This window comes from Brevibacterium sp. 2SA (assembly GCF_005502845.1).
Taxonomy (GTDB): Bacteria; Actinomycetota; Actinomycetes; order Actinomycetales; family Brevibacteriaceae; genus Brevibacterium.
In genome coordinates this window covers 1-115,343 of record NZ_SCMW01000002.1, presented here as the reverse complement: position 1 = coordinate 115,343, position 115,343 = coordinate 1, and the positions used below count along the sequence as shown (strand labels likewise).

Here is a 115,343-nt window from a genome sequence, read left to right as displayed (position 1 = left end):
GATGGCAGCGAGCCTGCGGGTCGTCTCCTCGGACGCGGCGCTGCTGAGCTCGCGCAGGTCGGAGGCGTCGACGACGGTGGCGAGGATGATCGCCTTCGCCGAGGTGACGCTGTCGACCCGTGCGATCGTGGCCTCGACATCGGGCAGCCCCTCATCGTCGAGCACGACGCGGACGACGGCATTGCGGGGATCCTCGTTCAGCGTCGCGAGCTGGGCACGGGTGACCTCGGTGGCCGAACCGGAGATCCCGAGGATGACACCGTTGGGGCGGGTCGGCAGCAGCGGCAGGGCGAGGGCGAGACTGCCGGGGCCGGGATCGATCGTCACCCAGTCGAGGAGCTCGCCCGTGCCCGGATTCGCCGGCAGGCGGGTCGCCCCACCGGCGGCGATCTCGCGGGTCACGGCGGCGACGACGGAGCCGACGAGTTCGATGTGCTCGGTGGTGAGTGCATCGACGATGATGACGTCGGCACCTGAGGCGATGCCGGCGAGCACCGCCTCCCGGATCGCCTGACGACCGGCGAGCACCTGGGAGATGTCGATGAGATGGCAGTCGAGGTCGGTGCCGTCGCGCAGGATCTGGGCGACATCGGAGGTGCGCATGGGGGAGCGGACGTCGCGGCGCAGCTCCGTGTGCTCGAGCAGCCGCCCGTCGAGCAGCTGCAGGCCCTCGACCGTCGTGCGGCCGGCGGCGGGGAAGGCGGGAATGCAGAGGCCGATGACCCTGCTGGCCGGGCCGTCCGCGCCGGCGGCGAGCTGCCGGCGGGCAGTCAGCGCCGCCTCGGCGCTCACCCCGACATTGCCCCGCAGCGTCGTGTCGATCCGGCAGGCGACGAGGTCGACGTTCCCGGCGCTCGTCACGAGCTCTGCGATGAGCTCGGCCGCGGTGGCGGCGGGCAGGTGCCGGGAGTCGGCGTTGAGGACGACGGCGTCGTAGTCGTCGAGGAGGACGTCGAGGTCGACCGTCTCCGTCGCGCTCGTGCCGGTCACGGTGATCGTCCGCAGACCCGCTTCGGCGAAGAGGGCCCCGCACGCGTTCCCGCCGGTGAGGTCGTCGGCGATGATGAGGATGCGCGACGTCTCAGCGTCGCCGTCTGCACTGCTCATGCGACCGCGTCGAGGACGAAGAGGAGCGGAATGGAACCCAGCCACACGGCGGTCGTGATCCCCGACCAGCCCTTGATCGCCTGCACCCCGTCGAGGCCGGCGAAGCGGGTGACGACCCAGAAGTACGAGTCATTGAAGTAGGAGAAGACCATCGATCCCGCGGTGCACGCCATGACCGCGACGAGCGGGCTGAGTCCGAGCGGGGCGATGAGCGGGGCCGTCACCGAGGCGGCGGTGATCATGGCGACCGTGCCCGAACCCTGTGCGATGCGCACGAGGGAGGCGATGATGAACGGGACGAGGAGAGCGGGCAGGCTGATCGAGGCGATCGCCTCGGCGAGGGCGTCTCCGACCCCGGACTCACGCAGCACCATGCCGAAGCTGCCGCCGGCACCGGTGATGAGGAGGATGAGCCCGGCCGACGCGGCGGCGTCGGCGAGCCAGCTCTGGACCTGGGTGCGCGGGGTCAGGCGCGGCAGGAGAGTGTAGACGGCGAGGACGAGGCCGATGATGAGGGCGACGACGGGGTTGCCGAGGAACGCGATGGGAGCGACCCAGGAAGACGGCTCATAGTCATCGCCGGCGAGCATCCCCTGAGCGTTGCGGTCGATCGCCGTCGACACCGTGTTCGCGACGATGAGGAGCAGCGGGATGATGAGCGGGAGGAAGCCGAGGAACGCACCCGGCTGCTTGGCTCCCGAGATCCGCGGGCCCGCGATGCCGTCTCCGGTGCCCGGCGCTGCGGATCCGGCGGCCGTCGCATCAGCGGCGGGCGTGCCCGGAGCCGCGGTCGCCGTTGTTCCTGCAGTCTCCGGGGCTCCCGCGGTCACCGTCGCGTAGACGTCGTGCTTGACCTTGACGTTGAGGAAGGGTTCGAGCTTCGGTCCGATCCAGCGGGCGTAGATGACGACGACCGGCAGGAGGATGACGGTGAAGATGAGACCGGTGAGGATGACGGCTCCGAGATCCGCGCCGAGGATGCCGGTCGCCGCGAGCGGGCCAGGGGTCGGCGGGACCATGTGGTGGGTCAGCGTCATGCCGGCCCCGAGGGCGAGGGCGAGCGTGATGTAGCCGCCGCGCTTGACGCGGGCGATCGAGCGGGCGAGGGGGTTCATGATGACGTACCCGGAGTCGCAGAACACGGGAATCGAGACGAGGGATCCGACGGTGCCCATCGCCCAGGGCTCACGGCCCCTGCCGAAGGCGCGGAGGAAGGCGTGGGCGAGCGAGTCGGCGGCGCCGGAGACCTCGAGGATCTTGCCGATGCCCACGCCGAGGCCGATGACGATGCCGATGCTCGCGAGGGTGTTGCCGAACCCGGTGGTGACGGCGTCGACGATCGAGAGCAGATCCTAACCGGCGACGATGCCGGTGACGATCGCTGCGAGGAGGAGTGCGATGAAGGCGTCGAGGCGGGTGGCCAGGACGATGACGACGATCGTCGCGATCCCGGCGACGAGGGCGAGGATGAGCTGCAGGTCCATGGGTCCTCCACGTTGAGGCTGAGCGGTCGGTCCGGTCAGAGGTGCGGTGTCAGCAACGCATCGATATGCACAGCTTGAGCAAGTATGCGCCAGAACTGCACAGAAGTGCAAAGAAGATTTCTCGCAGATTCGTGCGGATCGCCCTTGATTCATACCCCTAGGGGGTATAGGTTGACGATATGGACACGGAACGGGATCACCAGAGAGCGACGGAACTCGAACAGGGCCATGCGAGTCACGACCATATGAGCCATGCGGACGCAGCGGCTGCGGACCCGGTCGGCCGCCACCACTCGGACGCTGAGCACTCCGGACACCAGCAGTCCGGGGCCGATCACGCGGGCCATGATCACTCCGGCCACGAACATTCGGGCCACGATCACTCCGGGCATGGGGCGATGGACCATTCGGGCATGGACCATTCCGGGCACGGGGGCCACGGTGGACATGCCGCGGTGTTCGGCCGGCTCTTCGGGATCATGGCGGTCATCGCGGTCCCCGTCATCGCCTTCAGCCCGATGTTCGGCCACCTCGTCGGCTACATGGTGCCCGAATCCGGGCCGTGGGGCTGGGTGCGCTGGATCGCACCGGTGCTCGGCACGGTCATGTACGTGTGGGGCGGCAAGCCGTTCCTCACCGGCGGATGGAGCGAGCTCAGGGCCCGCAAGCCGGGGATGATGCTCCTCATCGCGCTCGCGATCACCGTCGCCTTCGTCGCCTCGTGGGGCGCCTCGCTGGGGATCCTCGACGCCGAACTCGACTTCTGGTGGGAGCTCGCACTCCTCATCGTCATCATGCTCGCCGGACATTGGCTGGAGATGCGCTCGCTCGCGCAGACCACCTCGGCGCTCGACAGCCTCGCCGCCCTCCTGCCCGATGAAGCGGTGAAGATCGTCGACGGCACCACCGTGACGGTCGCACCGGCCGACCTCGTCGTCGGCGATGTCGTCCTCGTCCGTCCCGGATCCGCGGTTCCGGCGGACGGGCGCATCGTCGACGGGACCGCGGAGATGGACGAGTCGATGATCACCGGGGAGTCCCGGCCGGTGCGCCGCAGTGTCGGCGACACCGTCGTCGCAGGCACCGTCGCCACGGACTCGGGCCTGCGGATCGAGATCACCGCGACCGGTGACGACACCGCGCTGGCCGGCATCCGCAAACTCGTCGCCGACGCCCAGAACTCCTCCTCGCGCGCCCAGCGACTCGCCGACCGCGCCGCGGCCTGGCTGTTCTGGTTCGCCCTCGGCGCCGCCGTCATCACCGCGATCGTCTGGACTCTCGTCGGCATGCCCGACACGGCGGTCGTGCGCACGATCACCGTCCTCGTCATCGCCTGCCCCCATGCCCTGGGACTGGCGATCCCGCTCGTCGTCTCGATCGCCACGGAACGCGCCGCACGCGCCGGCGTCCTCATCAAGGACCGTCTCGCGCTTGAGACGATGCGCACCGTCGACGCCGTGCTCTTCGACAAGACGGGAACCCTGACGAAGGGCGAGCCGACCGTCACCGCCGTCGAGACGACCGGGACCCGCAGCGACGACGAGGTGCTCGCTCTCGCTGCCGCGGCCGAGACCGACAGCGAGCACCCGCTGGCCCGAGCGATCGTCCGCGCCGCCGAGCAGCGGGGACTGACCGTGCCAGCAGCGCAGAACTTCTCGTCCTCACCGGCCGTCGGGGTGCGTGCCGAGGTCGACGGCACCGAGGTCGAGGTCGGCGGACCCCACCTGCTCAGTGCCCGCGGTGCCGCCGAGGCCACGATCGCCGAGACCTGGCGGGCGGAGGGTGCAATCATCCTCCACGTCCTCGTCGCCGGGCAGGTCGTCGGCGCCCTGCGCCTGGCCGATGAGATCAGGGCCGAGTCCCGGCAGGCCGTCAAGGCCCTCCACGCCCAGGACATCGAGGTCGTCATGATCACCGGCGACGCCGAGGCGGTCGCCCGATCCGTGGCCGCTGACCTCGGCATCGACCGGGTCTTCGCCGGTGTGCGACCGGCGGACAAGGCGGCGAAGGTCGCCGAACTCCAGGCCGAGGGAAAGACGGTCGCGATGGTCGGCGACGGCGTCAACGACGCCCCCGCCCTGGCACAGGCCGATGTCGGCATTGCGATCGGTGCGGGCACCGATGTCGCGATCGGCTCGGCGGGAGTCATCCTCGCCTCCGACGATCCGCGCTCGGTGCTCTCCGTCCTCGAGCTCTCGCGGGCCAGCTACCGGAAGATGAAGCAGAACCTCTGGTGGGCCGCCGGCTACAACCTCCTCGCCGTCCCCCTGGCCGCGGGCATCCTCGCCCCGATCGGGTTCGTCCTGCCGATGAGCGTCGGCGCGATCCTCATGTCGGCCTCGACTGTCGTCGTCGCCCTCAACGCGCAGCTCCTGCGTCGCCTCGACCTGCGCCCCGCGGCCGTCGTTGCCGCGGCCGAGAGGCACCCGGCCGAGCGCTGAGACCTCAGCGCTCGAGGGTCTCCTCGAGCGTCCTGCCACCGACCCCGACGGTCACCTGCGTGCCCCACGGGTCGGTGAGCCGCACCGAGCGCTCGTCGTCGGCGAACGGCAGCGACCGTGCCGTCAGTCTCTCGACGAGGGCGTCGAGGTCCTCGCGGGCCGGCACCGTGATCGCGAGATCGCCGAGGCCGAGGCTCGCGGCCCGCGGTCCCGCGCCGAGGCTGTTCCATGTGTTCATCGCGACGTGATGGTGGTAGCCGCCGGCCGAGGCGAAGACGGCCCCGGGCATCGTCGAGTTCGTCGGTTCGAAGCCGAGCGCGCCGACGTAGAACTCGCGGGCCCGGTCGAGGTCGCCGACCTGGAGATGGACATGGCCGACGGTGCCGGGCAGCTCCGATGCGCTCGTCAGCGTGCCGCTGTCGAGGTGCTCGCGGAGGAAGGCGTTGGGATCGAAGCCGATCGAGTCCATCTCGATCTCACCGGCAGGGGAGTGGCCCCACTGCGCGCGGTCCCGATCGACGTAGAGTTCGATGCCGTTGCCCTCGGGGTCGGAGAAGTAGAACGCCTGCGAGACGAGGTGGTCCTGGGCAGCGAGGAACCGGCTGCGGGTGTTCGCCGCGGCGTGCGCGACGGTTGCGGCCAGGGATTCGGGGGTCTCGAAGAGGAACGCGGTGTGGAAGAGTCCGGCGCTCCGGCGGCTGCCGACCGGCAGGTCAGGGGTGGAGACGAACTTCACCATCGGCGTCGCGCCGCGCCCGAGGACGCGATGGACCTCGCGCCCCCGGGTGGCCTCCTCGAGCGGTTCGAGGGCGAGCGCATTCCGGTAGTAGTCGGTCATGAGGTCGAGGTCGCCGACACGCAGGGTCACGGCGTCCATTCCGGCATCGGGTGGGAGGACGGTGCTGGGGGCAGAGGTCATCGGGCGCTCCAGATCAAGATGATTGAATATTGAAGTATATCTGCAGTGAGGCGCGGTGGCGATGTCCGGTGGGGCAGAAGAGCATTCCCATGGTTGCCCGCGACGGTCAGCGAGACGACGATATGGGCATGAGCGAGCAGACACCGCATCCCCATGAACCGCACGAGCAGGGCACCGGTCAGCGCCTCAACTGGCTGCGAGCCGGGGTCCTGGGGGCCAACGACGGCATCGTCTCGACCGCGGGAGTCGTCATCGGCGTTGCCGGAGCTGCACCGAACAGCCTCGGGGCGATCGCGACGGCGGGGATCGCCGCCCTCGTCGCCGGCGCCTTCTCGATGGCCGGCGGAGAGTACGTCTCGGTGAGCACTCAGCGCGATACCGAGAAGGCGCTCATCGCGAAGGAGCGCCGCGAGCTTGCGGAGATGCCCGAGGACGAGCTCGCCGAACTCGCGGGCTTCTACCGTGCCAAGGGACTGTCTCCCGACCTCGCCCGCAGCGTCGCCGAAGAGCTCACCCGACACGATGCGCTCGCCGCCCATGCCGAGGTCGAACTCGGCATCGACCCCGGAGAGTACACGAGTCCGTGGGCTGCGGCGGGCTCGTCGTTCGTCTCCTTCACGACCGGTGCACTCATCCCCCTTGTGTTCATCCTCCTGCCCTTCGGTGCGTATCGGATCTGGGCGGCGGCGCTCGCGGTCGTCGTCGGGCTCTTCCTTACCGGGTGGATCAGCGCCCATCTCGGTGGAGCGCCGAAGCGGCCGGCGATCATCCGCAACGTGGCCATGGGGTCCGCGACAATGCTCGCGACCTATGTCATCGGCCATCTCTTCGGGGTGGCGACGTCGTAAGGGCGTTCGGGGCCCGCCGAGGCCACCTGAACTGATCCGGCTCTCCGGTGAAACGCCGGTCAGTCATCCAATGTATTGACGGTCCCTCAGTTGCGTTTCGACAAATAATCCCGTCGGGATCTTGTCTTTGCTCGACTGTGCCCCTAGTCTGAGCACCAGACATAGGATGTCTCACGTGATGACGTGGGACACGGTATTCAACGAGGAGTCACCGCCACATGTCAGAGACGACGAGCACTCCGCTGCTCGACATCCGCGGCGCCGCCAAATCCTTCCCGGGCGTGAGAGCCCTGGCGAACGTCGACCTCGACCTGTTTCCCGGCGAGGTCCTTGGCCTCGTCGGGGAGAACGGAGCCGGGAAGTCGACGCTGATGAAGCTGCTCTCGGGCGTCTACACCCCGGATGCCGGCGAGTTCCGGATCGACGGCACCCCGGTGACGATCGGGTCGACGACCGACGCCGAACGCCTCGGCATCGCCATCATCCACCAGGAGTTCAACCTCGTCGAGGATCTCACGGTGGCCCAGAACATCTATCTCGGTCGCGAACCGCGGATCGGTCCCTTCATCAGCGAACGTCAGCTCAACCGGGATGCGCAGGCCCTCTTCACCCGGCTCGGCCTCGCGCTCGACCCGCGCGCCGTCGTCGGGCGGCTCACCGTCGCCGCGCAGCAGATGGTCGAGATCGCGAAAGCGCTCAACCAGGACGCGCGGATCCTCATCATGGACGAACCCACCGCCGCCCTCAACGATGAGGAGGTCGAGGTCCTCCACGGGCTCATCCGCCGCTTCATCACCCCGGAGACCGGCGTCATCTACATCTCGCACCGGATGCCCGAGCTCAAGGCGATCACGGAGCGGATCACCGTCATCCGCGACGGAGAGAAGATCGGCACCGTGCCGACCGCAACGACCGAGATGCCCGAGGTCATCCGCATGATGGTCGGGCGCGAACTCGCCGCCGTCGCCGACGCACCCGCCCACGACGACTCCGCCGAGGCGGTCCTCGCCGTGACGGACCTGCAGACGAAGGCGAAGCTGCGGGGCATCAGCTTCGATCTCCGCCGTGGCGAGATCCTCGGTCTCGCCGGTCTCATGGGAGCCGGTCGCACGGAGACCGCCCGCGCGATCATCGGCGCCGACCCCCTGACGGCCGGGACGGTCAGCGTCGACGGCCGCGCGGTGACGATCGGCAGTCCGGCGGCGGCTGCGCGACTGGGGATCTGCTACCTGTCCGAGGACCGCAAACAGCTCGGCGTGCTCGTGGGCCAGAGCGTCCGCGACAACATCGCCCTGCCGAGTCTGCGGCGCTTCAGCCGCTTCGGGTTCACCGACGAGACGGCCATCGACACCACCGCCCGTGACCTCGTGTCACGGCTGCGGATCCGCACGCCGTCGATCACGCAGGTGCTCGAGAAGCTCTCCGGCGGCAACCAGCAGAAGGTCGCCATCGCGAAATGGCTCGTCAAGGACTGTGATGTCTTCATCTTCGACGAGCCCACCCGGGGCATCGACGTCGGCGCGAAGGCCGAGATCTACGCCCTGCTGCGGGAGCTCAGCGCGCAGGGCAAGTCGATCATCGTCATCTCCTCCGAACTGCCCGAAGTCCTCCTGCTCTCCCACCGCATCGCCGTGCTCAGCGAGGGCCGACTCACCGGTATCCTCGCCGCCGCCGATGCCACGCAGGACTCCGTCATGGCCCTGGCCACGCAGCACACCGAATCGATGGGAATCGTCGCCTGAATGAATGCCGAAACCGCTTCCGCCGCCCGCCCGCAGACCTCTGATGCCCCGGCCACCGCCACCGGTCGTCCGGCCGGGACGCGCAGCTTCTGGCGCAACTCGCTGCAGCAGCTCCTCGCTGTGGCGAGCCTCATCGTCATCATCATCGTCTTCGCGATCATCAACCCCGATTCGTTCCTCACCGTCACGAACCTCTCGACGATCCTCACGACCGTGACGACCGTCGGGCTGCTCGCCCTCGGCGTCACGTTCATCATCATCACCGGCGGCATCGACCTGTCCGTGGGCACGGGGATGATCCTCTGCGGTGTCATGGCCGGCGTCTTCATCACGAACATGGGTCTGCCGCTCATCGTCGGGATCGCCCTGACGATCGCCTTCGGCGGCCTCATCGGCCTCGTCAACGGCGTCAATGTCGCCGTCCTCGGGCTGCCGCCGTTCATCGCGACGCTCGGGATGATGATGATCACGCAGGGGCTGTCGCTCGTCGTCAGCGGGACCAAGCCGATCTACTTCACCGACAGCCCCGGCTTCGGGGCGATCATGAATGTCTCGCTCATCCCCGGGATGCGGCTGCCGCTGGGCACCGTGCTCTTCCTCATCCTCATCGTCGTCTCGGTCGTCGTCCTCCAGCGCACCCTTATCGGCCGCACGGCGTTCGCGATCGGCTCGAACGAGAAGGCCACGAGGCTCTCGGGCGTCAATGTCCGCGGCTGGCTGATCTCCGTCTACGTCCTCTGCGGGCTCTTCGTCGGCCTCGCCGGGGTGCTCTCGGCCTCCCGGCTCAGTTCGGCGCAGCCGACGGGCGGCGCCGGCATCGAGCTGCAGGCGATCGCCGCGGTGATCATCGGCGGCACCTCGCTCGCCGGAGGCCGCGGGTCGATGGTCGGCACCGTCATCGGTGCCCTCATCATGGCCGTCCTCGACAACGGTCTGCGCATGGCCGGCGTCGCCCAGGAATGGCAGCAGGTGGCCATCGGCATCGTCGTGCTGCTCGCCGTCTACCTCGACATCGTGCGCAAGAAGAACTCCTCCACCGGATCCGGACCACTCTGACCCACCATCGCCCTCACGAAGAATCGAAGGAGATCACCATGAGGATAGGAAAGCTGCTCACCTCGCTCGCGGCACTGTCGTCCATCGCCCTCATCGCCACCGGCTGCGGTTCGGCCGACACCGGATCGAGCGGAGGGGACGGGGAGAGGACGATCGCGATCATCTCGAAGGGCTATCAGCACCAGTTCTGGCAGACCGTGAAGAAGGGTGCGGAGGAGAAGGCGAAGGAACTCGGCGTCACCGTCACCTTCGAAGGGCCCGACAGCGAGACCGACGTCGAACAGCAGGTCACCCAGCTGCAGACGGCGCTCGACAAGCAGCCCGACGCCGTCGCGATCGCGGCACTCGACAGCAAGGCCGTCATCCCGCTGCTCCAGCAGGCGCAGTCGAACGACATCCCCGTCATCGCCTTCGACTCCGGAGTCGACAGCGACATCCCGCTGACCACGGTGGCCACGGACAACAAGGCGGCAGCCGCCGAGGACGCGAAGAAGCTCGCCGAGGCACTCGGCGGCACGGGCAAGGTCGGGATCGTCACCCATTCGGAGACGGCCCAGACCGGGGTCGAACGCCGGGACGGCTTCGTCGAGTACCTCGAGCAGAACGAACCGAACATCGAGATCGTCGCCGAGCAGAACGCCGACGGCGATCAGGCGAAGTCGGCGGACGCGACGAAGGCGATGCTCCAGGCCAACCCCGACCTCGCCGGTCTCTACGGCACGAACGAAGGCGCGGCGATCGGCGTCGTCCAAGGGGCCAAGGAGCTCGGCAACACTGACGCGACGATCGTCGGCTTCGACTCGGGCAAGGCCCAGCTCGATGCGATCCGGGACGGGTCGATGCTCGGCGCGGTCACGCAGAGTCCGCTCGATATCGGATCGCAGACCGTGCAGGCCGCCGTCGACGCCATCGACGGCAAGGAGCTCGAGAAGCAGATCCCGACCGCGTTCTACTGGTACGACAAGACCAACATCGACGATCCGAAGATCGCCGAACTCCTCTACGAATGAGCAACGGCCGCCTCGGCGAGGTCTCTGCGGGCCGTCGCCGAGGCGGACGAACCGGTCGTCGCCGACGAGGACGGAGCAGCCGCCGGCCGAGACGCTGCCGACGATCATGCCCGGTGAGGACATAAGGTTGGAGCCATGGCACTGACGGACGACGCGCTCGACAAGATCAAGGACCTCATCGTCACCGGTGAGCTCAGACCGGGGGACCGGCTGCCCCCTGAGGCCGAGCTCTCCGAGCGGCTCGGCCTCTCCCGCAACTCCCTGCGGGAGGCGGTCAAGGCCCTCGACTTCATCAACGTCCTCGACGTGCGACGCGGTTCGGGAACCTACGTCACCTCGCTCTCGGCCGAGGATCTCACCGAGGCGGTGTCGTTCCTCGTCGACGTCCATGCCTCGGGGTCGCTGCGGGAGATCCTCGAGGTCAGGCGCATCTTCGAAGCCGAGACCGCGTACCGCGCGGCGACCCGCATCGACGCGGCCGGGCTCGAGGACCTGCGGCAGACGATCAGAGACACCGACGCTGACTCGGTCGAATCCCTCGTCTCCCACGACTTCGACTTCCATGCGACGATCGCCAAGCACGCAGGCAACGACTACCTCGCCGCGATGCTCGAAGCCGTGTCGATGAAGACGACCCGAGCGCGGACCTGGCGGGGCATGACAGATCCCGGCGCCATCGAGCGCACTCTCGATGAGCACCGGGCGATCATCGACGCCCTCGCCGCCGGAGACGCACGACTCGCGCAGTCGATGATGATCCTCCACGTCACCGGTGTGCAGCGCTGGGTCGACGAGGTCGACGTCGTCGCCGACGACGACCCCGGACCGGGCGCGGGCTGAGGCTCACTCCGCGCGCAGGCGCAGCCCCTGCATGCCGCCGTCGACGGCGATCGCCGAACCGGTCGTCGAGCCCTGGAGAGGACTGGCGAGGAAGAGGATCGTCCGGGCCACCTCGGCGGGTTCGACGAGACGGCCGTGGGGTTGGCGCGCATTGAGCTGGCGCAGCTCCTCCTCGGGATTCTCCGCCTTCGCCATCAGGCCCTTCATCACCCATGGGGTGTTCGCGGTGCCCGGGCACACGGCGTTGACGCGGATGCCTTCGCGGACGTGGTCGGCGGCCATCGCGAGCGTCATCGAGTAGATCGCCCCCTTCGAGGCGGAGTAGAGGACGCGGTCGGGCAGACCCGCGGTCGCGGCGATCGACGAGGTGTTGACGACCGCGGCATGCTCGGACCGGCGCAGATGGGGCAGCGCGGCTGCGGTGACCCGGGCGACGGAGACGACATTGACGCCGAGCACGCGATTCCATTCGGCGTCGTCATTGGCATCGACCTGTCCCTGCGCTCCGATGCCGGCGTTGTTGATGACGATGTCGATGCCGCCGTACTCGGCCGCGGCCGCGGCGACGGCGGCGTCGACCGAGGCGCGGTCGGAGACGTCGCACTCCAGGGGCAGGGCACCCGCGGGGGAGCCGGCGGGGTTGAGGTCGAGAACGGCGACGTTCGCGCCGGCCGCCAGGAGCTGCTCGGCCACGGCGGCGCCGATGCCCGAGGCGCCTCCGGTGACGATGGCGGTGAGGCCGGCGAATTCTTCAGCGGTGGTCATGGTGGTGACGGTTCCTTCCGGTCGGGGTGGTGCGGTGAGGGCGGGGCACGGGCTCGTGCTCTACCGGTCGCCTGTGCCGTGCTCGCCTGCGCTCAGGGCGTAGGTGCGCGGGTCGACGGCGAGCAGACCGTCGGCCACGGCGGCGGCCCAGAATGCTTCGGGGACCTCGGCGTGGGCGAGGGCGACGTTGCGTTCGACCTGCTCAGCCGTGCGCATGCCCAGGGTGACGTTGGTGATCGCAGGGTCGCGGAGGCTGAATTGGACGGCGGCGGCCGGCAGGCTCGTGCCGTGCGCGGTCGCCAGTGCCGCGAGCTTCTCCGCCTTGTCGAGAACCTCTCGCGGCGCGTCCTCGTAGTTGTACTTCGCCTGCTGCCGAGGGTCGGCGTTGGCGAGGATGCCGGAGTTGAAGACGCCGACGTTGACGACGCCGACCCCACGACTCGCGGCTGCGGGGATGAGCTCGTCCCGCCCGCCCTGTTCGAGGAGGGTGTAGCGGCCGGCCTGCATGACGACGTCGATGTCGGTGTCGCGGACGAAGCGGGTGAGCATCTCCGCCTGATTCATCCCCGCGCCCCACGCCCCGATGACGCCTTCGTCGCGCAGACGGTCAAGCTCGGGGACCGCACCCTCGAGGGCTTCCTGCCAGTAGTCGTCGGGGTCGTGGATGTAGACGATGTCGACCCGGTCGAGGCGCAGGCGCGTCAGTGATTCCTCGATCGACCGGCGCACCCCGGAGGCAGAGTAGTCGCGCACCCGGTGGAGGTCACCGGGGACGGCGAAGCCCTCGTCGTCCCAGTCCCGGGGCGCGTCGGCGGGGCGGATGAGCCGGCCGACCTTCGTCGAGACGAGGAAGTCCTCACGGGGCCGGTCGGAGAGGACCTCGCCGAGGCGGCGCTCACTGAGCCCGAGACCGTAGTGGGGCGCGGTGTCGAAGTACCGGATGCCCTCCTTCCATGCCTCGGCGACCGCCGCTGTCGCCGTCGCGTCGTCGATCTGCCGGTAGAGATTGCCGATCGGGGCGCCGCCGAAGCCGAGCGTGCGCAGGTCGTGCAGGCGCTGCACGACGGGATTCCTGAGTGTCACTGGTTCCTCCTCGTCAGATAGAAGTCCGCCGCAGTCGCGGCCATGACGGCGGCGAAGTCCGTGTCGTCGACGACGCGGCGCAGCCCCGCGGCCGCGGCCTGCTCCCACTGGTGGTCGGGCAGGCCGTGGCCGGTCGTCGAGACGGGATGATCGGAGCCGTACATCGTCCGCTCCGGGCCGAAGGCGGTGATCACATCGCCGGCGAAGCTGTTCGCAAGGGCCAGCGCCACGTCGGCGTCGACGGCGTCGGGTGCCTGGCCGGGCAGCCCGGAGAACTTGACGTGGAGTCCGGAACGGGACGCCAGGACCGTCATCGCCTCCGCCCACTCCTCGTGGGAGAAGTCCGGATCGAAGGGCAGCGGCTTGCCGAGATGGTCGAGGACGAAGCCCTCAGCCGACCCGCGTCCTGCGAGCAGGGCATCGAGTTCGATCAGCTGGTCGGCACGGACGCAGAGATCGACGGTCAGTCCCGCAGAGCGCACAGTCTCGATTCCGCGCAGCAGCTCCCGGGCGGTGGCGCTCGGGCCAGGGTCGAGGTCACCGGCTGGGCGGGACTCGAAGTTGTCCCGCACCCCGACGACGAGCGGGCGGTCGGCGAGCCGGGCGACCACCTCGGCGAGGTGGGGGTCGGTGAAGTCGACGGCGGCGACGATGCCGCGGATGAGCGGATCCTCCGCCGCGAGGGCGGTCAGCCAGTCGACCTCATCGGCTCGCTGATCAGTGCTGATGCCGGCCTCGACGACGATCGCCGCGGTCGCGGTCGCACCTCTCCCAGCAGGCAGGCTCGTCTCCGGCAGGGCGGGCAGCTCCGCCATCCACGGGTAGGAGAAGCGGCGACGGTCCCACAGGTGGAGGTGGGAGTCGAGGATCTGCGGGGGTGCGGTCACGGGGTCACGACTCCGACGGTGATCAGGAGGTTCGCGTACTGGCGCTGGTCACCGGTGGCGATGACGAGACCGACGTCGGGCTGGCGCGCGGTGTCGTAGAAAGCGAAGCGCTCGTGTCCGGTGAAGGGGACGTCGGACAGCAGCGCGGCGTACCCGTCGACCGCCGGTGCCGTCCCGGAGTCCGCCGTGAGCATGTACTCGCACGCTTCGATGGGGAGCGTGCTGGCAAGAGGCTCGAGGACCTGGTCGACGGTGAGCAGGCCCGGGGTGACGTTGAGGGCGATGCGGGTCGTGCCGGCCGGGACTCCGGTGAGGTGGGGGTAGTTGCCGTCGGCGATGAGGATCTTCGTGCCGTGACCGCATCGGGCGAGTGCGGCGAGCAGTTCGGGATGGGTGATCGGGGTGGTGAGCATGAGCGCTCCTCTCGTGTGCGCTGGGGTCAGTCCTGCTGCTTCGCCGAGGCGGCCGACGACCTCCAGTATGCTTCGATCTCCTCGAGCGAGCGCCCCGAGGTCTCCGGGACGCGGGTGAGGACGAACCACAGGGCCGCGGCCGAGAGCAGGGCGAAGATGAGGAAGACGACCGGTCCGATCGTGTCGAGGGCGACGGGGAACGCCCACGCGAAGGTGGCGTTGAAGAGGTACTGGGCGAAGGTGATGACGCCGGTGCCGATCGCGCGCACCGACAGCGGCAGCACCTCGGGAACGAGGAGCCAGAACACCGGGCCCATGCCGATGCCGAACGCGAAGGTGTAGGCGAAGACGGCGGCGATGCTCAGCCATCCGGCGTCGGGCAGCAGCCACAGGACGACCATCGCCACGGTCTGTCCGAGCATGGAGATCGCCAGCAGTCGGACGCGACCGAGCCGGTCGATGATCGGCAGGGCGATCGCGGTGGAGACGACGAGGGCGATGCCGACCCCGTAGTTGGCGTAGCTGCCGGCCCGGTCGCCCATGCCCGACTGGGCGAAGATGATCGGGGCGTAGTAGACGACGGCGTTGATGCCGGTGAAGACCTGGAAGAACGTGAGGATGAGGAGAACGGTCATCGGCCGCCTCGCCGAGTGGGTGAGCGCCTGCAGTCCGCTGTCCTGCTGGGCGAGGCTCGACTTGATGTCGTCGAATTCGAGCCGTGCGATCTCCGGTGTCCCGCGCAGCGAGGTGAGGACGGCGAGTGCGTCGTCGTCGCGTCCGCGGGTGATGAGCCAGCGCGGGCTGGCGGGGGAGAGGATCATGCCGACGAAGAACACGGCGGCGGGGATCGCGCCGATGCCGAGGATCCACTCCCACAGACCCGAGGCCTGGAATGCGTCGCCGACGATGTAGGCGGCGAGGATGCCGAAGTTGACGGCGAGCTGGTAGAGGCCGGTGAGCAGTCCGCGGATGCGGGTGGGGGAGAGTTCGGAGAGGTAGATGAGCCCGAACATGTTGGCGATGCCGACGCCGAGGCCGAGGAAGAAGCGGGCGGCGCCGAGGACTTCCGGGGTGGGCGCGAAGGCGCAGGCGAGGGAGCCGACGAAGAAGATCACCGCGGCGACGATGAGGAGGTGACGGCGGTCGAAGCGGCGGGCGGCGAGGGTGGCGCCGATGATCGAGGGGAGTGCTCCCCAGAGCAGGAGGGAGGTGATGAGTCCCTGCTGCCCGGCATCGAGGCCCATCTGCTCGGTGAGCAGGGGCAGCGCTCCGGAGATCGCTCCGGAATCGTAGCCGTAGAGGAGGCCGGAGAAGCCGGCGAGGATGGCGATGAAGATGATCTTCGTCGGGATGGGTTCGTGCGCATGGCTGCGCGCGAGCCCGGTGTCCGTGGTCGAGTGGTCAGTCACAACGGTGTACCTGGTTTCTCACGAGGTGGTGTGGTGCTTGTGTCGGGGAGGTTCTGCGGGGTGCGGCGCCGTTCGGTGTCCGTGGAGTGCGGGTGTGGGGCCGGCTCAGGCGGATTCGGGGACGGGTGTCGCCGAGGTGGTCGCTGAGGCGGCTCGTGCCCGCCATTGCGGTCCGGTCGGGTAGGCGAAGTCGGAGAGCGTCTGGGAGAGGATCTCGGCTCCCGCACCGGGAGCCGAGGGCGGCCAGTACCTGCCGTCGTGGACGTCGACGGGGGTGACGAAGTGCTCGTGGAGGTGGTCGACGAATTCGATGCAGCGGTCGTCCATGGTCGCGGAGACCGCGACGAAGTCGAAGAGCGAGAGGTGCTGGACGAGTTCGCACAGTCCCACCCCGCCGGCGTGCGGGCATACCGGGACTCCAGCGTGCGCGGCGAGGAGCAGGTTGGTGATGTTCTCGTTGACCCCGGCGACCCGGGTGGCGTCGATCTGCATGACCCGCAGGGCGTCGGCCTCGAGCATCTGCTTGAAGACGATGCGGTTCTGGCAGTGCTCGCCGGTGGCCACGGGCACCGGGGCGATGCCCTGCTGGATCGCCGCGTGGGCGAGGATGTCATCGGGGGAGGTCGGCTCCTCGACCCAGCGCAGATCGAAGCGCGCGAGGTCGCCGATCCAGTCGATCGCCTCGGCGGTGTCCCAGTGCTGGTTGGCGTCGATGGCGATGGGGAACCCGGGACCGCAGATCTCACGGGCGATGCCGAGGCGCCGGATGTCATCGTCGCGGTCGGCTCCGACCTTGAGCTTGATCTGGGTGAAACCCTCGTCGATGGCCTCCCGGCACAGTCGGGCGAGCTTCTCATCGGAGTATCCCAGCCAGCCGGGCGTCGTCGTGTAGGCCATGTAGCCGGTGTCCCGGAGTTCGGCGATCCGCTCGGCCTTCCCGGGCTCGGCGGCGGCGAGGATGGCGCGGGCGTCGTCGCGGGTCATGAAGTCGCTGAGGTAGCGGAAGTCGAGGAGGTCGAGGATCTCCTCGGGGCTCATCCCGGCCAGCAGCTCCCACAGGGGCAGGCCCGCGCGTTTGGCCTTGAGATCCCACAGGGCGTTGACGATCGCGCCGATGGCCATATGGCTCACGCCCTTCTCCGGGCCGAGCCAGCGCAGCTGGGAATCGTGGACGAGCTCACGCCAGAATGCGCCCATGTCGGTGAGGATCGGTTCGACCTCGCGGCCGATGAGGGTCTCGGCGATGACCCGCACCGCCTCGGTCTGGATGTCGTTGCCGCGGCCGATCGTGAAGACGAATCCGTGACCGGAGTCGTCGGCGTCGGTGGAGACGATGAGATACGCGGCGGAGTAGTCGGGGTCGGGGTTCATCGCATCCGAACCGTCGAGACTCGCCGAGGTGGGGAATCGCAGGTCGACGACGTCGATCGCAGAGATCTGAGACATTTCGTCCTTTCGCACAACAGCAGCGTTGTGATCGGATGTCTGAACGGCCGGTCCGCGAAGCGATCGGTCGGTTCAGGGAATCGTTTCGCTGACCCGAGTCTAAACATAGGATGTTTAAGCGGTCAAGGGTGTGCTGTGCGGAATGAGTCGCCGAGGTGGGAGTGCGTGAGGCGCGACGCGACGGAGAGTTGGGAGAGCGGCGCGGGGGCTGAGATCGGATGTCTGGTCGTCAGCAGTCGACGCTCAACGGTCGACGACGACTCCGTCGGCGTCGGCGAAGACCATGGCGCCGGGGCGGATCGTCGCGCCGCCGAACTCGACGGTGACGTCGTGGTCGCCCTCGCCCGTCTTGCCGCTCTTGCGCGGATTGCTCGCGAGCGCCTTGATGCCGATGTCAAGGGTCGACAGGACCTCGCGATCGCGCACGGCGCCGTTGATGACGACACCGGCCCAGCCGTTGTCGATCGCGAGCCCGGCGATCATGTCGCCCATGAGCGCGGTGGCGATCGAGCCGCCGCCGTCGATGACGAGGACCGCACCGTCTCCGGGTTGGGAGAGCACCGTCTTGACGAGGGCGTTGTCCTCGAAGCACCGCACGGTCCGCGCCGGTCCGGAGAACGCGACCTTGTCCCCGAAATCGGTGAAGTCCAGTGCGATCGAGTAGAGCTCGGGACCGCGTTCATCCCAGAGGTCGGCGGTTGAGACCGTCATCGATTCTCCCTGTTCTCGTGGGCGCTGGAGGTATGCCAGCACGCTAGCACGAGGACGAGTCCAGATGCCGAACCGTTTGGAACCGGGTCGAGCGACTCGCTAGGGTGGTACGGTGCCTTCTTCCGTCGTCTCTCGTCTCGAAGCGGCTCGTGCTGCCGATTTCCCGAAGGCGAAGATCGTGACGACGCTGTCGAACGGCACGAACGGGTGGATGAGCTCGTGGGGCACGAACGCCCACGGTGAGATCGCCGGCTGCCCGCCGCCACGGCGCTGATCGCGCGCATCCGCATCCCATCCGGGCGGCAGGGCCGACCACGCACCGGATCGTCGCGCACTCGCGTTCTCTGCTCACCTCTGCGAAAGCGATCCCACCGATGTCTTCGGCTGTTCCGAACCCCACTGATTCGTCCACCTCCAACCTCACCGCACCGCCTGCGCGGGAGCGCCTTGCCCGCCTCCTCAAGCACGATGCCGTCGGCGGCATCCTCCTGCTCGCGGCGACGGCTGCGGCTCTCATCATCGCGAACTCGCCGGCCGCCGACTGGTATGAGACCGTGCGGTCGACGAAGTTCGGCCCTGAAGCGCTCAAGCTCAACCTCTCGGCGAGCAGCTGGGCCTCCGACGGTCTCCTCGCGATCTTCTTCTTCGTCGTCGGCCTCGAGCTCAAGGAGGAGTTCGTCGCCGGCAAGCTGCGCAACCCGAAGACAGCCGCGGTGCCCGTCGCGGCGGCCGTGGGCGGCGTCGCGGTCCCCTCCCTCCTCTACGTCTTCGTCAACCTCAACTCCGGCGGCAGTGCGTTGGGCGGCTGGGCGATCCCCGCCGCGACCGACATCGCCTTCGCCGTGGCGATCATCGCGATGGTCGGCAAGTTCCTGCCGCCGTCGCTGCGGACGTTCCTGCTCACCCTCGCCGTCGTCGACGATCTGCTGGCGATCGCCATCATCGCGATCTTCTACACGGACGATCTCTCCTGGCTGCCGCTGGGCTTGGCGCTGCTGCCCCTGCTCGCGTTCGCCGTCGCCGTGCAGCGGGGCATCCACGCCTGGTGGCTGCTCTTCCCGCTGGCGTTCGCCACCTGGACGCTCGTCCACGCCTCGGGGATCCACGCGACGATCGCCGGTGTCCTCCTCGGGTTCATGGTGCCGGTGGCGGCGAAGCGCCGCGGCGAAAGACGGACCGGAGACCAGCGGGGCTTCCACGCGCACGACGGCATCCACGGTTCCGAAGGCCACGGTCCGGCTGCGCAGTTCGCCGACACGTGGAGCATCCCCTCGGCGGTGATCGCGGTGCCGATCTTCGCGTTCTTCGCCGCCGGCGTCAACGTCGGGGGACTGTCCGGCCTCGCCGAGTCGCTGAGCAGTCCGGTCGCCCTGGGAATCATGCTCGGCCTCGTCGTCGGCAAGCCGCTGGGCATCAGCCTCGCGACTTTCCTCATCACCCGCGTCCGCGGATTCTCCCTCGACCGGACGATGCAGTGGATCGATCTGGTCGGAGTCTCGTGCCTCGCCGGTGTCGGCTTCACCGTCTCCCTGCTCATCGGCGACCTCAGCTTCGGTGCCGAGGATGCGCGGGCGCAGGTCGTCAAGGTCGGTGTGCTGTTCGGCTCGCTGCTCGCCGCTCTGCTCGGAGCCATGCTTCTGGGGCTGCGCAACCGGCATTACCGGATCCTCGCCGCCCACGGCGATGCGGGCTCGCCGACGACCGCAGCCCAGGACTGAGCGGGGTCGCGGCGGTCCCGGTACCCAGATCCTCTCTGACCGGGCAAGATGGAGATAGCAGATCCGTTCGCTGGCATTGGAGGTCACTGATCATGTCCGAGACACCGGAACCCACCGAGGCGACCGAGGAGTCGTCCGCGCAGAAGGACGCCCGCGACGCGGCTCGCGAGCATGATGATCAGCTCGTCGAGGAGTGGGGCGACGAATCGTTCCCGGCCAGCGACCCGCCGGAGAACTACTGAGGCGACACGCGACCGGACTCCTCAACCGGCAGTCGAGGAGTCCGGCCGCGGGCGAACTCAGCGCCGAAGTTCGTCGATCCGGCCGGTCTCGCCGACGATGACGAGCTTGGTCGTCGCGCGCGACATTCCGACGTAGATCATGTCCGCGGCGCGGGACTCGTCGCGGAACCCGTTGAGGCAGAGGACGACGGCGGGACGTTCGAGCCCCTTGAAGCCGAGGACGTGCCCGTAGAAGACCGCCTCGGCGGAGAAGAACTGATCCCAGTACGCCTGGTAGCCCTCCTCCTCGACGATCTCCCGCTGCACCGGATGCCTGCTGCCGGTGGTGAGCAGGGCGATGTCACCGGGCTGCCATCCGGCGTCCATGAGGGCTTCGACCTGTCCGTCCGCCTCGGCGAGGGCCTGATCTGCCGGGACGGGGATGACATCGATGTCCTCCGCGGGGCCGTTGCGGCTGATCGGAGGGTCGGTGGCGAAGCCGGAGAACGCGGTGACGATCTGTTCGGAGTTCCGGAGGTTCTCGTCGAGCTGGATGGGGTTCATCGTGATCGGGGAGGAGCCGTGCCTGCCGAAGACGCGCTGGCGCTCGTCGGTGAACACGTAGAGGGTGCCTTCGGCCTGGTTGCGCAGGCACGACGCCACGGCCTCCCACCACAGCGGACTGAAGTCCTGGCCCTCGTCGATGATGATCGCGTCGAAGAGCTGGCGGCGGGGACGGTCGTCGGCGAGCTCCCGGAGGCGGCGAGGCAGCTCCTCCTCCCAGTAGGCGGAGTCGTCGTCGCTGCCCTCCTCGGCGCCCCAGCTGATCGGCAGGTCGTGGAAGAGGCCGACGTAGGCGGGTCGGTCCGCCTCGGGCCACGCCGAGGTGACGAGCTGGAGGAATCTGCCCAGGCCCCGCGAATAGCACATGAGCGCGACCGACTTGCCCTCCTGAGTCAGGGCCTGCGCCTTCCGGAGTGCGAGGTAGGTCTTGCCGGAGCCGGCGCCCCCGCTGATCTCGGCGCGGGTCTGATGGCGAAGGACGCGGATGAGCCGCGCCTGCTCCTGGGAGAGCTGGTTGGCCCGATCTTCGATGGCCTGGGCGCGCACGCGGAGGTTGGCGATCGCCAGATGAGTCCGTCGCAGATTCTTCGTCACCGGTTCCATCGGAAGGCTCGGGTCATCCCGGTCGGGGATGCGGGCGTGACGGAAGGCCGCGGCGATCGCCTCGGCCAGTCGGGGCATATCGGTGGAGTCTCCGAGGAAGTGCCGTGGTGCGTCGGGCAGGTCCCAGTCCGCAGGCAGCTGGGTGTAGGGGAGAACGGCGAAGTGGATGACGGGACCGGGCAGGCGGGAGAGGCGGGGTCGCAGGTAGCGGATGAGTCCGTGTTTGGCGACCATCGCCTGGTCGATCGGAGACTGCTTGAGCCGGTGGCGCTGCTTCCGCCTGTCGTGGGTGTACCAGGTGCCGTCGACGACGTCGATCCGTCCGCCCTTGACCTCGACGACGGCAATGCCGAGTCCGGGCCAGAGGACGAGGACGTCGATTTCGACGTCCTTCGTCGCGGTCGTCACGCGTTGGCCGTGGATGAGAGTGGCAGTGTCGGGAAGCTGCCGTTTCAGCGCCTTCCACACCGCTGCCTCGGCGCTCGACTTTCCGAAATCCGGTTCCTCCGGGATCAACGTCACCATGTCGTGAGCCTACCGGCTGGACGCCGGATGTCACGACTGCGGTAGTGGGGAGTTCGGGTGGCATTCCGCCGGAGGACTGCTGTCGGTCGTCGCGCCCGCCAGGCTGCTGGGCCGGATCATCCTGGACGGGTGTCCCAGTTCGCCGGGTCGGTCTCGTCGGCGACCGCCCTCAGCACACTGAGGACCGTGCTGAGCTTCTTCGACATCCTCGCCTCCGCCAACGCCACGCCGACGAGGGTGTTCGACAGTCCTGCATCGGTCACCGGCACATAGTCGAGCGACAGCCCTTGGAAGGCGCGGACGGTGGGGTGCGGAACGGCGTAGGTGAGCGAATACCCCAATCCCATCGACACCATTGACCGAATCGTCTCGACGTTGGGGATGAGCCAGCGGACTCGAGGTTCCAATCCGATGTCGCGGACCATGCTCAGCAGGATCTCGGCCGTCGGGGGTGCGTCGAGGAGGATGAGAGGCTCGTCGATGAACTCGCCGATCTCGACCTCGGTGCGTCCTGCCAAGGGATGATCGTGGGCGAAGAGCGCGTACAGCTGCACCTCGCAGAGGGTGTGGCGCCGGAGCCCGTCGATCTGCACCTGCTTGCGATACATCACGGCGATGTCGATCTCACCGCCGAGGACCATGCGCTGAATCGACATCGGGCGCGCCTCGATGAGTTCGACGTCGACGTCCGGGTGGCGCTGTCCGAACGCGGCTGCCACTCCGGGCAGCATCCGCGGTGCCACCGGGGGAATGCACCCGACTCGCAGTGGTCCTCGCAGCGCTGTGGCGTCCTCATCCACGGATTCGACCGCCTCGGCGACCGAGGAGACGATTGCTCTGGCATGGAAGCCGAACTCACGTCCCGCGCTTGTCGGGCTGGCTTTGCGCGCGGGTCCGCGGGAGAGCAGGGTGACCCCCAGCTGCTTCTCGAGCTGACTGAGCGCCGCCGACACCGTCGCTTGGGAGACGTTGCTGTAGAGGGCGGCAGCGCTCACCGAACCTCGATCGAGGACGGCCAGGAAGTATTCGATCTGCCTGAGCGTGATGTCCTTCATTGAAAACACCTATGTTTTCCACGGGTTTATTTTGATTTTGCTTTTGATCCTGATGGGAAAGACTGAATGAGTCAACCCACACCGAAGAAGCTGAGGGGAACACCGGACTATGGACAGTTCAATGATGAAAGTCGTCACCCTGGGAACTGCGGGCGGACCGCGCTGGTTCGCCGGAGACACGAAGGACCGGACCGGCATCGCCACGGCGATCGTCGTCGGAGAGAGGTTCTACCTCGTCGACGCCGGCCATGGTGTGGGCCGCCGGATCCGGCAGGCCGGCCTCGATCTCGACGACCTCGGGGGGATCTTCATCACCCACATGCATTCGGATCACACGATCGATCTTCCTTCGCTCATCGTCTTCGGCATGCAGGCGCTGCACAATCGCGCCGATGACCCGGTGCCGATCGTCGGCCCCGGTCAGCGCGGTGCGCTTCCTCCGGTGTCCCCGCGGGCGCTCGTCCCACCGCGACCGGTCGCTCCGGCGAATCCGACCCCCGGCGTCTCCGGCCTGTTCGCCGGCATCGTCGCTGCGTACGCCACCGATATCAACGACCGCGTCCTCGATGCCCTGCGTCCGTCGCCGGAGGTTCTCTTCGATCCGCGTGACATCGTCGTGCCGGAGGGGATCGGCTACCACCCGAACACTGACTCGCACCCGGAGATGGAGCCCTTCGTCATCTTCAAGGACGACCTCATCACCGTGACGGCGACTCTCGTCGACCATCCGCCTCTCGCACCGGCCTTCGCGTTCCGGTTCGACAGCGAGCACGGGTCGGTGACGATCTCCGGCGATACCTGCGAATCCGCGAACCTGGTCCGTTTGGCACAGGACACGGACCTGCTGCTGCATGAGGCGATCGACTTCGAATGGGTCGACGGCATGTACGCTCAGCGGCAGGACGACAACGGACGGGCTGTGCGGGATCATCACTACAAGTCGCACACGTCCGTGGCCGGCGCGATTCGCGTGGCCAATGCCGCGGGAGCGAAGACGCTCGCGCTTCACCATCTTGTGCCGAGCATCGCCGACGACGCGGTGTGGACGCGCGGTCGTGAGGAGTTCACCGGGACGTTCCTCGTCCCCGACGACCTCGATGTCCTGACGGTCGGTGCGGCCGTCGATGCTGCTGTCAGGAGCTGACCGCGATGGAGAACAACAAAGACGTTGTTGACGCTGACGGCCTGCAGACCTCGCTGCGCACTCCGGAGATGAAGCGGATCCTCGCCTCGAGCTTCATCGGCTCGGCGATCGAGGTCTACGACTTCCTCCTCTACGCGACGGCCTCGTCGATCGTGTTCGCCCAGCTGTACTTTGCGGACCTGGGGCCAGGGCTCGCGCTGTTCGCCTCGTTCACCACCCTGGCTGTCGGCTACCTGTCGCGGCCATTGGGCGGGCTGATCTTCGGACACTTCGGCGATCGTGTGGGACGGAAGAAATCCCTCGTCGTCGCCATGGTCATGATGGGCACGGTGACGGTGCTCATCGGTCTCATGCCGCCGACGGCGACGATCGGCATGATCGCACCGACGCTGCTTCTCATCCTGCGGATCATCCAGGGACTCGCGGTCGGAGGGGAGTGGGGAGGCGCTGCGCTCATGGCCCTCGAACATGCCCCGAAGAACCGGCGGGGACTCGCCGCTGCCTTCGCCAACGCCGGCGGACCGTTCGGCGCGATGCTCGCGACGCTCGCGCTCTCGCTCGCTGCCACACTGACCGGGAGCGGCTTCGTCACGTGGGGCTGGAGGATACCGTTCCTCTTCTCGGCCGCGCTCATCGTCATCGGTCTCGTCATCCGCCTCAAGGTGAGCGAGACGCCTGCCTTCCAGAAGCTGGAGGCGGAGAGCGATCGCCGGAAGATGCCGGTCGTCACGGTGTTCGCGAAGTACAAGAAGCAGATGCTCATCGGCACGCTCGCGGCGATGACCCTCTATGTCACACAGGGACTGACGACGGTGTGGGGCGTCTCCGTCGCCGTGGCAGCGGGCGAGGACCAGCCGACAGTGCTCAACTGGAAGGCGCTCGGTGCACTGACGACCTTCGTCGTCACTCTCATCGTCGCGCGCCTCAGCGACCGGCTCGGGCGCAAGCGCACACTCATCGCCGCCCATCTCATCGCCGCCGTGTGCGCTCTGCCGATCGTCATGCTCATCGTCAGCGGCAATATCGGCGGCTTCGCGATGGCCATCCTTCTCGGCAACGGACTCGTCCAAGGGCTGCTCGCCGGGCCGATCGCGGCGTACATCTCCGAGCTGTTCACCGCCGACGTGCGGTATTCGGGTGCGTCCTTCGCCTACCAGCTCGCATCGGCTCTCGGGGCAGGTCTCTCACCGATGATCGCCTCGGCGCTCATGCTCGTTCCCGCCTCCGGGCCGTATCTCATCGCCGCATTCTGGGCGCTGTGTGCGGTCCTCGGACTCATTGCAGTGGTGACGAGCCGACCGGCGAATGACCTCGGCGACCAGCCTCGGGAGGCTGAGGCCGCCGACGACCGTCGTCACGGCGCCGAGGTCGCGTCCCGCCCGGCGTCAGCCGCGGCATCGAACCGTCTCGCTCCGGCCCGCCGGGCGGTGACCCGGCGCACTGCGATCTGACGAAGTCGCAGCCGCGACAGACCTCTGCCTCAGGTGTCGTTTCCGCGCACCTGAGGCAGAGGTCTGTCGCCGTTCTGCCGTCGACCCCAGTCGACGTCGAGTGCGAAGTCGATGAGGGCCTGCACGTGCGCCGACACCGCGATGTCGGAGGGCCAGATCACCTCGACGGCGACGGGTGCGACGGCCGGTTCGATCTCCTTGACCAGCAGCGGGTAGCCCTCGTAGCTGGCCGGGTTGTTCTGCCGCTGGACGAGCACGCCGTATCCGAGGCCGCGTGCCACGAGCGTGCGCACGACCTCGTAGCTCGTCGTCCGGTGGCGGACATGAGGATGCAGGCCGCGCTCGTGGAACATCGTCAGCGTGTGCTGGCTCGAGGGAGGGGAGTCGAGCAGGATCATGTCCCGGTCGACGAGATCCTCGAGACGCACCGTCTCCGCCGCGGCGAACGGATCGTCGGGGGAGAGGATGACGTGCGCCGGCAGAGCGACGAGCCGCGCACGCTTCGGAGCGCCCGGGATCAGCGTCTCGTAGACGAAGGCGACGTCGATCTCTCCCGACTCGAGCTTTCCCGCCAGCCGGTCCTGCGGCGTCTCGACGATCTCGAGACTCACCCGAGGATGCTGCTGGCCGAAGTCGGCGAGGAGGACGGGCAGGATCATCGGGGCCAGCGTCGGATAGCACCCGATCGTGATGGGACCGACGAGCTCGCCGTCGACAGGGGTGAGCTCGCGTTCGAGTTCGTTCGCCTCAGCGAGGAGTGTCTGAGCGCGCGCGGCGACCTGGCGACCGGCGGCCGTGAGGACGAGACCGTGGGCCTTCTTCCGGATGCACAGGTGGGCGTCGAGCTGATGTTCGAGCGCGGTGATCGCATCGGAGATCGCCGAGGAGGACACATGGAGCTCGGCCGCAGCGGCGGAGATCGTTCCCAGCCTCGCTGCCGTGACGAGGTAGGAGAGCTGCCGAAGGCTGAAGCGAGGAGGCTGATCAGACTGCATATCCGTTTTTCCTGAATTTGATGTGCGATTAATTCCGCTTTTCCTTTGTTCTCATTCTCCACAGACTGGTCTGTGAACACCACCACAGCTCACAGTCGAGGGGGAAGACGACGATGACTTCTCAGATCCACACCGGTTCGCCGACCGGAATCGAGGCCGCACCGGTTGCCGATTGGGTGACGATCCCGGAGCTCTACGCCGATCCGTTCCCCATCTACGACCGTCTGCGGGCCGAAGGCGGAGTCCACTGGGTGCCCTCGGTCAACCGCTACCTCATCACGAGCTACGAAGCCGTCAGTGAGACCGAACACGACCAGGAGACTTACTCCGCCAACGAGAAGGGCTCGCTGCAGATCCGCGCGATGGGCCACTCGATGCTCCGCCGCGACGATCCCGAGCACTACCCCGAGCGCCGTGCCTGGCAGACCGTCCTCAAACCCGGCTACGTCAAGCGGGTGTGGACGCAGATGTACCGCGAGGTCGCCGAAGACCTCCTCGCCGGTCTCAGGGACAAAGGAGACGGGGCAGATCTCATCTGGGACTTCGCTGCCCCCTATGCCGCAGAGACGCTGCGTCGGATGCTCGGTCTCTACAACGTCGACCAGGCCGATATGCAGCGGTGGTCGCAGACCCTCATCGACGGGGTCGGCAACTACGCCGACGATCCTGAGGTGTGGGCGAAGTGCGAACGTTCCTTCACCGAGGTCGATGACGCGCTCGATGAGATGCTCGACTACCATCTCACGCATCGGGACGACTCCCTGCTGTCGGGTCTGCTCTCGATGCCGGGGGAGACGATGCCGATCGAGAAGATCCGCGCGAACATCAAGATGACCATCGGCGGTGGGCTCAACGAACCGCGCGACGCCCTCGGGGTCGCCGCCTACGCGATGTTCACCCACCCCGAACAGCGGGCCGCGGCGATGGCCGATCCGTCACTGTGGCCGACGGTGTTCGAGGAGACCATTCGGTGGATCGCCCCCATCGGCATGTACTCGCGCCAGGTCACCCACGACACCGTCCTCGCCGGCACCCCGCTGCCCGCCGGTGCCCAGCTGGGCATCTGCGTGCTGTCGGCGAACCGGGACGAGAGCATCTGGACCGATGCCCACACCTTCAACATCCACCGGGAGGTCAAGCCGCACCTCGCCTTCAGCAAGGGCGTGCACGTGTGCCTGGGCAACTGGGCGGCCCGGTCGGAGATCGCCGAGGTGGCGCTGCCCCTGCTCTTCAACAGCCTGGGAGGACTCGACATCGACGAGAGCCGGGAGACCCGCATCGGCGGCTGGGTGTTCCGCGGAATGCTCTCCCTGCCGATCACGTGGACCTCCGCCAGCCGCACCCCCGACTACGGTGCCGCCCACACCGGCGCCACCGCCTCGGCGACGGAGAAGGACAAGGGGCCGGGCCCGCGGATCGCGATCGTCGGCTCGGGACCCTCCGGGTGCTTCAGTGCGAAGGAGATCCTCCGCCGGGTGCCCGGCTCCGCGGTCGACGTCTACGACCGGCTCCCCGTGCCCTACGGCCTCCTCCGCTACGGGGTCGCTGCCGACCATCAGGGCACGAAGTCCGTCGAGACGCAGTTCGACAAGCTCTTCGCCGACCCGCGGGCCCGGTTCATCGGCAACACCGAACTCGGTCGGGACGTCAGCCTCGACGAACTCAAGGCGAACTACGACTCCGTCGTGCTCGCCAGCGGACTCTCCCACGATCGGGCACTCGAGGTCCCCGGTGCCGAGCTCGACGGCGTCTACGGGGCCGGCCGGATCACGCGCCTGCTCAACGGGCATCCCGACGAGGAGTTCGCTGACGAGGTCCTCCCACGGCTCGGGGCGCGGATCGCCGTCGTCGGTCAGGGCAACGTCGCCGTCGACATCATCCGCCTGCTCACCTGCGAGTCCTCAGCACTCGAGGGCAGCGACATCGACGACCGCATCCATTCCCGGCTGCGCAACGATGTCTCCCGCATCGATGTCATCGGCCGCTCGGGCGCGACGGCGGCGAAGTTCGATCCCGTGATGATCCGCGAACTCGCCCGGACCCCCGGCCTCCGCCATGTCCTCCACGGCGTCGATCTCGACTCCACGGCACCGGGCAAGGATGCGAAGCTCGACGCCCTCCGCGATCTCGGCGCCGCCAACGGCGGCCCGGCGGCGATCGAGGTCCACTGGTGGTTCGGTGCGACCCCGCAGGCGATCACCGGAGACACTGCCGTGGCCGGCATCGACGTCGATATCTCCGGGTCCGCCGTCCGCCTCGACGTCGACTCGGTGATCTCGGCGATCGGATTCGTCCGTGACATCCCGACGATCGGGCAGCTCGGGATCTGTCCGGTCTCCCCGATCCCCGGTGACGGCAGGATCGATGACCGGCTCTTCGCGATCGGCTGGCTCAAGGGCAACGGTCGGGGGACGATCCCCGACCAGCGCACCGAGGCGAAGGCCCTCGCCGCGCTCATCTCCGCCGAGGTCGACGCCGGGACGATCACCGTCGGCGCCACCGGCCTCGACCCCCGGGACGGGGCCACCGACTTCGACGGATGGCGTCGCATCGACCTGCGCGAGCGCCTCGGCGCCGGCCTCGGACGGTGTCGGTCGAAGATCACCGCGCGACACGAGTTGCTCGAGGCGGCCCGGGACGCCAGCCTCGACGCGCAGCTGACGGTCGCCTCGGCGAGTACGAGCAGTGATCTGGCCCCCGATGTGCCGCTGACGATCCTCTTCGGAACGGAATCGGGCAATGCCGAACTCGTCGCCGAGGAGCTCGGAATGTTCCTCGGCGAACGCGACGACCTCGTCATCTCCGATCTCGCCGCGGTCGATCCGACTGAACTCGACCCCACACGGTTCCACCTCATCGTGTGCTCGACCTACGGCGACGGAGACGTCCCGAGCTCGGCGGCGGACTTCTTCGCCCGCCTCCACGATGACGACGTTGACTGCGCCGGGATGCGCTTCGCGGTCTTCGGGATGGGCGATGCCAGCTACACGAAGACGTATTCGCGGGGCAGCGAACGCCTCACCGAAGCCCTCGAGGCCACGGGCGCGGTCCGGGTCGGCGAGTACGGACGCCACGATGCCGGCGGCACCGTGCCGGCGGCCGAGGCGGCCTGCGAATGGGCGGAAGGAGTGCTGACGAACCTCACGACAGAACTCTCCCCGGCCTGATCTGCCGCACAGCCCAGCCCCGCTGCGAGCCCGCCCCCGCACCAGGGGCGGGCATTCCCCGACCCTCACCTGAACAAGGACGTTCACATGACTGCGACACCTGCACTCACCACCCCTGCCCAGAAGCGAAACCAGCGGAAGGTCGCGTTCGCCGCGGTCATCGGCACGACGATCGAGTGGTACGACTACTTCACGTACTCGACGGCGGCCGCGCTCGTCTTCGCCCAGCTCTACTTCGCCCCCGCCGGGGAGGCGATCGGACAGATGCTCGCCTTCGCGACGATCGGCATCTCCTTCCTCTTCCGCCCGCTCGGGGCGTTCCTCTCCGGGCACTTCGGCGACAAGCTGGGGCGCCGCTTCATCCTCGTCGTCACGCTCGTGACGATGGGTGTGGCGACCGCGCTCATCGGACTCATCCCCACGTACGAGACGATCGGCGTGACCGCACCGATCCTCCTCATCCTCCTGCGCATCATCCAGGGTCTGTCCGCCGGCGGCGAATGGGGCGGGGCGGCGCTGCTGGCCGTCGAACACGCCGACGCCGACAAGCGGGGACGGGCCGGATGCTACCCGCAGCTCGGGGTGCCGCTGGGCATGCTGCTGTCCTCGGGCGTCATCGCGATCATGACCGGTGTCATCTCGCCCGGTGACGCGTTCATGGAATGGGGCTGGAGGATTCCGTTCCTGCTGTCCGTCGTGCTCATCGGCATCGGCTACTGGGTGCGCCGCTCGGTCGAGGACACTCCCGTGTTCAAGGAGATCCAGGTCGAAGCGGCCAAGCGCAAGGCGCCGATCATCGACCTGTTCCGCAAGCACTGGCTGCTCGTCATCGTCGCCGCCCTGATCTTCGCCGGCAACAATGCCAGCGGCTACATGACCACTGGCGGATTCGTCACGAAGTACGCGACCGATCCCGTCGGCTTCGCACCGACTCAGGTGCTGCTGGCGATCACCTTCGGGTCGTTCGTCTGGCTCATCTCCACCGCAGTCTCCGGCGTCCTGGCCGATCGGATCGGGCGCGTGCGCACGTATGTCATCGGGTTCATCGTCCTCATCGTCACGGCGTTCCCGCTGTTCTGGCTCATCGACACCGGCAACCTCGGCCTGCTCTACCTCGCCCTCGGGGTGTTCTCCATCGGGCTCGGCCTCTCCTACGGTCCGCAGGCCGCGCTCTACGTCGAGCTCTTCCCCGCCTCGATCCGCTTCAGCGGCGTGGCGATCTCCTATGCGCTCGGCGCCGTGCTCGGCGGGGCCTTCGCTCCGACGATCGCGCAGGCGCTGCTGCAGGCGACCGGAACGACGGCTTCGGTCTCGCTCTACCTCGTCATCATGGCGGCGATCTCGCTGCTCGCCGTCTCCGTCGTCCGCGACCGCCGCGGCATCGACCTGTCCGTGGGCAACGAAGAGGAGCAGGCGACCGGAGTGTGGCGCCGCCGCTGACCTCGCCGAGGCGGCCGTCCGTGCCGGGCGGCCGCCTCGTTGGTCGGTCAGTGCGGCCGGTCGCCGAGGTGGGGCGGCATGGGCCGTGTCACCCGGGCCCGCTCGACGAGCACGGCGATGCGCACGCGGTTGTTCGTGTCGAGTTTGATGTTGATCCGGTTGAGATGGGTCTTCACCGTCGCCGGACTCATGAACGTCGCCTCGGCGATCTCCTGGTTCGACAATCCATCGGCGACGAGCACGGCGATCTGAAGCTCTCGTTCGGTGAGGGCGGCGAGCTGCTCCTCGGCCGCGCGCTGGCTGCGCTGGTCGGGATTCGCCGTGACCTTCTTGATCATCCGCTTCGTCGCCTGCGGGGAGAGGAAGGACTCTCCGTCATGGATACGGCGGATCGCCTCGGCGAGGGCAGTGGGACCGATGTCCTTGAGGATGTACCCGACGGCGCCGGCATCGAGGGCACGGAAGAGATAGTCGTCGGTGTCGAAGCTCGTCAGCGCCACGACCTTCGGCGGACGCACGCCGTTTGTGAGGCGCTCCATGGCCTCGATGCCGCCGATGCCGGGCATGCGGATGTCCATGAGGACGAGATCGGGGAAGTGGAGCGCAACCTTCTCCAGCGCTTCTTCTCCGCTGTGGGCCGATCCGACGACGTCGATGTCCGGGGCCGCGTCGAGGATTCCCCTGATCCCGGTGACGACCATCTGATCGTCGTCGACGACGATGACGCGGATGGGTGCGGCGGTCTCGGTCATGAGCGCAACACTACCGGAGGCCCACGACACCGCGAGTCCGGTGCCGCAGGGCCTCCGGTCGACCCGGACTCACCCCCGGCGGGGGAACGGCGGCAGCGACACGTCGACGACGAACTGGCCGTCCCGGACGCCGATGTCCGCGGTGCCGTCGAGCATCGCCGCCCGCTCCCGAATCCCTTCGAGCCCGGCCCCCGAGCCCGTTGAGGACAGGCCGTGCCGGCCCACCGCCGGCGAGGGATCACCGGGCGTGAACGGCAGGGTCGACGGTCGGGGCGGAATCACCTCGGCGCGGGCATCACGGGGCTCACCCGGCCGACCGGCCTGCGGGGCGGGATTGGCGATGACGATTCGGGCCCCGCTGTCGGCCGACACACCGACGTCGACGGTGACAGGAGCGCCCGGGGCATGCTTGATCGCGTTCGTCAGGGACTCCTGGACGATCCGATAGACCGCCCGGTCGAAGACCGTCGACGCCGCCTCGACGTCCTGGATGATGATCGAGGGCCGAATGACGGTTCCAGTCGCCTGCACGGAGGCGATGAGCTGCGGAATCGACTGCATGGACGCCAGGCTCGGGGGAGTGGACTGCTCCTTCTTCGGACCGGTGCCCGTCAGCGTTCCCTCCCGCACCCCGCCGACCAGATGACGCAGGTCTTCGAGAGAGGCGTGGGCCTCCTGACGCAGCGCCGAGGCGGTCGAGGCGACATCCGAATCGCCCTTCCCGCCGACCTCGAGGGCACCACTGTGCAGGGAGATCACCGAGAGCCGATGGGAGAGCGTGTCGTGGAGCTCGCGGGCGAGCAGCTCACGCTCGGACTGCCGGGCGAGCTCGGCGCTCAGCGCTTCATTGCGCTGCGCCTCGTGCGAGGCGAACGCCTCAACGGACTTCATCCGCCGGGTGCGGCGGAGGAGGAAGCCGACCCCGAGGCTGATGCCGAGAGCGAGCAGACCGATGGCGATCGTCACCCCGTCGACGGCCAGTCCCAGATCGCGCGGCGGAGCAGGCGTCGTGACATTGCCGGGGGTGGAGCCGGAGGTGATGAAGAGGAAGCTGAACGGGTTGAGCGCGGTCGGCAGCAGGCACATGCGCACGATCGCGAGGACAGTCACGCCGGATCCGACGATCGCAGCGGTCGCTGCCGAGCGGCGGGTGCCGCGGATGATGAGGTGGAACATGCCGATGAGCATGAGCAGGCAGTCGCCCCAGGCCAAAGCCAGTCCGAGCCCGACGGCGAACGGCACCCACGGCCATTTCCGGCGCACGAACACCGTGCCCCACAGGGGGAGCAGGAAGAGGACGACGAGCACGCCGATGACACTGACCACGCCGGCCTCGAACGCCCACGTGTTCGCGACGAGCGCCATCACCGACTGCAGATAGCCGATGGCGAAGAGCACGATGCTGACGAGGATGCTCAGGGTTACCGACAGCCAGCGGGGCATGCGTGTCCGTTGGGGCGGGGTGAATGCCGGCCCGGTCTCGGGTGTGTGCGCCGGCGGCATGCTCGGCTGCTGGCCCGGCCGCGGTGGGACGCTGAGGCCGGGACGCCTCGGCGCCTCCGGATGCGGCGTCGGGGTCGACCCGTGGCCGGCCGACATCGGACCGGGGTGCGGCGACCGTCCGCGCTGGGGCGGGAGGGCACCGCGCTCAGGCGGGAGGGCACCGTGCTGCGGCGGCTGCGACCCGCCGGCAGTCGGCTGCCCGTCGCGCTGAGGCGGCTGTGGCCCGCGCTGCGGCGGGAGTGGATGACCTGACACAGAAGAATCGTAACGGGACGGTCTGACACGCGTAGTCCACCGATCGGGTCGCGCGGCCTCCACCGATCGGCTAACCCGATCGAGCCGATGGGCGGACGCGGCCGGTTCGGTGCTGATCGAAGCTGGGTGGGTCACAATCACCCGCTTCGCCGGTCGCCTCGGGCGGCGAAGCTCCCACTGAGCCTCCGGTGTCGAACGACACCGGTCCAGGCCACCTCAGCCGATCAAGGAGCGCCATGTCGAACCCGCAGAACCCTCAGCAGCCCGGACCCCAGCAGCCGCGTCCCCAGCAGCCCGGCCAGCCATCCCACCAGGGGCATCCGCAGGCGGGGCAGCCGATGCAGCCGCAGTATGTCTCTCCGTACCCGAACGTCCAGGGCGGCTACGCTCCCGCGGGCACCGGACCCCAGCAGTCGGCGCCCCACGGCCAGCCTGCTTACGCCCCGGCGTTCGGACAGCCCGGGCCGCCGAACGGCCAGAAGCCCGCGAAGCAGAAGAAGCCGCTCCTCAAGCGCTGGTGGTTCTGGCTCATCGTCATCGTCGTCGTCATCATGCTCATCAACGCCATCAACGGCGGAGGCGGCGACACCACCGAGGACACCGGGTCGACGACGTCGCAGGAAGGCAGCGAGGCGGGCTCCGCCGAGGAGAACAACGCCGAGGAGCAGCCCGCCGAGGAGAACGGCACGGAAGGCCAGCCCGCCGAGGACAAAGCCGCCGCGCCCGCCGAGTACGGCATGGGTGACGCCGTCGCCGCCGACGGGTGGGAGATCACCGTCGACAAGGTCGAGGACGGCGTCTCGACGGTCGGCAGCGAATACCTCAACACGAAGGCTCAGGGGCAGTTCGTCAAGGTGTCGGTTTCCGTGAAGAACACGACGTCAGAGCCGGCGTTCTTCTACGAGGACAACATCAAGCTCGGCGATGACAAGGGCAACGCGTACTCCTCCGATTCGGAGGCCGGGCTCTACGCCGATGAGGACTCGATTCTCTTCCTCGAGGAGATCAACCCCGGCAACACCGCTGAAGGCGTCCTCGTCTTCGATGTGCCCAAGGACGTCAGCCCCGACCGGCTCACGTTCGCAGGCGGAATCTTCTCCGATCCCGTGGAGATCTCCCTGAAGTGATGCCCTCGCCGAGGTGACCGCTCCCCAGCCGGCACCGGTCCGGTCCGGTCCTCGGGCCGGACCGGTGCCGGCTGCTCGAGCCGGTGTGGAGAGTGATGGGCCGCCGATGCTCAGCCGTCGAGTTCGTCTCTGCGTGCGACGACGGCCCGCGCGGCTGCGAGCGTCTGTCCGAGGAAACCCCTGCCGAACAGGCGGACGTGGGCAAGCAGGGCGAAGAGCGAATGCGCCGGCAGGTCGCCGCGCCATCCGCGGGGCAGCGGGTGCTCGGCCTCGTAGCCGGAGAAGATCTCCTCGAGGTACGGTGTGCCGAAGAGCGCGAGGAGGGCAAGGTCCTCGAGACGGTGGCCGCCGTGCGCGGCAGGATCGATGAGTGTGCCGCCGTCGGGAGTCCACATGAGATTGCCTGACCACAGGTCGCCGTGCACGCGCGACGGCGGCTCGGTGCCGGTGCCGGAGATTCCGTCGAAGGCTCCGGACTCGATGGCCTCGATCGCCGAGGTGATCGCTGAGTTCTCCTCGGCCGTCAGCTCTCCGGCGATGGTCGAGGCCGTGGGCGCCAGACGAGTGCGCACCCAGAAGTCGGAGAAGGACGAGTCAGCGGACACGGGCACCTCGAAGGGCGAATCGAGAGGACCGAACCACGCCGTGCCGGCTGGTGCCCATCCGAATGCCGCAGCGCCCGAGTCGTGCAGTCGCGCGAGCCTGCGACCGAACTCGGCTGCATCACCGGCATTCGGGCTGATCGTCTCAAGCCGGGTAAGTCGCAGGGAGTCCTCGTCGACCCCGCGAACGCCGACGACGGGCACGACTCCCGGTGCGGCAAGCCATTCGAGCCCGGCCGCCTCAGCCGCGAAGAATCCCCGTGGGGCACCGTAACGCTGCTTGATGAAATCACCCATGCCACCAGGCTATCGGGGAGCCGGAGCCTGCCGCAGTCGCTTGCTAGCCTGACACCATGAAGTATGGCGGAGTCGATCTGGCGGCCGATCCCAAACGCACCGCTCTCGCCATCATCAGTGACGACAACGGCCTCGTCATCGACGACCTTGAGGTGGGAATCGACGATGATGCCGTGGTCGATGTGATCGTGTCGACGGAGAAGGTCGGTCTCGATGTTCCCTTGGGGTGGCCTGATCCCTTTGTTCAACTGGTCAGCGACCATGCCCACCGCACACTCAGAGCGCCGCAGACAACGGGACCTGATTGGCGACGCACCATGGCGATGCGAGCAACGGACCTGGCTGTCCGCGAGCGCACGGGGAAAGTTCCGCTCAGCGTTTCCACCGATCGCATCGCTTACCCTGCGTTGCGGTGGGCAGGCATCGACGCGCGACTCAGAGCGGACGGGGTCGACGTGTCTCGGGATGGTTCTGGCCGAATCTGCGAGGTGTATCCCGGCGCAGCACTGCACTGCTGGTCATTGCCGAGCAGTGGATACAAGGGCCGTGACCGCTCCGCCGAGCGGGTGTCACTTGTGGAGGCACTCTCACGGATCTTCGATGGCATCGACTGGAATGGGAGCGAAGCCCTCTGCACCGATGACGATAACGCTTTGGACGCAGTCGTCTCGGCTCTGCTGGCGCGCGCCGTTGCACGAGGCGAGGCCACTCCGCCGCCCGTGCAACTGCAGGACCGCGTCAGTCGGGAAGGATGGATCTGGCTCCCGAGCGAGTCGAGGCTCTGAGTCCGACTCGGTCCTGACTCCGCCTACCCTCACCCCGCGACGGGATTGAGCTGTTCGCGTGCGGCCTCGAGGTGGTCGACGTCGCCGGTGTCGAGGGCATAGAGCCCCAGGTCGACCGCCGCGGTCGAGAACATCTCCGCACAGTGCTCGGCGAGTTTGGGCCACACCCTCCCGCCGTGCTCGACATAGCGCGCGACCGTCCTGTCGAACGCCTCGGGAGACGCGCTCATCTGGTGGAACATGAAATCCCGCGCAGGATCGCCGACCGCCGCCGTCGTCCAGTCGAGCAGGCCGACGATGCGGGTTCCCTCCATGAGCTGATGCGCAGGGTAGATCTCCCCGTGCGTCACCGTCGACCACGTCGGCCAGTACCGATCGTCGTCGAGCCACGCCGCCCAGCGCTCCCGCAGATCCTCTGCGACCTCGAACTCCCTGACCACGGCAGCGATGTCCTCGCGCTTCTGCTGCCTCACCTCGGCGGGGGAGAGGACGGGAATCCCCGAATCGCGCACCACCGCCGGATCGACAGCATGGAGTTCCGCGAGGACATCACCGAGCGAGTGCGCATAGTCGAGCGCTTCGACATCGAAATGCCACCGAGGCTGCGCATCGTCGTCGAGGGTGAGGCCAGGACTGCCCGGCAGCAGAGGATAGGCGATGAGGCGGTCGGTGTGGATCTGCCAGTCGGGGACGTCGACGCTCAGGTGCCGGGCGACGCTGCCAAGGAACCGTCCCTCGATGTCGGCACGCTCGGTGACATCCGGGCGGCGCGGAATGCGCAGCACCCACGCTGAACCGTCGGCTGCCTCGGCGAAGGCGACACGGAAGTCCAGGCCGATCTCATCGATGGAGACCGACTCGGGAACGAGCGCGAGGCCGTGCTCGGCGGCCAGTTCGCTGATGGCGAGGGGACTGCGGGGTGACTGGTCCATCCCTCCACTGTTGCCCAGCAGGGGAGCGAAGTACAGCCGACTCGGGCCCGTCGTCCAGCTTGTGACGAACTTGTGTCATTCGGCAAGACATATGCGCAATAATGCTTGCTGGCAAACGGCATCCGTGCCACGATGAGACCACGCTGGTGTTTACCTCACCTCGATCGATGTCGATCGAGCGGGCTGAAAGGGAATAGAGACATGAACGGCACCACCATCATCTGGATCGTCGTCGCAGCCGTCGTCGTCATCATCGCCATCATCGTCATCGTCGCGCTCGCTCGGCGAGCCCGGGCCAAGAAGATGGAAGAGCGCCGCCAGCAGGCCGCCCAGATCCGCGAGGAGGTCGCCGCTGCCGCTCCGACGACGGCGGCCTACGAAACGGAGGCAGAGGCGGCACGAGCACGTGCCCGCGACGCCCAGGCCGAAGCCGACGCGAAGGCCGAGGCTGCCCGCCAGGCGGAAGTCGAATCCCTCAAGGCCGCAGCTCGTGCCGACGAATACGACACCGCGGCCAACCAACTCGAGGACTCGGCTGAGAAGTCCCGGCTCGAGCAGGAGCGCTTCCTCCAGCGTGCCGATGAGCTCGATCCGGACACGAACACCGACGCTGATCGCCGCGCCGATGGCGACGCCGATCGTCGCCGCGATGGGGACGTCGATTCTCGCCGCGATGGGGAGTGGGACCGCACGGATCGCGACGGCCGCGACGGCCGCGATCGTGACGGCCGCGATCGTGACAGCGGCTACGCTGCGGCAGCGGGAACCGGTTATGCGGCGTCCGAGAGCCGCACCTATGACACCGCCGATGGCGTCGCCTCGGAATCGTCAGACGTCCGTGGGTTCGAGACCGCGGACGGCCGCGGTTACGCCGGCACCGAACAGCGGACGTTTGAAACCGCCGACGGCCGCGGCTACGCCGGTACCGAGCAGCGGACATTCGACACCGCCGACGGACGCGGATACGCCGAATCCGACACCCGTGCCTACGAGGGTGCCGATGGTGTCGGCTACGAGACCACGGAACGCCGCGCCTTCGACACGGCCGACGGACGCGGTTATGCCGAATCCGACACCCGTGCCTACGACGGTGCCGATGGCGTCGGCTACGAGGTCACGGAACAGCGGACGTTCGACACCACCGACGAGGCGGGGGTCGACACCACTGACGGCAGGGGAGTCGATGGAGCCGACCAGCGCCGCGGAAACCCGAACGGAGTCGACCCCGACCAGTACCGTCTCTCCCGCAACCGCGGAGGCGGCGACCGCAACCGCGTCGACCCTCGCACGGATCTCACCGACGGCCCTGACTCGCGCACCGGGACGCCGAGGCACTGAGCTTCACCGAGGCACTGAGACCACAGCAAACCCCAACCCCATGCTCCACACCTAGGAAAGGACACATCATGCTCGCCACCATCCTCTGGATCATCGCCGCGATCCTCGTCATCTCCGGCATCTTCGCGATCTTCCGCAAGCAGATCCTCTGGGGAGTCATCCTCATCGTCGTCGGCCTCCTCGTCGGCCCCGGAGGCGTGAGCATCTTCGCCTAGCGCGCCGACCTCCGCCGCACGGCGCCCCGATCCGCACTCGGATCGGGGCGCTGCTGCGTCATGACGCTTCGTCAGATTCCCGCACGCATCCCTCGTTCCGCACCGAGGAGGCGGACCCCACCGAGGCGGCGGACCAACCCGAGTCCCGCCGCGGTCCGCAGAGGTCAGGCCCCCGCCTCGGCGAGGGACTCCTGACCGGCGGTGCGGTGTTCCTCCGAACCCGACTCCGACGACCCCCGCCCCAGCGCCGTCGCCATCGCCGTCCGCAGCGCGGCTTCCGGGTCCGATGGCCGGGTGGGAGCGTTCCACGCGATGATCCGGTCGGGCCGGACGAGCAGCGCTCCCGAATCGTCGACATCGCTGATCTCGATCCACCGATGCAGGACATCGTTGAAGTCCCCGCCCATGCTCACCTGCGCCGTCCTCACTTCGACGCCGAGGTCGCGGGAGACCGCCGCCGCGGCCTCAGCCCAGCCCTCATCGGCCTGGCCGGTGATGAGCGTCCATCCGGTGCGCCCGACGAGATCGAGGGTGGACAGCCGCTGACGGTCATGGTCGACCCAGGCGTGGGGCAGCGGGGCACCCGGTCGCGTCGACGGCACATGGTCGAGATCGACGTCGACGTCAGGACCTGCCGCCGGTTCTGCCGCCGGGACGATGGCGTCGGACTCGTAGAGCTGACCGAGCTCGATGCCGTGGGCGTTGAACTGGTAGTTCTGCAGCTCGATCGCCTCGATGAGCTCTCGACGGCGGTCCGGATCATTGAAGAGCGAGTCGAGACTCGCCCAGCCGTCCTCGGCCGACTGCCCGGGCGCGAAGCCGAGCGCCTTGGAGATCGGACCCATGTCGACGACGCTCTTCATCGCCCGGTCGACGACGCGCCTGCCCACCGGCTGCCGCTCCTGGCTGTACGTGTCGAGGAGCGCGTCAGGGGCTTCGCCCTTGAGGACGGCGCAGAGCTTCCAGCCGAGGTTGAAGGCGTCCTGGATCGAGGTGTTCGTGCCCAACCCGTTGGCCGGCGGATGCCGGTGCGCGGCGTCACCGGCGAGGAACGCCGGCCCGCGCCGGTAGGCGTCGGCGACGACGTGGTTGATCTGCCACTTCGACACCTGCTTGATCCTCACCTCGACGTCAGGGTCCCCGATCGTCGCCTGTGCCCGGGCGACGAGCGCCTCGGTGTCGGTGTCCGGTTCGCCCTCGGCCGGGTCGTACATCGCCAGCAGCACCCATTCGGTGAACGGCTTGACGCAGATCCACGTCCCCGACCCCACCCAGTAGTCATTGCCCGGCTGTGCCATCCAGTAGAGGGTGCCGGGGCGGTAGTCGCAGTACTTCGTCAGATCGGCCTCGAGCCAGACGTTGAGGGCCGCCCCGAGGTTGGACTCGCCGCTGAAGGTGAACCCGAACTCCTCGGCCACGGTCGACCGGCCGCCGTCGGCGCCGACGATGTACGTCGCCAGGATCGTCGACTCCTCCCCGGTGTCCCGGTTGCGCACCGTCGCCTCGACGCCGTCAGGGGTCTCGACGGCGGAGACGAGCTCCGTGGAGAAGCGGATGTCGGCACCGAAGTCGCGAGCCGCCTCGGCGATGACGGGTTCGAGGATGTGCTGGGGGATGTTGCACATCGCGCTGGGGCTGGCGACCTCGTAGTCGCCGGAGCGCGCGGTGCCGGTGCCCCACGTCTCGAGCCGCGCGATCTCCTGCCCGGCGAAGCTCGTCGCCCACACGTTGTTGCGCATGTAGGGATTCGGCGTCGCCGCGGCGATGATGGCGTCTTCGAATCCGAGGTCGCGGAAGACCTCCATCGTGCGCTGGTTCGTGATGTGGGCCCGCGGCGAGTGTGCCGTCGTGGGGTAGCGAGTGATCGTCATCGCGTCGACGCCGTCGCGGGCGAGGATCGCTGAGAGTGTCAGGCCGGTGGGGCCGGCGCCGACGACGAGGACGTCGGTGCGGACGGGAGGCGTGGTTGGTGTGCTCATTCGTCGTTCTCCTTCGGACGAGAATGTCGATCATGATCGTCTGATCGCCGAGGCGGGCGAGGACCGTCGACCAATTCAGCATAATTAATCATGATGAATTGTTGGGAACCAGAATGCCGCGCGGATCGTCATGATGTCAACCACCACGGTCGGGTACCCTCGGGACTGGCAGGCGCACACCGGTGAAGGGGAGGATGACATGGCCACGACGTCGCGGGGAGCATCCTCGTCGGTCGATCGTGCCGTCGACATCGTCGCCGCCCTCGCCGAAGGGCTCGACCCGGGACAGCGGTTGGGGACCAAGGGCGCGATCCAAGCCGAGTGCGGGGTCTCGAAGGGCACCTTCAACGAGGCGCTGCGCCTGCTCCAGGCGCGCGGCGTCATCACCCTGCGTCCGGGGCCCGGCGGCGGACTGTTCGCGGCCTCACCGACGCCGATGGCGAAGCTCGGCAGCTCGCTGCTCGCGCTCGATGCGGACTCGACGACGGTCGAGGATGCCATGCAGGTGCGGGATTCGCTCGAACCCCTGCTTGCCGCCGAGGCGGTCGACCATGGATCGCTCACTGACATCCGCGAGCTCTGGGCGCTCATCGAGGACATGCGCGCCGCCGTTGCCGCCCGTGACCCCGATCAGTTCCTCGAGGCCAACTGGTGCCTGCACCGGCGCATCGCCGAGATCACGCCGAACCAGCTGCTGCGCCAGGTCTACCTCAACATCATGGGGATCATGGACGATCACACGGTCAATGTGCTGCCCGGCCCGCACGTGCCGCTGTCGGACTACATCGACGAGCGGTTGCAATTGCATGTCGACATCGTCGCGGCGATCGAAGCCCGCGACCACGACCGAGCCGCCGAGCTCATACGCGCCCACAGTATGCACTGACGTCCGCTGTCCACGGACCCAACCCAGCAGCCCACAGCAGACAGCCCTGACCCGAAGGAGACCGGCCTGATGACACCCGCCCCGACGCTCTCCGCGCAGCTGCGGTCGAATCTCACCCGCTGGCGCCGGGACTTCCACCGGCATGCGGAGACGGCGTGGACGGAGTTCCGGACCACCTCGGCGGTCATCGGAGCACTCCGGGACCTCGGCTGGGCGACGATCTACGGTCCCGAACTCCACGAGGCCTCCGCCCGCCTCGGGGTGCCCGATGCCGAGGTCCTCGCCGCTGCCCGTGCACGGGCCGTCGACCAGGGAGCGGATCCGGAACTCGTCGAGGCGATGGGCGAGGGCTTCACCGGGGTCCTCGGCGTCCTCGAGACGGGACGGCCCGGGCCGGTCGTGTGCTTCCGCTTCGACATCGACGCCAACGACCTCAACGAACTCGCCGACGACAGCCACCGGCCGTTCGCCGAGGGCTTCGCCTCGATCAACGACGGCGCCATGCACGGCTGCGGGCACGACGGGCATGCGGCGATGGGGCTGGGGCTGGCGAGCGTGCTCACCGACATCGCCGCGGACCTGACGGGCACCGTGAAGATCATCTTCCAACCCGCCGAGGAGGGGGTGCGGGGTGCGCATTCGATCGTCGCGGCCGGGTGGTTCGATGACGTCGACCTCTTCGTCGCGACACACCTGAAGTCCGACGACGACAAGGGCAACGTCCTCACCGGCGTCGACGGATACCTCGCCTCGACGAAGTTCGACGTCAGATTCACCGGTGTCGGCGCGCATGCCGGAGGCGACCCGGAGAAGGGGCGGAACGCGCTGCTGGCGGCCGCCTCGGCGACCCTGGGCCTCCATGCGATCCCACGCCATTCGGAGGGCGCGAGCCGGATCAACGTCGGCACCCTCACCGCAGGCGAGGGGCGCAACGTCGTCCCGCGCGCTGCCCTCCTCGCCGTCGAAACGCGCGGGGAGACGAGCGAGATCAACGACTTCATGGTCGACCGCGCCGCCGAGGTCGTCGCCGGGGCTGCCCTCATGCACGGCGTCGACCATGAGGTGACCGTCGTCGGCCGCGCGGACACGGCGTCCCCGAGCCCGGAGCTGCTGCCGTTCATCCGCGCATCCTTCACCGGTGTGCCCGGGGTCGCCGAGATCCGCGACACCGGCGGGCTCGGCGGCTCCGAGGACGCGACGGCGATGATGAGGCGGGTCACGGAGCGCGGGGGACTGGCGACGTACCTCCAGATCGGGATGGAGACCTCGTGGGGCCACCACACGGAGCGGTTCGACGTCGACGAGGACATGCTCGCCGTCGGAGTCGCAGCCGAGGCACGGATCGCCCTCGACGCCCCGGAGTTCCTCGCCGGTCTCGAACGGGAGTGAGAGGCGGCGGGCCACCCGCTCACCGCGGCCGTAGTGCGCCTCGATAGACTGCGGGACATGTCGAGGATCACCTGCCCCACCCTGCGTCCCCGAGTCGTCACCGCCGCTGAGGCGGCCGCGCACATCAGGAACGGCGACCGGGTCGCCACGAGCGGCTTCACCGGATCCGGGTACCCGAAGCTCGTGCCGCCGGCGCTGGCTGCCAGGGCGAAGGACGAACACGCCGCGGGCCGCGACTTCGCCGTCGAACTGTGGACGGGTGCCTCGACGGCGCCGGAGCTCGACGGAGTCCTCGCCGAGTCGGGAGCGGTGAGCAAGCGCCTGCCGTTCCAGTCCGATCCCCGCATGCGGCAGTCGATCAACGACGGGCAGACGGAGTACATCGACACGCATCTCAGCCATTCGGCGCAGCAGGCGTGGTTCGGCTTCTACGGGAACCTCGACGTCGCGGTCGTCGAGGTCGCCGCGGTCCTGCCCAACGGCCTGCTGGTGCCCGGCAGCTCGGTGGGGAACTCGAAGACGTGGCTCGACCTCGCCGACAGAGTCATCCTCGAGGTCAATGAGTGGCATCCGCGGGCGTACGAGGGCTTCCACGACGTCTACTACGGGACGAGGCGCCCGCCCGAGCGGCTCCCGATCCAGCTCCTCGAGTCGATGCAGCGCATCGGCGATCCGTACCTGCGGGTCGACCCGGAGAAGGTCGTCGCGATCGTCGAGACGAACCACCCGGACCGGAACCTGCCGTTCAAACCGGCCGATGCGGATTCGCAGGCGATCGCCGCCCACCTCGTCGACTTCCTCCGTCACGAGATCCGCGCCGATCGGCTCCCGCCGTCCCTGCTGCCGCTGCAGTCGGGCGTCGGCAACGTCGCCAATGCGGTCATGGCCAACCTCGCCGACAGCGAGTTCGAGGGACTGCGCGCCTACACCGAGGTGATCCAGGACGGCATGCTCGACCTCATCGACTCGGGCAAGCTCACCTCGGTGTCGGCGACGGCGTTCTCGCTCTCGGCCGAGCGGGCCGAGGAGTTCAACGCGAACATCGAGTCGTACAAGGGGCGGATCCTCCTGCGGACGCAGGAGATGTCGAACCATCCCGAAGCCGTCCGCCGCCTCGGCGTCGTCGCGATCAACGGGATGGTCGAGGCCGACATCTACGGCAACGTCAACTCGACCCATGTCATGGGGTCCTCGATCATCAACGGCATCGGCGGGTCCGGGGACTTCGCCCGCAACGCCTACCTCAACTTCTTCGTCTCGAACTCGCTGGCCAAGGGCGGTGCGATCTCCTCGATCGTGCCCTTCGCCAGCCACATCGACCACACCGAGCACGACACCCAGGTCCTCGTCACCGAGCAGGGACTGGCCGACCTGCGCGGACTCTCACCCGTGGCCCGGGCCCGCCGGATCATCGCCGACTGCGCCCACCCGGACTTCCGCGACCGACTCACCGACTACCTCGACCGGGCGATCGCTGCGAACCCGCACGGTCGGCACACCCCGCACCTGCTCGCCGAGGCGCTGTCGTGGCACGAGAGGTTCCAGACGACCGGGCAGATGTGAGGCTCTGCCGCCGGGGGTGAGAGTGACTGCGCAAGCGGCGGGGGAGCCGCGCGCCCAGCGCGGGAACCGCGCGATCGGCGGGGAGGGCCTGCCTGATCTGCCGCATCCGGCGGTTCCGGCCCGCTCCCTGCCGCGGTGAGGATGGAACCGACCACTCACTCAGCGAGGAGGAACCATGACCGTGACCCGACCACCTCACGACCCCGAACTCGATGCGGCACTCGAGGTGATGCTCGAATCCCTGCCCGCGGGGACGATGAATGCCGAGACCGCCGCCGCGATGCGCGATGCGGACGGGGCACAGCTGCCCGGCCTCGACCCCGAAGACCTTGCGGCCCTCGGCGTCATCAGCCGCGACGTCGTCATCCCCGTCGCCGATGGCGCCGAGCTCGCCGGGACGATCTTCTCCCGTGCCGACCACACCGGCACCGGTCCGGGGATCTACCACGTCCACGGCGGCGGGATGGTCACCGGCCACCGCCTCCTCGGCGTGCAGCAGACTCTGCCGTGGATCGTCGAGCACGATGCCGTCGTCCTCACCGTCGACTACCGGCTCGCCCCTGAGCATCCCGACCCCTACCCCGTCGAGGACTCGTATGCGGGTCTCGTGTGGATGGCCGAGCACGCCGCTGACCTCGGCGTCGATCCCGACCGCATGATCATCGTCGGCGCGAGCGCGGGCGGCGGCATCGCCGCGGGCACCGCGCTGCTGGCCCGCGATCGATCGGGGCCGCGGCTGGCCGGGCAGGTGCTCATCTGCCCGATGATCGACGACCGTGACGCCACAGCGTCGGCGGCGCAGGTCACGGAGCGGACGACGTGGACGAGGGACAGCAACCGCTACGGCTGGTCGAGCCTCCTCGGCGATCGGGTCGGCACCGAGGACGTCTCGATCTATGCCGCACCCGCGCGGGCGACGGACCTGTCGGGCCTGCCGCCGACGTACATCGACTGCGGCAGCGCGGAGGTCTTCCGTGATGAGGACGTCGCCTATGCGCTGGGGCTGTGGGAGGCGGGCGTCGATGCCGAACTCCACGTGTGGGCCGGCGGGTTCCACGGTTTCGAGATGCTCGCCCCGCATGCCGCGGTGAGTCAGGCGTCGCTTGCCGCACGGGATTCCTGGGTGGCGAGGACGATCGGAGACCGTTGAGGTCCCAGCGGTGCGCGCCCTACCAAGGGGTCATCGGACAGCGGAGCTGATATGCGCGATCTCCTCGGAAAACTCACCGCCCTCGACCCGGAGGCGAGCGAAACGCTCAAGGTCGTCGGGTACTTCGACGCCCTGACCTCCCGTGGGGCGGGGCTCGGGAGCCTGCTGCGTGCCGCTGCGGCGCTCGCCGGCTGTCCGGCGGTCGCCGAGGTGGACGGCAGGGTGACCGCGTACGATCCCGCCGGCAGGCGCCTCGCCGAGGCGGCCGACCGTCCCCGCGGATCCGTCGTCGCCTTCCGCTCCGGTGCGGTGTGGCTGGTCCGCGAGGGCAGCCCGCACGCCAACGATGCGATGATCACCGATCGCCTCGGCGTGGCCGTCGAGGGACTGGCGTCCCAGCACTCCGCGACGCGGGAGATCGAAGTGGTCGTCGACGCCGAACGGGCGGTGGCCGAGAGGCGGACGGCGCTCGTGCGGCTCGGGATCGATCTCGGCGCCTCGGTGCGGGTCATCCTCAGCGACGACGACCCGGGAGCGCGCTGGACGAAGACCGCCCCGGTCCCGACTCCGCTCGGCGTCCTCCACACGACCCTCGAGGTGCGCCCCGGCGGAGTCGCAGCAGCTGATCACGCGTGGGACGGTCACTCCCGCGTCGGCATCGGCACGTGGACCCGAGCGGACTCGGCCCCGGACTCGTGGGAGGCTGCGCTCGTCGCCCACCGCCTCCTCGGCGAGGGACCGGGAACCGTGCTCGACGCAGCGGATCTGGGTTCGATGCTCATCCTCGCCCGCGCCTACGATCCCACCTCCCCTCACCCGGACGTCACAGCCCTGGAATCCCTCGACGCGGTGACCGCAGAGATCCTGCGCGAACTCGTCGACGCCGACAGCCTGCGCGCGGCCGCGGCGCGGCTGGCGATGCACCATTCGACCCTGCAGGCCCGGCACGAGTCGATCACGACGCGGCTCGGCTACGACCCGCGCACGACCGTCGGCCGACTGCGCTACATGAGCGCGGAGTTCCTGCGCCGCCTTGGCGGGTAACCGGTCGCGCCGGCCGGCACGCGTTAACCCAACGGCGGCCGGGCTGGCCGGCACGCGCTGACCCAACGGCGGCCGGGCTGGCCGGCACGCGCTGAGCGGCGGCCGCACCAGCAGACACCGGCTGATCCAGCGGTGCCCGCACCGGCGGCCGTTCCACGGTCGCCGTCACGAAGAGAGATCACCGAGAGAAAGCAGAAGAAGTCATGCCCGAAAACACCAGCAGCACCTCGACCCCGGACACCTCGAGTGCGGCACCGAGTGCCCACACTGAGCAATGGCCGCGCGGCGAGGTCGCCTTCGTCACCGGTGCGGCCTCCGGCATCGGACTCGGACTCTCCCGCGCCTTCGTCGCTGCCGGGGCGCGGGTCGGACTCGTCGACATCGACGAAGCCCGCCTCGCCCAGGCTGCAGAGGAGCTGCGGGCGGCCGGAGGCACCGTGACCACGGTGCGCCTCGACGTCGGCGACCCCGACGCCTGGGAAGCTGCCGCGGATGCCGTCGAGGCCGAACTCGGCCCGGTGTCGATCCTCTGCAGCAACGCCGGCGTCAACGGCGGGAGCTCAGCAGAGACCACCCCGTGGGAGGTGTGGCGCTGGGTGCACTCGATCAATCTCGACGCCCAGTACCTCGGCGTCTCGACGTTCCTGCCGCGGTTCCGCCGCCTGGGCAGGCCCGCGCACATCCTCAACACCGCGTCGCTGGCGGGCATCATTCCGATGGCCGACGTCGCCGCCTATGCCTCCTCGAAGTTCGCGAGCGTCGGCTTCTCAATGGTGCTGCGCAGCGAACTCGCCGGCAGCGGCATCGGCGTCTCCGTGCTCGCACCGGGAAGCGTATCGACCCGGATCGCCGAGACTGCGGCGGCGGGGCAGGCGGAGCTCCTCGGGGAGGAGACGAACGCCGAGGCGGTCGCGGCGAATTCGGCGATGCTCGCCGAAGGCGCGGACCCCGACGCCGTCGGGGCGCAGGTCGTCGAGGCGATGAGGGCGGGCCAGTTCCTCATCGTCACCCACGGGGAATGGCTGCCGCTCGTGCGCGCTGTGCATGCCGAGGTCGAAACCGCGTTCGCGGAGTTCGACGGGCGCCATGGCAGCGATCCGGCCGCCGCGCTCCTGGTGCAGGGCGTCAACCCGGTGAGCTCCTAGGACTGTCGACGATCGTCGATTCCGCACCACTGCGCGAGGAACAGGGCGATCGTCGTCGTGCAGCGGCGGATCGACTCCACGCTCACCCGTTCGTCGAAGCCGTGGATGTTCTTCGTCACCGGGCCGTAGACGAGCGCCGGCATGTCGGCGAAGTTCGCGAACACCTGAGCGTCGAGGTAGCCGGGGGTGGTGAACGCGGTCAGCTCCTTGCCGGCGACCGAGGCGTGCGCGGAGGCGAGCAGAGTCTCCGCATCGCTTCCGGGCTCGAGCACGTAGCCCCGCGCATAGAACCCGTTCGGCGTGAGCCCCGCGGTGAATGGGGGCACCGGCGGGCCGCTCAGCGGTCGGTCGGTGCCGCGGGCCGCCTCGGTGACGCAGTCGACGATCTCCGCCCACGCGTCATCGGGTTCAGTGCCGGGGTAGATGGCGACGCGGACCTGGAGTTCGCACCAGGCCGGGACGCTGGATGGCCAGTCGCCGCCGCGGATGCCGCCGAAGTTGACGTTGATGGGATGGTCGAGGTCCGCGAAGTGCGGGTGGTCGGCCTTCCGCTCGTTCCACCTCTCCTCGAGTCCGCGCAGCGCACCGATCACGTGGTAGGCGGCGTCGAGGGCGTTGAAGCCGCTGGCCATCTCCCGCGGGTGAGTGGGTTCTCCGCTGACGAGGACCGTGAACCAGATGACGCCGACATTCGCCCGGACGAGTGCGTCCTCCTCCGGTTCGGGAATGATGACGGCATCGGCGGTGTATCCGCGCAGCAGTGCCGCCAGCGAGCCGTTGCCGGTGCACTCCTCCTCGACGACGGATTCGATGTGCACCCGTCCGGTGAGGTCGAACCCTGCATCTCGGACAGCGGTGAACGCGAAGAGATTCGCCACGAGCCCGGCCTTCATGTCGCCCGCTCCGCGTCCGTACATCCACCCATCGCGGACCTCGGCGTCCCACGGTGACCGCGACCAACGGCCGGTCGGTCCTGCAGGGACGACGTCGATATGACCGTTGAGGATGAGGGAGCGGCCAAGGTCGCGCTCGGGGCGATGGGTCCCGACGACATTCGTCATCCGCGTGTAATCGACCGTGGCCGGACTGAATCCGCGATGGCCGCGCAGCTCGGCCGAGTCGATCGTCCAGCGGTCGACGTCGAGTCGGAGGCCGCGGAGGCTGCGTTCGATGAGATCCTGTCCGGGTTCCTCGTCACCGCGCGTGGTCGGCAGCCCGACGAGTTCGGCCGTCACCGCCAGCTGCTCGGCGAAGTTGGCGTCGACGGCCGCTCTGATCCGGTCCGTCGCGTCGTCTGTGCCCATGTCTCCTCCGCGGTGGGTCGTGACTGGTGTTCCATTCCAGGGTGGGCCTGGAAGCGCCTCGGCGTCGAGGGCCGAACCACCTGTCGAGACCGTGGAGACGTGGGGACGCCGGCGCTGCCGACGCTGTTCGGGCCCACTGACCCCGGTGCGAGGTCGCCCGCTTCCCGGGTTCGCTTCCCCTTGCGCGAGCTCGCCCGCCGTCCCCGCACGTATCCACGTTGGCGCGTGGCCAGGAAAACTTGTCCAGGGCGGATAGTGCGTCCTGAATCTCCGTCATTAGAGTTGCTCAACAACCATCAACAGGAAGTTGCCGAGCATCATGACAGAGAAGTCGATCCCTGTGCCCTCAGCCCCCTCCGCGCCGAGCGCCGAGGCCGTCGAACGAGCCGCCGCAGCCATCGTGGACGCCTTCGCCGCCACCGACACCGCCGCGTACTTCGCCGGATTCGCCGCGGACGCCTCGTTCGTCTTCCACCCGGAGAGCCACCGGCTGAACTCGCGTGCCGAGTACGAGGCGACGTGGAACGGCTGGCTCGACGACGGCTGGTCCGTCATCGACTGCGTCTCCAGCGATCCGCTCATCCAGACGTTCCCGGGCGGCGCCGTCTTCTCGCACACAGTCGACACGACCGTCGAGACCGGGGAGGGCCGGGAATCGTATCGGGAACGCGAGAGCATCGTGTTCCGCCGCCTCGGCGATGGTGATCTCATCGCGATCCACGAACATCTGTCCCCGGTCCCGGACACCGCCGAGGCGGACACCACCCCCGCCGCGGAGGTCGCACCGTGAACTGGTACCGCCGACTCGAAGCCCGGTTGGCTGCGGATTCGGACGATTCGGGAGTCGTGCGGGGCAGACTGGGCACCGGACGGATGTTCATGATCTGGCTCGCGGCCAACCTCGTCGTGACGACGATGCTCACGGGAACTCTCTTCGTGCCGGGCATCGACTACGGCACGGCGGCGCTGATGATCGTGGCGGGCACGGTGATCGGCACGATCGTCCTCGTGCTCATCGGCAACATCGGCACCCGGACGGGACTCGCGACGATGGCGGTGACACGGGGAGCATTCGGGGCGAAGGGCAGCTTCCTGCCGGTCGCGGCCAACATCATCATCCTCATGGGCTGGAGCTGGGTGCAGGCGATGCTCGCCGGCATCAGCGTCAACTACGTCGTCGAGCAGACCACGGGCTTCTCCAACCCGGTCCTCTTCTCCGTGCTCTGCCAGGCGCTCGTCGTCGGACTGGCGATCCTCGGCCACGAAGGCATCGAGAAGGCCGAGCCATGGTTCGCACTGCTCATCCTCGTCGTCATGGCCTACATCTTCGTCACCGCATTCATCGGCCACGCACCGAGCGAATACCTCAGCATTCCCGCAGATGAGAGCCTCGGCTTCACTCCGGTCCTCGCACTCGACATCGTCATTGCGACGGCGATCTCGTGGACTGTGCTCTCCGCGGATCTCAATCGACTCGCCGGAAGCCAGCGCGCCGGCATCGTCGGCTCGGGGCTGGGGTACATCACGTCGACGGTGCTGGCGATGCTGCTCGGGCTCACCGCCTTCAGCTTCATCCTCCTCGACGGGGGAGCGGCCGAACCCTTCGACCCCACCGCGCTCGCCGACCACTTCGGCTGGCCGCTCGCGATCGTCATCTTCCTCTCCGTCATGGCGACGAACACGATGGTCGTCTACGGCATGGTCAACTCCGTCATCGGCGCCAGGAAGCAGTCTCGGCTGCGCTTCCTGCCGGTGGCGCTCGTCCTCGGGGCGATCTCGATCATCGGGTCGACGTGGCTGGCGCTGCTCGACCAGTACACCGCGTTCCTCACCGTCATCGGGGCGTTCTTCGTGCCCGTCTTCGCGATCGTCATCGCCGACTACTACATCGTCAAACGCGGGTTCTACTCGAAGGACATCCTCCGTGACGAGGGCGGGATGTACGCCTACATCCGCGGGGTGAACTGGGCGGCGGTCATCGTGTGGATCGTCGGGGCCTTCGCCTCCTACTTGCTCACCTATGTGTGGGCAAGCCCCGTGGGTGCGACGATTCCGTCGTTCGTCATCTCGTTCCTCCTGTACCTGGCCCTGTCGTGGTCGACGCGGCACCGCTTCGCCGAGGCGGCTCTGCGTGACGCATCATCCCGCGGTTCCGTGGGCGGTCGGGACGACGCGATCGGCGGACGGCGCGGTTCGTCCGGTCCGCGAGGGCACCTGGCTGACCAGTGAGGGTGCCGTCGTAGGGGTTTGTGTGGATGACGAAGGTGCGTCCGGTCAGACCGGACGCATGGGTGACGGAAACATGGCTGACCGGACGTATGGCTGACCGGGGATGATCTGCCTCGCGGGGTCGCGCATCTCCGCGTGACGTCGCATGCTCTTGCCGTCGCGCTTGACATCGCATGCTCGTTCGGTCGTGCTCGGCTTCGCATGCTCGTGCAGCAGCGCCCAGCATCGCACAGCAGCGCCGGCATCGCCCAGCATCGCGCGGTCGCGCAGTGGCGCCCGGCATCGCACGGTCGCGCAGTGGCGCCTGGCACCGCGCGGTCGCGCGGTCGCGCTCGGCATCGCTGACGCGTGCAGTCGTGCCCCCCTCCACCACATGCTCGCGAAGAACCTCGCATGCTCGCGGCAGTCGTGTCCGGCATCATTGCCGAATCGTGCGACGGTCCGCGGTGGGGTCGAGAGGGTACCGGAAGCGGGCAGTTGTGGTGAAACGGGAATCATCGCAGGTCATCAGTGACATCCGAAGTCGTGTCAGTGACGAGTGCAACAATAGAGCTCACAAGGAGACATCAGTCAGAAAGAGATCACAATCTTTTTCTCATGAATATGACTCGCACTATTCCATTTGATGTTCGAATAGTCTAGCATTGACGTACTACGTATTACGATTCGCAGATCGCTTCCCCGACGCTGTTGTCAGAGGCAGGTGAGCCAGCGTGAAAGACCTCCCCGGTGGAGACGGACCGCGCCCCGGTCGTGCCACCGACGCGCCGTTCGACGCAGCTGGTGCAGGCTCTGCCCCTCGACAGCCCGACGTCTGCGACGATGCCGGTGTTCGTTACGGTGCTGTGGGTCATACGGGTGCCGGCGGTCGGGGCAACGCAGATGGTTGCGACGGTGCTGGTGTTCGCGCTGGCGCTGGTCGTCGCGAACGGGGCGCTGCGCGTGATCCGGGTGCAACCACCGGGCGCGATCCCGGTGAGGGATGCGGTTGCGACGGTGCTGCTCGCAGTGAATCCGCTCGACCGACGATTCGACTCGGGTCGAGGATCAGCGAACTCGCGGAGATCTCCGCGCAATCCGACCAGATCCAGCTCCGCACGTTCGACGTCACTGCAGGCATCACGTTGGAGCGCGTCGTCCGGCGTCTCGACGTCCCCCTGCCCGACGGCGACGCGCCGTATCGCTTCGCCACGATCGCCGCATCCGTGCTTCGGCACGAAGTCGCCGAGGCGGCCATGGACCCCGATCCCGCTGCGTCGGCCGACGAGACCGGCGCGGATCCAACCGCAGCACAGGGAACCGCAGCGAACGGCACCGCCGCGAAGACGACCACCGGGACGCGAGGGAAGCCGGCGCCCACGACTCCCTTCGCCGCGGCATTCGACGCAATGGCGGACGATGTCGACGTGAGCGCATCGACCGAACTCGTGTGGGTGCCGCGCACGTCGACGACCGTGGCTCTCCGCGACCCTGCACTGCTGGCGTGGCGGCAGTGGTGCGAAGCGGACCTCGCTCCGCCGTCGACGGCACTCGTCTCGGCCGAGACCACGGAATCCGACGGCGCGGCGGAAACCCCTGATTTCCCCGGCTTCCGCCTCGACACCACAGTCTCCGATTGGGTGCAGGACAACGTCGCCGATGAGGATGTCATCGAGACCGCGACCATCCTCGGTCAATCGATCGCCCGGACCTATCGGCATCTGCGCACGGCGATGACGATCATCCACGGGCTGCCGCGTTTCGCCGACCGTGTCCGTGCCGGCGAGTTCACGATTGCTCACGTCCAGGTCGTCGGCGATCTCTGCCGATCAGTGGCCCTCCGCTATCTCCCGGAGATCGACGACCATCTCGCCGAGCGCCGGGCCGATGTCACGAGTGACCGTCTCCGGACCGCTCTGCGGAAGTTCATCGCCGTGCTCGAACCGGCCGACGACCGATCGCAGACAGCCAAGGAGCGCCGCCGCGTCGATCTGCACACGTACAAGAACGGTTCGGCCTGCATGTCCCTGACAGGGCCGGCCGAGGAACTCCATGCGTGCTACCTGCGGGTCGAGGCGATGGCTCGCGCCATCCATTCGCGCAGAGGCGCCGCATTCGATCTGCCGCCGGGGGTCGAGATCATCGACGATCGTGCCTTCGACAACCTCATGTACGACATCGTCACCCGACCGCAGCCGAAGCTGAGCATCAAGGTGCGCCGCATCGACCCCGTGACCGGGATCCAGTCGGTCGAGGAGGAGCCGCTGCTCGACGACGACGGAAACCTGCTCTTCGACCTCGGGCCCGACGGCGCCATCATCATGAAGAACAGCGCCGCAGCGAACAATGCCTCAGGGGGCGGCACCGCGACGAACAACGCTTCAGGGGACGGCACCGCAGCGAGCAACGCATCAGCTAACGGCGCCGCGACGAACAGTGTCGGCGTGGAGGGACTGCCCCTTCCCGGACACGGCCCCGTCGACACCGAGGCGGCTGACCGGGGAAGCGCGTTCTGCAGAGCCGGGGCCGATCAGACGGAGACCGCTGAGAGTTGGATCGCCGCGGAGATGCCGATGCATTCGTGGTGGATCGCGCTTCAGGCGACGATGGTCACCACCGTTCCCGTGATGTCCCTCCTCGGCGAATCGAACCTGCCGGGCACACTGCCTGACGGTTCTCCGATCCCCGCCGACACCGCGCGGCGCATCGCCGGACACTGCTCCACCGTGACGAGGATCCTCACCGACCCGGCGACGGGCACTCCGATCGATGCCAAGGCCACGACGTATCGAATCCCCAATGAGGTGCGTAAGACGCTCATCGCCCAGTGGGAGTGCTGCAGCGTGCCGGGGTGCGCTCGCGCTGCCGTGAAAGCCGAGATCGACCATATCGTCCCGTTCTTCAAGCTCGATCCGCTCAAAGGCGGTCTCACTCGGTTCGGCAATCTCCATCCGCTGTGCAGGAAGCACCACGCACTCAAGACCGCTTGCCTGCTGCGGGTGCGGATGAAGGAACCGGGCTGTGTCGAGTACGAGTTCAGACACGGAGTGACGGCGACCTCACGCGCTCCTGACCAGCCGATCGAGGTGGCCCAGGCGATGGAGCTCGCTGCGATCAGCGGGATGAGACCCCACGTGGTGTGGAAGCCGAAGCATCCGGTCCCACCGCCGAAGTACATCATCGAACTCGAACCGAACGAACAACTCGTCAGGCAGCGCCGCGAAGCGATGCGGAAATCCGCCGAGGAGACCGAACGCAGGCGCAGGATCCAGGAGACATACGAGCGGGCCCGTGACTTCGCCCGACGGAAGCGGCTTGCTCAGCTGCTCAACTGGCGCAACGAGGAGTTCCCGCCGTGCCTGCCGCGAGGATCCGATCCGGTGACGATGAAGAGACTGATGCCCGGCCGCCGATTGTCGGTGAGGGAAGCCCAACGGCGTCGACAAGACGCCGGAGACACCTGGGTGGAGCCGCTCGACCAGTTCTGGAGCGTGCCGATCACATGGCATCAGGACAACCGCGATGATCCTCCGCCGTTCTGACCATCGTGACGTCGTGAAGAGCGCTCCGGCGTCGTCGCGTCCGGAACAGAGTGACCTTATGAAGAGTGCTCCGAGGCCGTCGTGCTCTGCAAAGTCAGGTGAGATCGTCGTACTCGCCGGAGACCCACCGCGCATAGCGCTCGGCAGAGGACTGCACTGCGGCGTGGGCTCCACCGGTGATCGTCTGCCCGAAGTTGCCGTACATGCGGTCGAAATCGAGATCCGACACCGAGGCGGCGATGCGCTGCACGACCGCGGCGGAGAGCGGCAGGTAGTTGGGGAAGCTGCGCATGAACGTCACCCATCCTTCGCGGACGACCGGGCCGATCGAATCACCGGCGAGCATGACTCCGCTGCCGTCTCGCCCCTCCCACAGGGCAAGCACACTGCCGGGGAAATGACCGCCGACTCTGTGCACCGAGATCTGAGGGAGCGGCTCGATGCCGTCGTCGAAAAATCTGATGGCGCGCCCCTGTTTCTGCAGCCATTCGCGATCTCGCGCGCAGACGTGAACCGGGGCATCATCGAACGCGGCGCTCCACGCGAGCTGCATGCCGAACATGTGCGGATGACTCGGGACGATCGCTGCGACTCCACCGAGCGCGGCCACGGTCGCCACGGCTTCGGCGTCGATGTACGGCGGCACGTCGAAGAGGAGATTGCCCTCCGACGTCCGGGCGAGATAGCACGTCTGCCCGATGCCGAGCCGCGGTTCGACGCGCAGAGCATGAAGCCCCGGTTCGCGCTCGTCGATGACGACGCGGTGGCCCTCGGCCTCGAGGGCATCTCGGCTCACCCACTCCTGGCCCGATGCCGGCACCCACTGGCGTTCATCGGCGCAGATCGGGCACACCGCCGGGGGAGGGGAACTGGTCTCCACTCCACAGTTGCGGCAGATCATCGCGCCGGGTTCACCGGGTTCACCGGGGCTACCCAGGTCACCCGGGGCAACTGCGCCACCCGGGTCAACTGCGCCACCCGGATCGCCGGGTTCACCGGAGCCACCCGGGTCAACCGCGCCACCCGGATCGCCGGGTTCACCGGAGCCACCGGGGTCACCAGGTTCACCGGCCCTTCCGGGCGCGGGTGAGCCTCGACCTGCTGCCTCGTCACGTGGATCACGGACGTTCTCCGACGCGGAATCGGTCACCGTCTCACCCTCCTCGCTGAGCGTCTGACGTCTCGGTCTGCTGTGGAGCCAGGTCGCTGCGGAGCCGGTTCGCTCCGGTGCCGGCGCCGCTGTCGGTTCCTGCGCCGGCGCCGTCCGCGGACCGAGGTTCGCAAGCCGACGGCCTCGTCATCCATTCGAGCCTATGCTGTCAGCGCCTGATCCTCCTACCCCCAGCCTGCCTGAATGCCGTGAGTCGACCCCGGACCCCGTGAGCCGACGCAGAATGCCGTGAGTCGACGCCGGACGCGGTATGTCACCCGTCGACGTGGACTGTCGTCCACGGATGCGGTGTGTCACCGCATCCGGGCCGACGAGTGTCTGTCCCCCAAGCCGTGAGCGCTCAGCCCTGTCCGGCATGCGCGGCGACGAGCTTCGCATGCGCACGCAGGTGGCCGATGAGAATGAGGGCGATGCCGAGGACGAACCATGCGATGAGCACCCACCACGACATCGCCATCGGCGCATCGGGGAAGTACGAGATGTCACGGAGCAGTGTGCCCGCCGCTCCCGGCACGAAGAACTGGCCGATGTCGCCCCAGGACCCGGCGAGGAACTCCTTGGGCTGAGTGAGCGAGGAGATCGGATTGCCGATGAACATCGTGAGCACCGCACCGATCGCGATGCCGCCCGGACCCATGAGCGACACGAAGCCGTTGATGATCGCCGCCGTCGACGCCACCGCCAGCCCCGCCGCGAGCACATTCAGCCAGAACTCTCCCTGCAGGATGCCGAACCATGTCTGGAGGATGAGCGAGAGCGCAAGACCGCCGAAGGCCCCATAAGCGACGACCGCAACGGCCCTCATCCTCCGCGAATGCACAAGAGTGCTGGTGAGCACACCGCCGACGATGCCGCCGATCGACAGCGGCAGGCCCGCGATCGCCAGTCCTGCTCCCGTCGCATCATCATCGGAGAGCGGCACGACATCGGTGACCGTGACCTGCGGGACGTCCATCGCCGCGGCATCCGGGAGCGCGCCCGCACCCTCGCCTCCACCTGCGTTGCCGGGAGCCTGGCCGGCTGCCTGCGGGTTCTCTGCCGCCCGCGCAGCCGCCTCGAGCGCCGCCTGCATCTGCTCCATGCCGTCCTGCATCCCCGAGATCGCCTGAGTGTCGATGGACTGCTGCATCTGCGCGGCGATGCCTCTCAGCTGCTGTGCCACCGCCGGCGACGCCGCCGAGGAGACGAGGATTTCCGGATCCTCACCACCGAGGACGAACGCCCCGTAGACCTCGCGCTCCCGGATCATCTGCTCCGCCTCGGCGCGGGTGTCCACGCGCTCGAGATCGAGCATTCCCTCCGGCGCACTGCTCGTGATCTGCTCGAGCTGAGCGCTGTCTCCGACAGCGGCCATGGGCAGGTCCTTCGGGTCAGCAGTCACCGTCGGCCAGCTGAATGCCAGAAGGACGATGCTGACGATCGCCGCCGCGAACAGGGCGACGAGGATCGCGCGTCCGACACTGTGCTTCGGCAGCTCATCGCCGATCTCGTCGGGGGCGGGGTCTGACTCCTGGTCCCTGCTCGTCTCGGCGGCCTTGCCCCGGCGCCCGCTCGCACCAGCGGCTCTGCCCTGATCCCCGTCCTGATCGGCGGCTCCGCCCGGGGAGTCGGCACCGAGGTGGTCGTCGCCGGTGCCCGGAGCGGAGGCGGCAGAGGTCCTGAGAAGTCTCGTGGTCATGGTCGTCCAATCATTGAAAACGAATGCACGTTCATTTTTACGCCGTGGTCTACAATTAATCAAGAATGATCATTCGTTTTTGGAGGAGCGGTGCCGAAGGTCACAGAAGAACACAGGGCCGCGATGCGCACGCGCATCCAGGATGCCGCGCTCGTCTGCTTCGCGCGCAAGGGCTTCGCGGCGGCGTCGATGGCCGACATCGTCAAAGAGGCTGACCTGTCGGCGGGAGCCGTCTACCTCTACTACTCCTCGAAGTCCGAACTCATGGTCGCCGCCGGTCGGCGGATCATGGAGGAGCGCATCACCGCGCTCGGCGACCTCGATGACGCCGAGGCGGTGCCCCCGCCCAGCATTGTCTTCCCACGCCTGCTCGATGCGGTCCTCGACGGCAACCCGTTCCCCTCTCTTGTCGTTCAGGTCTGGGGCGAGGCCGCCCATGTGCCCGAATTCGCGGCGATCGCGGAGAAGATCTTCGGCGAGGTCCAGGCTCGCTTCGAGGCCTACCTCGCCGCCTACTTCCACCGCACTGCCGGTCTCGACGAAGCGGAGGCTCAGACCCGGGCACGCGAGACGTCTCCGGCGGCACTCGCGATGGTCCAGGGCGGCATCGTCCAGACCGCCGTGCTCGGCCCGGCGGTCCGACCGCGCGTCGCTGGATCGATGGCCGCGCTCCTCGCCGAGCTCGAGAGCTGATCTGGCGGACACCACGATCCGAGACAAACGATACGCAGTGTTGCGGAAAAAGCTGTCTGCGTGAAAGGCTCGGCCTATGACGCAGGCCACCCCGAAGGGTCGACCGCTCGACCCTGAGCTCACTGAGCGCGTGCTCGCCGCTGTGCGCGCCGAGGTTGCGGAGCACGGCTTTCTGAACCTGCGCATCGAGAGCATCGCCACCACCGTCGGCTGCGGGAAGACCGCGATCTACCGCCGGTGGCCCACCAAGCCCGAACTCGTCGCCGCCGCCATCCTCGACACCTTCGAACTCGGCGAGGTGCCCGACACCGGCGACGTCGTCGACGATCTCGTCGCGCATGCGTGGCAGAACATCGAGAACTTCCGCCGCTCACTCGACGTCCGCACGCACGGAAACGGCCTCCTGCTCGCGATGTTCGACATGGACGTCATCCCGCTCATCTCCGCCGACTACATGGACGAGCGCCACGCCAGGGGCCGGGCGATCCTCGCCCGCGCCGTCGACCGCGGACAGATGAGTGCCGCGCTCGACCACGATCTCATCCTCGACACACTCGCCGGACTCACGCTCTTCACGATGACACTCCGACCCGAGAGTCCACCGCCGGACGATGCCGCGCTCACGGACAGATACCGCGCCCTGGCGAGATCACTCGTCGGCGCGGAGGACTGAGACCCACAACGTCGACGGGGCCGCGACCAGGTCCCACCGCTGACCACCCACCACCGACCATCCACCGCGAAAGGAACAACTCCACCATGACGATCGACTTCACCGCCGAGGCCGCCGCGATCGGCGCTGAACTCACCGCCCTCCGCCGCGACCTCCACCGGAATCCCGAACTCGGACTCGACCTGCCGTACACACAGCAGGCCATCCTCGACGCCCTCGAGGGCCTGCCGCTCGAGATCACCCTGGGTCGCGAGCTCAGCTCGGTCGTCGCGGTGCTCCGCGGCGGTCGGCCCGGACCGACGATCCTCCTGCGCGGCGACATGGACGCCCTGCCGGTCGTCGAGGCCACCGGCCTCGACTTCGCCTCGACGAACGGGAACATGCACGCGTGCGGCCACGACCTCCACGTCTCCGGCCTCGTCGGCGCCGCCAAGCTCCTCGCCGCGCACCAGGACGAACTCGCCGGCACGATCGTCTTCATGTTCCAGCCCGGCGAAGAGGGCCAGGGCGGCGCGAAGCTCATGATCGACGAGGGCATGTTCGACCTCGCCGGCCAGATTCCCGACGCCGCCTACGCAATCCACGTTGCCCCCGGAGCCCCCGGCACGTTCGTCACCCGCCCCGGCTCAATCATGGCCGGAGCCAACACCTTCCACCTCACGATGCACGGCAAGGGCGGACACAGCTCCCGACCGCAGGACGCGATCGACCCCGTCCGTCCCCTCCTCGAGTTCGGGCAGGCGGTGTACGCGATGATCACCGGGTCCTTCAGCGTCTTCGATCCCATCGTCGCCGAGGTGACCCTCCTCGACGCCGGCAGCGCGGTCAACATCATCCCGTCGACGGCGACGCTGGGCATGTCCGTGCGCACCCTGTCCCCGGAGACGACGCAGCGGTTCCCCGAACTCGCGACCCGCTTGGCCGAGTCGATCGCCGCCGCCCATCGCTGCACCGCCGAGGTGGTGTGGAACGAGCAGTACCCCGTGACGGTCAACGACGCCGCAGAGGCCGCGTTCACCCTTGAGACGCTCACCGAGGCCTTCGGCGCTGACCGCGTCGTCAACGCCCCCGACCCGGTCATGGGCTCCGAGGACTTCTCCTACGTCCTCGAGGAGGTGCCGGGAGCGTTCATGTTCCTCTTTGTTACCCCTCAGGGCGTCGATCCCGACACCGCTGCGGTCAATCACTCGCCCGAGGTCCTCTTCGACGACGCTCACCTCGCCGACCAGGCCGCAGCCCTGGCCACTCTCGCGTGGAAGCGGTCGCTGCGCGACTGAGCAGTCAGACTGAGGAATCACGCTGAGGAATCAGACTGATTCCTCAGACCGAGTCGCCGTCGGCGTCGACGGAGTGGACGCGATCCTCGCGCAGGGCCACTTTGTCGACGCCGTCGAGTTCCATGAGCGGCGGCACGAGCATGTCGAGTGGGCGCTTGCCCTCGAACCTCACCTCGATGCGGACCATCTTCGCCCCGTCCTCGGCCTCGAAGCGCTGGGAATCGAGGATCGTGTTCGAGAACCCCATCGTGCTCGCCACCCCGAGGATCTCCCGGAGCACTCCGCCGCCATCGCGGTAGACGATGTGCACGAGCTTGCCGCGATTGCGGTCGGGGATCTTCCGCACGAGCGGCGCCACGACGAAGAGCGTGAGCAGGTGGAGCCCCGTGAGCATCGTCGCCAGGGCGAGCATTCCCGCTCCGCAGGCCATGCCGACGGCCGCGCACACCCAGATCGATGCTGCCGTCGTGAGCCCCCGGACCATGTTCCGTCCCTTGAAGATGACCCCGGCACCGAGGAAGCCGATGCCGGAGACGATCTGCGCGGCGATCCGCGAGGGATCGAGCTGGACGTCGCTGTCGAGGACCCCGGCGAACCCGTAGGCGGAGACGAGGGTGAACGCGCACGTGCCGATGCCGACGAGGACGTGCGTGCGGTAACCGGCGCTCTTCTGCCGGAACTGCCGTTCGAAGCCGATGAGCGAACAGAGCACGAAGCTCGCCAGCAGCAGCGTGCCCTCGAGGAGGATGTTCGATCCGAAGATGTCGCCGAATGAGCCCATAGTGGGCACCTTAGTCGTGTTGCCGCGCGCTGAGAACGGTTCGACCGAGCGCCCCGCACTGTGCTCAAGGCAGGAGCAGGGCACGCCTGGAACAGCAGAACTCCGCGGACCCGCCTCGGCGGATCCACGGAGTTCGGACAGTGCTGGCGAGCCCTTTCAGGCCTGGGGGACGAGGCTGCGGTCGAGAGCCTTCGCAGCGGTGCGGAGCTCGTCGGCGTATCCGGCCACGACCTCCTTCGCGTCGGTGAGTCGCCAGTCCGGGCCGTAGGAGTCGCGCGGCAGGGTGATCTCGACGTTGTCGCCGACGAGGTCGAGTCCGATGAACTCGAGCACGGCCCGCAGCTGCGCGCCGGACATTCCGCCGCCGTGGCCGCCGTAGCTGATGATCAGCGACGGCTTGTCCTTCCATTCGGCGAAGAGGTAGTCGATGGCGTTCTTCAGCGAGGCGGGGTAGCCGGCGTTGTACTGCGGGGTGACGAAGACGACGGCGTCGGACTCGTCGACGATCCGCGCCCATTCCTTCGTGTGCTCGTTCTGGTAGTCACCGAGTGCCGGCATGCGCGGCTCGTCGAGCAGCGGCAGGTCGAGGTCGACGAGGTCGATGATCTCGGTGCGGGCAGCGGCCGCATCGGAGATGATCTCGGCAACGGCGGCGGCGATCTGATCGCCGACCCGCACCGGGCGGACGCTGCCGACGATGATGCGGATGAGCGGGGCGGTCGGGGTCTCAGTCATGGGTGGTGGTCCTTTCGACGTCTGTGGATCTGAAGTGAGGTGGAGAACTGGGGTGGCGTGGATATGAGGGAGTCAGCTGCAGCCCTCGGGGCCGCACACGGCACCGTCGGGATAGTCGTCCCCGCCCTCGGCCGTCGAACCGGTGCCGGCGAGCACGGTGAGCTTCTGACTCTCGTCCCATGCGGTCTCGAGCGCCTGAGTGAAGACCGGCGGCTTCTGCGCGCCGGAGATCCCGTACTTGCGGTCGATGACGAAGAACGGCACCCCGTTGGCGCCGAGCATCCGAGCCTGGGCGACATCAGCCTCGACAGCGTCGGTGTACTCGTCGGATTCGAGGACCCGACGGGTCTCGGTGGGATCGAGACCGAGGGACTGACCCACCTCGGCGAGGTAGTCGATGCTTCCGATGTCACGACCGGACTCGAAATGCCCGGACATCAGCGCCTCCTCAGCGGCCGCCATAACACCGTGGCTCTTGGCGAAGTGGAGGAAGCGGTGGGCGGTGAAGCTGTTCGCGACGACGACGGAATCGAAGTCGTAGTTGAGGCCCTCGCGCGCTGCCTGGTCGCTCACCTGGGCGAACATCTGCCGCACCTGCTCGGCGGGCATGCCCTTCGAGCGGCTGAGATAGTCCGCCTCCGACTCCTCGACATGTGCGGGAAGGGTGGGATCGAGCTGGAAGCTGCGCCACTCGACCTCCACGTCGTCCTTGTGCGGGAAACCCTCGAGGGCGGTTTCGAAGCGACGTTTGCCGATATAGCACCACGGACAGGCGATGTCCGACCAGATCTCGATTTTCATAGACATTTCAACTACCTGCCCGTGGAGGATATTCCCGCCGCCGGGCCGGGTGCGACCCTTGTCACATCCGGCCCGGAGGGGCATTCCGCCGAGGCGGTCGTCCCGCTCCGGAGGCTCCCGATCCGATGGAGGGTCAGCGCGACACCGTCTCCCTGATCTGGGGCACCATCTCCCCGAGCGCGTAGTCGAGGCTGAGGATCGTGCCCCAGCTGAAGGCCCCGGACACGACCTCGTCCTCGACCCAGAGCACGCGGCCGTCCCGGACCACGGGGAGGTCGGAGTAGAGCGACATGGCCTCGACGGTCGCCTTCGCATCGGGGGAGAAGCCGACGTTCCACACGAGCAGGTCCGTCGAGAGCTCGTCCATCCGCTCGTCGGGGACGTAGACCTCACCGGCCTCATTCGGTGCGAATTCGGCGATCCGACTCGGAACCGCGAACCCGAGCTGGCTGAAGAACTGGGCCCTGACGTCATTGCCCGTGCGCACGACTGTCTCGCCCTCCTGGAAGCGCTCGGCGACGACGGCCTCCCGGCCGGCGAAGTCGGGATTGTCCTCGCGGGCTGCGGTGAAGGAGGCTTCGAGATCGGCGACGAGGGCGAGTGCCTCGTCCTCCCGTCCCAGGGCCTCTCCGGTGGCTCGCGTCGCCTCCTGCCACGTGATCCTGAAGTTCGTGTACTCCTCGTCGGGGACGACGACGGGCGCGATTTCACTGAGCTGCTCGTACTGCTCCTCGGTGGTGCCGTTGTAGAGGGAGATGATGAGATCGGGTTCGAGCGACGCGATCTCCTCGACGGGCGGATTCGCCTCGTCTCGGACCCCGCCGTTGAGCACCGTCGGCTCCGCGTCACCGAGTTCGTCCTGGGCCCAGGGCCACGTCGCGAACTCGTAGTCACCCCACCAGGGGGCGACGGCGATCGGCGCGACGCCGAGGGCGAGCAGCGGATCCTGATCGGAGAGGCCGAGGGTGACGACCCTCTGCGGCTGTGCGGTGATCGTCGTCGACCCGTACGCGTGATCGACGGTGACCGGGAACGACCCCTGCGCCGAGGAGGCCGCGCCATCGCTCGCCGCCTCCGGTGAGGCCGAGGGCGCACAGGCCGAGAGCGCCAGGGCCAGGGCGGAGGCGCACGCGATCATGGACAGTCTCGCCCGGGAGCGGGCGCGGCGGGTCAGGGTCATCGAACTCATCTCTCATCGGTGTCGGAGTGCTTCGGCAGGGGAGGGGGCTGAAGCCGTCTCATCGCCCTGTCTCAGGTAAGGCTATCCTCAGGAGAAACGGCATTCCACTCTTCTCAGCGGACAGAGATGGGCCTGGGCAGACGCTAAAGTGTCGTCTGTGATGAATCGCGATGCGCTCGAGCCAGCAGCGGCGAGGGGTGAGGGTCCTGTGCCGCCGATCCATGCCTCTGAGCTGACATCGGCGACTTTCTCCGGCGCCGAGCATCGGGACGTCTCCTACGCCGCCCACAGCCACGACGGCGACCAGCTCTTCTGGTTTCCCGACGGCGGCATGGATGTCCTCATCGACGACCGGCGCTGGCTCGTCCACGCCGACACCGTCGTCTGGATTCCCGCCGGCATCGTCCACTCGAACCGTCTCCTGCGGGAAGGAACGACGCTGAGCGTCTATCTCAGTCCGTCGCTGCGGCCACCGGGGGACCGCTGGTCGCTGCCGCGGGCCCTCGCCCTCGACCCCCTTCTCGGCGCGCTCATGCGCCATCTTCCCGGGCGACGCCTGTCCCCGGTCCGGCGAGAGCACTGCTGCCGGCTCCTCATCGATCTCCTCGCCGAGGCCGAAGACCGGGAGATGACCGTGCCCACGCCGCGCCATCCGGCCGCGCGCACCGTCGCCGAGGCGGTGCTCGCCGATCCCGCCGACCGCACCGAACTCACCGACTGGGCGCAGCGCACCGGGGTGAGCGCTCGGACGATCGCCCGGGCCTTCGCCTCCGAGACCGGTTTGAGCTTCTCCGCCTGGCGGACGCAGGTGCGCCTGCTCTCCGCTCTTCCGCTGCTCATCGACGGCAGCGCCGTACACGAAGCCGCCGCGCAGAGCGGATACGGCAGCGTAGGCGGGTTCATCTCCGCCTTCGCACGGGAATTCGGGACGACGCCCGCCGCCTACGTCCGCGATCGGTGGTAAAACGCGGGGACAACGGCATCAGAGCAGTGTGGTCAGAAGAGCACCGTCAGAACAGCGCCGCCTGAGGGTCAGGCAGGGCGGACTCGACGGCGGCACTCGGCGTTGCCGGTCCGACTCCGGTGGCGCCGCGCCGGGGCCCATGCCTCGTCCGCCTCGTCGCGGGATAGTCATCGTCGCTGGTCCCGCGCAGGTCGTAGCGGTCGATGAGCGGGTTGATCCGCGCCGCCAGCCAGGTCCGGTACTCCTTCGAGGCATAGGCCGAAGTCGCATACATGCGGCGGTAGCGGGGGAGGAGCTCGGGGTGCTCGCGGTCGAGCCAGGCGAAGAACCACTCGCGAGCGCCCGGGCGCAGGTGAAGGGCGCCGTAGACGACTCTGCTCGCGCCGGCGTCCTTGATCGCCGCGAGCGCCGTGTCGAGATGCTCGCGCGAATCGGTGAGCTTGGGCAGCACCGGCATGATGAACACGGTGACCCGGAATCCCAGCTCCGCTGCCGCGCGCACCGTCGCCAACCGCGCCGCGGTCGTCGGCGTCCCGGGTTCGATCGCCTGCTGGAGCTCGTCGTCGTAGACGGCGATCGACATGCTGATCTCCACGGGGACGTCCCGGGCGGCGTCGGCGAGCAGCGGGAGGTCGCGCCGCAGCAGGGTGCCCTTCGTGAGGATCGACAGCGGGGTGCCGTGTTCGGCGAGGGCGGTGATGATTCCGGGCATGAGGCGGTAGCGTCCCTCGGCGCGCTGATAGGGGTCGGTGTTCGTCCCGAGGGCGACGAGCTCGCGTGACCAGCGGGGCTTGGCCACCTCGGCGGCGAGCACCTCAGGGGTGTTGACCTTGACGATGACCTGCCGGTCGAAGTCGTCGCCGGAGTCGAGGTCGAGATACCGGTGGGTGCTCCGGGCGAAGCAGTAGACGCACGCGTGGGAGCAGCCCCGATACGGGTTGATCGTCCACGCGAACGGCATCGCACTCGATCGCGGGATCCGGTTGAGCGCCGACTTCGCGAGGACCTCGTGAAACGTCATCCCCGCGAACTCCGGGGCCCGCACGGTGCGGATGAGTCCGGTGACCCCGAAGAGCCCGGCTGTCGGTTCCGCGTCATTCCATCTCACACCGGTATTCGAACACGTGTTCGAGTCGAAGTCAAGAGGGGTGCGGGTGTCTGTTCCGGCAGCAGGCCACGATTCAAACAAATGGTATGCCAAATAGTCCAGGCTCGGGCATCATCGATCTGCGGCCATCGCCCCAGGTCCGGAGGCGCGCCTCGCGCACTCCAGGCGTTGTCAGTACTGGACTGACGGAGATGAGCCCATTGCGGAAGCAGTGTGACCCAGGTTACGCTCACGGGGTCAGCTCTCACTGCCGCGAGGCCGCGAAGACCTCCTTTGGTATTCCAGCACCGCGCCCGTCTGATTCGAGAACTCCCATGGCCCACACCGTGACGTCCGACCAGCCCGTGCCCGACCCTCAGTCGAGCACCGTGCCGCACCGGCTCGGACCGAGCCCGGAACAGCTCGCCGCGCACCGGATCAGCCCGCGCTTCTACAACGCCGATCTCGCACCGAGTCAGAAGGAGGGTCGCAGCTGGACGGCGTACAGCGTCTTCTCGCTCTGGGCCAACGACGTCCACTCGCTCGGCAACTACGGATTCGCCCTCGGCCTCTTCGCCCTCGGCCTCGGGGCGTGGCAGATCCTCGTCGCCCTCCTCGTCGGTGCCGTCCTGCTCTTCGTCCTCCTCACCCTCTCCGGGTTCATGGGCCACAAGACCGGCGTGCCCTATCCGGTGATGTGCCGCATCGCCTTCGGCATCCACGGCGCCCAGCTGGCCGCCTCGGTGCGCGGGATCGTCGCGATCGCCTGGTTCGGGATCCAGACCTACCTCGCCGCGAACGTCCTCAACGTTCTCCTCATCACCCTCATCCCCGGCCTCCAGGCGTGGACGGAGGTCGAGTTCCTCGGGCTGAGCGGCCTCGGCTGGTTCTCCTTCACTCTGCTGTGGATCGTCCAGGTCGTCATCGTCAGCTACGGGATGGAGATGATCCGCCGTTACGAGGCGATCGCCGGCCCGATCATCCTCGCCACCTTCCTCGCCCTGGCGATCTGGATGCTCGTCCGCGTCGACTTCCGCATCGCCTGGTCGATCGACGACCCGCTCACCGGGTGGCAGATGTGGACGAACATCCTCGGCGGAGGGGCCCTGTGGGTGGCGATCTACGGCACCTTCGTCCTCAACTTCTCCGACTTCACCCGGTCGGCGAAGAAGAAGGGCTCGATCGTCGTCGGCAACTTCTGGGGCATCCCCATCAACATGCTCGTCTTCGGCCTCGTCGTCATCTCACTCGCCGGCGCCCAGTACTCGATCGACGGCACGGTCATCAGCTCGCCCGCCGACATCGTCCAGGCCATCGGCAACCCGGTCCTCCTCGCCGCCGCCTCGCTCTCGCTGCTCGTGCTCACGATCGCCGTCAACCTCATGGCGAACTTCGTCGCCCCGACCTACGCCCTGACGAACCTCTTCCCGCGCCATCTCGACTTCCGCCGGGCCGCCATCATCTCCGCGATCATCGGGTTCGCCATCCTCCCGTGGAACCTCTACGACTCACCCGTCGTCATCGTCTACTTCCTCGGCGGCCTCGGCGCGCTGCTCGGGCCGCTGTTCGGCGTCATCATGGTCGACTACTGGCTCGTGCGGAAGACGAAGGTCAACGTCCCGCAGCTTTACACCGAGGCCCACGACGGCGAGTACTTCTACCACCACGGCGTCAACTGGCGGGCGATCGGGGCGTTCATCCCCGCCGCGATCCTCTCGCTCATCCTCGCCCTCGTCCCCGCGTTCTCCGGCGTCTCCCAGTTCTCCTGGTTCCTCGGCGCAGGAATCGCCGCAGTCATCTACTTCGTCATCGCCCGCCGGGACTTCACGTTCCGCGAGGTCGACGGCGAGGAGATCGCCGTGCCCACCGCACACTGACGCTAATCCAAAGACCCACCGGACCCCGCGAAGGACAGCGCCCATGAGAATCCTCGTCGTCAACGTCAACACCACTGCGGCGATGACCGCCGGCATCGCCCGCGCGGCCCGTGACGCCGCCTCGGCGGGCACCGAGATCATCGGCCTCACCCCGACCTTCGGCGCCGAATCCTGCGAAGGCAACGTCGAGAGCCATCTCGCCGCGCTCGGCGTCATGGATGCCGTGCTCGGCTACGCCGGAGAGTACGACGCCGTCATCCAGGCCGGATACGGCGAGCACGGCCGTGAGGCTCTCCAGGAGCTCCTCGACGTCCCCGTCGTCGACATCACCGAGGCGGGGGCGCAGCTGGCGATGATGCTCGGGCGCCGGTACTCCGTCGTCACCACCCTCGACCGCACCGTTCCCCTCATCGAGGACCGCCTGCTGCTCGCCGGACTCGACCGGCACTGCGCGTCCGTGCGGGCGTCGGGGATGCCGGTGCTCGACCTCGAGGCCCACCCCGATCGGGCGGTGACCGCGATCGCCGAGGCGGCCGCCGACGCGGTCGGGACCGATCGCGCCGAGGCCATCGTCCTCGGCTGCGGAGGAATGGCCGACCTCGCTGAGGTCATCGAACAGCATTGCGCGGTGCCCGTCGTCGACGGCGTGGCCGCCGCGGTCAGACTCGCCGAGGCGCTCGTCGGCTTGGGTCTGACGACATCGAAGGTGCGCACATACGCCCCGGCCCGCCCCAAGCGCCTCGACGGCTGGCCCTTCGCGGCACGAGCCGGAGCGTCCCCGGCGACTCCGGAGACCGTGACGAGGCACGACTCCGCCGTCCGGGCCTCCTGAGGCCGGGGCAGCCCGAATCCGCGGCGTCAGTCCGAATCCGCGGCCCCGCCGGGGTCGGAGCCCTCCCGCGGCTCATGGGCGAGACGTTCGCGGTGCTTGTCGTGCTGCTGCCGGCTCGTGTCGAGATGGTGGGAGGCCAGCGCGCGCACCCGTTCGATGTCGCGGTGGGCGATGGCATCGAAGAGCTCGGCGTGTTCGGTGGCGACGACGTCGAGCTCGTCATGCTGGCTCAGCTGCCACCGCATCCGGGAATCGAGGAGCTCGCCGACCTCGACGAGGAGCCGATTGCCCGAGAGCTCGGTGACGATGGCATGGAAGTCCGCGGCGGACCGGTGCGCCCCCACGGCGTCACCGGCCTCGGCCTGGCGGCGACCGGCCGTCATCGTCGCCTCGAGCCGCTCCAGCCCCTCGCGGGTGTGACGCTGGGCGGCGAGTTCGAAGGAGAGGAGATCGAAGGCCTGACGCACCTCGGCGAGGTTGGCGATATCGCTGGGGGAGAACTCGCGCACGGTCGCCCACGTGTTCGGCCGGTGCGTCACGAGCCCCTCGGACGCGAGCTGCTTGAGGGCCTCCCGGATCGGGACCCGACTCACCCCGAGCTCGGAGGCGAGGTTGCGTTCGACGAGGCGGCTGCCGGGCGCCCGCTGACCGTCGATGATCTCACCGCGCAGCACCTCGGTGACCCGCAGCGTCTCCGATCGGGGGGTGTCGTTGTTCTTCACGCGCTCATTCTCTCACTTCGCCGGGCACGGACGCGGGCGCCCACCGCCGTGCGGACGGTGGGCGCCGGCGCCGGAACGCAGGTCCGCGGCCTCAGCGCCGCATCGCCCGGCCGAGGGTGTCGAGGCCGACGGACCCGAGACCCAGCGCCTTCGAATGGAACGCCTTGAGATCGAAGTCCTCGCCCGCCTCGGCGGCCGCCTCATCGCGGAACTGCTCCCACAGGCGCTGACCGATCTTGTAGCTCGGTGCCTGCCCCGGCCAGCCGAGGTAGCGGTCGAGTTCGAATGCGAGGAAGCTGCGATCCATCGCGACGTTGTCGGTGAGGAACTGCCAGGCCTTCTCCCGATCCCACGTGCCCCCGCCGAGGCTCTCGGGAGCCTCGAGGCCGAGGTGGAAGCCGATGTCGAGGACGACGCGAGCCGCCCGCAGGCGCTGCGAGTCGAGCATCCCGAGGTAGTCGGCCGGGTCGTCGAGGTAGCCGAGGTCGGCCATGAGCTTCTCCGCGTAGAGCGCCCAGCCCTCGCCGTGCCCGGAGACCCAGCACATGAGCCGGCGCCAGCGGTTGAGGGTGTCGGAGACGTACGTCGCCTGCCCCACCTGGAGATGATGACCGGGCACGCCCTCGTGGTAGACGGTGGTCTTCTCCTGCCACGTCGCGAACTCGGTGACCCCCTCGGGCACCGACCACCACATCCGCCCCGGCCGGGAGAAGTCGTCGGTCGGGCCCGTGTAGTAGATTCCGCCGGTCGACGAGGGCGCGATCATGCACTCGATCGTGCGCACGGGCTCGGGGATGTCGAAATGGGTCTTCCCGAGTTCGGCGATCGCCTCGTCGGCGACTCCCTGCATCCACTCGCGCAGGGCCTCCTTGCCGACGAGCATGCGCTCGGGGTCCTTGTCGAGCGCCTTCATGACGTCGAAGAGGTCGACGCCGGGCATGATCTGCTCGGCGACGCGCCGCTGCTCGGCGTCGATGCGCTCGAGTTCGGCCAGACCCCACGCATACGTCTCGTCGAAGTCGATCTCGGCGCCGAGGAAGTCCCGCGAATGCAGGGCATACGCGGCCCGGCCCGCCGCCTCGTTCTCCGGGGCGATCGGGAGCAGCTCGGCGGCGAGGAAGTCGGCGAGTCCGGCGAACGCGGTGCGGGCCGCCTCGGCGTGGGAGGCGAGGTCATCGCGCAGCGTCTGGGGCACCTCGGCGACGTCGTCGGCTCCGGCGATGACGGCGAGATACGGGGACTCGTCCCCGGCGATCGCCTGCACCTGGTCGATGACCTTCTCGATCTGGATGCGTGCGGCGACCTGCCCGCGGTCCTTGGCCAGGGCCAGCGACTCCTCGTACCCGGCCACGGAGGCGGGAATGGCCGCGAGCGTCTCATCGACGGTCTCCCAGTCGGCGACGGTGGCGGTGGGCATGAGGTCGAAGATGTCGCGCATGTCCTGGACGGGGGAGGCGATGACATTGAGGCTGGCATGCGTGAAGCCGGCCTCGTAGAGGTCCCGGTCGACGCCGAGGCGGTCGCGCATCGCGTCGATCGTCACCCGATCGATGTCGTCGAGGTCGGCGCTCGCCTCGACCTCGTCGAGCTTGGCAAGCGTCTCCACGGTGAGGTCGTGGTGGGCGGCGAGTCCGGCGGGGGAGAAGTCGTCGAAGCCCTTCGCGCCGTCGATCCCCAGGTAGAGGGCGAGGGAGGGGGAGAGGGCGAGGGAGCGATCGACGTACTCTTCGGCGACGGCGTCAACGGCCGACGGGGTTCTCTTCTCAGTCATGACCTCACCATATATGAGGCCGGACACACCCCGTGACCGGGCCGACAGTCTATGAGGAGAGGCACACGGCCACGGGCTGGAATGCGGCGTCTGGGAATTCGCTGAAGCTATAGCCTGGTTGAGCCCGCCCCCCCGGACAACCGTGAATCGAGAGTAGAGAACGTGGCACGAGCACAGCTGTGGACCAAGGACTTCATCGTGGGCATCGGCCTCAATCTCACGATGTCCATGGTCTTCTACCTGCTCATGACCTCGATGGCCGGTTACGCGGTCGCGCGCTTCTCCGCCGGTCAGGCCGCAGCCGGTTTCGCCTCCTCGAGCTTCATCGTCGGCGCCGTCGTCGCCCGCATCCTCACCGGCAAGTATCTCGACTTCATCGGCCGCCGCAAGCTGCTCGTCATCTCGATGGGCGTCTTCGTCCTCGCGTCCCTCGCCTACATCGCCGCCGACACCCTCACCCTCCTCATCGTCATCCGCCTCATCCACGGCGTCGCCTTCGGGGCGGGGAACACGGCGATCATGACGGCCATCCAGTCGGTCATCCCCGCCTCGCGGCGCGGGGAGGGCACCGGCTACTTCGGCACCGCGACGACGCTGTCGACGGCGCTCGGGCCCTACCTCGGCGTGCTCCTGCCCGCCGAGTTCGACTTCACCGTCCTCTTCATCGCCTCGGCGATCATGTCGCTCATCTCCCTCGTCCTCTGCTTCTTCCTCGACCTGCCGAAGCAGGAGCTCAGTCAGGCCCAGCGGGACACGAAATGGCATCTCCATCCCCGCACGATGGTCGACCGGGACGGTCTGCGCATCGGGCTCATCATGCTCATCGCCGGTGTCGCGTTCGCCGCGGCCCTCGTCTTCCTCGCCGGCTACGCGGCCGACAACGGCGTGCCCGGCGCCGCGTCGCTCTTCTTCATCGCCTACGCCGCGGCCTCCCTCATCGCCCGCCTCTTCGTCGGGCGGATCCAGGACGCCTACGGCGACAACGTCGTCATCTACCCAGTGCTCATCCTCAACGCCCTCGGCAACGTCCTCCTCGCCCTGTGGCCGACGACGGCGGGCATCGTCAGCGCCGGCATCCTCATCGGCTTCGGCTTCGGCTCCCTCATGCCGAGCGCCCAGACGATCACCGTGAAGTCCGTGCCGATGTCCCGGGTCCCGGTGGCCACCGCCTCGTTCTTCCTCCTCCTCGATGCGGGCTCGGGAATCGGCCCGATCATCCTCGGCGCGCTCATGCCGCTCACCGGGGGCAGCGGGATGTTCCTCCTCTGCGCCGGACTCGTCGTCGTCTCAATGCTCGTCTATTCAGTCGTCCACGGCCGCGGACGCGGCGGCCGGCCCGGACGCGAGTTCGTCGGATGACGCAGGCTGGTGATCCGAGTAGCCTGAGAGCACGTCACCGACTGCCCACGGAGGATGAGGATGAAGCTCGGACTCGCCCAGATCAACACGACCACCGATGTCGCCGGCAACCTCGAGAAGGTGCGCGACTATGCGGGGCGGGCCGCTGCTGACGGTGCCGAGGTCGTCATCTTCCCCGAGGCGACGATGTCGGCGTTCGGGTCGGGTCTGGCCGAGATCGCCGAACGCGAATCCGCAGGCTGGCGTGAGGCTCTCACCCTGCTCGCCGCCGACACCGACACGGCGATCGTCGTCGGGGAGTTCGCCGTCTCCGCCGGCAAGGTCGTCAATCTCCTCGCCGTCTACGCCCCGGACGGCACGCGCTCCGAATACGCGAAGATCCACCTCTACGACGCGTTCGGGTTCAAGGAGTCCGACACCGTCGAGGCGGGGGAGGACCCGGCCCTCGTCGCCCTCGGCGGCGAGGACGTCGGCATCGCCATCTGCTACGACATCCGCTTCCCCAAGCTCTTCGCCGAACTCAGTCGCCGAGGCGCGCGCCTGGCGATCGTCTCCGCATCGTGGGGTGCGGGGCCGGGGAAGGTCGAGCAGTGGGAGCTGCTGGCCCGGGCGCGGGCGGTCGACTCGAACATGTTCGTCGTCGCCGTCGGACAGGCCGATCCGCAGGTCAGCGGCGTGGCCGTGCCTCCGAAGGGGCCGACGGGAGTCGGTCACAGTCTCGTCTCCGATCCGTTCGGGCACGTCATCGTCGCCCTCGGCGGAGAGGAGGCCCTCGAGATCGTCGACCTCGACCTCGGACTCGCCGATGAGGCCGCCGAAGCGCTGCCCGTCCTCGCGAATGCGAAGCTCGGGTACTAGACCCCATCGCGGACTCGCGCACCCGGGCAGAGTGGGAGAATGAGGGCATGGCGATCACCGACAGCCCTGCGCACGTCGACTCCGGAGAGGACTCCGTCTCCCCGCACGAGGGGACAGCTCCGCAGGAGAGAGCAGTTCCGCCGGAGGAGACAGCCCCGAAGGAGGGCCTGCGTGAGCGGAAGAAGCGCGAACGCCAGCGCGCACTGCGCCGGGCCGCGATCGAACTGACCCTGGAGAAGGGGTTCGCCAACGTCACGATCGAGGACATCTGCGAGCGCTGCGGGGTCTCCCGGCGCACCTTCTTCAACTACTTCTCGAGCAAGGAGGAGGCACTCCTCGGGCGGGCGGACACGGTCTTCGACGACGAGGACGAACCGGCGATCGCCGTGTTCGAAGCCGGGGGACCGACGGGCCGGCTGCTCGAGGACCTCGAGCGGCTGCTCGCCGGGGTCGTGCGCACCCGGCTCAGTCACCGCGAGGAGCGCCATCAGTACCATCAGATCCTCAAACAGGAGCCCGCGCTCATGCAGGCGCAGATGTCGCGGATGGGCGAGAACGAACGCCTCTTCCGCGAGATGATCCAGCGACGGCTCGACACGCTCGGTGCCGCCGAGGGGACCGCCCGCGGGGAGGACCCGGGTGCCGTCGGCCGCTGCACGGTCGACGACGGACCGCCGGTCTCACCGAAGGCCGAGGTCCTCGCGGCGCTGGCGATGATGGCGATCAAAGCGACCTTCGTGCGGCTGCGCCGCGTCGAAGGCGACCCGGCGCCGATCATCCACGACCTCTTCGACGAGCTGCGCACGATCTTCGGCGAGGGCTGACGACGCCCTCCGTGCCGAACAGCAGGGCGGCGTCAGCGAGTGCTCAGCGGCCGAGCGGCTGCGTCCACGTCTGTGGGAGCCGCCTGCGGACGTTGCGGCGCGGAGCATTGAAGCCCGCGCGGTCGTGCTTCTTCGTCTCCACCTCGGCGAGGGCTTCGGCCTGGTGCGCGGCATAGGCGAGGGCGACCTGGCGGATCGCGACGACGGCGGCCACCGCGGCGGCACTGGCCATCTCGTCGCTCACCGGCTGGCCGTCGTCGGCGCGCACCTGCGCGCGGTCCTCGACCGAGGGCACCGTCGCAGGCGCCGCGCCCGCCGGGGCCTGGTCGGCCCCGACCGCCTCGGCGCTTCGGGGATCTGACTGCGCATCCGTGCTCATAGGGGGATGTTACCGTGCTTGCGCGCCGGCGCGTCGACGTGCTTGTTCTTCAGGGCACGCAGCGCGCGGACGATCCGGTTGCGGGTCTCGCTCGGCTTGATGACGGCGTCGATGTAGCCCTCCTCGGCCGCGAGGTACGGGTTGAGCAGGGCGTCCTCGTAGTCCTGGATGAGGTCGGCGCGGAGCGCATCGACGTCCTCTCCGGCCTCCTCGGCGGCCTTGAGCCTGCGCCGGTAGACGATGTTCGCCGCCCCCTGGGCGCCCATGACTGCGATCTGCGCCGACGGCCACGCGAGGTTGATGTCGGCGCCGAGCTGCTTCGACCCCATGACGCAGTACGCGCCGCCGTAGGCCTTGCGGGTGATGAGCGTGATGAGCGGAACCGTCGCCTCGCCGTAGGCGTAGATGAGCTTGGCCCCGCGGCGGATGATGCCCCCGAGCTCCTGGTCGGTGCCCGGGAGGAAGCCCGGCACGTCGACGAAGGTGAGGATCGGCAGGTTGAACGCGTCGCAGAGGCGGACGAACCGGGCCGCCTTCTCCGAAGCGTCGATGTCGAGGGTGCCGGCCAGCTGCATGGGCTGGTTGGCGATGACGCCGACGCTCACCCCTTCGACACGGCCGAAGCCGGTGACGACATTCGGTGCGAAGAGCTCGGAGACCTGGAGGAACTCACCGTCGTCGAGCACCGTGGTGACGACGTCGAGGATGTCGTAGGGCTGCGAGGGCGAGTCCGGCATAAGGGTGTCGAGCGCCTCGTCCTCAGGCGTGAGCTCGAGGTCGGACTCGAAGACGTCGGCGTCGGCGGGATCGAGGTTGTTCTGCGGGAGGAAGGAGAGCAGGTCGCGGACGTAGTTGAGGGCGTCCTCCTCGTCGCTGGCGAGGTAGTGGGCGTTGCCGGAGACGGTGTTGTTCGTCCGGCCGCCGCCGAGCTCCTCATGGCCGACCTCCTCACCGGTGACGGTCTTGATGACGTCGGGACCGGTGATATACATGTGGCTGATCTTGTCGACCATGATCGTGACGTCGGTGAGGGCGGGGGAGTAGACCGCGCCGCCGGCCGAGGGGCCCATGATGAGCGAGATCTGGGGGATGACGCCGGAGGAGGCGACGTTGAGGCGGAAGATCTCGGCGAACAGCGCGATCGATCCCACACCCTCCTGGATGCGGGCGCCGCCGGAGTCGTTGATGCCGATGATCGGGCAGCCGAGCTTGAGCGCGAGCTTCTGGACCTTGACGATCTTCCGGCCGTTCGCCTCGGCGAGTGACCCGCCGAGCACGGTGAAGTCGTGCGCGAACACGGCCACGGTCTTTCCGTCGATCGTGCCCAGACCGCACACCACGCCGTCACCGTCGGGACGGTTCTTCTCCATCCCGAACTGGGTGTTGTGGTGCCGGGCGAATTCGTCGATCTCCTGGAACGAGCCCTCGTCGAGGAGCTGGTCGATGCGCTCCCTGGCTGTCTGCTTGCCGCGCTTGTGCTGGTTCTCCACCGACTTCTCGTTGCCGGTGTGGGCCGCGTCCCGACGCGTCAGGAAGGCGTCGATGCGATCGGCGGTGGTGCGTGGGGTTTCCGTCATGCTCCCACCCTATCGAGGGGAGCCGAGTTCATTGTGCACTCCCACCAAAAGAATCTAGAGTGGTCTGGTGACCAGCCAACACGCGCCCTTCCTCGTCGATGTCGAATCGCTCCGCGCCCGTGCGGAGGCCATCGGAATCGACCTTCCGCTCGTCATCTGGGACGAGTCGAGTCCGTCGACGAACGATGCGCTCGCGGCCCTGGTCCACCATCCCGCCGAGGTGACCGCCTCCCCGCAGGTCGTCCGTGACCTCGCCGGTGACGCCCCCGCTGCGGGGCTGGCGGAGCTGACGATCCTCGGCACCGATTTCCAGAGTGCGGGCCACGGCCGACTCGGGCGCACATGGACCGTGCCGCCGCGCCGCTCGCTGACGTTCTCGATCCTGCTCACCCCGACGACACCCGTGCGCACGTGGGGCTGGATCCCGCTCATCACCGGTGAGGCAGTGCGTGCGGCGATCGCCGAGGCGGGGGTGCCCGCCGTGCTCAAATGGCCCAACGATGTGCTCACCGCAGACGGCAGGAAGCTGTGCGGGATCCTCGCCCGCATCGAGACGACGCCGGAGGGTCCGCGCATCGTCCTCGGGATGGGGACGAACACGCGTCTCGAACCTGCGGACCTGCCGCGGGAGGACGCGAGCTCACTGGCGATCGAGCTCGGCGTCGCGGGTTCAGAGATCGATCATGAACGGTTGCTACTGTCGATTCTCAGCACACTTGTTCCCGGCCTGAGGGAGTTGGCAGAGTATGGAGAGGACTTCGGTCGCAGCCCGTTCGCCGCGAGAGTGCGGGCGGGAATGGTGACGCTCGGGACGCGGGTCAAGGTCGAACGCCCCGACGGCAGCTTCCTCGTCGGTGAGGCCACGGGCCTCGACGCGACGGGTGACCTCGTCATCGACGATCGGGTCTCGGTCAGTGCCGGCGACGTCCACCATCTGCGCCCGGCGGCTCCGGCCGACGGGACCGGACCGGAGGCCGGGACTGGTGCGGCGAATGCAGCAGTGGGACGACGCAGCGATGACCGGTGACGGCTCGGCCCGTCGGGACCGGACGGGCGGCATCGTCGAACGCGACCCGCAGTCGCGTCCCGTGGTGCGGGCGAGCAGCGGCGCGCACCTGCGCGGGGACGGCGACGCGTCACACGATGCCGTGAGCGAAGATCGCGCGCAGACGACGCCGGAGGCTGCGACCCCGGCCGCATCGGCACCGCCGAAACCCGTGGGTGCGCCGGAACCGGTCGCTCAGGCCGCTCCATCCGCACCGGCGCGCTCGACGCCGGCCCGAGTCGAGCCCGCACAGACCGGCGACGATGACGATTCCGCGTCACACGCCACGGCAGAAGACGACGATCACGGGCAGGCACCCCAGGCCACAGGCGATGCCGAACTGCCGGCCACCTCGGTGATGCCGGTCATCCAGTCAGCGGAGTCCGGGTCGGAGGAGGCAGGCGAAGACGACGACGCCTCCGAGCCGAACACGACCGCACAGCAGACCGGGAAGCCGATGTCGTCCGACTTCTTCGGCGGCCTGCACGAGGACCCGCGCACCTCGGCGCTGAGCATCGTCGACGAGGACACCGACGACGATCCGATCTACGAGACCCGGAGTGCTGCCGAACGCCTCGAGGAGATCCTCCTCGACGGCAAGCGCGTGCTCGATCGTCGCGAAGCGGCGAAGCTCGGCGGCATCTCGACGGTCTCGGCGCGGAAGATGTGGCGGGCGCTCGGGATGTCGCAGACCGATGAGCACGACAAGGCGTACACGGTCAGCGATGCGCATGCGCTGCGGATGTGGGCGAAGCCGGTGGCCGACGGGCTCATCGACCAGGAGACGGCGCTGTCGCTGGCGCGCGCGATCGGGCAGACGACGGACCGGCTCGTCGTGTGGCAGATGGAGACGCTCGTTGAGTACCTCACCGAGGAGAAGGGCATGAGCGAGCCCGAGGCCCGGCGGGAGGCGCTCGAGGTCATCGAGGACCTCATCGATCCGATGCAGAAGATGCTCGTGTATTCGTGGCGGCGCAACCTCGCCGAGGTGATGGGCCGCCTCAACGTCAACGTGTCCGACGGTCTCGCGATGGACAACCGGCAGGGCTGGTACGACTCGTCGATGCCGCTGGCGCGGGCGGTCGGGTTCATCGACCTCGTCTCCTACACGCGCTTGTCGCAGAAGCTCGAGCCGAGGCAGCTGGCGAACATGGTCCAGGAGTTCCAGGGCATCTGCTACAACATCGTTGCCACCGGGGGCGGGCGGATCATCAAGACCGTCGGCGACGAGGTGTTCTTCGCCGCCGAGACGCCGATGGCCGGCGCCGAGATCGCGATGACCCTCATGGAGCGCGTGTCCGCGGCCGCCGATCTGCCCCAGGCGCGGGTCGGGTTCGTGTGGGGGAGGGTGCTCTCCCGCCTCGGCGACATCTTCGGCTCGAGCGTCAACCTCGCCGCCCGGCTCACGGCCGTCGCCGAGCCCGGAACGATCTTCACCGACGAGGAGACCGCGCGTGTGCTGTCGACCTCCGACGCCTACGTCTTCGAACCTCGGGGATCGCTGACCCTCCAGGGTCTCGGGGAGACGGGCATCTGCCAGATGCTGCGCGGCACGGCGGCGCGGATGAAGCTCGACCTCGACGACGAGAGCTGAGCCCCGTGGGCTGAGTTCCGAGGCCTGAGTCTCGAGGCCTGAGTCCACAGGTGTGAGCGCGTCGCGCGCTCGGAACTCAGACGGGCGCCCCGGCTTTCACAAGGGCGCCCCGCGACTCAGAAGAGCGCGGAGTCGTCGTCTTCGTCGTGGGAGACGATGACGCCGTTGTCGGTGTCGATGCGGGCGCGGGCGATCGCCTCGCGCGCGTCGTCGACGTCGAGGTCGAAGCCGTCGAGGCTCGTCGCCAAGCCTCCCGTCCCCGGTGCCTGCGCCGCCACGGCATCGGCCCCGGTGTCCCCGGAGCCTGCGTCACCGAAGTCCGCACCATCACCTGCGGCTGCGACATCATCCGGACCGCCGAGGCGGGGGAGCGTGCCGATGACATCGATCTTCGACTCGAGCGGGGAGCCCGAGCCGTCGCGCTTCGACATCTCGGTCGGCAGGGTCCGCGCACCGCCGGCCGAGGCTGCCGCCTGCGGTGAGTCGCCGACCCACGCGAGCGAGAGCTCGGTCTCGCCCTTGAGGAACTTGTGGGCCCGCACACCGGCGGTCGCCCGGCCCTTCGTCGGGAACTCGACGAACTCGCTGACCTTGATCGACGACGACGGGGCGCCGTAGAAGTTCTCTCCGCTGGCGATCGTCACGACCGACAGCGCCATCTCCTCATCGGGTTCGGCGGGGACGGCGCCGAAGAAGATCGCCGTCGCCTCGGCGGCGAGCTTGATGCCGGCGACGCCGGAGGCGTTCCAGCCCTGCGCCCGCAGTCCCGAGGCGTCGAAGGCGAGCAGCTGGGCGTTCGAGGTGACGAACACGGCCCGCGACGCATCGATCTCCCGCGGCTGGGCGATGCCGATGACGGCGTCCTTGCCCTTGAGGGCGATCGCATCCCACTCGGACTTGTTCGGCCGTCCGGCCACCGACACCCGCTTGACGACGCCCTCGGCGGTGCCGAGGAGGAACTCGCGGTCGAGGTCGATGAGCCCGATGACCTTCTCGGACTTCTCCAGCGCCATGTACTCGGCGATCTTCACCCCGCCGGCGACGTTGGGTCGCGCCGCTCCCGGGGGCAGCGCCGGGAGGTCGACGACATCGACCATGTGGAGCCGGCCGGTCGACGTCACCGCACCGATCCGGCCTTGCGTCGTCGTCACGATCTCCGAGACGAGCGCATCGTGGCTGGCGCGCTTGCCCGACCGGGCGAGCACGGCGGCGTCGGAGGTCCGCGCGATGCGTCCCGACGTCGAGAGGAGCACCCGGGTCGGGGCGTCGGCGATCTTGAGGTTCTCCGGGGCCTTCTTGCCCTTGGCCGTGAGCTCCTTCATCGCCCCTTCGATGAGCACGGTCCGGCGCGGGGTGCCGATGATCTCGGCGGTGGCATCGAGTTCGGTGGCGACGAGCTCACGCAGCTTCGCCTCATCGGCGAGCAGACCCTCGAGGTACTCGATGCGGTTCTTGAGCTCATCGCGTTCGGCTTCGAGTTCGAGGCGGGAGAACTTCGTCAGGCGCCGCAGCTGCAGATCGAGGATGTACGTGGCCTGGAGCTCCGAGAGATCGAAGACGTCCATGAGCCGGGTCCGTGCGGTCGCGGCGTCGTCGGAGGAGCGGATGAGCTGGATGACCTCGTCGATGTCGAGGATCGCGATGAGCAGACCCTCGACGAGGTGGAGGCGGTCCTTGGCCTTGCGCAGCTGGAACACCGTGCGCCGACGCACGACGTCGATGCGGTGGGAGAGGTAGACAGTGAGGAGGTCGCGGAGTCCGAGGGTGCGCGGCTGGCCCTCGACGAGGCACACGTTGTTGATGCCGAAGGACTCCTCGAGCGGCGTCTGCCGGTAGAGCTCGGCGAGCACGGCTTCGGGGTTGAACCCGTTCTTGATCCCGATGACGAGCCGCAGACCGTTCTTCCGGTCCGAGTAGTCGTCGATCGAGGCGATGCCGGTGAGCTTCTTCGCCCCGACCGCGTCCTTGACCTTCGCGACGACCTTCTCCGGGCCGACGAGGTAGGGCAGCTCGGTGACGACGATGCCCTTGCGCCGGGCGTTGATGTTCTCGATCGAGACCGTCGCACGGGTGCGGAACGTCCCGCGCCCCGTCTCGTACGCCTCCCGCACGCCGTCGAGTCCGATGATCCGCCCGCCCGTGGGCAGGTCGGGACCCGGAATGAAGCGCATGAGCTCGGCGAGATCGGCCTCGGGGTTGCGGATGAGGTGGCAGCACGCGGCGATGACCTCGCCGGGATTGTGCGGGGCCATGTTCGTCGCCATGCCCACCGCGATGCCCGAGGCGCCGTTGATGAGGAGGTTGGGGAACGCGCTCGGCAGGACTTCGGGCTGGGTGAGCGTGTTGTCGTAGTTGGGGACGAAGTCGACGACCTCTTCGTCGAGGCCGGCGATCATCTGCATCGACGCCGTCGTCAGCCTGGCCTCGGTGTAGCGGGGGGCCGCGGGGCCGTCGTCGAGGGTGCCGAAGTTGCCGTGGCCGTCGACGAGGGGCACGCGCATGATGAAGTCCTGGCTGAGCCGGACGAGGGCGTCGTAGATCGCAGTGTCACCGTGGGGATGGAGCTTGCCCATGACATCGCCGACGATGCGCGAGGACTTCACATGGCCGCGGTCGGGGCGCAGCCCCATGTCGCCCATCTGGTAGACGATGCGCCGCTGCACGGGTTTGAGGCCGTCGCGGGCATCGGGAAGCGCGCGTGAGTAGATGACCGAGTAGGCGTACTCGAGGTACGAACTCTCCATCTCCGCCGAGACGTCGACATCGATGACTCTGCCTTCGGTCATGGAACTCCTTCGACACGTGGAACACTGCAGCGCCGTCGAGCACTGACGACGGCACCCGTCGATTCTAGCGTTCTGGCAGGGTTCCCCGGCTCAACTGCGCCGGTTCGTGTCGGATTCCGCGCAGAGCTCACGCCGACCGGACGCTCAGCCCCGATGCGCGGGGCAGTCAGGCCGAGACCGGCGGGGCGCACCTCAGCTCAGGCGGAGGCGAATTCGGCGCGCAGCCACTTGTCGAGCTCGCTGATGTACTTCTCGACCCGCTCGCGGCTCGCGGTGCCCGAGATCAGCTCGGTGATCATCATCCCGAGCACCGAACTCGAGATCCGCTTCGCCAGGTCGGGCTCGACGCCGCTGAGTCGGGCGACGAAGGCGTCGACCTGGTCCATGTTCGCCTGCTTCGCGGCGACGGCCTCGGTCGGCAGCGCGGGATCGAGGCCGAGCATCACCGAGGTGTAGAAGCGGCTGCGGTCGGTGGTCAGCAGCTCCATGCACAGGCCGACCGCGGCATCGAGCTGGGTGGTCTCGTCGTTTCCTGCAGTGTCGAGGAGTCGCTCGAGGCGACGGGCGTTGAGTTCGCCGATCCTCTCCATGATCCCGGTGATGAGGGCGTCGCGGGTGCGGTAGACGTTGGACGTCGAACCGACCGGCAGCTCCGCCATCGCATCGACGGCCCGATGGGTGAGTCCGCGGACTCCCTGTTCGGCGACGACGGCGATCGCGGAATCCGTGACGACATCTTTACGCGAAATCAATACTCTCAGCCTCGCTCTCATGCGGCTGTTCCCGATCAAGGGTGCCTGCTGACGGTGAAGGACGAACACTGCTCACTGCCATGTCACGTTTTCACCTTCTCGTTGAATGGCACAAAACGATAACTATTCATGGAGGAACGGAATCAGACACTACAGGTTCGGTGCCGGAATTGGTATAAGACGCGCCAAACTGACAGTCGGTTCCCACTTATCGGGTCGAATTCGCAGGTCCGGCGCGATCTCACCCGATAAAGGTCCATGTCAGCAAGGTCAGCTGAGCAGTCGCCTTGTCGTGTCGATCCGGGTCGCGTCCGCGAGCAGCGAGATCCGCACGCTGAGGATGTAGCTGTCGGTCTCGGTCGCGACGATCGGGTGCATCTCGACGTCGAGGATCTGCGGATGGCGTTCGACGAGGACGGAGAGGCGCTCGAGGACGTCGATGAGCGGATCGATGTTGACCGGGGGCAGACCTCGGTAGCCGAACAGCCTCGGCGAGGATTTGATCGCGCGGATCATCTCACCCGCGTCCTTGTCGGTGAGCGGGGAGACGCGGTGCTCGACATCGCCGAGGAGCTCGGTCGTGTCCCCGGCCAGAGAGAACGAGAGCATCGGCCCGAGCAGCCGGTCCTCGCCGGCGCGGATCACGCACGGCACCCCGGGCGGGGCCATCGCCTGGACGTCGACGAGGGGCTCCTCGTCGGCCCCGAGCGATTCGATGAGGGCCTGGAGGGCCGTGAAGTCCTCGACGAGTTCGTCGGGGGTGTCGATGTTGAGCCGCACCCCGCCGAGCTCCATGCGGTGGCGCAGGGCCTTCGTCACCGCCTTGAGCGCGACCGGGTAGCCGAGCGTCTCGGCCGCCTTGAGCCCCTCGTCCACCGAGGCGGCCGTGATGTAGGGCATCGTCTCGATTCCGTAGCAGTCGAGGAGCGCCCTGGCCTGATCGCGCTCGAGGACGACGGGGCAGCCGGGCCGCGCATCGGTGAGCGCGGCGTCGACGATGTCGCGCACGCCCTTGTCGTCGAGGTCCTCGATCTCGAGGAAGTTGCCGTGATCGGCCGAGCGCCACCGGGCGTAGTCCGTCGCCCGCGCGAGCGCCCACACGGCATCCTCGGGACCCACGTAGCTCGGGACGGTGTGGGTCACGCGCTTGCCGTCGGAGTCGGTGAGGAAGCTCGTGAGCTCGTCCTGGACGCCGAGGATGCCGAGGAAGCAGGCCACCGTCGTCTTCGACGACCGGGCGGCGGTCTCGGCGAGCACCGCGGCGATCTCGCTCTCCTCGGCTCCGGCCGAGGGCGTGAAGTTGACGATGACGGAATCGATGTCGTCCCGGTCGTACATCGCGGTGAGCCTCTCGCCGAAGGTCTCGGCATCGACCTCGGGGTGGAGGGAGACGGTCGCGGATTCGACGCTCAGCCCTTCTGCCCGGGCCCGTTGGACGATGAGGGTCGACAGCGCGGCGGAGTTCCCGATGACACCGACCCGGCGCCCCGCCGGCAGCGGCTGGGTCGAGAACACCTGAGCGAGGTCGAAGAGCTGGTGGACGGTGTCGGCCCTGACCACCCCGGCCTGGCCGAGCACCTGGTCGAGGGTGTGCGGGGCGAGTGAGGACGTGCGCACGACGTGGCCGGGCGGCAGCTCACGCCCGGTGACATCGGACTTGACGACGATGACGGGTTTGACGCGGGAGACGCGCCGGGCGATGCGGGAGAACTTCCGCGGGTTGCCGATCGATTCGAGGTAGAGGCCGACGGTCTTCGTCGCCGGATCCTCCTCCCAGTACTGGAGGACGTCGTTGCCGGACATGTCGGCGCGGTTGCCGGCCGAGACGAACGTCGAGATGCCCAAGCCCCGCGTCTTCGCCGCCGCGAGCAGGGCCGTGCCGAGCGCCCCGGACTGGCTGAACAGGCCGAGGGTGCCCGGTTCGGGGAGGAACGGGGCGAGTGAGGCGTTGAGGGAGACGTCCTCGGCCTCGTTGACGATGCCGAAGGAGTTCGGCCCGATGAGCCGCATGCCGTACGCCCGCGAGGTCGCGACGACCTGGCGCTGGAGCTCGGCACCGGCGCGGCCGGTCTCGGCGAAGCCCGAGGAGATGACGAGCACGCCCTTGGCGCCGTGGGCGGCGCACTCCTGGACGACCTCGGTGACGGATTCCGCGGGCACGGCGATGACGGCGAGGTCGGCGGTGCCCGGCAGCTCGGCGAGGCTCGGGTACGCCGGGACGCCGGCGACCTGGTCGGCCTCGGGGTGGACGACCCAGAGCTCGCCCTTGAAGTCCGCGGAGACGATGTTGCGGATGAGGAGGTTGCCCGTGGAGTTGCGCTTGCGGCTGGCGCCGATGACGACCACCGAGGCGGGATGGAGGACGGTGCGCACGCTCTTGGCCTCAGCACGGTGCTCGCGGGTGGCCTGGACCTCGAGCGAGCGGGCGGTGGGGTCGATGTCGAAGCTCACGGCCACGACCCCGTCGTCGAAGCCGCGGCTGACCTCGTAGCCGGCGGCCTGGAAGACCTGGAGCATCGAGCGGTTCTGGGGGAGCACCTCGGCGGTGAATTTGCGCAGCCCCGATTCCCGGGCGGCCGCGGCGAGGTGCTCGAGGAGGATCGAGCCGATCCCGCGGCCCTGGTGGGCGTCGGCGATGTTGAATGCGACCTCCGCGGTGCCCGGGGAGATCTTGTCGTAGCGGCCGACCCCGATGATGTCGTCGCCGATCGTCATCACGAGCGCCACCCGGTCGTGGTGGTCGACGTTGACGAAGCGGTCGAGGTCGCGTTTGGGCAGTTTGGGCAGGGGCGCGAAGAAGCGGAGGTAGATCGACTCCGGCGACTGCGACTCGTGCATCCGGGACAGCGCCTCGGCGTCGTCGGGAACGATCGGACGCAGGTGCGCGGTGCCGCCGTCGCGCAGCACGACGTCGGCCTCCCACGCGGCAGGATAGTCTTCCATACCCCAAGCATAGGTGCCCGACCGGTGCGTTCGCGGCTGGGAACGGGTGTGCGAGTACGGCACAATGGTGGGCATGTCTCTACCCGACGTCCTCGTCCGCGATCTCCAATCGGCCGGCTACTACCCGCAGCTCACCGAGGGGATCCTCGCCGACTCCCTCTACGACGAACCGGTGCTCAGCCACTTCGTCCACATCGACACCCACGTCGACATCGAATCGATCCACCGGCACGTCACGGCGTTCGTCCTCACCGAGACCCGTCTCCTCCTCGCCCACGTCGACGATGACCCCGCCGTGGCTCCCGGCGGCAAGGCGCGGGCGGTGACGAGCAGCGAGGACATCGAACTCGAGCGCCTCGGCACCGTCATGGTCGGGCGCACCTTCGCCGACCCCGCCTCGTATGCCCCGGGCGACGCCCCGGTCGAGGTCTCGCTGACGCTGTCGTGGGGTGCTGCCCGGCGCATCGAGGCGTTCCCGGAGACCTGCGGTGACCCGGACTGCATGGGCGACCACGGGTACGGGGGGTCGATCTTCGCCGAGGACGTCCTCCTCCGCGTCTCCGCCGAAGCCGAAGGACAGGCCGCCGTCGACCGCATCGCCGACTTCGCCGACCGCCTGCGCGCCGCCGTCTTCCACGCCCGCCTCCGGTCGCGGCGCTGATGGCCGACCTCCCCTCGCACCAGGTCCCCACCGCGAGCCTGCTCGCTCCTCCCGACTACGGCAGTCCCCTTCTCTCCGATGTCGTCCCGGCTGCGGCGCTCAGCCTCGGCGCCGGCGGCGTCCTCGATGACACCGCGGCCCGGCGCGCGCAGCGCCTCGGACTCGACCGCGAGGTGCGCACCGCGATCGTCGTCCTCATCGACGGCCTCGGCGAGCAGCTGCTCGCCCGCGACAGCGGCTACACCCCGTTCTTCCGGTCCCTGGCCGGCCAGCGGCGGACCGTGTCGACGGGATTCCCGTCGACGACGGCGAACTCCCTGTCCTCATTCGCCACCGGCAGGCTGCCCGGGGCCCACGGCGTCGTCGGCTACCGGCTGCTCGACCCCGCGAAGGACGCGGTGTTCAACCAGCTGACGTGGGATCTCGACGTCGATCCCGTGAGCTGGGTGCCCGACGCCACGCTCTTCGAGCGCCTGGAGACCGCCGGAGTCGACGTCGTCAGCCTCGGGGAGGCGAAGTTCGCCGGTCGCGGACTCAACCGCGCCTCCCTGCGCGGGGGCCGGTTCCGGGCGTCGAAGACGCTCGAGGAGCGGTGCGCGCAGGCACTCGCCGAGGTGCGGGCCCCGGGCACCCGGCTCGTCTACCTCTACTGGGGCGGACTCGACAAGACCGGGCACGTCCACGGCTCGAACTCGGCGCAGTGGACCGAGGAGCTCGAACGCATCGACCTCGCCCTGTCCCGGCTCGCCCAGGACCTGCCGGGCGATGCGGCGATGATCGTCACCGCCGACCACGGGATGGTCGACGTCGACCACGACACCCGCCTCGACCTCGTCGACGCTCCCGAGCTCAAGGCCGGTCTGCGCCACCTCGGCGGGGAGCCGCGGGCCCTCCACCTCTATGCGCAGCCCGGCGCCGCCGGCGATGTCGCGGCGGCGTGGACGGAGACGCTGGGGGAGCGGGCGCTCGTCCTGCCGCAGGCCGACGCGGTGCGGCGGAACTACTTCGGTCCCGTCGATCCCCGGGTCCGCGGGCGCATCGGGGACGTCGTCGTCATCTGCACCGACGGCTTCGCCGTCGTCGATTCGGAGACGGAGTCAGCCTCGGCCCTCGCGCTCATCGGCCATCACGGGGCGACTACGGCACGCGAACTCGAGATCCCGCTCCTCGTCGTCTGACGCCGGTCCGCGGGACTGCAGCACTGGCGTCAGTGCCGTCGTCGGTCGCGATGTCTTCAGCGGTGCCGCTCGCGGCGTCGTCGGCGCTCGCGACGCTGTCGCAGTCGTCGTCGGCGCTCGCGTCGCTGTCGTCGGTCGCGACGATGGCCCGCCTCGGCGAGGTCGTGCCGGGAACGCGGTAGAGGACGCGGCTGTACATGATGTAGCGGAAGATGTTGCCCAGCAGCACGCCGACGACGTTGGCGGAGATGTTGTCGGCCAGGGGCGAGGTCCAGCCCATGACGTAATGGCTGACGATGAGGCAGAGGCCGGCGATGCCGAGCCCGGCGAGGTTGACGAGGAAGAAGCCGATCGCCTCGCGCCAGGGCCGGCTCGTGCGGCCGTCGCGGAACGTCCAGTGCCGGGAGCCGAGCCAGCTCACCGTCGTCGCCGCCGCCACGGACACGACCTTGGGGATGAGCGGACCGATGTCGGTGGTGAAGAGGATGAGGTTGAAGACGCCGAGGTCGACGAGGAACGCGATCGTCCCGACGGCGGTGAACTTCGCCAGACGGGAGAGCTCGGACCGGGTGCGTCCCATGTCCCTCCTCATCTCGCGGCTCGTGGTCTCCTGGCTCGTGGGCGGAGACCCGAGGTCATCGTACGACAGCCGGATCGGCGTTCCCTGCGGACAGGGGCGTCCGCAGCGGACAGGGGAGCCGACGGGAGCCGGAGGACTGCCCTCGCGCACCGTTCGGAGCGGCCCCGCGATAGGATGGCAGGCGTGACTTTTCCTACCATCGGCGTCATCGGCGGCGGTCAGCTCGCCCGCATGCTCGCCCCCGCCGCCGAAGCCCTCGGCGTGAGATTCGCCGTCCTCTCCGAGTCCGCTGACGCCCCCGCCGCGCAGGTCATCCACGACGTCACGGTCGGCGACTACACGGATCTTGCGACGCTCAAGGCCTTCGCCGAGACCGTCGACGTCATCACCTTCGACCACGAGCACGTCCCGCCGGAGCACCTCGAGGCCCTCGTCGCCGCCGGGCACGCCGTCCGCCCGGGACCGCAGGCGCTCATCTTCGCCCAGGACAAGATCCTCATGCGCCGGAAGATGGACGAACTCGGCCTGCCCAACCCCCGGTGGGCGGAGATCGGCAGCCTCGCCGATGCCGAGGCCTTCGCCGCCGAGGCGGGTCTGCCCTTCATCCTCAAGACCCCGCGCGGGGGCTATGACGGCAAGGGCGTGCGCGTCATCTCCGACCTCGCCGAGGTCACCGAATGGCTCGCCGAGGTCCCCGTCCTCCTCGCCGAGGAGAAGGTCGACTTCACCCGGGAGCTCGCCGTCATGGTCGGTCGGTCCCCGATGGGTCAGACGGCCGTGTGGCCGGTCGTCGAGACCTGGCAGCAGGACGGCGTGTGCAAAGAGGCGATCGCTCCGGCCCCCGGTCTGCCCGGGCAGAAGGCGACCGCGATCACCGAGGCGGTCCTCACCGTCGCCGGTGCCCTCGACGTCACCGGGGTGATGGCGATGGAGATGTTCGAGACCCCGGACGGCTTCCTCATCAACGAATTCGCGATGCGCCCCCACAACACCGGGCACTGGACCCAGGACGGCTCGGTGACGAGCCAGTTCGAACAGCACCTGCGCGCCGTTCTCGACCTGCCGCTCGGCAGCCCCGCGGCCCGCGACGAGGTCTCGGTCATGGTCAACATCCTCGGCGCCGACCACGAGGACCTCTACCATCCCTACCTCCACGTCATGGCCCACGACCCCGACGTCAAGGTCCACCTCTACGGCAAGGGCGTGCGCCCGGGGCGGAAGGTCGGACACGTCAACGCGTACGGCGCCGATCGCGCGCTCGTCCTCGCCCGAGCCCGGCACGCCGCGGACTTCATCGCCGGCGTCGACGTCGACCCGCACCCGAGCCTGCCGACACCGACCGATCTCACTCCGGAGGGCGCGGACGACAGCGCGCCCCGCGCGACCTCAGCCGAGGAAAGGGACTGACATGACCACCTCCACGCAGCAGACCGACGAGGCGACCGCCTCGGCGAGCGTCCCCGTCGGGATCGTCATGGGATCGGACTCGGACTGGCCGACGATGCGGGCCGCCGCTGAGGCGCTCACCGAACTCGGCATCGCCTCGACCGCCGAGGTGGTCTCGGCCCACCGCATGCCCGAGGACATGATCGAGTGGGCGCGGACTGCGGCCGACCGCGGACTGCGCGTCATCATCGCCGGGGCCGGGGGCGCGGCGCACCTGCCGGGGATGATCGCATCGATGACGTCCCTGCCGGTCATCGGGGTGCCCGTGCCGCTGAAGCACCTCGACGGCATGGACTCCCTCCTCTCGATCGTCCAGATGCCCGGCGGCGTGCCCGTCGCGACGGTCTCGATCGGAGGAGCGAAGAACGCAGGACTGCTTGCGGCACGGATCCTCGCCGCCGGCACCGACGCCGAGGCGCTCGCCCTCCGCGGCCGACTCGACGACTACCGGGCCACCCTCCGCCAGGTCGCCCTCGACAAAGGGGCGGCACTCGGGCAATAATTGTTGACTGAACGATCGATCAGTCAAAGGAGCACGATGTTCGACCTCTACCAGCCCAGTGACGAGCACGAAGAGATCCGCGCGGCGGTGCGCGACGTCGTCGAGAAGCGGATCGCGCCCTTCGCGGCCGAGGTCGACGCCGAGTCCCGGTACCCGCAGGAAGCCCACGACGCGCTCGTCGAGACCGACTTCTTCGCCGCCCACATCCCCGAAGAGTACGGGGGAGTCGGAGCCGATGCCCTGGCGGTGGCGATCATCATCGAAGAGGTCGCGCGCGCCTGCGCCTCGTCCTCGCTCATCCCCGCGGTCAACAAGCTCGGCAGCATGCCCGTCCAGCTCGGCGGAGACGACGCGATCAAGGAGAAGTACCTCACCCCCGTCGCCCGCGGCGAGGCCGGATTCTCCTACGGGCTGTCCGAACGCGAGGCCGGCTCCGACACCGCCTCGATGACGACGCGGGCGACCCGCGACGGCGATGACTGGGTGCTCAACGGCGTGAAGACGTGGATCACCAACGCCGGCGTCTCCGAGTACTACACGGTCATGGCCGTGACCGATCCCGACGGCGCCCGCGGACGCAACATCTCCGCGTTCGTCGTCGAGAAGTCCGACGAGGGCTTCACGTTCGGTGAGAAGGAGCGCAAGCTTGGCATCAAGGGCTCGCCGACCCGAGAGCTGCTCTTCGACAACGTCCGGCTGCCCGGCGACCGCATCGTCGGCGCCCCGGGGGAGGGCCTGAAGATCGCACTGCGCACCCTCGACCACACGCGCGTGACGATCGCCGCCCAGGCCGTCGGCATCGCCCAGGGCGCACTCGACTACGCGCTGGGCTACGTCAAGGAGCGCCAGCAGTTCGGCAAGCGCATCGCCGACTTCCAGGCCATCCAGTTCATGCTCGCCGACATGGGCATGAAGCTCGAGGCCGCGCGTCAGCTCACCTACACCGCGGCGGCGAAGAGCGAACGCGGCGACGCCGACCTCACGTACTTCGGGGCCGCCGCGAAGGCGTTCGCCTCGGATGCCGCGATGGAGATCACGACCGACGCCGTCCAGCTCCTCGGCGGGGCCGGCTACGTCGTCGACCACCCCGTCGAGCGGATGATGCGCGACGCGAAGATCACCCAGATCTACGAGGGCACGAACCAGATCCAGCGCCTCGTCATGGGTCGCCAGCTGCTCGGCTAGCGCGAGCTGCCCGGCCGCGCCGCCGGCAGTCGCGCACCCGGCAGCGCGACCGACGCGGGACCGCAGCGGGAGGCGGACACGTGGTCTGCCTCCCGCTGAGGCAGTGTGAGGAGAAACACTGAGGCGCCGCGACATGCGCAGATCCCAGGTGCGGGAATCCACGGCGTCCACGCGACACAATGGATGAACACAGTGGACTCTGACGAAGCTTTGGCAGAGTGGTCACTGGCGCGGCCGCGAACGGCTGCTGCGAGAAGCGCGTGAGACGAAGGTGAGGCAGTGGCCGAGACGAAGTACATCGACCCCATTCACTATCCGTCGTACGCCTCGCAGCCGACGAGGGACGTCCGGGCGTGGTTGCTGCTTCTCGTCACCATCCTCCTGCCCGGTGGGGTCCAGCTGCTCTTCCGCAGCCGGCGCTGGGCGCGGGTCTCCCTGTCGATCACCGCGCTCAGCTGGCTGCTCCTCATCGTCGCTGTCATCGCGATCCTCATCAATCGCACGTTCGCGTTCACGATCGGCACGAACCCGATCATCCTCACGTTCCTCACGATCTGGGTGCCCATCGTCGGGCTCAACTGGTTCGTCTGCCTCATCGACACAATCCGCCGCATCCGGCTGGTCACACTGTCGAAGAAGGCCCGTCCGCGCTTCCTCGCCGCGTTCTGCGCGCTCATGCTCATCGTCGTCGGGCCGCTGGCCTGGGGGACGAACATGCTCAACAGCCAGCGCGGGCTCGTCAGCGACCTCTTCGCCTCGGGCAAGGTCGCCAAGCCCGTCGACGGACGCTACAACATCCTGCTCCTCGGCTCGGACGCCGGCAAGGGCAGGACCGGCATCCGCCCCGACTCCCTGTCACTCGTCTCGATCGACGCGGAGACCGGCAAGACCGTCATCATCGGCCTGCCGCGCAACATGCAGAACGTTCCCTTCGCCGAGGGCTCACCGCTGGCCTCGGTCTACCCGCAGGGCTTCAACTGCGGCAGCGAATGCCTGCTCAACGCCGTGTTCCAGCAGGGTGAGAAGTACAAGGACAAGTTCGAGGACCCGCAGCGGGCCGGCGAGCAGGCGACGATGGACGCCGTGTCCGCCGTGACCGGCCTTGAGGTCCAGTACTACGCGATGATCAACCTCAAGGGCTTCGAGAACCTCATCGACTCCCTCGGCGGCATCACCATCGTCTCGGGCAAACGCGTCCCGATCTCCTCGAAGGTCGACCCGACGACGGGCAAGCACGGACCGGTCAAGGGGTGGATCGAACCCGGAGAGCAGAAGCTCGACGGGTATCACGCGCTCTGGTACGCCCGGTCCCGCGAGTTCTCGAGCGACTACGAGAGGATGATCCGGCAGCGGTGCGTCCAGGAGGCGATGGTCAAGCAGCTCGACCCGGCCACCGTGCTCACCCGCTACCAGGACATCGCGAAGGCGACTCCCGGCGCCCTGTCGACGGACATCCCGTCGACGCAGGTCGACACCTTCGTCGACCTCGCGCTCAAGGTCAAGAGCCAGAAGATCGAGTCGCTTGACCTCACTCCGCCGCGCGTGACACCATCACAACCGGACTTCGCCGAGGCGCGGCGCCTGGTTGCCGAGAAGATCGACGCTGCCTCCAAGGACGCTGAGAAGCAGACCCAGGCGCTCGCGATGCCGGCAGGCGTCGGGGCGGGCGTGTCCGCGGACATCGGCACCGGTGCCGCGGTGACGGCATCCGGCACCGGCGACACCACTCCTGACGAGGGTGAAGAGTCCGACGCACGGGCGATCTGCTACGTCCCGTGAGGCTCCGGCGACCCGGTCGATGACGACCTGAGAACGCCTCGGCGAAAAAACTTTCGCACGGTGTGTCGCCTGTCAACACTGGGAACCACACCGGTGTAACTTTCCTCGTTCGTTATTTTTCCACTCTGACACGCCGGAAATGTGTAACAATTTTGAGATGTTGGGGTCGCCCACCGTATGCCGACGGTGAAGTGGACTCCCGGGCCTGAACTTCCCTGACTTCCTCGAAAAGGCTGTAACGATGAAATACATACTGCCCACTGTCGCGGGCTGCGCGTCTGTCGCGCTCGTCGGCACCTTAGCGGTCACGGCTACGGACGCCTTTGCTGCAACCGTCGAACCGGAAGTGACCCAAGAAGCGCTCAATGTGAGCGAAGACGGACTCGACGTCCCCGGCGCGCGCGATGCGAGCAGTGCCGGAGCCAGCGTCTCCAACCAGAGCGCGACCAATCTGCCCGACGTCTTCAAGTCGCAGTCGGCGCTGGCGGCCGCGGAGATCCCTGAGACGGTCAACGTCAGTGCTCAGCCGGTCGCTGCGACCGTCGCCCCCACCTCGGCGGGCCTGACCTCTCCCGAGGGGTCTGAGGCCCCGGCTGAGACTCCCGCACCCGCGGAGAGCACGGCTCCGGCCGAGACCGGCGACTCCGGAGAGGGCGAGGACGCTGCCGCCGATGACTCGCAGGACAGCGAGGACATCGCGGGCTCGGTGCGCCAGCAGACCGAGGACGGCGTCAACATCGCGCTCATCTCCGACGTCCTCGATGTGCCCACGAAGAACCCGAGCCTCGTCGGCGTCACCTTCTCCGATGCGCCGAGCACGATCCGCATCCAGGTCCGCGTCAAGAGCGATTCCGGCTGGGGAAACTGGCAGGACCTCGATGAGGACAAGCAGGAGGAGGCGAAGAACGAGGGCTCCGAGCCGTTCACCGTCAACGAGGCCAGCGGAGTGCAGCTGCGCATCCTCGGCGACAAGGCTCCCTCGGACGCCGAACTCGTTCTCGTCGACCCGAAGTTCTCCGAAGCCGATGCGCAGGCGGTCGCGGACAATGCGCCCGTCCAGATCGACCCGGCCGCCTCGGCGGCGGACTCCGGAACGACGGCACCGGCTGTCGACGAATCCGGCACCACCGACACCGGTGCGACCGAGGCCACGACGGTGTCGGCGACCGGTACTGCCACGGTGACGACGCAGAACTACGTGCCCGGTGACGCGCAGGTCAACACGGTCGCGAACTCCGCGAAGGTCCCCAAGCCCGACATCGCCTCGCGGAAGTCGTGGGGAGCGAAGTCGTACAAGGGCAGCCCGGACTACGCGAGCAGCATCAAGCAGGCCGTCGTCCACCACACCTCGGGATCGAACAGCTACTCGGCCGAGGACGTTCCCGGCATCATCCGCGGCATCCAGACCTTCCACCAGCAGGGTCGCGGATGGTCCGACATCGGATACAACGTCGTCGCCGACAAGTACGGTCGCCTGTGGCAGGCCCGTGACGGCGACATCTCGAAGGCCGTGATCGGTGCGCACACCTCCGGTCACAACACCGGCACGTTCGGCATCTCGGTGCTCGGCACGTACAACAGCTCGGCTCCGCCGAAGGTCACCCGCGACGCCGTCGCCTCGGCGATCGCGTGGAAGTTCTCGATGTACGGCCTCACCGCGAGCAAGTCGACGCTCGTCGGACACCGCGATCTCGGCAGCACCGACTGCCCGGGTGACGCGTTCTACGCGAAGCTCGGCGAGGTCCGCGACACCGTCAACAACATCCTCAAGTCCGGCGACCTGCCCTCGGACAGCAGCGATGACGACAAGACGGAGACCCCGAAGCCGGCTCCGCAGACCGCGATCGAGAAGTACGCCGCGGACAACAACCTCGGCAAGGCCACCGGCAACGAGTACGACGTCAAGGGCGTTGACGGCGCCAAGGCCCGCAACTACGAGAAGGGTGTCGTCTACTGGTCGCAGAAGACCGGCGCCTACCATGTCACCGGGGCGATCGCCTCGGCATACAAGGGTGATGCGATCACCCAGCTCGGGCTGCCCGTGAGCACGGAGAAGGGCGGCCTGAAGAACGGGGGCGTCTACCAGACGTTCTCGAAGGGCTCGTTCCACTGGTCGCCCCAGACCGGGGCGGCCTACACCACCGGCGTCCTCCTCGGCTACTGGAAGGACAAAGGCTACGAGCGCGGTCACCTCGGCTACCCGAAGTCCAACCCCGTGATCAAGGACGGCCGCGCCGAGCAGCTCTTCGAAGGAGCGAAGCTCGTGTGGGCCGAGGGCTACGGCACGACCGAGTTCTCCGCCAAGGGCACGATCTCGGGCACCGCGATCGATGAGAACGCGCCGGGCGACGCACCCCCGCCGGGGGACAGCGCCGCCGACGGCGGTTCGGGTGCAGACTCCGGGGAAGGTGCTGCAGCCGAGGGAAACGCCGACGGATCTGACAACGGCTCCGACAACGGCGGTTCGACCGACGAACCGACGCAGGAGCCCACCCCTTCGGATCCTCCGAAGGAAGAGCCCAAGCCGACCGAGCCTCCGAAGGAGGAGCCGAAGCCCACTGAGCCGCCCAAGGAGGACAAGCCCTCGAAGGAGGAGCAGATCCAGGCGCAGCGGGACAAGGTCATCGAACAGGCGAAGAAGTACGTCGGGACCAAGTACGTCTGGGGCGGCACCACGCCGAACGGCTGGGACTGCTCGGGCTACACGCAGTACGTCTACGGCAAGGCGGGCATCGATCTGCCGCGCACGACGAGCCAGCAGCGCAATGCCGGCAAGGAGATCTCGATCAAGGACGCCAAGCCCGGCGACCTCATCTGGATCCCCGGTCACATCGGAATCATCTCCGAGACCAAGGGCCAGATGTACGATGCGGGCTCGACGCGGACGAACACGACGAAGCGCAGCTACGAGTGGATGCTCAGCCGCGGCGCCAAGGTCATCCGGGTCATCGGCTGATCATCGTGCAGTGATCACTGGGGAGTGACCACTTCACCAGCGGCCCCCGAGACGCACTCGCGTCTCGGGGGCCGCTGCCGTGTGTGCGGTGAACACTGTGTGACCGGGCCTGAACAGAAAGTGAAGTCACGGCATCATCGCGGGAATCCGGCAGACGCACGCGCTACGGTTGAGGGATGGACGCGCGAGAGCGCACGGACGATACGCAGGAGAGGTGATGCCGGTGCGGCGGCTGCACAACACCGTGAAGAACTTCGACTGGGGCACCCCGGACGCGATCCCCGCGATCCTCGGCACCGTCCCGGACGGCACGCCGTGCGCCGAACTCTGGCTGGGAGCGCATCCGCTCAGCCCCTCACGACTCGAACTCTCCGCCGCCCAGGGCTCGCACGGGGCGGTCGGCTACGGACACGTCGGCTCGTCCTCGTCCGTCGACGTCCGCACCTCCGGCCGACTCGACCTCGGACCCAACCTCATCGAGTACATCGCCGGTGATCCCGAGGGGCTTCTCGGACGCGACTCGCTCGAGGTCTTCGGGCCCCGCCTGCCCTTCCTCCTCAAGATCCTCTCCGCGGAGAAGGCGCTGTCGATCCAGGTCCATCCCACCCCGGAGCAGGCCGCCGCCGGATACGCCCGGGAGGAGGAGACGGGACCGGAGCTCGACGCTCCCGACCGCAACTACAAGGACGCCTCGGCGAAGCCCGAGCTCATCTACGCCCTCACGGAGTTCCACGCCCTCTCCGGATTCCGCCCGCGCAAGGCGGTGCGGGCGACCTTCGAGCGGTTCCTCTCCCTGTCACTGTCGGCGTCCGCGCTCGACTTCCTCGGTGAGATCCTCGCGTCGCTCAAGGCGCTCAGCGATGCCAAGGCGTTCGCGCGGACCGTCGAGCTCATCCTCGGCGACGACCGCGCGCCGGGACTCGTCGCGGAGATCGCCGGCCAGGACTTCGCGACCCCGCCGCGCGGGCACGCCTCCCAGCTCGGCACGGCCGTCGATCCGATGCAGACCTTCGTCGAGCTCGTCACCGACTATTCGGACGATCCCGGAGTCCTCGTCGCGCTCATGCTCTGCCGCGTCCACCTCCAGCCGGGCGAGGCGCTCGCGATGGAATCGGGGATCCTCCACGCCTACCTCGGCGGGACGGGGATCGAGATCATGGCCTCGAGCGACAACGTCCTGCGCGGGGGCCTGACGAGCAAGCACGTCGACATCCCCGAACTCACCCGGATCGCGACGTTCGCGGCCGCGCCTCCGCAGCTCCTCGAGCCCGACCGCGACGGCGTCCTCACCGGTGCGACCGAGGACTTCGCACTCCAGGCCCTGCGGTGCCCGCGCCTGACACGCATCGACCGGCGCGGGGCGGCCATCGTGCTGTGCACCTCGGGGACGATCACACTGACGTCGGTCGGGAACTCGACGACGCTGACGCGGGGACAGAGCGTCTTCATCGGCGCCAACGAACCCGCCGTCACGGCCGACGGCCACGGCGACCTCTTCGTCGCGACCACCGGACTCGATCGCGCGCTGCCCTTCGCCTGAGCGGATCGCTCTTCCCCTGAGAGGAGTCCGGAAGGGTCTGCGGGCCGGACAGCGCACGAGGCCGCTGCCCACCGACACTCCGATGGAGCGTCAGCGGGCAGCGGCCTCGTGTCGCGCACGTGCGTCCGCGCTGCCGGCAGTGCGTACCGCCGGCAGCGAGCCGCGCGGGTCTCAGACGTCGGGGACGGTGATGGTCGTGACGTCGTCGGGGACGATCACCTCGGCGCCGGTCTTCTCCTTGACCTCCTCGACGGTGACTCCCGGTGCGAGCTCGACGAGGGTGAAGGCGTCACCGGAGACATCGAGGACGGCGAGGTCGGTGATGACGCGTTCGACGACGCCCTTGCCCGTCAGCGGCAGGTCGCAGGCGCCGAGCAGCTTGTGCGTGCCGTCCTTCGCGACGTGGTCCATGACGACGATGACGCGCTTGGCGCCGTGGACGAGGTCCATCGCACCGCCCATGCCCTTGACCATCTTGCCGGGGATCATCCAGTTCGCGATGTCGCCGTTGACCCCGACCTGCATCGCGCCGAGGATCGCGGCATCGATCTTGCCACCGCGGATCATGCCGAAGCTCGCCGCCGAATCGAAGTACGAGGCGCCCGGCAGCATCGTCACGGTCTCCTTGCCCGCGTTGATGAGGTCGGGGTCGAGCTCGTCCTCAGTCGGGTACGGCCCGACGCCGAGGAGGCCGTTCTCCGACTGGAGGACGAGCCGCACCCCGTCGGGCACGTAGTTCGGGACGAGGGTCGGCATGCCGATGCCGAGATTGACGTAGCTGCCGTCGGCGAGCTCCTGCGCCGCGCGCGCGGCCATCTGGTTGCGTGTCAGTGCCATGGTCGGCTCTCCTCAGGCGTTCGCGGCGGTCGGGGTCGGGCGGAGGGTGCGCTTCTCGATCGGCTTGTCGGCGATCTGCTCCGCCGTCAGCGGGACGACACGGTGGACGAAGACACCGGGCAGGTGCACCTCGTCGGGATCGATGTCACCGGGTTCGACGAGCTTCTCGACCTCGGCGATCGTGATCCGACCGGCCTGCGCGGCCGGGGGATTGAAGTTGCGGGCCGAGGAGTGGAAGACGAGATTGCCGTCGCGGTCGCCGACGGCGGCGCGGACGAGGGCGTAGTCGGGGGCGAGCGACTCCTCGAGGACGTAGGTCTTCTCCTCGCCGAAGGTGTCGAAGACCCGGGTGTCCTTCGCCGGGGACTCCTTGATGACATTGCCGTCCGCGTCGTACTTCCACGGCATGCCGCCCTCGGCGACCTGGGTGCCCGCGCCGGTGATCGTGTAGAACGCGGGAATGCCCGCACCGCCGGCGCGCAGCTTCTCTGCGAGCGTGCCCTGCGGGGTGAGCTCGACCTCGAGCTCACCGGAGAGGTACTGCCGGGCGAACTCCTTGTTCTCCCCGACATAGGACGCGATGATCCGCCGGATCCGATGGTCGGCGAGCAGCACCCCGAGCCCGCGGCCGTCGACGCCCGCGTTGTTCGAGATCACCTCGAGGTCTGTCGTCCCCTGTTCCCTGATCGCGCGGATGAGGAATTCGGGGACTCCGACGACCCCGAATCCGCCCACGGCGATCGACGATCCATTGGCAATATCGGCCACCGCTTCTGCGGGCGTATCAACTACTTTGTCCATGTCCCCAGTCTGCCACGGACCTCACCGAGCTCCCGTGCGAGGTCCGCGATGCGAGCCTCATCGACTCCCGTGCCGAGCACGGTCTCACCGCCGCCGAGGAGGTGGCCGAGCAGGTCCGGCCACTGGTCCTCGTGCGGGGTCGAGTGGGAGACGAGGATCCCCGCCGGGCGACCAGCAGGCATCTCCGCAGTCCACGGGATCTCCGTCGTCCCCGCGGGCCCGAGGACCGCGAGGGTGCCCGAGCCGTCGAGGCGGCGCGGGGTGACGTCGGGATACGCGCGGATCGCGGAGTTGACGTCGATGAAATCGGCATCGACCGGAGTGCTCAGCGCCAGGGCGGGGGGATTGAAGACGAAGATCTCCTCCGCCGAGGCGATCGCCGGGTCCGATTCGAACCCGAGCGGGACGAGCGCGTGGAAGTCCCCGTCCGGAACGGCCGACTGCTCGCCCCCGGCACCACCCTGCGCGCCGAGGACGACACGGCCACCGGCGAGGAGGACGCTGAGGATCGCGACGAGCTCGCGCCAGTGGAGACCGCCGGGCAGCGGGACGAAGAGGGTGAAGTCGGGGCCGAGATCGTAGTCGCCGAAGAGACCGACTCCCTTATTCACCCAGTTCGCGATGACCGGGCCGGTGAGGTCGAGGGTGTCGAAGTTGGGCCCGCGCCAGAAGAGCACCGGGCCGCCGGTGCGAGCGAGGCGGGTGAGATCCATGGGTCCTGCTTTCTCAGCGTGTGCTGTCGGGGGATCAGTGCGTGCTGTCGGGGGAGAGGAGACCGATGTCGATCGTCACTCCGCGCGGGAAGCTGCCGAGATCCCCCTCGGCCCAGTGCCACTTCGTCGTCGCGGAGAGATCCTCGGCGAAGAGCGCGGTGTGCATGCGCTCGACGAGGGAGCCGAGGCCGACCATCGCCTCGAGGATCGGCGGTCCGTCGGCCTGGGTCGTCGCCGGGGAGGTCGAGGGGCTCATGATGATCCGCGAGCCGGACCCCTCGATGCGCATCCGCCAGGCCGCATGACCGGGGGTGCGCGCGTTGCCGCCGCGGACGACGCGGATCGCTCGGGAGACGCGCTCGAGGATGTCGTCGCCCCCGTCCCCGGCAGGAGCACGGCCGGGCACGGAGTCGACGCCGAGCCCGCGCTGGATCGCCTCGACGTGTCCGAAGCGGAACCAGTCCTCACCGAGGTCCCGGCACAGCGCCTTCGCTCCATCGCCACCGTTGTCGAGGTAACCGCCGGCACCGCGGATCAGCGCCATCGGCAGACCGCGGGCGGCCCCCTTGACGAGGTCGGCGGCGGCGGCGATCTCATCGCCGACGGCCCGCACGGTCACCGTCTGCACGCGCCCGTCGTCGTCGGGCAGTCCGCGCTGATCGTCGAGGCCGGAGAACCCGGAGAGGCCGAGCGCGATGTCGCCGACCCCGACCCGCCACGGCCGCGAGGTCGTATCGGAGACGACGACGCCGATGCGCACTGCGAAGGCCTCCTCGACCCGGGCGCGCAGCCGGGCGGCGGACCGGTCGGCGTCGGTGGGGTGGAGGACGACGTCGCCTCCGGAGTTCGACTGGTCGAGACCGGCCGCGGCCTGCACCGTGCCGGCCTGAGTCCGCACGACCTGGACCGTCGTTCCCGAGGCATAGCTGCGTTCGGCCACGAGGTGGGTCGAGGACGCTCGGACGAGGTCTTCGAACTCGGCCCGATCGGCCACCGAGGTCAGGCGTCCGTCGGCCTTCGACACGACCTTCGAGGCGATGACGAGGATGTCGCCGTCCTTGAGATCGATGCGGTTGCGCCGCAGACTGGTGATGAGGATGCCCGCGAGGTCCGAACCGGGCCGGATGTCCTCATCGAGGGGAGGCGCGTAGACGGTCAGCAGTCTGTCGTTCATGCCTGCTCGCGGACCGTCACCCTGGCTCATTCCTCCATATTCCCATCACAGCCGAACGAATCCGAAATTCTCACGATCCCATCAGGTGGGCACCATGGATTGTGGCAGGTGCGCATGCCGGTCACCATATCTTGTGTTCGCGGCGCGTGTGTATGTGAAGGTGTGTTCGAATACGCGGTTTCTCCCCGCTTGGATACTGCACGAGGGCTTGACTCAGCGGTAATGACACGCGTGTAATTTATACCTAAGGGGAACGCGCTTAGCACGAATTCTCGGATTCGCATGGCACAACACGCTGAGCGTGAGAAAGGGGAGAACCGTGCAGAGCGCACAGAGCAAGAGACTGGAAGACGAGGAGTTCGTCTCCGTACCGGGGGTGACCTCCCGCAGCGCCGGCGACTGGTTCGTCGAACCCGGCGCCCGCACACCGGACACGCTGCCGGACCCATTGGCGATCGATCCGAACGACCTCACACCGCTGCCCGTCGACGATGCGGCAGTGTCGCCGCTCTCGCTCCTCCTCGGCGCCGCCGAAGACGGCGAACTGTCGTGGCAGGACCAGGCGCTGTGCGCCCAGACCGACCCTGAGGCGTTCTTCCCGGAGAAGGGCGGATCGACCCGCGAGGCCAAACGCGTCTGCGAGTCCTGCGAGGTGCGCTCCGAATGCCTCGACTACGCGCTGGCCAACGACGAGCGGTTCGGGATCTGGGGCGGCATGTCCGAGCGCGAACGCCGTCGACTCAAGAAGCGAGTCGTGTGAGACCTGCCGTCACGGTCGTCGTCATCTCCGGCGACGACTCCCGCAAGGCCGAGCTCGAAACCACCCTGGGCAGGATCCACCCCGAGATCCCCGTCGTCGATCTCGGGGGCCTTGCCGTCTCCGAGGCGCTGGCCCTGCCGGCCGTCGCCGGCAGCGACTACCTGTGGTTCCTCACACCCGACTCCCGTCCCGCGCCCGGGTGCCTCGACGAGCTCCTCGATGCGATGAGCGCCGCGGACTCGGTCGCCGCGGTCGGGCCGAAGCTCTTCAGCGGCGAGCGGATCGTCTCCGCCGGGGTGACGACCACCTCGGCGGGGGTGCGCGTCAATCCTGTGGGGTCGGGAGAGCTCGACCAGGGACAGCGGGACGGGGAATCCGAGACGCTCGCGCTCGACCTGCCCGGCATGCTCATCGCCACCGGCGACCTCGATCGCATCGGCGCTCCCAGCCGCGGACTCGGCCCGGCCTACCGCGGCATCGAATACTCCCGTCGCCTCCGCGACCTCGGACGGCGGGTGGCACTCGCCCCCGGCGCTCGACTCGACATCTCGTCGGCCGAGGCGGCTCAGCTCGGCACCTCGGCCAAGCCCCCGTCCTCGCGCGGCCAGGTGCGCACCGAACAGCGCTACCGGCTCAGCCTCGCCCGGCCCGGCCTCGTCCCACTGCTCATCACCCTGGCCGCGACCCAGCTCGGTTCCGGGCTGCTCTCCCTGCTCGGCAATGACGTCCGCACCGCCGGCTGGCGCTTCGCCGCGCTTGTCGGCCTGCCCGCCGACGTCCGCGCGACCGCCCGCCTGCGCCGGGCCAACGCGAAACGCGGCCGGCTCGCGAAGCGCGCGAACACCGCGCACCTCGACTCGCTCTTCGCCGACCCCGAGGAACTCGCCGTCCACCGGCGCAGCATGGCCGCGCGCGGCGCCGGGACCGGCTCCGGCGACGGCGACCACGACTCCCTCGACGAGGCCGACCTCAATCAGGTCGGTGACACCGAGGAGGCCATCGACTCGTTCTCCCGCCTCGAGGTCAGCGGCGGCGCCGGCATCTTCACGCACCCGCTCTTCCTCCTCATCCTCGCCTCCGGTCTGCTCAGCGGCCTCGTCTCGCACCGGCTCGTCGGTCCCGGACACCTCGTCGGGGGTGCGCTGGGGTCGACCGACATCGGCTACGGGGAGCTCGTCACGCGGCTCCTCGGCGGCTTCCTCGACGCCGGCACGGGCATCGACGCCCCGGCCGATCCGCTCCAGCTCGTCCTCGCGGTGCTCGGTCTGCCGTTCCTCGGCAACCTCGACGTCGCGGTCCGCGTCCTCATCCTCGCCGCCCCGATCGCGGCGGCGATCGCCGCGTACGCGTGCGCCGGCATCCTCGTGTCCGGCAAGTGGGTCCGCGGTTTCGCCGGTCTCCTGTGGCTCGTCGCCCCGCTCTTCGTCATGGGGCTCTCGACCGGCCGCCTCGGCGTCATCCTCGTGTGGATCGCCGCACCGCTGTTCATCATCGCGCTCACCCGCAGCCTCCGCACCGGCTCGGTCTCGGCGGCCGCGGCGGCCGGGCTGCTCCTCGTCGTCATCATCGCCGGCGTCCCGCTCATGCTCGTGGTCGGCCTCGTCCTCACGATCGCCCTCGTGGTCCGCCGGCGGGGTCTGCGTCATCTCTGGCTGCTCGCCCCGACCCTTGTGCTCACGTGGCCGTGGCTCGCCGGGGTCGTCACCCACCCCGGCACCCTGTTCGTCATGCCCGGTCAGACGCTGTCGCCGGGCACCGCTCCGACGTATCTCCTCGCTGTCGGGTTCCCCGCCCCGCTCGATCCCACGTGGCTGACAGGACTGCTCGAACCGCTCGGGGTGACCGGCGTCAGCCAGCTGTGGGCGCTCGTCATCGTCCTGCCGATGCTCCTGCTCGCCTTCCTCACCCTCATCGAGGCCAGGATCCCGCTCACGGTGCTCACCTGGGCGGTCGGGCTCTACCTCACCGGCCTCGTCGTCTCGATCATCCAGGCGCACCTGCCCGCCCAGGTCGGCCCGTTCGCGCTCATCGGGTCGTACCCGGCGGCCGGAGTGACGCTGACGAGCATCGGTGCGATCGCGCTCCTCGTCCTCGGCGCCGACCGCCTCACCGCGGCCCCGCGCAGAGTCTCCCGGGTTCCCCTGCGCGTGCTCACCGGCCTCGTCGCCGTCGCCGCCGTCGGCCTCGCCGTGCTCGGCACCGGTCCTGCCTCCGAGGCGGTGTCGACGACGGAGGACGGCACTGTTCCCGCCCTCGCCGCCGACCGGGCCGCCGGACCCACGGAGGCCCGCACGCTGCGCCTCGACGCCGTCGACGGCGACGTGCTCGCCACCCTGCTCTCGACCGCTGACGGCACCGTCATCGGCACCTCGACCGTGGCCTCCGCCGAGGCGGTCGGCGGTCCGCCGTGGCAGCGGCGACCGCTGCCCATCGGCGAGGACGAGGTCCTCGTCGCCCAGGCCGCGGCCGCGCTGTCGGCCGACGACGCCGGCGACGTCCGCGAGCTGCTCGGCCGCCTCGGCGTCGATTTCGTCCTCGTCGACGAGGACGACGCCGCGCTGCGCTCCTCCGTGGCCGCAGCGACCGGCCTCGTCGAGGTCGGACCGACGGATGCGGGTGTGCTCTGGAACGTCGACAAGCCCTACAGCGGCCGCTTCCTCGTCCGCGAACCCGACGGCACGCTGTCGACGGCACCGCGCTCCGGGGAGACGATCGACATCGCGCCCGGCGCGGACGGGCGCACGCTCGTCGTCGCCGAGGCCGCACACGGGACGACCGCGAGCATCGACGGAGAGGACCTCCCGCGCCCGGCCGAACCGGATCAGGCGTGGGATGAGCAGTTCACCCTGCCGGCCGCGGGCGGCACCGTCGAACTCGACGATGCGTCACCGCTGATGGCGGCCGGGGTCATCGCCGGCTGGGTGCTCGGTCTCCTCTGCCTCATCGTCGCCCTGCCCATCGGCAGCCGCCGCCCCGGCCCGAACCGTGCCATGCGGCGGGCCGAGCCGGCGACCCCACGAGGGGAATCCGAGACCGCGGCGCAGCGCACCGCCCCTGACGACACCGCCACTGAAGGCACCCCCGCTGACGACAGGGCACCACTGGACGGCTCGTCGGCTGACGGTGCCGCAACGGACAAGTCGGAGGAGAGAGCATGAGGCTCGGCCGCAGCACCGTGACATTCGCAGCGATTGCCGTTCCCGGCATCCTCATCGCCACGACGTCGTTCCTCACCCCGCTGCCGGCGGGCACGCTCAGTCGCAGCCCCGAACAGGTGCGCATGCCGACCGCAGACACCCAGGTGATCTGCCCGGGACCGCTGCTCACCGATCAGGCCGCCGAGGGCACCGACGCCGAGTTCGTCGACGATTCGAACGTCAGCACCCGCGTCGTCTCCGCGACCGCCCCGATCAGTGCCGCCGACGGCTCCGTGAGCGCCTCGCGTCTCCAGGTCGCCACCCTCGGCGGGTCCCCGGACTTCGACAACCCCGCTTCAGGAGGTTTCGTCTCCGGCGACGATGCGGTCGAGAACACGAAGATCGTCACCGGCTTCGCCCGTCCCGGAGCCCCCGCCCTGACCACGGCGCTCCAGACCGTCGAAGGCACCTCCGGGGACCTCACGGGGCTCGCCACCCTCACATGCGCGGCACCCGCGGCGAACTTCCGGATCGTCGCCGGATCGGGTGAGGCGGGATCGAACTCGCAGCTGCTGCTGAGCAACCCCGGCAGCGTGCCCGTCCAGGCCCAGGTCCAGGTGATGACCCCCTCGGGATCGCGGGGTGAACCGACCGAGCTGAGCATCCGGGCCGGCTCCCAGCGGGCCGTCCGCCTGGCCGGACTCGCCGCGGGCGCCCCCGAACTCGCCGTCGACGTCTCCGTCGACGGGGGAGTCCTCGCCGGCTCGATCCAGGAGACGAAGCTCGACGGGCTCACCCCGCAGGGCATCGACCTCGCCGCGCCGGGGGCACCGGCCGCGAACCAGCAGGTCCTCACGGGACTCGACGGCAGGAGCGTGCGCGTGCGCGTGGCCAACCCCGGTGACGATCTCGCCGAGGTGGCCCTCAAGGCCTACGGTCCCGACGGGGAGGTCGACATCCCCCGTTCGGCGCTCACCGTCGTCGCCGGGGGCGTCGCCGAGGCCGACCTCGGCGAGCTCACGGCCACGAGCCTCGTCCTCCAGTCCGACCAGCCCGTCCAGGCCTCGGCATCCGTGGCGACGAATCCCGACGGGGGAGCCGGCGACTTCGCGACGATCACCGCCACCGAAGGCCTCGCCGACGCACAGCTCATGGCCCTGCCGCGGACCGGGACCGCACAGCTCTTCCTCTCCCCGGGGCAGGGGCAGGTGCAGGTCAGCGGCATGCTCGACGACGGCTCCCTGACCGACCCGCGCACCGTCGACCTCAACCCGACCGCGACGACGACCCTGGCTCCGGCCGAGATCTCCTCCGAAGCGGTGCGCGCCCTCGTCATCAGCGGACAGGGCGCTGCCGGGTCACAGGCCGACGGCGTCCATGCGAGCCTCGTCGTGACCTCGGACAGCGGGCTGTCGGCAGTCATGCCCGCGCCGGCCCCGGCCGGCGTCGCCTACCGCGACATCCGACTCGACTGAGGAGCCGGCTCGGCCGCAGGCCGGCTGTGTCGTTCAGCCCTGCGCGCCGCGCAGCAGCGCGACCTGGTCGGCGATCACCTCGGCGATGAGGGTCTCCCGTGTCCCGCCGAGGCTGTGGTATTCGATGGGCCGACGATAGAGCACGATGTGCGTGCGGCGCTGCGGGGTCGCGGGGAACACCCGACCGAAGCTCGGCTCCGTCGACCCCGGCGGGGGGACGACATCGATGGCGAGGACCACCTCGGCGAGGAGATCGGGCTCCTGCTCACGGTGCCGGGCGAACTCCTCGGCGGCGACCCGCGCGAAGGACTCCGCCCGGGTCGCGCGCGCGGGGACATTCGCGCGGAAGAGGGGGGACCTCAGGCCCCGTCCGTGCCGGTCCCGGCGGCGTCTGAAGCTCATGGTCGATGATTCTACCGAGACCCCTGCCCGTCCGCGGAGGAAACCCGCAGAACTCGTCGGCCGCTCGGCCCGGCCACCGGGGAACGGCCAGTGACAGCGTGTAAAGTGAACGACTGTGTCAGCCTTGCGAACGTGCTCGAAAGTCAGCTGCTCGCGCAGCGCCTCCGCGACCATGACCTATGTGCATGCGGACGCGTGTGTCGTCGTCGGTCCCCTCGCCCGCCGCGCCGAACCCGGCGCCCACGACCTCTGCGCCGATCACGCCGCCCGGCTCACCCCGCCGGTGGGCTGGGAGCTCATCCGCATCGGCGCGTCCGAGGAACCGCCCGAGCGCACCCATGACGATCTCCTCGCGATCGCCGACGCGGTGCGCGAGGCCGCGGCGACCCCCGCACCTGGCCGCGCGAGCGGACCGCGCGCCGTCGACGCCGACACCGACTCCGACGCCGATTCCGGGCAGGGCCGCAAGCACGGTCACCTGCGCATCATCGGCCCGTGAGCGCCTCCGACGATCTCCACGAAGGACACCCCATGACCCTCCCCGCCTCCCGTGCCCGCGCCCTGGCCACCGCCGTCGGCGCCTACGACATCCGCGGGAGGATCCCCGACGAACTCGACGACGACATCCTCTTCGCCCTCGGCTGGGCCACGGCCACCGCGATGGCGGAGATCCACGGCAGCACCGAGGTCGTCGTCGGCCATGACATGCGCCCGAGCTCCCCGGGATTCGCCGGGGCCTTCGCCGCGGGCGTCGCCGCCGCGGGTCGGCGCCCGGTCCTCCTCGGCCTCTGCTCGACCGACCAGCTCTACTTCGCCTCCGGGATCTTCGACCTGCCCGGGGCGATGATCACCGCGAGCCACAATCCCGCCGACTACAACGGGATCAAGATCTGCGGCCCCCGTGCCGGCGGCGTCAGCCTCGACTCCGGACTCGGACGGATCCGCGACCTCGCCCCCGACGCCCCGGCGCCTGAGCCGGAGGCCGCCCCGGTGCCCGTCGACGAGCGCGCGGCGGCGACGATGCGGGGCAGCTATGCCCAGCGCATCCGTCAGCTCACCCACGTCGACGGCGTGCGCGGTCTGCGCGTCGTCGTCGACTGCGGCAACGGCATGGCCGGACGGCTCCTCGACGAGGTCTTCGGCACCGCCGCGGGGCTGCCCGAGCTCGACCTCGACGTCATCGGCCTCTACACCGAACTCGACGGGACGTTTCCCAACCATGAGGCCAACCCCCTCAAACCCGAGAACCTCGTCGACGTGCAGAGGGCGGTCGTCGAGTATGGCGCCGATCTCGGGCTCGCCTTCGACGGCGACGCCGACCGGTGCTTCTTCATCGACGAGACCGGAGCGACGCTGTCGGCCTCGGCCGTCGGCGCTCTCGTCGCCGAACGCGAGATCACCCGCGCCCGGGCCGCCGGCGCCCAGACGCCCGCGGTCATCCATAACCTCATCACCTCCCGCAGCGTCCCCGAGGCGATCGCCGCCGCCGGCGGTCGCGCGATCCGCTCGAAGGTCGGCCACTCCGGGATCAAGACCCTGATGCGCGAGGAGCACGCGGTCTTCGCGTGCGAGCACTCCGCGCACTTCTACTTCGAGGAGTTCTACGGCGCGGATTCGGGCATGCTCGCCGCCTGCCACCTCATCACCGCTCTCGCCACCGCCGGCGGCCTGGCCTCGAGCCTCGTCGCCGCCTACGACACCTACCGCCAGTCGGGGGAGATCAACTTCACCGTCGCCGATCCCGATGCCGTCCTCGCCGCGTTCGCCGCGGCCGCCGCCGACTTCGGTCCCGGGCGCATCGAGGAACTCGACGGGATCAGCGTGCAGGGCGAGGACTGGTGGGTCAACCTGCGCAAGTCGAACACCGAGCCGCTCGTGCGGCTCAACGTCGAAGCGCCCGACGAGGCGCGCGTGCGCGAACTCACCGACCTCGCCACCGTCATCGTCTCCGGCCGGGCCGCCTGAGCCTGCCGCACCGACACTCAGCCGCACTGACTCTCAGCCGCACCGACACCCCACCGCACAAGGAGGCACCGTGCTCGAACCCACTGACTTCCAGGTCGCCGATCTCAGTCTCGCCGAGGCGGGTCGCCATCAGATCCGACTCGCCGAACGCGAGATGCCCGGTCTCATGGCTCTGCGCGAGGAGTACGCGGAACAGGCTCCGCTGGCCGGTGCCCGCATCGCCGGCAGCCTCCACATGACGGTGCAGACGGCCGTGCTCATCGAAACGCTCGTCGCCCTCGGCGCGCAGGTGCGCTGGGCGAGCTGCAACATCTTCTCGACCCAGGACGAGGCCGCGGCGGCCGTCGTCGTCGGTCGCGGCACCCCCGAGGCCCCCGAGGGCGTGCCCGTCTTCGCGTGGAAGGGCGAGTCCCTGCCCGAGTACTGGTGGGCCGCCGACCGGATCTTCGACTTCGCCGACGGACCCAATCTCATCCTCGACGACGGCGGGGACGCGACGATGTACGTCCTTCAGGGTGCGGCCGCCGAAGCGGCCGGACGCGTGCCGAGCGCAGCCGAGGACGATCCCGAGGAGTACCAGGCGTTCCTCGCCCAGCTCGAATCCGCGATGACCGCGGCACCCGGGCGCTTCACCGCGCTGGCCGCCGGCATCCGCGGAGTGAGCGAGGAGACGACGACCGGAGTCAACCGGCTCTACCGCCTCGCCGAGGCGGGGGAGCTGCCGTTCCCCGCGATCAACGTCAACGACTCCGTGACGAAGTCGAAGTTCGACAACCGCTACGGCATCCGCCATTCCCTGCCCGATGGGCTCAACCGCGCCACCGACGTCCTCATCGGCGGCAAGATCGCCGTCATCGTCGGCTACGGCGACGTCGGCAAGGGCGCCGCCGAGGCGCTGCGCGGTCAGGGGGCACGGGTCGTCGTCACGGAGATCGACCCCATCTGCGCCCTCCAGGCGACGATGGACGGCTACCAGGTCGCCCTCCTCGACGATGTCGCCGCCGAGGCCGACATCGTCATCACGACGACCGGCAACACCCGGGTCGTCGGCGTCGAGACGCTCCAGCGGCTCAAGTCCGGGGCGATCGTCGGCAACGTCGGGCACTTCGACGACGAGATTGACCTCGCCGGTCTGCGCCGCCTGCCCGGGGTGTCGACGATCGAGATCAAACCGCAGGTCCACCAGTGGACGGTTCCCGTGCCCGCCGAGCTCGGACTCGATCGGGAGACCACGGAGATCCTCGTCCTCTCCGAAGGCCGCCTGCTCAACCTCGGCAATGCCACGGGCCACCCGTCGTTCGTCATGAGCGCCTCGTTCAGCAACCAGGTGCTCGCCCAGATCGAACTGTGGGCCGCGCACTCCGACTACGACAACTCGGTGCACCGGCTGGCGAAGGAGCTCGACGAGAAGGTCGCCCGCCTCCATCTGCCCGCCCTCGGAGCGCGCCTGAGCGAGCTGACGAAGGAGCAGGCCGAGTACATCGGCGTCGACGTCGCCGGTCCCTTCAAACCCGATCACTACCGGTACTGAGGCGGGCGCAGCCTCGTCAGCGGCGGTGCTCGCCCGGCGTGGTCTCGGCACGCATCCGCAGGCCGTGCGGCAGATGGTCGATGCCGGCGCGGAACCGGCGTGCCTGCGCATCTCGGCGCTGCTGCTTCGCGGCCTCGGTCACCCGCTGCCGGTGGGCGATCGCGGAGAGGAACTGCTCGGGCAGGGTGCCCTCCGGCGGGGCGGGGGCGACATGGGGATTGAGCTCCGTGGCGAGTTCGATGGCCCGCTGCCACCGGGACTCGTGGCTGAGGTTCGGGGCGATCGCGAGGAACGCGACGATGCGCCGGTGCAGTCCCGTCGGCACCGCGGAGACATCGGTCTCGCTCAGCCACTGGACGAGCTGCGGGGCGACGTGGGTGGTGACCGGCGGGGGCGGGCTCGTGCGTTCGCTCACCGCAAGCGTCCCGGCCAGATAGTCGCCGAGGCGCTTGGTCTGCGGTGAGACGAGACCGGAGAGCGCGGCGAGCCCGCCGCCGGTCGCGAGCACCTCGAAGGGCCACAGGAGCGCGCGGATGACGGAGTGCCGCACCCGGATCGCCCCGCCGTCGTCGCGGACGATGCGCAGACCGAGGATGAGCTTGCCGACCGACCGGCCCTTCGTGAGCACCTCGACGAGCATCGGCAGGAGGACGAAGACGCTGATGCTCATGATCGTCATCACCGACCCGAGGATGAGGGTGTTGACCTCGACGATCCGCAGAAGCAGCCAGAACATGCCGATGAGCAGACCGATGTTGACGAGGCTGTAGATGAGCCAGTCGATGGCGCAGCTGAGCGCCCGGGCGGCCAGCGCTGCCGGCTGGACGCTGAGTTCGACGGCTTCACCGGTCACGAGAGTGCTCACCCCACCATCCTGGCACACCGAGGCGGTCGCCCGCCTGCGGCACAGACTCGGACCGGTTCCCGATCGTCTAGGGTGGAGGCATGGATCCGAACCTGCTGGCCGAGATGCACGGCGAGAACTGGCGGGAGCTCGCGGATCTCGCGAAGCGCAATCGGCTCGATCCGGCGCAGTCGCAGCGCTTCCTCGACCTCTACCGGGCGGCGTCGAAGGACCTCTCCCAGATCATGACGGTTGCCCCGGACTCCCTCGAGGCGGCGCGGCTCTCGGCGATCGTCCACCGGGCGCGGAACCACCTCTCGTCGGTGCCGTCCGGCGGTCTGTCCGGCATCGCCCGCTACTTCGCCATCGCACTGCCGCTGTCGATCTACCGGCTGCGCTGGGACTTCGTCGTCATCGCCCTCGCGTTCCTCGCCGCCTCGGTGCTCGCCGGGGTGTGGGCGGGCACCCACCCGGAGGTCCTCGACACGTTCGGCGACTACGAGTACCGGCGGCAGTTCGCCGAACAGGACTTCGTCGAGTACTACAAGGAGAACCCCAACGGCTTCTTCGCCATCGGCGTGTGGACGAACAACGCGTGGATCGCCGTGCAGTTCGTCCTCCTCGGCGTCACCGGTGTCTTCGTCCTCCAGGGACTGCTCCTCAACGCCGTCAACGTCGGCTTCTCCGGGGCGATGATGTTCGAGTTCGACCGCGGTGCCGACTTCTTCCTCTACATCCTTCCCCACGGCATCCCGGAGATCAGCTGCATCCTGCTCGCCGCGGCCGCCGGCCTGCGGCTCTTCTTCGCCTGGGTGATCCCCGGCCCGCAGCTGCGCCGCACGAAGCTCGCCCGGGAGGCGCGCTCTCTCCTCGTCGTCGCCGGGGGACTCGTCATCATGCTCTTCCTCTCGGGTCTCATCGAGGGCTTCGTCACGCCCAATCCGCTGCCGCCGGCCCTGAAGATCGCGATCGGCGTCGCCTACACGGCCGCCATCGTCGTCTACGCGGGAACGCTCGGAAGGCGAGCAGCCCGGGCGGGGCTGTCGGCGGACCTCGAGGACCACGAGGCGGGTTACGCGATCGTCGCCACCGACCGGTGACCGCGCCGAGAGGACGGTCCCGCGCCGAGGCGGTGGTCGGCAGTGCCCGTGCGGCTCAGAGTCGGCCGGTGGCCTTGAGCCCGATGTAGAGGTCGGCGAGCGCTCCGGGCAGGCGCTCGGGGGTCGCTGCGACCGAATCGACGCCGATCCCGCGCAGCCGGGCACGCAGGGCCTCCACCGTGAGGAGCTCGGCGGCTGCCGCGGCTGCGGTGTAGACCTCGGTGGCGTCGCCGCGGCGGGCGGCGAGGTCGTCGAGGTCGGGGTCGGCGACGGAGGCGACGACGACGCGGTGGCGGCTCATCAGCGTCGGGAGGACGGGGAGGATCTCCTCGGCCACGGTCGCCTCGTCGAGGGCAGTGATGACGACGACGAGGGCGTGCTGCCGCGAGGTCGCGAGCACGCTGGCAGCGATCTGCTCCCAGTCGGCGTCGTAGAGCTCGGGGTGGACGGGGGTGAGCGCGACGGAGAGGTCGTGGACCGGGTCGGAGGAGCGGTGGCTCGAGGCGGTCGCGCGCACCCGGGCATCGGCGACGATGACGTCGACGCGGTCGCCGGCCCCGGCGGCGAGGGCCGTGAGCAGGAGAGCGGATTCGAGGGCGGCGTCGAAGACCGTGCCCGCACCGCTGCGGCGGGCGGCGAGCCGGGAGGAGTCGACGACGATGACGACCCGGCGATCGCGCTCCGGGCGCCATGTCTTGACGATGAGGTCCTGGGCGCGGGCACTGGCCCGCCAGTCGATCGACCGGACGTCGTCGCCGTCGACGTAGTCGCGCAGGGAATCGAACTCGGTGCCCATGCCGCGGATCATCACCGCCGACCGCCCTTCGAGCTCCCGCAGCTTCTGCACCTTCGACGGCAGCTCCCGGCGGGAGACGAAGGGCGGCAGGACCCGGATCGCCGCGGGGACGTCGACGCTCTTCTGCCGCCGGACGAGGCCGAGGGCAGTCGCCGTGCGCAGCGTCACCTGATCGGCGGCGAGGGCACCGCGTCTGCGGGGAGTGAACACGGTCGTGATCTCCCGCGTCTCACCGGGATCGAGGGTGAGCGCGGTCCGGGTGCTGTGGGCTCCGGCGCTCGGGGCCCACGCGTCGCGCACGTGCAGCCGGATCCGCCGGGGCGAATCGTTGACGAGGGTGAGTGTGGCCGTGGTGTCCTCGCCGAGGCGGACCATCGGCCCCGGCGTGCGCTGGAGGCCGATGAGGCGCGGGGCGGGGGCGAGCCGCCAGTCGACGACGGCGACGACGGCGATGACCCCGGCGACGATGAGCGCGCTCGGCCACCCCGGGACGAGCATCACCGGCACGATCCCGAGGAGGGTGAGGAGAAGCAGACGAGAGGTCATTCAGCGGGGGACCTCGGTGGTCGCGACGATCGAGTCGAGGACCTGGCCGACGTTCAGCCCGTCCATCTGCGCCTCCGGACGGAGGATGACCCGGTGGCCCAGGGTCATCGGCACGAGGAACTTGACATCGTCGGGGGTGACGTAGTCACGACCGGCCAGCCAGGCCAGGGCGCGAGCGGCGGCGAGCATCCGCGTCGCCCCGCGGGGTGAGACGCCGAGTGCCAGGGACGGCGCCTGCCGGGTGGCGCGGGCGAGATCGACGATGTACGTGATGATCTCCGGTGCGATGTGGACGGTCGCCACCGCCTGCCGGGCCCGGGCGATCATGTCGCGGTCGAGCACGGGGCGCAGCCCCGCGTCGTCGAGGCGGCCGGCGTCGAAGCCGTGGGCGTGCCGGTCGAGGATCTCGAACTCGCGGTCGCGATCGGGCAGGGTGAGGACGAGCTTGAAGAGGAACCGGTCGAGCTGGGCCTCCGGCAGCGGGTAGGTTCCCTCGTACTCGAGGGGGTTCTGCGTGGCGGCGACGATGAAGGGCTCGGGCAGAGCCCGGGAGCGGCCGCCGACGGAGACCTGATGCTCCTCCATCGCCTCGAGCAGCGCCGACTGCGTCTTCGGCGGCGTCCGGTTGATCTCATCGGCGATGAGGACGTTCGTGAAGACGGGCCCGCTGCGGAACTCGAAGTCCGAGGTGGCAGCGTCGAAGACGAGCGACCCGGTGACGTCGGAGGGCATGAGGTCGGGGGTGAACTGGATGCGCGTGTGATCGAGGTCGACGGCCGTGGCGAAGCTGCGCACGAGCAGGGTCTTCGCCACCCCGGGCACGCCCTCGAGGAGCACATGGCCCTGGCACAGCAGGGCGAGCAGCAGGCCGGTGACCGCATCGTCCTGGCCGACGACGGCCTTGCCGATCTCACCGCGCACCGCGGCGAAGGCCGCCGCGAGCGGGTCGGCGGGAGACTCGGCCGGTGGGACGGCCGGTGCCTGCGGGGGAGTCGAGGGGCGCGCGGGGTGGCTGCTGGTCATGGGATCTCGCTTTCGATGACATCGATGAGGTCGACGACCTCGGTGAGTTCGCGGTCGGTGGCGGGGGCGGCGGTGACGAACGCCCAGGTCACCTGCGTGGGGTCGCGGCCTGTCGCGCCGGCGATCCGAGTGAGGAGGACATCGCGGCCGACCTCGGGACCGAGCGCGAGACGCCCGGCGATGCGCAGCAGCGCCGCGGTGCGCAGCGCGTGGAGGGCCCCGGCGCGGTCGCGACTGCGCTCAGCCAGTGCCGCCCGGCCGAAGACGGTCTCGACGGCGGGCACGACGACGGGCAGGCGTTCGACGGCCAGCGGTCCGAAGCGGCGCCCGAGGACGAGGAGGAGAACGAGGAGGCAGGGGACGAGCCAGCCCGCGCCGGCGAGGAACCAGCTGGGCACGAAGTCGATCGTCGACGGGGGAGGAGCGACATCGGTGCCCTCCCGCGGGTAGTAGACGACGAGGTTCGGAGTCTGCGACAGCGTCGAGAGGGACAGCGCCGCGTTGCCGTCCTCGTCGATCTCGCCGTTGCTCAGCCAGCTGCCGTTGCCGAGGACCGTCAGCGGGACGTCACCGCCGTCGTCGACGACGAGCTGCCCGGCGGGGTCGCTCGGGTCCGCGATGATTCCGGGTCCGGTCTGCGGATAGCAGATGCTGATCTGCCGGTCACCGGGCTCGACGGCAGAGTAGAGGTTCTCACCAGTGCTCACGTCACCGGCCGCCACGGCTGCGGGAAGCCGGCACGCGGGCGCGGACACCGGATCGGGGTCGGCCAGCGGGGAATCGGAGACCGCGGTGGTGAGCCGATCGGTGAACGCGCCGAGGCTGACGCCGGGGTCGACGAGGACGAGCCGGTTGCGCTCCTCGCGCAGGGCCGCGGTCAGCCCGTCGACGTCCCCGGGACTGAGGACGTCGGCACCGGCGGGAATGAGCAGCGTTGTGTCGGGCCGGGCACTCGCCTCCCGGGCCGCATCGAGGCTCTCCGTCGTCACCACC

The 115,343-nt window shown here is 68.8% G+C and carries 97 protein-coding genes (1 of these 97 running past the window's edge); 52 read left to right on the top strand and 45 right to left on the bottom strand.

Annotated features, from left to right (window positions below):
- The 3 genes in view from FFS20_RS01695 to FFS20_RS18465 are tightly spaced (at most 12 nt apart) and all read right to left on the bottom strand, a layout consistent with a single transcriptional unit that may run on beyond the window.
- Positions 1-1,107: the 5' portion of a four-carbon acid sugar kinase family protein gene (locus FFS20_RS01695; protein WP_137824209.1), read on the bottom strand. Its footprint begins 264 nt before the window's first position; only the first 1,107 of its 1,371 coding nucleotides appear in the window; it begins with the start codon at positions 1,105-1,107; the stop codon falls past the left edge of the window.
- Positions 1,104-2,447: an SLC13 family permease gene (locus FFS20_RS01690; protein WP_283202120.1), complete on the bottom strand. Its 1,344-nt coding sequence runs from the start codon at positions 2,445-2,447 to the stop codon at positions 1,104-1,106. The genes FFS20_RS01695 and FFS20_RS01690 overlap by 4 nt, the downstream gene beginning before the upstream one ends.
- A gap of 12 nt (positions 2,448-2,459) precedes the next feature.
- On the bottom strand, positions 2,460-2,591 hold the full coding sequence (locus tag FFS20_RS18465) for a hypothetical protein (RefSeq protein ID WP_283202118.1): 132 nt from the start codon (positions 2,589-2,591) through the stop codon (positions 2,460-2,462).
- A 179-nt stretch (positions 2,592-2,770) separates the two neighbouring features.
- Between FFS20_RS18465 and FFS20_RS01685 the strand changes: the two genes are divergently transcribed.
- The gene (locus FFS20_RS01685) at positions 2,771-5,032 is read left to right on the top strand and encodes a heavy metal translocating P-type ATPase (protein WP_137824208.1); all 2,262 of its coding nucleotides are present in this window, start codon (positions 2,771-2,773) and stop codon (positions 5,030-5,032) included.
- Between the two features lie 4 nt (positions 5,033-5,036).
- On the opposite strand, the gene FFS20_RS01680 is transcribed toward FFS20_RS01685, so the two are convergent.
- Positions 5,037-5,951, bottom strand: coding sequence for a VOC family protein (locus FFS20_RS01680; RefSeq protein ID WP_137824207.1), 915 nt, complete (start codon positions 5,949-5,951; stop codon positions 5,037-5,039).
- A 128-nt stretch (positions 5,952-6,079) separates the two neighbouring features.
- Between FFS20_RS01680 and FFS20_RS01675 the strand changes: the two genes are divergently transcribed.
- The 5 genes from FFS20_RS01675 (at position 6,080) to FFS20_RS01655 (ending at position 11,447) form a co-directional block, all read left to right on the top strand.
- A complete protein-coding gene (locus FFS20_RS01675) occupies positions 6,080-6,799 on the top strand; it encodes a VIT family protein (protein ID WP_137824206.1) in 720 nt (239 codons plus the stop codon).
- 218 nt (positions 6,800-7,017) lie between these two features.
- Entirely contained in the window at positions 7,018-8,541 is a 1,524-nt protein-coding gene (locus FFS20_RS01670) for a sugar ABC transporter ATP-binding protein (protein WP_137824205.1), read from the top strand.
- Positions 8,542-9,597, top strand: coding sequence for an ABC transporter permease (locus FFS20_RS01665; protein ID WP_137824204.1), 1,056 nt, complete (start codon positions 8,542-8,544; stop codon positions 9,595-9,597).
- A gap of 38 nt (positions 9,598-9,635) precedes the next feature.
- A complete protein-coding gene (locus FFS20_RS01660; protein WP_137824203.1) occupies positions 9,636-10,607 on the top strand; it encodes an ABC transporter substrate-binding protein in 972 nt (323 codons plus the stop codon).
- A gap of 135 nt (positions 10,608-10,742) precedes the next feature.
- Positions 10,743-11,447 carry a FadR/GntR family transcriptional regulator gene (locus tag FFS20_RS01655; protein WP_137824202.1) on the top strand — a complete coding sequence of 235 codons (705 nt, stop codon included), beginning with the start codon at positions 10,743-10,745 and terminating at the stop codon, positions 11,445-11,447.
- Between the two features lie 3 nt (positions 11,448-11,450).
- Here FFS20_RS01655 and FFS20_RS01650 read toward each other — a convergent pair whose 3' ends face one another.
- From FFS20_RS01650 to rraA, 7 genes are all read right to left on the bottom strand, one after another.
- A complete protein-coding gene (locus FFS20_RS01650; RefSeq protein WP_137824201.1) occupies positions 11,451-12,212 on the bottom strand; it encodes an SDR family oxidoreductase in 762 nt (253 codons plus the stop codon).
- A 60-nt stretch (positions 12,213-12,272) separates the two neighbouring features.
- Entirely contained in the window at positions 12,273-13,295 is a 1,023-nt protein-coding gene (locus FFS20_RS01645) for an aldo/keto reductase (protein ID WP_137824200.1), read from the bottom strand.
- Positions 13,292-14,182, bottom strand: coding sequence for an amidohydrolase family protein (locus FFS20_RS01640; RefSeq protein ID WP_137824199.1), 891 nt, complete (start codon positions 14,180-14,182; stop codon positions 13,292-13,294). Before FFS20_RS01640 ends, FFS20_RS01645 begins: the two co-directional genes overlap by 4 nt.
- Entirely contained in the window at positions 14,179-14,595 is a 417-nt protein-coding gene (locus FFS20_RS01635; protein WP_137824198.1) for an RbsD/FucU family protein, read from the bottom strand. The genes FFS20_RS01640 and FFS20_RS01635 overlap by 4 nt, the downstream gene beginning before the upstream one ends.
- A 26-nt stretch (positions 14,596-14,621) precedes the next feature.
- A complete protein-coding gene (locus FFS20_RS01630) occupies positions 14,622-16,004 on the bottom strand; it encodes a sugar porter family MFS transporter (RefSeq protein WP_212743269.1) in 1,383 nt (460 codons plus the stop codon).
- A 105-nt stretch (positions 16,005-16,109) separates the two neighbouring features.
- Complete coding sequence (locus FFS20_RS01625) at positions 16,110-17,450, bottom strand: enolase C-terminal domain-like protein (protein ID WP_137824197.1); 1,341 nt, start codon at positions 17,448-17,450, stop codon at positions 16,110-16,112.
- A gap of 243 nt (positions 17,451-17,693) precedes the next feature.
- A complete protein-coding gene (gene rraA / locus FFS20_RS01620) occupies positions 17,694-18,161 on the bottom strand; it encodes a ribonuclease E activity regulator RraA (RefSeq protein WP_137824196.1) in 468 nt (155 codons plus the stop codon).
- A gap of 112 nt (positions 18,162-18,273) precedes the next feature.
- Here rraA and FFS20_RS17840 point away from each other — a divergent pair, with 112 nt between their 5' ends.
- The 3 genes from FFS20_RS17840 to FFS20_RS17835 all read left to right on the top strand — a co-directional run bounded on the left by FFS20_RS17840 (position 18,274) and on the right by FFS20_RS17835 (position 20,121).
- A complete protein-coding gene (locus FFS20_RS17840; protein WP_171006940.1) occupies positions 18,274-18,435 on the top strand; it encodes a hypothetical protein in 162 nt (53 codons plus the stop codon).
- 100 nt (positions 18,436-18,535) lie between these two features.
- Positions 18,536-19,879 (top strand): Na+/H+ antiporter NhaA, encoded by a 1,344-nt coding sequence (nhaA, locus tag FFS20_RS01615; RefSeq protein WP_137824195.1) that lies wholly within the window; start codon positions 18,536-18,538, stop codon positions 19,877-19,879.
- Between the two features lie 92 nt (positions 19,880-19,971).
- Positions 19,972-20,121, top strand: a complete 150-nt coding sequence (locus tag FFS20_RS17835; RefSeq protein WP_171006942.1) for a hypothetical protein — start codon at positions 19,972-19,974, stop codon at positions 20,119-20,121.
- Between the two features lie 57 nt (positions 20,122-20,178).
- Here FFS20_RS17835 and FFS20_RS01610 read toward each other — a convergent pair whose 3' ends face one another.
- Positions 20,179-21,792 carry an NERD domain-containing protein gene (locus tag FFS20_RS01610; protein WP_137824194.1) on the bottom strand — a complete coding sequence of 538 codons (1,614 nt, stop codon included), beginning with the start codon at positions 21,790-21,792 and terminating at the stop codon, positions 20,179-20,181.
- Positions 21,793-21,908: 116 nt separating this feature from the next.
- Entirely contained in the window at positions 21,909-22,847 is a 939-nt protein-coding gene (locus tag FFS20_RS01605) for a LysR family transcriptional regulator (protein WP_137824193.1), read from the bottom strand.
- A 121-nt stretch (positions 22,848-22,968) separates the two neighbouring features.
- Here FFS20_RS01605 and FFS20_RS01600 point away from each other — a divergent pair, with 121 nt between their 5' ends.
- The gene (locus FFS20_RS01600; RefSeq protein ID WP_249356408.1) at positions 22,969-23,991 is read left to right on the top strand and encodes an MBL fold metallo-hydrolase; all 1,023 of its coding nucleotides are present in this window, start codon (positions 22,969-22,971) and stop codon (positions 23,989-23,991) included.
- 5 nt (positions 23,992-23,996) lie between these two features.
- A complete protein-coding gene (locus FFS20_RS01595) occupies positions 23,997-25,442 on the top strand; it encodes an MFS transporter (protein WP_137824191.1) in 1,446 nt (481 codons plus the stop codon).
- 29 nt (positions 25,443-25,471) lie between these two features.
- On the opposite strand, the gene FFS20_RS01590 is transcribed toward FFS20_RS01595, so the two are convergent.
- A complete protein-coding gene (locus FFS20_RS01590) occupies positions 25,472-26,437 on the bottom strand; it encodes a LysR family transcriptional regulator (protein ID WP_137824190.1) in 966 nt (321 codons plus the stop codon).
- 113 nt (positions 26,438-26,550) lie between these two features.
- On the opposite strand from FFS20_RS01590, the gene FFS20_RS01585 reads away from it, so the two are divergent.
- Complete coding sequence (locus FFS20_RS01585; RefSeq protein WP_137824189.1) at positions 26,551-29,604, top strand: cytochrome P450; 3,054 nt, start codon at positions 26,551-26,553, stop codon at positions 29,602-29,604.
- Between the two features lie 87 nt (positions 29,605-29,691).
- The gene (locus tag FFS20_RS01580) at positions 29,692-31,044 is read left to right on the top strand and encodes an MFS transporter (protein WP_137824188.1); all 1,353 of its coding nucleotides are present in this window, start codon (positions 29,692-29,694) and stop codon (positions 31,042-31,044) included.
- 47 nt (positions 31,045-31,091) lie between these two features.
- Here FFS20_RS01580 and FFS20_RS01575 read toward each other — a convergent pair whose 3' ends face one another.
- Together FFS20_RS01575 and FFS20_RS01570 are read right to left on the bottom strand one after the other, a co-directional pair.
- On the bottom strand, positions 31,092-31,796 hold the full coding sequence (locus FFS20_RS01575) for a response regulator transcription factor (RefSeq protein WP_137824187.1): 705 nt from the start codon (positions 31,794-31,796) through the stop codon (positions 31,092-31,094).
- Positions 31,797-31,865: 69 nt separating this feature from the next.
- Complete coding sequence (locus FFS20_RS01570; protein ID WP_249356405.1) at positions 31,866-33,239, bottom strand: histidine kinase; 1,374 nt, start codon at positions 33,237-33,239, stop codon at positions 31,866-31,868.
- Between the two features lie 551 nt (positions 33,240-33,790).
- Between FFS20_RS01570 and FFS20_RS01565 the strand changes: the two genes are divergently transcribed.
- Positions 33,791-34,681 carry a DUF4352 domain-containing protein gene (locus tag FFS20_RS01565; RefSeq protein ID WP_137824185.1) on the top strand — a complete coding sequence of 297 codons (891 nt, stop codon included), beginning with the start codon at positions 33,791-33,793 and terminating at the stop codon, positions 34,679-34,681.
- Positions 34,682-34,791: 110 nt separating this feature from the next.
- Here FFS20_RS01565 and FFS20_RS01560 read toward each other — a convergent pair whose 3' ends face one another.
- Positions 34,792-35,580: a fructosamine kinase family protein gene (locus tag FFS20_RS01560; protein ID WP_137824184.1), complete on the bottom strand. Its 789-nt coding sequence runs from the start codon at positions 35,578-35,580 to the stop codon at positions 34,792-34,794.
- Between the two features lie 56 nt (positions 35,581-35,636).
- Here FFS20_RS01560 and FFS20_RS01555 point away from each other — a divergent pair, with 56 nt between their 5' ends.
- Positions 35,637-36,365, top strand: coding sequence for a DUF429 domain-containing protein (locus FFS20_RS01555; protein WP_137824183.1), 729 nt, complete (start codon positions 35,637-35,639; stop codon positions 36,363-36,365).
- 29 nt (positions 36,366-36,394) lie between these two features.
- On the opposite strand, the gene FFS20_RS01550 is transcribed toward FFS20_RS01555, so the two are convergent.
- Positions 36,395-37,297 carry a macrolide 2'-phosphotransferase gene (locus FFS20_RS01550; protein ID WP_137824182.1) on the bottom strand — a complete coding sequence of 301 codons (903 nt, stop codon included), beginning with the start codon at positions 37,295-37,297 and terminating at the stop codon, positions 36,395-36,397.
- A 201-nt stretch (positions 37,298-37,498) separates the two neighbouring features.
- Here FFS20_RS01550 and FFS20_RS01545 point away from each other — a divergent pair, with 201 nt between their 5' ends.
- A complete protein-coding gene (locus tag FFS20_RS01545) occupies positions 37,499-38,635 on the top strand; it encodes a hypothetical protein (RefSeq protein WP_137824181.1) in 1,137 nt (378 codons plus the stop codon).
- A gap of 68 nt (positions 38,636-38,703) precedes the next feature.
- Positions 38,704-38,850: a GPGG-motif small membrane protein gene (locus tag FFS20_RS17830; RefSeq protein WP_009374756.1), complete on the top strand. Its 147-nt coding sequence runs from the start codon at positions 38,704-38,706 to the stop codon at positions 38,848-38,850.
- A gap of 164 nt (positions 38,851-39,014) precedes the next feature.
- Here the strand turns inward: FFS20_RS17830 and FFS20_RS01540 are convergent, their stop codons facing one another.
- Positions 39,015-40,829: an FAD-dependent monooxygenase gene (locus FFS20_RS01540; RefSeq protein WP_137824180.1), complete on the bottom strand. Its 1,815-nt coding sequence runs from the start codon at positions 40,827-40,829 to the stop codon at positions 39,015-39,017.
- A 199-nt stretch (positions 40,830-41,028) separates the two neighbouring features.
- Between FFS20_RS01540 and FFS20_RS01535 the strand changes: the two genes are divergently transcribed.
- From FFS20_RS01535 to FFS20_RS01510, 6 genes are all read left to right on the top strand, one after another.
- Positions 41,029-41,715, top strand: a complete 687-nt coding sequence (locus FFS20_RS01535; protein ID WP_137824179.1) for an FCD domain-containing protein — start codon at positions 41,029-41,031, stop codon at positions 41,713-41,715.
- Between the two features lie 69 nt (positions 41,716-41,784).
- Positions 41,785-43,104 carry an amidohydrolase gene (locus FFS20_RS01530; protein WP_137824178.1) on the top strand — a complete coding sequence of 440 codons (1,320 nt, stop codon included), beginning with the start codon at positions 41,785-41,787 and terminating at the stop codon, positions 43,102-43,104.
- A gap of 57 nt (positions 43,105-43,161) precedes the next feature.
- A complete protein-coding gene (locus tag FFS20_RS01525; protein WP_137824177.1) occupies positions 43,162-44,667 on the top strand; it encodes an acetyl-CoA hydrolase/transferase family protein in 1,506 nt (501 codons plus the stop codon).
- Between the two features lie 175 nt (positions 44,668-44,842).
- On the top strand, positions 44,843-45,817 hold the full coding sequence (locus tag FFS20_RS01520; protein ID WP_137824176.1) for an alpha/beta hydrolase fold domain-containing protein: 975 nt from the start codon (positions 44,843-44,845) through the stop codon (positions 45,815-45,817).
- A gap of 51 nt (positions 45,818-45,868) precedes the next feature.
- Complete coding sequence (locus tag FFS20_RS01515; protein WP_137824175.1) at positions 45,869-46,861, top strand: hypothetical protein; 993 nt, start codon at positions 45,869-45,871, stop codon at positions 46,859-46,861.
- A 203-nt stretch (positions 46,862-47,064) separates the two neighbouring features.
- A complete protein-coding gene (locus tag FFS20_RS01510) occupies positions 47,065-48,006 on the top strand; it encodes an SDR family oxidoreductase (protein WP_137824174.1) in 942 nt (313 codons plus the stop codon).
- Here FFS20_RS01510 and FFS20_RS01505 read toward each other — a convergent pair.
- Positions 48,003-49,310, bottom strand: coding sequence for an ArgE/DapE family deacylase (locus FFS20_RS01505; protein WP_137824173.1), 1,308 nt, complete (start codon positions 49,308-49,310; stop codon positions 48,003-48,005). The two genes, FFS20_RS01510 and FFS20_RS01505, sit on opposite strands and share 4 nt — an antisense overlap.
- 319 nt (positions 49,311-49,629) lie before the next feature.
- Between FFS20_RS01505 and FFS20_RS01500 the strand changes: the two genes are divergently transcribed.
- From FFS20_RS01500 to FFS20_RS01490, 3 genes are all read left to right on the top strand, one after another.
- Positions 49,630-50,100 carry a nuclear transport factor 2 family protein gene (locus FFS20_RS01500; RefSeq protein WP_137824172.1) on the top strand — a complete coding sequence of 157 codons (471 nt, stop codon included), beginning with the start codon at positions 49,630-49,632 and terminating at the stop codon, positions 50,098-50,100.
- A complete protein-coding gene (locus tag FFS20_RS01495; RefSeq protein ID WP_349290508.1) occupies positions 50,097-51,539 on the top strand; it encodes a cytosine permease in 1,443 nt (480 codons plus the stop codon). The genes FFS20_RS01500 and FFS20_RS01495 overlap by 4 nt, the downstream gene beginning before the upstream one ends.
- Before the next feature lie 1,124 nt (positions 51,540-52,663).
- Positions 52,664-55,060: a DUF222 domain-containing protein gene (locus FFS20_RS01490; RefSeq protein WP_137824171.1), complete on the top strand. Its 2,397-nt coding sequence runs from the start codon at positions 52,664-52,666 to the stop codon at positions 55,058-55,060.
- A gap of 94 nt (positions 55,061-55,154) precedes the next feature.
- Here the strand turns inward: FFS20_RS01490 and FFS20_RS01485 are convergent, their stop codons facing one another.
- The 3 genes from FFS20_RS01485 to FFS20_RS01475 form a co-directional block, all read right to left on the bottom strand.
- Entirely contained in the window at positions 55,155-55,856 is a 702-nt protein-coding gene (locus tag FFS20_RS01485) for a hydrolase (protein ID WP_249356401.1), read from the bottom strand.
- A 101-nt stretch (positions 55,857-55,957) separates the two neighbouring features.
- Positions 55,958-56,182, bottom strand: coding sequence for a hypothetical protein (locus FFS20_RS01480; RefSeq protein ID WP_137824169.1), 225 nt, complete (start codon positions 56,180-56,182; stop codon positions 55,958-55,960).
- Positions 56,183-56,571: 389 nt separating this feature from the next.
- Positions 56,572-57,909, bottom strand: coding sequence for an ABC transporter permease (locus FFS20_RS01475; protein ID WP_249356398.1), 1,338 nt, complete (start codon positions 57,907-57,909; stop codon positions 56,572-56,574).
- Positions 57,910-58,032: 123 nt separating this feature from the next.
- Here FFS20_RS01475 and FFS20_RS01470 point away from each other — a divergent pair, with 123 nt between their 5' ends.
- The 3 genes from FFS20_RS01470 to FFS20_RS01460 all read left to right on the top strand — a co-directional run bounded on the left by FFS20_RS01470 (position 58,033) and on the right by FFS20_RS01460 (position 60,552).
- Positions 58,033-58,602: a TetR/AcrR family transcriptional regulator gene (locus tag FFS20_RS01470; RefSeq protein ID WP_137824168.1), complete on the top strand. Its 570-nt coding sequence runs from the start codon at positions 58,033-58,035 to the stop codon at positions 58,600-58,602.
- A gap of 76 nt (positions 58,603-58,678) precedes the next feature.
- The gene (locus FFS20_RS01465) at positions 58,679-59,275 is read left to right on the top strand and encodes a TetR/AcrR family transcriptional regulator (protein WP_137824167.1); all 597 of its coding nucleotides are present in this window, start codon (positions 58,679-58,681) and stop codon (positions 59,273-59,275) included.
- A gap of 86 nt (positions 59,276-59,361) precedes the next feature.
- Positions 59,362-60,552 (top strand): M20 family metallopeptidase, encoded by a 1,191-nt coding sequence (locus tag FFS20_RS01460; RefSeq protein WP_137824166.1) that lies wholly within the window; start codon positions 59,362-59,364, stop codon positions 60,550-60,552.
- A gap of 43 nt (positions 60,553-60,595) precedes the next feature.
- Here the strand turns inward: FFS20_RS01460 and FFS20_RS01455 are convergent, their stop codons facing one another.
- The 4 genes from FFS20_RS01455 to FFS20_RS01440 all read right to left on the bottom strand — a co-directional run bounded on the left by FFS20_RS01455 (position 60,596) and on the right by FFS20_RS01440 (position 64,058).
- Positions 60,596-61,333, bottom strand: coding sequence for an MgtC/SapB family protein (locus FFS20_RS01455; protein ID WP_137824165.1), 738 nt, complete (start codon positions 61,331-61,333; stop codon positions 60,596-60,598).
- Positions 61,334-61,489: 156 nt separating this feature from the next.
- Positions 61,490-62,068: an NADPH-dependent FMN reductase gene (locus tag FFS20_RS01450; protein ID WP_137824164.1), complete on the bottom strand. Its 579-nt coding sequence runs from the start codon at positions 62,066-62,068 to the stop codon at positions 61,490-61,492.
- Positions 62,069-62,140: 72 nt separating this feature from the next.
- Entirely contained in the window at positions 62,141-62,869 is a 729-nt protein-coding gene (locus tag FFS20_RS01445) for a DsbA family oxidoreductase (RefSeq protein WP_137824163.1), read from the bottom strand.
- 133 nt (positions 62,870-63,002) lie between these two features.
- Positions 63,003-64,058, bottom strand: a complete 1,056-nt coding sequence (locus FFS20_RS01440; RefSeq protein ID WP_137824162.1) for an iron-siderophore ABC transporter substrate-binding protein — start codon at positions 64,056-64,058, stop codon at positions 63,003-63,005.
- Positions 64,059-64,209: 151 nt separating this feature from the next.
- Between FFS20_RS01440 and FFS20_RS01435 the strand changes: the two genes are divergently transcribed.
- The gene (locus tag FFS20_RS01435) at positions 64,210-65,013 is read left to right on the top strand and encodes an AraC family transcriptional regulator (RefSeq protein ID WP_249356421.1); all 804 of its coding nucleotides are present in this window, start codon (positions 64,210-64,212) and stop codon (positions 65,011-65,013) included.
- Positions 65,014-65,059: 46 nt separating this feature from the next.
- Here FFS20_RS01435 and FFS20_RS01430 read toward each other — a convergent pair whose 3' ends face one another.
- Positions 65,060-66,121: an Rv2578c family radical SAM protein gene (locus tag FFS20_RS01430; RefSeq protein WP_181365670.1), complete on the bottom strand. Its 1,062-nt coding sequence runs from the start codon at positions 66,119-66,121 to the stop codon at positions 65,060-65,062.
- 314 nt (positions 66,122-66,435) lie between these two features.
- Between FFS20_RS01430 and FFS20_RS01425 the strand changes: the two genes are divergently transcribed.
- Both FFS20_RS01425 and FFS20_RS01420 read left to right on the top strand, forming a co-directional pair.
- Positions 66,436-67,977 carry an NCS1 family nucleobase:cation symporter-1 gene (locus FFS20_RS01425; RefSeq protein ID WP_137824160.1) on the top strand — a complete coding sequence of 514 codons (1,542 nt, stop codon included), beginning with the start codon at positions 66,436-66,438 and terminating at the stop codon, positions 67,975-67,977.
- Between the two features lie 43 nt (positions 67,978-68,020).
- Positions 68,021-68,809 (top strand): aspartate/glutamate racemase family protein, encoded by a 789-nt coding sequence (locus FFS20_RS01420; RefSeq protein ID WP_137824159.1) that lies wholly within the window; start codon positions 68,021-68,023, stop codon positions 68,807-68,809.
- A 26-nt stretch (positions 68,810-68,835) separates the two neighbouring features.
- On the opposite strand, the gene FFS20_RS01415 is transcribed toward FFS20_RS01420, so the two are convergent.
- Both FFS20_RS01415 and FFS20_RS01410 read right to left on the bottom strand, forming a co-directional pair.
- A complete protein-coding gene (locus FFS20_RS01415; protein ID WP_137824158.1) occupies positions 68,836-69,531 on the bottom strand; it encodes a GntR family transcriptional regulator in 696 nt (231 codons plus the stop codon).
- A gap of 91 nt (positions 69,532-69,622) precedes the next feature.
- Positions 69,623-71,302, bottom strand: a complete 1,680-nt coding sequence (locus tag FFS20_RS01410) for a DUF885 domain-containing protein (RefSeq protein WP_137824157.1) — start codon at positions 71,300-71,302, stop codon at positions 69,623-69,625.
- Positions 71,303-71,464: 162 nt separating this feature from the next.
- On the opposite strand from FFS20_RS01410, the gene FFS20_RS01405 reads away from it, so the two are divergent.
- Genes FFS20_RS01405 through FFS20_RS01395 form a run of 3 tightly spaced genes read left to right on the top strand, consistent with a single transcriptional unit; the run spans position 71,465 to position 74,343 of the window.
- On the top strand, positions 71,465-72,661 hold the full coding sequence (locus FFS20_RS01405; RefSeq protein ID WP_137824156.1) for an MFS transporter: 1,197 nt from the start codon (positions 71,465-71,467) through the stop codon (positions 72,659-72,661).
- Positions 72,662-72,721: 60 nt separating this feature from the next.
- Complete coding sequence (locus FFS20_RS01400) at positions 72,722-73,519, top strand: carbon-nitrogen hydrolase family protein (protein WP_137824155.1); 798 nt, start codon at positions 72,722-72,724, stop codon at positions 73,517-73,519.
- A gap of 47 nt (positions 73,520-73,566) precedes the next feature.
- Complete coding sequence (locus tag FFS20_RS01395; RefSeq protein WP_137824154.1) at positions 73,567-74,343, top strand: TetR/AcrR family transcriptional regulator; 777 nt, start codon at positions 73,567-73,569, stop codon at positions 74,341-74,343.
- Positions 74,344-74,386: 43 nt separating this feature from the next.
- Here the strand turns inward: FFS20_RS01395 and FFS20_RS01390 are convergent, their stop codons facing one another.
- Both FFS20_RS01390 and FFS20_RS01385 read right to left on the bottom strand, forming a co-directional pair.
- Positions 74,387-74,722: a hypothetical protein gene (locus FFS20_RS01390; protein ID WP_249356396.1), complete on the bottom strand. Its 336-nt coding sequence runs from the start codon at positions 74,720-74,722 to the stop codon at positions 74,387-74,389.
- Complete coding sequence (locus FFS20_RS01385; RefSeq protein WP_137824153.1) at positions 74,719-76,299, bottom strand: acyl-CoA carboxylase subunit beta; 1,581 nt, start codon at positions 76,297-76,299, stop codon at positions 74,719-74,721. Before FFS20_RS01385 ends, FFS20_RS01390 begins: the two co-directional genes overlap by 4 nt.
- Positions 76,300-76,366: 67 nt before the next feature.
- On the opposite strand from FFS20_RS01385, the gene FFS20_RS01380 reads away from it, so the two are divergent.
- Both FFS20_RS01380 and FFS20_RS01375 read left to right on the top strand, forming a co-directional pair.
- On the top strand, positions 76,367-77,326 hold the full coding sequence (locus FFS20_RS01380) for a biotin--[acetyl-CoA-carboxylase] ligase (protein WP_137824152.1): 960 nt from the start codon (positions 76,367-76,369) through the stop codon (positions 77,324-77,326).
- Positions 77,292-78,938, top strand: coding sequence for an adenylate/guanylate cyclase domain-containing protein (locus tag FFS20_RS01375; RefSeq protein ID WP_249356393.1), 1,647 nt, complete (start codon positions 77,292-77,294; stop codon positions 78,936-78,938). The genes FFS20_RS01380 and FFS20_RS01375 overlap by 35 nt, the downstream gene beginning before the upstream one ends.
- 116 nt (positions 78,939-79,054) lie before the next feature.
- On the opposite strand, the gene FFS20_RS01370 is transcribed toward FFS20_RS01375, so the two are convergent.
- From FFS20_RS01370 to FFS20_RS01360, 3 genes are all read right to left on the bottom strand, one after another.
- Positions 79,055-81,724 (bottom strand): DNA topoisomerase IV subunit A, encoded by a 2,670-nt coding sequence (locus tag FFS20_RS01370; protein WP_137824151.1) that lies wholly within the window; start codon positions 81,722-81,724, stop codon positions 79,055-79,057.
- A 197-nt stretch (positions 81,725-81,921) separates the two neighbouring features.
- Positions 81,922-82,476: a TetR/AcrR family transcriptional regulator gene (locus FFS20_RS01365; RefSeq protein ID WP_137824150.1), complete on the bottom strand. Its 555-nt coding sequence runs from the start codon at positions 82,474-82,476 to the stop codon at positions 81,922-81,924.
- A 270-nt stretch (positions 82,477-82,746) separates the two neighbouring features.
- The gene (locus FFS20_RS01360; protein WP_137824149.1) at positions 82,747-85,419 is read right to left on the bottom strand and encodes a bifunctional GNAT family N-acetyltransferase/acetate--CoA ligase family protein; all 2,673 of its coding nucleotides are present in this window, start codon (positions 85,417-85,419) and stop codon (positions 82,747-82,749) included.
- Positions 85,420-85,492: 73 nt separating this feature from the next.
- Between FFS20_RS01360 and FFS20_RS01355 the strand changes: the two genes are divergently transcribed.
- Positions 85,493-86,080, top strand: a complete 588-nt coding sequence (locus tag FFS20_RS01355) for a DUF5998 family protein (RefSeq protein WP_137824148.1) — start codon at positions 85,493-85,495, stop codon at positions 86,078-86,080.
- A complete protein-coding gene (locus FFS20_RS01350; protein WP_137824147.1) occupies positions 86,080-87,258 on the top strand; it encodes a nucleotide pyrophosphatase/phosphodiesterase family protein in 1,179 nt (392 codons plus the stop codon). Before FFS20_RS01355 ends, FFS20_RS01350 begins: the two co-directional genes overlap by 1 nt.
- On the opposite strand, the gene FFS20_RS01345 is transcribed toward FFS20_RS01350, so the two are convergent.
- The gene (locus FFS20_RS01345; protein WP_137824146.1) at positions 87,218-87,838 is read right to left on the bottom strand and encodes a GtrA family protein; all 621 of its coding nucleotides are present in this window, start codon (positions 87,836-87,838) and stop codon (positions 87,218-87,220) included. The two genes, FFS20_RS01350 and FFS20_RS01345, sit on opposite strands and share 41 nt — an antisense overlap.
- Positions 87,839-88,021: 183 nt before the next feature.
- Between FFS20_RS01345 and FFS20_RS01340 the strand changes: the two genes are divergently transcribed.
- From FFS20_RS01340 to manA, 6 genes are all read left to right on the top strand, one after another.
- Positions 88,022-89,245 (top strand): 5-(carboxyamino)imidazole ribonucleotide synthase, encoded by a 1,224-nt coding sequence (locus tag FFS20_RS01340; protein ID WP_249356390.1) that lies wholly within the window; start codon positions 88,022-88,024, stop codon positions 89,243-89,245.
- A gap of 1 nt (position 89,246) precedes the next feature.
- Positions 89,247-89,786 carry a 5-(carboxyamino)imidazole ribonucleotide mutase gene (gene purE, locus FFS20_RS01335; RefSeq protein WP_137824144.1) on the top strand — a complete coding sequence of 180 codons (540 nt, stop codon included), beginning with the start codon at positions 89,247-89,249 and terminating at the stop codon, positions 89,784-89,786.
- 36 nt (positions 89,787-89,822) lie between these two features.
- Positions 89,823-90,971 carry an acyl-CoA dehydrogenase family protein gene (locus FFS20_RS01330; RefSeq protein ID WP_137824143.1) on the top strand — a complete coding sequence of 383 codons (1,149 nt, stop codon included), beginning with the start codon at positions 89,823-89,825 and terminating at the stop codon, positions 90,969-90,971.
- 279 nt (positions 90,972-91,250) lie between these two features.
- Positions 91,251-92,750 carry an LCP family protein gene (locus tag FFS20_RS01325; protein WP_137824142.1) on the top strand — a complete coding sequence of 500 codons (1,500 nt, stop codon included), beginning with the start codon at positions 91,251-91,253 and terminating at the stop codon, positions 92,748-92,750.
- A gap of 367 nt (positions 92,751-93,117) precedes the next feature.
- Positions 93,118-95,706: an NlpC/P60 family protein gene (locus tag FFS20_RS01320; protein ID WP_249356387.1), complete on the top strand. Its 2,589-nt coding sequence runs from the start codon at positions 93,118-93,120 to the stop codon at positions 95,704-95,706.
- Between the two features lie 217 nt (positions 95,707-95,923).
- Positions 95,924-97,246 (top strand): mannose-6-phosphate isomerase, class I, encoded by a 1,323-nt coding sequence (gene manA, locus FFS20_RS01315; protein WP_249356384.1) that lies wholly within the window; start codon positions 95,924-95,926, stop codon positions 97,244-97,246.
- Between the two features lie 171 nt (positions 97,247-97,417).
- Here the strand turns inward: manA and FFS20_RS01310 are convergent, their stop codons facing one another.
- From FFS20_RS01310 to FFS20_RS01295, 4 genes are read right to left on the bottom strand one after another with little or no spacing between them, the layout of a single operon-like run.
- On the bottom strand, positions 97,418-98,083 hold the full coding sequence (locus tag FFS20_RS01310) for a CoA transferase subunit B (RefSeq protein ID WP_137824140.1): 666 nt from the start codon (positions 98,081-98,083) through the stop codon (positions 97,418-97,420).
- Positions 98,084-98,095: 12 nt separating this feature from the next.
- Positions 98,096-98,884 carry a CoA transferase subunit A gene (locus FFS20_RS01305; protein WP_137824139.1) on the bottom strand — a complete coding sequence of 263 codons (789 nt, stop codon included), beginning with the start codon at positions 98,882-98,884 and terminating at the stop codon, positions 98,096-98,098.
- Positions 98,872-99,597 carry a hypothetical protein gene (locus FFS20_RS01300; protein WP_137824138.1) on the bottom strand — a complete coding sequence of 242 codons (726 nt, stop codon included), beginning with the start codon at positions 99,595-99,597 and terminating at the stop codon, positions 98,872-98,874. Before FFS20_RS01300 ends, FFS20_RS01305 begins: the two co-directional genes overlap by 13 nt.
- Before the next feature lie 34 nt (positions 99,598-99,631).
- Positions 99,632-100,771, bottom strand: coding sequence for a coenzyme F420-0:L-glutamate ligase (locus FFS20_RS01295; protein ID WP_249356379.1), 1,140 nt, complete (start codon positions 100,769-100,771; stop codon positions 99,632-99,634).
- A gap of 499 nt (positions 100,772-101,270) precedes the next feature.
- Between FFS20_RS01295 and FFS20_RS18510 the strand changes: the two genes are divergently transcribed.
- From FFS20_RS18510 to FFS20_RS01280, 3 genes are read left to right on the top strand one after another with little or no spacing between them, the layout of a single operon-like run.
- On the top strand, positions 101,271-101,531 hold the full coding sequence (locus tag FFS20_RS18510) for a WhiB family transcriptional regulator (RefSeq protein ID WP_332839545.1): 261 nt from the start codon (positions 101,271-101,273) through the stop codon (positions 101,529-101,531).
- Positions 101,528-104,689, top strand: coding sequence for a glycosyl transferase (locus FFS20_RS01285; RefSeq protein ID WP_181365671.1), 3,162 nt, complete (start codon positions 101,528-101,530; stop codon positions 104,687-104,689). Before FFS20_RS18510 ends, FFS20_RS01285 begins: the two co-directional genes overlap by 4 nt.
- Positions 104,686-106,143 carry a DUF5719 family protein gene (locus tag FFS20_RS01280; RefSeq protein WP_137824136.1) on the top strand — a complete coding sequence of 486 codons (1,458 nt, stop codon included), beginning with the start codon at positions 104,686-104,688 and terminating at the stop codon, positions 106,141-106,143. Before FFS20_RS01285 ends, FFS20_RS01280 begins: the two co-directional genes overlap by 4 nt.
- Before the next feature lie 33 nt (positions 106,144-106,176).
- Here the strand turns inward: FFS20_RS01280 and FFS20_RS01275 are convergent, their stop codons facing one another.
- A complete protein-coding gene (locus FFS20_RS01275) occupies positions 106,177-106,545 on the bottom strand; it encodes a metallopeptidase family protein (protein WP_137824135.1) in 369 nt (122 codons plus the stop codon).
- Between the two features lie 115 nt (positions 106,546-106,660).
- Between FFS20_RS01275 and FFS20_RS01270 the strand changes: the two genes are divergently transcribed.
- The 3 genes from FFS20_RS01270 (at position 106,661) to ahcY (ending at position 110,041) form a co-directional block, all read left to right on the top strand.
- On the top strand, positions 106,661-107,044 hold the full coding sequence (locus tag FFS20_RS01270) for a DUF3499 domain-containing protein (protein ID WP_137824134.1): 384 nt from the start codon (positions 106,661-106,663) through the stop codon (positions 107,042-107,044).
- A gap of 32 nt (positions 107,045-107,076) precedes the next feature.
- Positions 107,077-108,510: a phosphomannomutase/phosphoglucomutase gene (gene manB, locus FFS20_RS01265; protein WP_137824133.1), complete on the top strand. Its 1,434-nt coding sequence runs from the start codon at positions 107,077-107,079 to the stop codon at positions 108,508-108,510.
- 70 nt (positions 108,511-108,580) lie between these two features.
- Positions 108,581-110,041, top strand: coding sequence for an adenosylhomocysteinase (gene ahcY / locus FFS20_RS01260; RefSeq protein WP_137824132.1), 1,461 nt, complete (start codon positions 108,581-108,583; stop codon positions 110,039-110,041).
- 16 nt (positions 110,042-110,057) lie between these two features.
- Here ahcY and FFS20_RS01255 read toward each other — a convergent pair whose 3' ends face one another.
- Complete coding sequence (locus FFS20_RS01255; protein ID WP_137824131.1) at positions 110,058-110,906, bottom strand: RDD family protein; 849 nt, start codon at positions 110,904-110,906, stop codon at positions 110,058-110,060.
- A gap of 80 nt (positions 110,907-110,986) precedes the next feature.
- On the opposite strand from FFS20_RS01255, the gene FFS20_RS01250 reads away from it, so the two are divergent.
- Positions 110,987-111,985 carry a stage II sporulation protein M gene (locus FFS20_RS01250; RefSeq protein WP_137824130.1) on the top strand — a complete coding sequence of 333 codons (999 nt, stop codon included), beginning with the start codon at positions 110,987-110,989 and terminating at the stop codon, positions 111,983-111,985.
- 55 nt (positions 111,986-112,040) lie between these two features.
- Here the strand turns inward: FFS20_RS01250 and FFS20_RS01245 are convergent, their stop codons facing one another.
- From FFS20_RS01245 to FFS20_RS17825, 3 genes are all read right to left on the bottom strand, one after another.
- Positions 112,041-113,327, bottom strand: coding sequence for a DUF58 domain-containing protein (locus FFS20_RS01245; protein ID WP_137824129.1), 1,287 nt, complete (start codon positions 113,325-113,327; stop codon positions 112,041-112,043).
- Entirely contained in the window at positions 113,328-114,350 is a 1,023-nt protein-coding gene (locus FFS20_RS01240; protein WP_137824128.1) for a MoxR family ATPase, read from the bottom strand.
- Positions 114,347-115,343, bottom strand: a 997-nt coding sequence (locus tag FFS20_RS17825; RefSeq protein ID WP_171006941.1) for a DUF4350 domain-containing protein, incomplete at its 5' end; no start/stop codon positions are given. The genes FFS20_RS01240 and FFS20_RS17825, both read right to left, overlap by 4 nt.

Bases quoted from the DNA above. Each gene is read 5' to 3' on its own strand.
- FFS20_RS18465 (WP_283202118.1), bottom strand. From the start codon at position 2,591: ATGGACCTGCAGCTCATCCTCGCCCTCGTCGCCGGGATCGCGACGATC.
- FFS20_RS01685 (WP_137824208.1), top strand. From the start codon at position 2,771: ATGGACACGGAACGGGATCACCAGAGAGCGACGGAACTCGAACAGGGC.
- FFS20_RS01680 (WP_137824207.1), bottom strand. From the start codon at position 5,951: ATGACCTCTGCCCCCAGCACCGTCCTCCCACCCGATGCCGGAATGGAC.
- FFS20_RS01675 (WP_137824206.1), top strand. From the start codon at position 6,080: ATGAGCGAGCAGACACCGCATCCCCATGAACCGCACGAGCAGGGCACC.
- FFS20_RS01670 (WP_137824205.1), top strand. From the start codon at position 7,018: ATGTCAGAGACGACGAGCACTCCGCTGCTCGACATCCGCGGCGCCGCC.
- FFS20_RS01665 (WP_137824204.1), top strand. From the start codon at position 8,542: ATGAATGCCGAAACCGCTTCCGCCGCCCGCCCGCAGACCTCTGATGCC.
- FFS20_RS01660 (WP_137824203.1), top strand. From the start codon at position 9,636: ATGAGGATAGGAAAGCTGCTCACCTCGCTCGCGGCACTGTCGTCCATC.
- FFS20_RS01655 (WP_137824202.1), top strand. From the start codon at position 10,743: ATGGCACTGACGGACGACGCGCTCGACAAGATCAAGGACCTCATCGTC.
- FFS20_RS01650 (WP_137824201.1), bottom strand. From the start codon at position 12,212: ATGACCACCGCTGAAGAATTCGCCGGCCTCACCGCCATCGTCACCGGA.
- FFS20_RS01635 (WP_137824198.1), bottom strand. From the start codon at position 14,595: ATGCTCACCACCCCGATCACCCATCCCGAACTGCTCGCCGCACTCGCC.
- FFS20_RS01625 (WP_137824197.1), bottom strand. From the start codon at position 17,450: ATGTCTCAGATCTCTGCGATCGACGTCGTCGACCTGCGATTCCCCACC.
- rraA (WP_137824196.1), bottom strand. From the start codon at position 18,161: ATGACGGTCTCAACCGCCGACCTCTGGGATGAACGCGGTCCCGAGCTC.
- nhaA (WP_137824195.1), top strand. From the start codon at position 18,536: ATGTCTTCGGCTGTTCCGAACCCCACTGATTCGTCCACCTCCAACCTC.
- FFS20_RS17835 (WP_171006942.1), top strand. From the start codon at position 19,972: ATGTCCGAGACACCGGAACCCACCGAGGCGACCGAGGAGTCGTCCGCG.
- FFS20_RS01610 (WP_137824194.1), bottom strand. From the start codon at position 21,792: ATGGTGACGTTGATCCCGGAGGAACCGGATTTCGGAAAGTCGAGCGCC.
- FFS20_RS01605 (WP_137824193.1), bottom strand. From the start codon at position 22,847: ATGAAGGACATCACGCTCAGGCAGATCGAATACTTCCTGGCCGTCCTC.
- FFS20_RS01600 (WP_249356408.1), top strand. From the start codon at position 22,969: ATGATGAAAGTCGTCACCCTGGGAACTGCGGGCGGACCGCGCTGGTTC.
- FFS20_RS01595 (WP_137824191.1), top strand. From the start codon at position 23,997: ATGGAGAACAACAAAGACGTTGTTGACGCTGACGGCCTGCAGACCTCG.
- FFS20_RS01590 (WP_137824190.1), bottom strand. From the start codon at position 26,437: ATGCAGTCTGATCAGCCTCCTCGCTTCAGCCTTCGGCAGCTCTCCTAC.
- FFS20_RS01585 (WP_137824189.1), top strand. From the start codon at position 26,551: ATGACTTCTCAGATCCACACCGGTTCGCCGACCGGAATCGAGGCCGCA.
- FFS20_RS01580 (WP_137824188.1), top strand. From the start codon at position 29,692: ATGACTGCGACACCTGCACTCACCACCCCTGCCCAGAAGCGAAACCAG.
- FFS20_RS01575 (WP_137824187.1), bottom strand. From the start codon at position 31,796: ATGACCGAGACCGCCGCACCCATCCGCGTCATCGTCGTCGACGACGAT.
- FFS20_RS01570 (WP_249356405.1), bottom strand. From the start codon at position 33,239: ATGCCCCGCTGGCTGTCGGTAACCCTGAGCATCCTCGTCAGCATCGTG.
- FFS20_RS01565 (WP_137824185.1), top strand. From the start codon at position 33,791: ATGTCGAACCCGCAGAACCCTCAGCAGCCCGGACCCCAGCAGCCGCGT.
- FFS20_RS01560 (WP_137824184.1), bottom strand. From the start codon at position 35,580: ATGGGTGATTTCATCAAGCAGCGTTACGGTGCCCCACGGGGATTCTTC.
- FFS20_RS01555 (WP_137824183.1), top strand. From the start codon at position 35,637: ATGAAGTATGGCGGAGTCGATCTGGCGGCCGATCCCAAACGCACCGCT.
- FFS20_RS01550 (WP_137824182.1), bottom strand. From the start codon at position 37,297: ATGGACCAGTCACCCCGCAGTCCCCTCGCCATCAGCGAACTGGCCGCC.
- FFS20_RS01545 (WP_137824181.1), top strand. From the start codon at position 37,499: ATGAACGGCACCACCATCATCTGGATCGTCGTCGCAGCCGTCGTCGTC.
- FFS20_RS17830 (WP_009374756.1), top strand. From the start codon at position 38,704: ATGCTCGCCACCATCCTCTGGATCATCGCCGCGATCCTCGTCATCTCC.
- FFS20_RS01540 (WP_137824180.1), bottom strand. From the start codon at position 40,829: ATGAGCACACCAACCACGCCTCCCGTCCGCACCGACGTCCTCGTCGTC.
- FFS20_RS01535 (WP_137824179.1), top strand. From the start codon at position 41,029: ATGGCCACGACGTCGCGGGGAGCATCCTCGTCGGTCGATCGTGCCGTC.
- FFS20_RS01530 (WP_137824178.1), top strand. From the start codon at position 41,785: ATGACACCCGCCCCGACGCTCTCCGCGCAGCTGCGGTCGAATCTCACC.
- FFS20_RS01525 (WP_137824177.1), top strand. From the start codon at position 43,162: ATGTCGAGGATCACCTGCCCCACCCTGCGTCCCCGAGTCGTCACCGCC.
- FFS20_RS01520 (WP_137824176.1), top strand. From the start codon at position 44,843: ATGACCGTGACCCGACCACCTCACGACCCCGAACTCGATGCGGCACTC.
- FFS20_RS01515 (WP_137824175.1), top strand. From the start codon at position 45,869: ATGCGCGATCTCCTCGGAAAACTCACCGCCCTCGACCCGGAGGCGAGC.
- FFS20_RS01510 (WP_137824174.1), top strand. From the start codon at position 47,065: ATGCCCGAAAACACCAGCAGCACCTCGACCCCGGACACCTCGAGTGCG.
- FFS20_RS01505 (WP_137824173.1), bottom strand. From the start codon at position 49,310: ATGGGCACAGACGACGCGACGGACCGGATCAGAGCGGCCGTCGACGCC.
- FFS20_RS01500 (WP_137824172.1), top strand. From the start codon at position 49,630: ATGACAGAGAAGTCGATCCCTGTGCCCTCAGCCCCCTCCGCGCCGAGC.
- FFS20_RS01475 (WP_249356398.1), bottom strand. From the start codon at position 57,909: ATGACCACGAGACTTCTCAGGACCTCTGCCGCCTCCGCTCCGGGCACC.
- FFS20_RS01470 (WP_137824168.1), top strand. From the start codon at position 58,033: ATGCGCACGCGCATCCAGGATGCCGCGCTCGTCTGCTTCGCGCGCAAG.
- FFS20_RS01465 (WP_137824167.1), top strand. From the start codon at position 58,679: ATGACGCAGGCCACCCCGAAGGGTCGACCGCTCGACCCTGAGCTCACT.
- FFS20_RS01460 (WP_137824166.1), top strand. From the start codon at position 59,362: ATGACGATCGACTTCACCGCCGAGGCCGCCGCGATCGGCGCTGAACTC.
- FFS20_RS01455 (WP_137824165.1), bottom strand. From the start codon at position 61,333: ATGGGCTCATTCGGCGACATCTTCGGATCGAACATCCTCCTCGAGGGC.
- FFS20_RS01450 (WP_137824164.1), bottom strand. From the start codon at position 62,068: ATGACTGAGACCCCGACCGCCCCGCTCATCCGCATCATCGTCGGCAGC.
- FFS20_RS01445 (WP_137824163.1), bottom strand. From the start codon at position 62,869: ATGAAAATCGAGATCTGGTCGGACATCGCCTGTCCGTGGTGCTATATC.
- FFS20_RS01440 (WP_137824162.1), bottom strand. From the start codon at position 64,058: ATGAGTTCGATGACCCTGACCCGCCGCGCCCGCTCCCGGGCGAGACTG.
- FFS20_RS01435 (WP_249356421.1), top strand. From the start codon at position 64,210: ATGAATCGCGATGCGCTCGAGCCAGCAGCGGCGAGGGGTGAGGGTCCT.
- FFS20_RS01425 (WP_137824160.1), top strand. From the start codon at position 66,436: ATGGCCCACACCGTGACGTCCGACCAGCCCGTGCCCGACCCTCAGTCG.
- FFS20_RS01420 (WP_137824159.1), top strand. From the start codon at position 68,021: ATGAGAATCCTCGTCGTCAACGTCAACACCACTGCGGCGATGACCGCC.
- FFS20_RS01410 (WP_137824157.1), bottom strand. From the start codon at position 71,302: ATGACTGAGAAGAGAACCCCGTCGGCCGTTGACGCCGTCGCCGAAGAG.
- FFS20_RS01400 (WP_137824155.1), top strand. From the start codon at position 72,722: ATGAAGCTCGGACTCGCCCAGATCAACACGACCACCGATGTCGCCGGC.
- FFS20_RS01395 (WP_137824154.1), top strand. From the start codon at position 73,567: ATGGCGATCACCGACAGCCCTGCGCACGTCGACTCCGGAGAGGACTCC.
- FFS20_RS01390 (WP_249356396.1), bottom strand. From the start codon at position 74,722: ATGAGCACGGATGCGCAGTCAGATCCCCGAAGCGCCGAGGCGGTCGGG.
- FFS20_RS01385 (WP_137824153.1), bottom strand. From the start codon at position 76,299: ATGACGGAAACCCCACGCACCACCGCCGATCGCATCGACGCCTTCCTG.
- FFS20_RS01375 (WP_249356393.1), top strand. From the start codon at position 77,292: ATGCAGCAGTGGGACGACGCAGCGATGACCGGTGACGGCTCGGCCCGT.
- FFS20_RS01370 (WP_137824151.1), bottom strand. From the start codon at position 81,724: ATGACCGAAGGCAGAGTCATCGATGTCGACGTCTCGGCGGAGATGGAG.
- FFS20_RS01360 (WP_137824149.1), bottom strand. From the start codon at position 85,419: ATGGAAGACTATCCTGCCGCGTGGGAGGCCGACGTCGTGCTGCGCGAC.
- FFS20_RS01355 (WP_137824148.1), top strand. From the start codon at position 85,493: ATGTCTCTACCCGACGTCCTCGTCCGCGATCTCCAATCGGCCGGCTAC.
- FFS20_RS01350 (WP_137824147.1), top strand. From the start codon at position 86,080: ATGGCCGACCTCCCCTCGCACCAGGTCCCCACCGCGAGCCTGCTCGCT.
- FFS20_RS01345 (WP_137824146.1), bottom strand. From the start codon at position 87,838: ATGGGACGCACCCGGTCCGAGCTCTCCCGTCTGGCGAAGTTCACCGCC.
- purE (WP_137824144.1), top strand. From the start codon at position 89,247: ATGACCACCTCCACGCAGCAGACCGACGAGGCGACCGCCTCGGCGAGC.
- FFS20_RS01330 (WP_137824143.1), top strand. From the start codon at position 89,823: ATGTTCGACCTCTACCAGCCCAGTGACGAGCACGAAGAGATCCGCGCG.
- manA (WP_249356384.1), top strand. From the start codon at position 95,924: ATGCCGGTGCGGCGGCTGCACAACACCGTGAAGAACTTCGACTGGGGC.
- FFS20_RS01310 (WP_137824140.1), bottom strand. From the start codon at position 98,083: ATGGCACTGACACGCAACCAGATGGCCGCGCGCGCGGCGCAGGAGCTC.
- FFS20_RS01305 (WP_137824139.1), bottom strand. From the start codon at position 98,884: ATGGACAAAGTAGTTGATACGCCCGCAGAAGCGGTGGCCGATATTGCC.
- FFS20_RS01300 (WP_137824138.1), bottom strand. From the start codon at position 99,597: ATGGATCTCACCCGCCTCGCTCGCACCGGCGGCCCGGTGCTCTTCTGG.
- FFS20_RS01295 (WP_249356379.1), bottom strand. From the start codon at position 100,771: ATGAACGACAGACTGCTGACCGTCTACGCGCCTCCCCTCGATGAGGAC.
- FFS20_RS01280 (WP_137824136.1), top strand. From the start codon at position 104,686: ATGAGGCTCGGCCGCAGCACCGTGACATTCGCAGCGATTGCCGTTCCC.
- FFS20_RS01275 (WP_137824135.1), bottom strand. From the start codon at position 106,545: ATGAGCTTCAGACGCCGCCGGGACCGGCACGGACGGGGCCTGAGGTCC.
- manB (WP_137824133.1), top strand. From the start codon at position 107,077: ATGACCCTCCCCGCCTCCCGTGCCCGCGCCCTGGCCACCGCCGTCGGC.
- FFS20_RS01250 (WP_137824130.1), top strand. From the start codon at position 110,987: ATGGATCCGAACCTGCTGGCCGAGATGCACGGCGAGAACTGGCGGGAG.
- FFS20_RS01245 (WP_137824129.1), bottom strand. From the start codon at position 113,327: ATGACCTCTCGTCTGCTTCTCCTCACCCTCCTCGGGATCGTGCCGGTG.
- FFS20_RS01240 (WP_137824128.1), bottom strand. From the start codon at position 114,350: ATGACCAGCAGCCACCCCGCGCGCCCCTCGACTCCCCCGCAGGCACCG.